80 protein-coding genes and 2 pseudogenes (2 of these 82 cut by a window edge) are annotated in these 115,343 nt (G+C 61.1%); 46 read left to right on the forward strand and 36 right to left on the reverse strand.

All coding sequences use genetic code 11. The features are described 5' to 3' along the window. On the reverse strand, positions 1-346 hold the beginning of the coding sequence (locus AO356_RS29600; protein ID WP_060742884.1) for an EAL domain-containing protein. The gene continues 437 nt to the left of window position 1, outside the view; the window shows 346 of its 783 coding nt (coding positions 1-346); its start codon is at positions 344-346; its stop codon lies beyond the left edge, outside the window. A 195-nt stretch (positions 347-541) separates the two neighbouring features. Here AO356_RS29600 and AO356_RS29605 point away from each other — a divergent pair, with 195 nt between their 5' ends. The 3 genes from AO356_RS29605 to AO356_RS29615 all read left to right on the forward strand — a co-directional run bounded on the left by AO356_RS29605 (position 542) and on the right by AO356_RS29615 (position 4,065). Next, the gene (locus AO356_RS29605; protein WP_060742885.1) at positions 542-2,224 is read left to right on the forward strand and encodes a diguanylate cyclase; all 1,683 of its coding nucleotides are present in this window, start codon (positions 542-544) and stop codon (positions 2,222-2,224) included. A gap of 433 nt (positions 2,225-2,657) precedes the next feature. Next, on the forward strand, positions 2,658-3,428 hold the full coding sequence (locus AO356_RS29610; RefSeq protein ID WP_060742886.1) for an alpha/beta fold hydrolase: 771 nt from the start codon (positions 2,658-2,660) through the stop codon (positions 3,426-3,428). A 244-nt stretch (positions 3,429-3,672) separates the two neighbouring features. Further along, on the forward strand, positions 3,673-4,065 hold the full coding sequence (locus AO356_RS29615) for an ester cyclase (protein ID WP_060743242.1): 393 nt from the start codon (positions 3,673-3,675) through the stop codon (positions 4,063-4,065). Between the two features lie 146 nt (positions 4,066-4,211). On the opposite strand, the gene treS is transcribed toward AO356_RS29615, so the two are convergent. After that, positions 4,212-6,278 (reverse strand): maltose alpha-D-glucosyltransferase, encoded by a 2,067-nt coding sequence (treS, locus tag AO356_RS29620; protein ID WP_060743243.1) that lies wholly within the window; start codon positions 6,276-6,278, stop codon positions 4,212-4,214. 446 nt (positions 6,279-6,724) lie between these two features. Between treS and AO356_RS29625 the strand changes: the two genes are divergently transcribed. Further along, the gene (locus tag AO356_RS29625; RefSeq protein ID WP_060742887.1) at positions 6,725-8,023 is read left to right on the forward strand and encodes an MFS transporter; all 1,299 of its coding nucleotides are present in this window, start codon (positions 6,725-6,727) and stop codon (positions 8,021-8,023) included. Between the two features lie 31 nt (positions 8,024-8,054). Continuing rightward, positions 8,055-9,710, forward strand: a complete 1,656-nt coding sequence (locus tag AO356_RS29630; protein WP_081015450.1) for a N,N-dimethylformamidase beta subunit family domain-containing protein — start codon at positions 8,055-8,057, stop codon at positions 9,708-9,710. Positions 9,711-9,767: 57 nt separating this feature from the next. Here the strand turns inward: AO356_RS29630 and AO356_RS29635 are convergent, their stop codons facing one another. Further along, positions 9,768-10,745: an AraC family transcriptional regulator gene (locus AO356_RS29635; RefSeq protein ID WP_203225768.1), complete on the reverse strand. Its 978-nt coding sequence runs from the start codon at positions 10,743-10,745 to the stop codon at positions 9,768-9,770. Positions 10,746-10,845: 100 nt separating this feature from the next. On the opposite strand from AO356_RS29635, the gene AO356_RS29640 reads away from it, so the two are divergent. Continuing rightward, on the forward strand, positions 10,846-12,093 hold the full coding sequence (locus AO356_RS29640; RefSeq protein ID WP_060742889.1) for an MFS transporter: 1,248 nt from the start codon (positions 10,846-10,848) through the stop codon (positions 12,091-12,093). Between the two features lie 17 nt (positions 12,094-12,110). On the opposite strand, the gene AO356_RS29645 is transcribed toward AO356_RS29640, so the two are convergent. From AO356_RS29645 to AO356_RS29655, 3 genes are read right to left on the reverse strand one after another with little or no spacing between them, the layout of a single operon-like run. Beyond that, the gene (locus tag AO356_RS29645) at positions 12,111-14,075 is read right to left on the reverse strand and encodes an FUSC family protein (protein ID WP_060742890.1); all 1,965 of its coding nucleotides are present in this window, start codon (positions 14,073-14,075) and stop codon (positions 12,111-12,113) included. Further along, a complete protein-coding gene (locus AO356_RS29650; protein ID WP_060742891.1) occupies positions 14,075-14,983 on the reverse strand; it encodes an HlyD family secretion protein in 909 nt (302 codons plus the stop codon). The genes AO356_RS29645 and AO356_RS29650 overlap by 1 nt, the downstream gene beginning before the upstream one ends. A 12-nt stretch (positions 14,984-14,995) precedes the next feature. Continuing rightward, positions 14,996-15,184, reverse strand: a complete 189-nt coding sequence (locus tag AO356_RS29655) for a DUF1656 domain-containing protein (protein WP_060742892.1) — start codon at positions 15,182-15,184, stop codon at positions 14,996-14,998. A gap of 146 nt (positions 15,185-15,330) precedes the next feature. On the opposite strand from AO356_RS29655, the gene AO356_RS29660 reads away from it, so the two are divergent. Then, entirely contained in the window at positions 15,331-16,128 is a 798-nt protein-coding gene (locus AO356_RS29660) for an AraC family transcriptional regulator (RefSeq protein ID WP_060742893.1), read from the forward strand. Positions 16,129-16,314: 186 nt separating this feature from the next. On the opposite strand, the gene AO356_RS29665 is transcribed toward AO356_RS29660, so the two are convergent. The 4 genes from AO356_RS29665 to AO356_RS29680 all read right to left on the reverse strand — a co-directional run bounded on the left by AO356_RS29665 (position 16,315) and on the right by AO356_RS29680 (position 19,820). Further along, a complete protein-coding gene (locus AO356_RS29665) occupies positions 16,315-17,604 on the reverse strand; it encodes an NAD(P)/FAD-dependent oxidoreductase (protein WP_060742894.1) in 1,290 nt (429 codons plus the stop codon). Further along, positions 17,601-18,347 carry an amino acid ABC transporter ATP-binding protein gene (locus tag AO356_RS29670; RefSeq protein ID WP_060742895.1) on the reverse strand — a complete coding sequence of 249 codons (747 nt, stop codon included), beginning with the start codon at positions 18,345-18,347 and terminating at the stop codon, positions 17,601-17,603. Before AO356_RS29670 ends, AO356_RS29665 begins: the two co-directional genes overlap by 4 nt. Next, positions 18,344-19,000, reverse strand: coding sequence for an amino acid ABC transporter permease (locus AO356_RS29675; protein ID WP_060742896.1), 657 nt, complete (start codon positions 18,998-19,000; stop codon positions 18,344-18,346). The genes AO356_RS29670 and AO356_RS29675 overlap by 4 nt, the downstream gene beginning before the upstream one ends. A 61-nt stretch (positions 19,001-19,061) precedes the next feature. Then, complete coding sequence (locus AO356_RS29680) at positions 19,062-19,820, reverse strand: ABC transporter substrate-binding protein (protein WP_060742897.1); 759 nt, start codon at positions 19,818-19,820, stop codon at positions 19,062-19,064. A gap of 164 nt (positions 19,821-19,984) precedes the next feature. Here AO356_RS29680 and AO356_RS29685 point away from each other — a divergent pair, with 164 nt between their 5' ends. Then, on the forward strand, positions 19,985-20,761 hold the full coding sequence (locus AO356_RS29685) for an IclR family transcriptional regulator (protein ID WP_060742898.1): 777 nt from the start codon (positions 19,985-19,987) through the stop codon (positions 20,759-20,761). 252 nt (positions 20,762-21,013) lie between these two features. On the opposite strand, the gene AO356_RS29690 is transcribed toward AO356_RS29685, so the two are convergent. After that, entirely contained in the window at positions 21,014-21,979 is a 966-nt protein-coding gene (locus tag AO356_RS29690; protein WP_060742899.1) for a LysR family transcriptional regulator, read from the reverse strand. 294 nt (positions 21,980-22,273) lie between these two features. Here AO356_RS29690 and argH point away from each other — a divergent pair, with 294 nt between their 5' ends. The 12 genes from argH (at position 22,274) to AO356_RS29750 (ending at position 35,484) form a co-directional block, all read left to right on the forward strand. Next, a complete protein-coding gene (gene argH, locus AO356_RS29695; protein ID WP_060742900.1) occupies positions 22,274-23,701 on the forward strand; it encodes an argininosuccinate lyase in 1,428 nt (475 codons plus the stop codon). A gap of 72 nt (positions 23,702-23,773) precedes the next feature. Beyond that, entirely contained in the window at positions 23,774-24,652 is an 879-nt protein-coding gene (locus AO356_RS29700; protein WP_060742901.1) for an amino acid ABC transporter permease, read from the forward strand. A gap of 10 nt (positions 24,653-24,662) precedes the next feature. After that, positions 24,663-25,427 carry an amino acid ABC transporter ATP-binding protein gene (locus tag AO356_RS29705; RefSeq protein WP_008001408.1) on the forward strand — a complete coding sequence of 255 codons (765 nt, stop codon included), beginning with the start codon at positions 24,663-24,665 and terminating at the stop codon, positions 25,425-25,427. A gap of 39 nt (positions 25,428-25,466) precedes the next feature. Further along, positions 25,467-26,291, forward strand: coding sequence for an ABC transporter substrate-binding protein (locus AO356_RS29710; RefSeq protein WP_060742902.1), 825 nt, complete (start codon positions 25,467-25,469; stop codon positions 26,289-26,291). A gap of 144 nt (positions 26,292-26,435) precedes the next feature. Further along, positions 26,436-27,278, forward strand: coding sequence for a polysaccharide deacetylase family protein (locus AO356_RS29715; protein ID WP_060742903.1), 843 nt, complete (start codon positions 26,436-26,438; stop codon positions 27,276-27,278). Continuing rightward, entirely contained in the window at positions 27,271-28,155 is an 885-nt protein-coding gene (locus AO356_RS29720) for a polysaccharide deacetylase family protein (protein WP_060742904.1), read from the forward strand. Before AO356_RS29715 ends, AO356_RS29720 begins: the two co-directional genes overlap by 8 nt. Then, positions 28,155-29,504: an MmgE/PrpD family protein gene (locus AO356_RS29725; RefSeq protein WP_060742905.1), complete on the forward strand. Its 1,350-nt coding sequence runs from the start codon at positions 28,155-28,157 to the stop codon at positions 29,502-29,504. Before AO356_RS29720 ends, AO356_RS29725 begins: the two co-directional genes overlap by 1 nt. 69 nt (positions 29,505-29,573) lie before the next feature. Beyond that, complete coding sequence (locus tag AO356_RS29730) at positions 29,574-30,752, forward strand: MFS transporter (protein ID WP_060742906.1); 1,179 nt, start codon at positions 29,574-29,576, stop codon at positions 30,750-30,752. Between the two features lie 319 nt (positions 30,753-31,071). Next, complete coding sequence (locus AO356_RS29735) at positions 31,072-31,923, forward strand: sugar phosphate isomerase/epimerase family protein (RefSeq protein ID WP_060742907.1); 852 nt, start codon at positions 31,072-31,074, stop codon at positions 31,921-31,923. Between the two features lie 13 nt (positions 31,924-31,936). After that, entirely contained in the window at positions 31,937-32,989 is a 1,053-nt protein-coding gene (locus tag AO356_RS29740; RefSeq protein ID WP_060742908.1) for an isopenicillin N synthase family dioxygenase, read from the forward strand. A 73-nt stretch (positions 32,990-33,062) separates the two neighbouring features. Next, positions 33,063-33,869, forward strand: coding sequence for an ABC transporter substrate-binding protein (locus tag AO356_RS29745; RefSeq protein WP_404942914.1), 807 nt, complete (start codon positions 33,063-33,065; stop codon positions 33,867-33,869). Between the two features lie 106 nt (positions 33,870-33,975). Then, positions 33,976-35,484: an amino acid ABC transporter permease/ATP-binding protein gene (locus tag AO356_RS29750; protein WP_060742909.1), complete on the forward strand. Its 1,509-nt coding sequence runs from the start codon at positions 33,976-33,978 to the stop codon at positions 35,482-35,484. 83 nt (positions 35,485-35,567) lie between these two features. Here the strand turns inward: AO356_RS29750 and AO356_RS29755 are convergent, their stop codons facing one another. Beyond that, on the reverse strand, positions 35,568-36,023 hold the full coding sequence (locus AO356_RS29755) for a MarR family winged helix-turn-helix transcriptional regulator (RefSeq protein WP_060742910.1): 456 nt from the start codon (positions 36,021-36,023) through the stop codon (positions 35,568-35,570). A gap of 59 nt (positions 36,024-36,082) precedes the next feature. Between AO356_RS29755 and AO356_RS29760 the strand changes: the two genes are divergently transcribed. From AO356_RS29760 to AO356_RS29780, 5 genes are all read left to right on the forward strand, one after another. Then, positions 36,083-36,643 carry a PaaI family thioesterase gene (locus AO356_RS29760; RefSeq protein WP_060742911.1) on the forward strand — a complete coding sequence of 187 codons (561 nt, stop codon included), beginning with the start codon at positions 36,083-36,085 and terminating at the stop codon, positions 36,641-36,643. A 102-nt stretch (positions 36,644-36,745) separates the two neighbouring features. Further along, positions 36,746-37,750, forward strand: a complete 1,005-nt coding sequence (locus tag AO356_RS29765; RefSeq protein WP_060742912.1) for an aldo/keto reductase — start codon at positions 36,746-36,748, stop codon at positions 37,748-37,750. Between the two features lie 285 nt (positions 37,751-38,035). Further along, a complete protein-coding gene (locus AO356_RS29770; RefSeq protein ID WP_060742913.1) occupies positions 38,036-38,791 on the forward strand; it encodes a hypothetical protein in 756 nt (251 codons plus the stop codon). A 140-nt stretch (positions 38,792-38,931) separates the two neighbouring features. Beyond that, the gene (locus AO356_RS29775) at positions 38,932-40,623 is read left to right on the forward strand and encodes a thiamine pyrophosphate-binding protein (protein WP_060742914.1); all 1,692 of its coding nucleotides are present in this window, start codon (positions 38,932-38,934) and stop codon (positions 40,621-40,623) included. 222 nt (positions 40,624-40,845) lie between these two features. After that, a complete protein-coding gene (locus AO356_RS29780; protein ID WP_060742915.1) occupies positions 40,846-41,409 on the forward strand; it encodes an NADAR family protein in 564 nt (187 codons plus the stop codon). A 347-nt stretch (positions 41,410-41,756) separates the two neighbouring features. Here the strand turns inward: AO356_RS29780 and AO356_RS29785 are convergent, their stop codons facing one another. Next, entirely contained in the window at positions 41,757-42,671 is a 915-nt protein-coding gene (locus AO356_RS29785) for a LysR family transcriptional regulator (RefSeq protein WP_081015451.1), read from the reverse strand. Positions 42,672-42,828: 157 nt separating this feature from the next. On the opposite strand from AO356_RS29785, the gene AO356_RS29790 reads away from it, so the two are divergent. From AO356_RS29790 to AO356_RS29840, 11 genes are all read left to right on the forward strand, one after another. Next, a complete protein-coding gene (locus AO356_RS29790; RefSeq protein WP_060742917.1) occupies positions 42,829-43,674 on the forward strand; it encodes a transporter substrate-binding domain-containing protein in 846 nt (281 codons plus the stop codon). Positions 43,675-43,764: 90 nt separating this feature from the next. Continuing rightward, on the forward strand, positions 43,765-44,070 hold the full coding sequence (locus tag AO356_RS29795) for a (2Fe-2S)-binding protein (RefSeq protein WP_060742918.1): 306 nt from the start codon (positions 43,765-43,767) through the stop codon (positions 44,068-44,070). Between the two features lie 88 nt (positions 44,071-44,158). Next, positions 44,159-45,595: an NAD(P)/FAD-dependent oxidoreductase gene (locus tag AO356_RS29800; RefSeq protein ID WP_237140782.1), complete on the forward strand. Its 1,437-nt coding sequence runs from the start codon at positions 44,159-44,161 to the stop codon at positions 45,593-45,595. Beyond that, positions 45,588-46,754, forward strand: a complete 1,167-nt coding sequence (locus AO356_RS29805) for an NAD(P)/FAD-dependent oxidoreductase (RefSeq protein WP_060742920.1) — start codon at positions 45,588-45,590, stop codon at positions 46,752-46,754. The genes AO356_RS29800 and AO356_RS29805 overlap by 8 nt, the downstream gene beginning before the upstream one ends. Next, entirely contained in the window at positions 46,751-47,464 is a 714-nt protein-coding gene (locus AO356_RS29810) for an ABC transporter permease (protein ID WP_060742921.1), read from the forward strand. Before AO356_RS29805 ends, AO356_RS29810 begins: the two co-directional genes overlap by 4 nt. Next, complete coding sequence (locus tag AO356_RS29815) at positions 47,464-48,159, forward strand: ABC transporter permease (RefSeq protein ID WP_081015452.1); 696 nt, start codon at positions 47,464-47,466, stop codon at positions 48,157-48,159. The genes AO356_RS29810 and AO356_RS29815 overlap by 1 nt, the downstream gene beginning before the upstream one ends. 29 nt (positions 48,160-48,188) lie before the next feature. Further along, on the forward strand, positions 48,189-48,995 hold the full coding sequence (locus AO356_RS29820) for an ABC transporter ATP-binding protein (protein ID WP_060742922.1): 807 nt from the start codon (positions 48,189-48,191) through the stop codon (positions 48,993-48,995). Between the two features lie 231 nt (positions 48,996-49,226). After that, entirely contained in the window at positions 49,227-50,027 is an 801-nt protein-coding gene (locus AO356_RS29825; protein WP_060742923.1) for a helix-turn-helix domain-containing protein, read from the forward strand. 57 nt (positions 50,028-50,084) lie between these two features. Beyond that, the gene (locus AO356_RS29830; RefSeq protein ID WP_060742924.1) at positions 50,085-51,509 is read left to right on the forward strand and encodes an NAD(P)/FAD-dependent oxidoreductase; all 1,425 of its coding nucleotides are present in this window, start codon (positions 50,085-50,087) and stop codon (positions 51,507-51,509) included. Beyond that, positions 51,506-51,847: a cupin domain-containing protein gene (locus AO356_RS29835; RefSeq protein ID WP_060742925.1), complete on the forward strand. Its 342-nt coding sequence runs from the start codon at positions 51,506-51,508 to the stop codon at positions 51,845-51,847. The genes AO356_RS29830 and AO356_RS29835 overlap by 4 nt, the downstream gene beginning before the upstream one ends. Positions 51,848-51,891: 44 nt before the next feature. Next, positions 51,892-52,965 carry a polyamine ABC transporter substrate-binding protein gene (locus tag AO356_RS29840; RefSeq protein ID WP_103307814.1) on the forward strand — a complete coding sequence of 358 codons (1,074 nt, stop codon included), beginning with the start codon at positions 51,892-51,894 and terminating at the stop codon, positions 52,963-52,965. A 56-nt stretch (positions 52,966-53,021) separates the two neighbouring features. Here the strand turns inward: AO356_RS29840 and AO356_RS29845 are convergent, their stop codons facing one another. Continuing rightward, positions 53,022-54,083: an HD-GYP domain-containing protein gene (locus tag AO356_RS29845; RefSeq protein WP_060742927.1), complete on the reverse strand. Its 1,062-nt coding sequence runs from the start codon at positions 54,081-54,083 to the stop codon at positions 53,022-53,024. Further along, the gene (locus AO356_RS29850; protein ID WP_060742928.1) at positions 54,068-56,968 is read right to left on the reverse strand and encodes an ATP-binding protein; all 2,901 of its coding nucleotides are present in this window, start codon (positions 56,966-56,968) and stop codon (positions 54,068-54,070) included. The genes AO356_RS29845 and AO356_RS29850 overlap by 16 nt, the downstream gene beginning before the upstream one ends. A gap of 233 nt (positions 56,969-57,201) precedes the next feature. Here AO356_RS29850 and AO356_RS29855 point away from each other — a divergent pair, with 233 nt between their 5' ends. Both AO356_RS29855 and AO356_RS29860 read left to right on the forward strand, forming a co-directional pair. Continuing rightward, complete coding sequence (locus AO356_RS29855) at positions 57,202-60,198, forward strand: PAS domain S-box protein (RefSeq protein ID WP_109791134.1); 2,997 nt, start codon at positions 57,202-57,204, stop codon at positions 60,196-60,198. Beyond that, positions 60,195-60,824 carry a response regulator gene (locus tag AO356_RS29860; RefSeq protein ID WP_060742930.1) on the forward strand — a complete coding sequence of 210 codons (630 nt, stop codon included), beginning with the start codon at positions 60,195-60,197 and terminating at the stop codon, positions 60,822-60,824. The genes AO356_RS29855 and AO356_RS29860 overlap by 4 nt, the downstream gene beginning before the upstream one ends. A gap of 12 nt (positions 60,825-60,836) precedes the next feature. Here AO356_RS29860 and AO356_RS29865 read toward each other — a convergent pair whose 3' ends face one another. From AO356_RS29865 to AO356_RS29915, 12 genes and pseudogenes are all read right to left on the reverse strand, one after another. Then, positions 60,837-61,913: a protein-glutamate methylesterase/protein-glutamine glutaminase gene (locus AO356_RS29865; RefSeq protein WP_060742931.1), complete on the reverse strand. Its 1,077-nt coding sequence runs from the start codon at positions 61,911-61,913 to the stop codon at positions 60,837-60,839. Then, positions 61,913-62,422, reverse strand: coding sequence for a chemotaxis protein CheD (locus AO356_RS29870; RefSeq protein ID WP_060742932.1), 510 nt, complete (start codon positions 62,420-62,422; stop codon positions 61,913-61,915). Before AO356_RS29870 ends, AO356_RS29865 begins: the two co-directional genes overlap by 1 nt. A gap of 1 nt (position 62,423) precedes the next feature. Beyond that, the gene (locus AO356_RS29875; RefSeq protein WP_060742933.1) at positions 62,424-63,227 is read right to left on the reverse strand and encodes a CheR family methyltransferase; all 804 of its coding nucleotides are present in this window, start codon (positions 63,225-63,227) and stop codon (positions 62,424-62,426) included. Then, positions 63,224-63,748, reverse strand: coding sequence for a chemotaxis protein CheW (locus AO356_RS29880; RefSeq protein ID WP_060742934.1), 525 nt, complete (start codon positions 63,746-63,748; stop codon positions 63,224-63,226). The genes AO356_RS29875 and AO356_RS29880 overlap by 4 nt, the downstream gene beginning before the upstream one ends. A gap of 74 nt (positions 63,749-63,822) precedes the next feature. Next, the gene (locus AO356_RS29885; RefSeq protein ID WP_060742935.1) at positions 63,823-64,335 is read right to left on the reverse strand and encodes a chemotaxis protein CheW; all 513 of its coding nucleotides are present in this window, start codon (positions 64,333-64,335) and stop codon (positions 63,823-63,825) included. 3 nt (positions 64,336-64,338) lie between these two features. Further along, complete coding sequence (locus AO356_RS33550; RefSeq protein ID WP_371919201.1) at positions 64,339-65,418, reverse strand: methyl-accepting chemotaxis protein; 1,080 nt, start codon at positions 65,416-65,418, stop codon at positions 64,339-64,341. An 81-nt stretch (positions 65,419-65,499) separates the two neighbouring features. Beyond that, positions 65,500-66,729: pseudogene (locus tag AO356_RS33555) on the reverse strand (methyl-accepting chemotaxis protein); the annotation flags it as partial. A gap of 21 nt (positions 66,730-66,750) precedes the next feature. Next, positions 66,751-68,880, reverse strand: coding sequence for a chemotaxis protein CheA (locus tag AO356_RS29895; RefSeq protein ID WP_060742937.1), 2,130 nt, complete (start codon positions 68,878-68,880; stop codon positions 66,751-66,753). Positions 68,881-68,896: 16 nt separating this feature from the next. Next, on the reverse strand, positions 68,897-69,214 hold the full coding sequence (locus tag AO356_RS29900) for an STAS domain-containing protein (protein ID WP_060742938.1): 318 nt from the start codon (positions 69,212-69,214) through the stop codon (positions 68,897-68,899). 32 nt (positions 69,215-69,246) lie between these two features. Continuing rightward, a complete protein-coding gene (locus AO356_RS29905) occupies positions 69,247-69,615 on the reverse strand; it encodes a response regulator (RefSeq protein WP_013692986.1) in 369 nt (122 codons plus the stop codon). Between the two features lie 11 nt (positions 69,616-69,626). Then, positions 69,627-70,229, reverse strand: a pseudogene (locus tag AO356_RS33560) (methyl-accepting chemotaxis protein); the annotation flags it as partial. Positions 70,230-71,058: 829 nt separating this feature from the next. Beyond that, positions 71,059-72,312, reverse strand: coding sequence for an HD-GYP domain-containing protein (locus tag AO356_RS29915; RefSeq protein ID WP_060743248.1), 1,254 nt, complete (start codon positions 72,310-72,312; stop codon positions 71,059-71,061). 265 nt (positions 72,313-72,577) lie between these two features. Between AO356_RS29915 and AO356_RS32470 the strand changes: the two genes are divergently transcribed. Next, complete coding sequence (locus AO356_RS32470; protein WP_237140784.1) at positions 72,578-72,742, forward strand: OprD family porin; 165 nt, start codon at positions 72,578-72,580, stop codon at positions 72,740-72,742. On the opposite strand, the gene AO356_RS29920 is transcribed toward AO356_RS32470, so the two are convergent. After that, positions 72,720-73,685 carry an AraC family transcriptional regulator gene (locus AO356_RS29920; protein ID WP_060742939.1) on the reverse strand — a complete coding sequence of 322 codons (966 nt, stop codon included), beginning with the start codon at positions 73,683-73,685 and terminating at the stop codon, positions 72,720-72,722. The two genes, AO356_RS32470 and AO356_RS29920, sit on opposite strands and share 23 nt — an antisense overlap. 188 nt (positions 73,686-73,873) lie before the next feature. Here AO356_RS29920 and AO356_RS29925 point away from each other — a divergent pair, with 188 nt between their 5' ends. Both AO356_RS29925 and AO356_RS29930 read left to right on the forward strand, forming a co-directional pair. Then, positions 73,874-75,058 carry an aldo/keto reductase gene (locus AO356_RS29925; RefSeq protein ID WP_060742940.1) on the forward strand — a complete coding sequence of 395 codons (1,185 nt, stop codon included), beginning with the start codon at positions 73,874-73,876 and terminating at the stop codon, positions 75,056-75,058. 247 nt (positions 75,059-75,305) lie between these two features. After that, complete coding sequence (locus AO356_RS29930) at positions 75,306-75,998, forward strand: hypothetical protein (RefSeq protein ID WP_177431663.1); 693 nt, start codon at positions 75,306-75,308, stop codon at positions 75,996-75,998. 293 nt (positions 75,999-76,291) lie between these two features. On the opposite strand, the gene AO356_RS29935 is transcribed toward AO356_RS29930, so the two are convergent. Further along, positions 76,292-76,747 (reverse strand): hypothetical protein, encoded by a 456-nt coding sequence (locus AO356_RS29935; protein ID WP_060742941.1) that lies wholly within the window; start codon positions 76,745-76,747, stop codon positions 76,292-76,294. A gap of 280 nt (positions 76,748-77,027) precedes the next feature. On the opposite strand from AO356_RS29935, the gene AO356_RS29940 reads away from it, so the two are divergent. After that, positions 77,028-77,750, forward strand: coding sequence for a hypothetical protein (locus AO356_RS29940; RefSeq protein WP_060742942.1), 723 nt, complete (start codon positions 77,028-77,030; stop codon positions 77,748-77,750). A 380-nt stretch (positions 77,751-78,130) separates the two neighbouring features. Here the strand turns inward: AO356_RS29940 and AO356_RS32680 are convergent, their stop codons facing one another. Then, the gene (locus AO356_RS32680) at positions 78,131-78,364 is read right to left on the reverse strand and encodes a hypothetical protein (RefSeq protein ID WP_146042590.1); all 234 of its coding nucleotides are present in this window, start codon (positions 78,362-78,364) and stop codon (positions 78,131-78,133) included. On the opposite strand from AO356_RS32680, the gene AO356_RS29945 reads away from it, so the two are divergent. From AO356_RS29945 to AO356_RS29955, 3 genes are read left to right on the forward strand one after another with little or no spacing between them, the layout of a single operon-like run. Continuing rightward, entirely contained in the window at positions 78,330-87,893 is a 9,564-nt protein-coding gene (locus AO356_RS29945; protein ID WP_060742943.1) for a non-ribosomal peptide synthetase, read from the forward strand. The two genes, AO356_RS32680 and AO356_RS29945, sit on opposite strands and share 35 nt — an antisense overlap. Continuing rightward, the gene (locus tag AO356_RS29950) at positions 87,890-105,703 is read left to right on the forward strand and encodes a non-ribosomal peptide synthase/polyketide synthase (RefSeq protein ID WP_060742944.1); all 17,814 of its coding nucleotides are present in this window, start codon (positions 87,890-87,892) and stop codon (positions 105,701-105,703) included. The genes AO356_RS29945 and AO356_RS29950 overlap by 4 nt, the downstream gene beginning before the upstream one ends. Beyond that, on the forward strand, positions 105,693-107,042 hold the full coding sequence (locus AO356_RS29955) for an MFS transporter (RefSeq protein ID WP_060742945.1): 1,350 nt from the start codon (positions 105,693-105,695) through the stop codon (positions 107,040-107,042). Before AO356_RS29950 ends, AO356_RS29955 begins: the two co-directional genes overlap by 11 nt. 89 nt (positions 107,043-107,131) lie before the next feature. On the opposite strand, the gene AO356_RS29960 is transcribed toward AO356_RS29955, so the two are convergent. The 5 genes from AO356_RS29960 to AO356_RS29980 all read right to left on the reverse strand — a co-directional run bounded on the left by AO356_RS29960 (position 107,132) and on the right by AO356_RS29980 (position 114,321). After that, positions 107,132-107,710, reverse strand: coding sequence for an NADPH-dependent FMN reductase (locus tag AO356_RS29960; protein WP_060742946.1), 579 nt, complete (start codon positions 107,708-107,710; stop codon positions 107,132-107,134). Further along, positions 107,711-110,113, reverse strand: a complete 2,403-nt coding sequence (locus AO356_RS29965) for an efflux RND transporter permease subunit (RefSeq protein WP_060742947.1) — start codon at positions 110,111-110,113, stop codon at positions 107,711-107,713. Beyond that, on the reverse strand, positions 110,110-111,204 hold the full coding sequence (locus tag AO356_RS29970) for a WD40/YVTN/BNR-like repeat-containing protein (protein WP_060742948.1): 1,095 nt from the start codon (positions 111,202-111,204) through the stop codon (positions 110,110-110,112). Before AO356_RS29970 ends, AO356_RS29965 begins: the two co-directional genes overlap by 4 nt. Positions 111,205-111,291: 87 nt before the next feature. Continuing rightward, positions 111,292-112,644 carry a DUF1329 domain-containing protein gene (locus tag AO356_RS29975; RefSeq protein WP_060742949.1) on the reverse strand — a complete coding sequence of 451 codons (1,353 nt, stop codon included), beginning with the start codon at positions 112,642-112,644 and terminating at the stop codon, positions 111,292-111,294. Between the two features lie 24 nt (positions 112,645-112,668). Then, complete coding sequence (locus tag AO356_RS29980) at positions 112,669-114,321, reverse strand: DUF1302 domain-containing protein (RefSeq protein ID WP_060742950.1); 1,653 nt, start codon at positions 114,319-114,321, stop codon at positions 112,669-112,671. A 231-nt stretch (positions 114,322-114,552) separates the two neighbouring features. Between AO356_RS29980 and AO356_RS29985 the strand changes: the two genes are divergently transcribed. After that, positions 114,553-115,239 (forward strand): GntR family transcriptional regulator, encoded by a 687-nt coding sequence (locus AO356_RS29985; RefSeq protein WP_060742951.1) that lies wholly within the window; start codon positions 114,553-114,555, stop codon positions 115,237-115,239. Positions 115,240-115,324: 85 nt separating this feature from the next. Here the strand turns inward: AO356_RS29985 and AO356_RS29990 are convergent, their stop codons facing one another. Then, positions 115,325-115,343, reverse strand: partial view of a bifunctional 3-(3-hydroxy-phenyl)propionate/3-hydroxycinnamic acid hydroxylase gene (locus AO356_RS29990; RefSeq protein WP_060742952.1) — the 3' portion only. 1,619 nt of this gene lie beyond the right edge of the window; the window shows 19 of its 1,638 coding nt (coding positions 1,620-1,638); its start codon lies beyond the right edge, outside the window; it ends in the stop codon at positions 115,325-115,327.

The raw sequence follows: 115,343 nt of genomic DNA on the forward strand, positions 1-115,343 counted from the left end.
CCAGGGTGGCCCGGATACACGTCTCTGGCCGGTATACGGCGTTGGGCAGGAAATTGATGCTCAGCAAGCAATCGGGAATGTCCAGCAGCCCCAGCCTTGCGGCTTCTTCGATGGCCTTCACCCGGCAAGCCTGGTCGAATCGGTAGCGGTTGCTGTCGTTCACGAGCCCCAGGATGTAGCCAGCCGATTCGCCATTGATGCCTCTGACCAACGCCTCATAAGCAAACGCAGCGTGTGTCCGGACGTTGAAAATAGGCTGGAAGGCCATGGTGAAATCAAACCCCAACGCCTCATGGTTGCGGCATTCGGCGCAGCCGAGCGATTGGAATGGAGGGCGTTTCGTCATGATCAATATTCCGTGGCGGTCGTGATACTTCCCTGCGGATACAAGGAACTGTAGCCGACACCACCTGAATCGGCGCGGGCCGAAGTTTCTGATCAGCGGATATACAATCTTTTGACCGTCTAACGGTTTTAGCGTGATACACCTACGCCATTAACCTTACTCGCCGATAAGATGTGAATCCCATTGGAGCTGACGATGCCCCATCGCACACCCAGACTTCTCCTCGCAGCAGCTACTGCCACATTGGTCATGTCCGTCACGGCCGCAGTAGGTCCGTTTACCCTGTTCTGGACGAACGAAACGCGTAACGACCGCAACCTGGTAGAAAAGCAGCTGGACGGTATCCGCACGGTACAAGGTTTGCTCGTGGATGCGGAGACAGGCGAACGCGGGTATGCATTAACGGGGATGGAGACATTTCTTCGCCCTTATTACATCGCCACGTCGCAGCTTCCCGACGCGATCAAGCTGCTTCGTGAAAACTATCGAAACGATTCGTCCGCTGAAATTGCCAAGGTGGAGGACTTCATCGAGAAGTCCGCACTGAAGCTGGACCACCTGGACATGGTGATCAAGCTGCGCAGCACCCAAGGTTCCGCAGCGACGGTGGCCGAAATCGCTACAGGTAACGGCAAGCACCTCATGGACCAGGTCCGCGACCTGGGGAGCGAGCTGATTCAAGCAGAAATCGAGGAGGTGGCTGTTCTGGACAACCAGCTTAACGCCAACCTGCGTTGGGCCGTCGCCGTTTCCATTGCAAGCTTCCTGCTTACGCTTGTGCTGGGCCGTTTCATCTACGTGTCCATGCGCCAGACCATAAAACGCCAAGCCGAATCGACGGCTAGCGCGCTTTCTTCAAGCACCCAACTGAGCAAAAGCCTGAAAAACCTTGAGCGGCGCAATGCAGAAATAGGCTTGCTCGCAGAAATGGCTCGCCTGCTACAGACCGAGATGAGCCAAGAGGAAACGCTCCAGCTGGTCAGCACTTATTGCCAAAAGTTACTGGAGGGCAGTAGCGGAACACTGTACCTGTACCGCAATTCGGCTGATGCTTTGCAACCGGCCGCAAGCTGGGGCCACGTCGAGGCTCAATCAGATGCCCTTATCGGTCCCAAAGACTGTTGGGCCATACGTCGAGGCCATTCCCATGTGGTTGAACATCGCCATGAGCTGCGCTGCGCCCACTACTCAGAAAAATCAGAGTTCGACGATGGTGACATTCACTGGTGCCTGCCGCTGATAGCCTACGGAGAAACATTGGGACTCTTGCATATCCAGCATGCTGGCGGAACTGACGATAAGGAAGTCAGCCGCCAGTTTGCGGAAGCTGCCGCGGAGCAAACCGCGCTAGCACTGGCGAACGGCAGGATGCGCCAGGTCCTGCAAGTCCAGTCGATCAAAGACCCGCTGACGGGTCTGTACAACCGGCGCTTCATGGAGGAAACACTCAAGCGCGAACTCTCCAAAGCCACTCGAGACGCAGTGGACCTGAGCGTCATCATGCTCGACCTGGACAACTTCAAGAAACTGAACGACATCCATGGTCATTCTGCGGGTGACGCGGTGTTGCGAAGCACGGCATCCTTGATCATGAAGTCAATCAGAGCCACCGATGTCGCCTGCCGGTTTGGTGGAGAAGAGCTGATCATCATATTGCCGGATTGCTCCATTGAAGACGCTCTCCTGCGAGCCGAATCCATCCGGGACTCGCTGGAAAGCATGAGCCCTACGGATGGAATGCAGACGTTCAGCGTTACCGCATCCTTTGGCGTGGCCTCGACGACGCGTAGCGGGACCGATCAAACCTTATTGCTGCAAGCAGCGGACGCCGCGCTGTATAAGGCCAAGCGCGAGGGGAAAAACCGCGTAGCCTCGTAGCCGGTCATCGAAAAGGCAGAACGTAAGCAGCCTTGGAACAACAGGCAGCCAAGGGGCGCACCCTCTTTCTCCGATCACCGTCGCAACGCCTGTGTGGCCATGGACGAAGCGCCGCGGCCCCCTCCCAGCCCATCTGGAAGCAACGTCAGCACCAAAACACCCGATGAAGTCACCGCAACGGTGTGCTCCAGAGGGTTGATCACCTTTCCCCTTTTCCCTCGCAGTTCGGGGGATTCGATCGAAACCCACCACCCATCTACAATTAATTCATTTAAATACAATCACTTACACCAATATCGATTTATTTTACAAAAATATCTTGCGCGCAAACATTTTAGGCGATAACTTTATCGCAACTGATTAGCGCACAAGTATTTATCGCTCATCAAAAGCACTTTGCAACCGTCCTTTCTTCTCTTACAGGTAGTCACTCATGAAAAAGATTCTTTCTGGCCTGGCCCTCGCCACCGCTCTCGCAGCCACCGGTTTAGCAAACGCTGCTGACGTCAAACCCACGGTGATCTTGGTCCATGGTGCTTTCGCCGACTCGTCGAGCTGGAACGGCGTAGTCAAGATTCTGGAAAAAGACGGCTATCCGGTCATTGCGGCGGCGAACCCGCTGCGCGGCGTCAGCAGTGATGCACAATCGGTGGCAAGCATTGTCAAGAGCATCAAGACTCCGGTAGTACTGGTCGGCCACTCCTATGGCGGTGCGGTGATCAGCGAGGCGGCGTATGGCAATCAGAACGTGAAAGGCCTGGTGTATGTCGCGGCTTTCACTCCGGAAACTGGCGAGACTGCGGCAGAATTGTCTGGACGATTCCCGGGGGGCACCCTGGCCTCGGCCTTGTCGACCCCGGTCGAACTGGCCGATGGCGGCAAGGATCTCTACATCCAGCAGGATAAATTCCACGACCAGTTCGCAGCCGATGTGCCTGAGGCTGAAGCTCGCCTGATGGCGGCCGGCCAACGCCCCATCACCGTCGCCGCGCTGAACGAAGCCGCCACGGATCCTGCCTGGAAAACCATTCCGTCCTGGTTCGTATACGGCGACAAGGATAAGAACATTCCCCCTCAGGCCATGGCGTTCATGGCCGAGCGTGCACATTCCAAGCAGACCGTCGTGGTCAAAGGCGCCTCCCATGTCGTGATGGTTTCCAACCCGAAAGTGGTGGCAAACCTGATCGAAAAAGCTGCGCAATAAATGCAATTGGCAACACGAGGCCCGCGCATGCGGGCCTTTTTCCGTTGTCCGTGAATTGAGTTTTTCGCCAGCCTGGTGGCAACGCTCATCGCTCGGAGAAAAAGGCCTCCCGTGCCGACGGCTCCTCAGCGACGTGATGACCGCTGTCAACGCCCGTTCTGTTCTGCCCCTGCCTTGATGAGACGTGACAATAGGGCCTAGGATCGCAAAGGCAAGAACAGACATGCAGAGGAGAATCAGCCCCATGACCCCGAACCTTGCCGATCTTTATAGCGACTACATCGCCTGCCTGAATGCACAGGACTGGGAAAACCTGGGCCATTTTGTGCACCCGGATGTGGTTCACAACGCCAGGCCATTAGGGTTGCAGGGCTATCGAAACATGCTGGAAGCGGATTATCGGGCTATCCCCGACTTGCGCTTCGCCATTGAATTCCTGGTGATCGACCCACCTGAGTTGGCGGCTCGCCTGGCCTTCAATTGCACGCCGGTTGGGGAGTTCCTGGGTCTTGCGGTGAATGGGACACCCATCTCCTTCGCCGAAAATGTCTTCTACGCATTCGAGGACGGCAGGATCCGCGAGGTCTGGTCGGTCATCGATAAGGTAGCGATCGAAGCTCAGCTCCGATCAGCGTAGCGAATGCCTCAAGGTTGCAGGTTATCCAGGCCAGCTCTTCCCCATGGGTGACGGAGCAGAGCATAGACAAAGCCTTGACTGAGCCTGACCAGAACTTATGGCATGGGTGGATGATTGAGCGATCAACCACCTCGATTTCCCTAGCCCTAGATCATGGGTGAGGTACTCACCACCCGCAACGCCAACCCCTCGAACGCATCCAGCGTAATGGTGAATTCGCCCTCAGGCGTAAGGTCGCCTTCGACCCGCTCATTGATGATGTCGACCACCGGCCCCGGTGCGATATTGGGCAGGTGCAGGGTTTCAGTGATCGGCGTCGAACCGAAGTTCAGCGCCGTGATTTGCGTACCTTTGCCAGCCGGCAATTCGTGAACCATGATCAGCAGCCCCGGATGCTCGACGTCCGGAATCAGTATCTGGCGACTGGCGGCGATGTCATAGGCACGGCGCGCAGCGAGGATCTTGCGCAACTGCGAGACGAACGAATCCGGGTCTTTCAACTGGCTTGGCAAGCTGCCGTACAGGGTCTTCGGACGCGGCATCTGGCCGGCCGACAATGCCGCATCTGGGTTGAGGTCCACCAGATCGTAGGCACCGCGATGAATCCAGCGTGTGTCGCCGTCGCCCATCAGATGCTCGACCTGTTCGGCCGACAACGGCAACGCGCCGACCAGGTCCCAGCCAGACAATGCGAAGACGCCGGGTTGCATCGCGTTGTACATCACCAACAGCAGATGAACCTGGCGAATCTGCTGGATATCTGCCGTCGTAATGGTTTCGAGATCGCGAATCCCCAACGCCGCCGTGATGATGCTCGCGGTGGTGCAGGACACGCCGTTGGTGACGAATTTCAGATTGTAGGGCGCATGCTCGCCAGTGAGGCGCTCGTACATCTGCTCGCGGATGTGCTCGCGCAGGATGCTGCCGGGAAAGGTCTGCCCCTGATAGAGGTAAGTATCGTGGGCGTGCAGGGTCCAGAAATGCACCAACTCCAGGGTCAACTCATCATGATTCTGCAACGCATGGATCAGCGAGCCCGGATCGATGCCGAGGGTGTGCATCTGGCGCAGCATCAAGCGCAGGAATTCGGCATCGCCCATCAGCAAGGCATGCTGGTAGGCGGGTCGGGTGATGAAGTCGTAGGAGAGATCCGCCCCTCCGTGGGACATGGCGGCGATATCGTCTACGGTCAGGTTCAGCTCCTGGAAACTGAAGCCGCCGGCCTTGCGAATCGCTCCAGCGAGCAACTGGTTTGCGGTGATCGATAGCGGATGGCTTTCGGACCAGGCGGTACCCTCGAGCTTGCGCTCTACGCCAAGGAAGCCGTTGGCGTCCAGTCGCAGGATTTTCGCCCCCGAGACGTCGATGGCATGCAGTGCGTCCCCGATGATCATCTGTTGAGCGGCAAAGGTCGGGTCCAGCCAGTTCAGCGAAGGTTGCCCTTCCTTGAAGTAATGCAGGTAGACCCAACGACGCGGCTTGCCGTCAACGCCCATCACCACCGGTGTCGCACTCCAATCGGTTTCCTTGACGCCTGGTTCGAAGAAGATCACCCGTTGCAACTGTCCGACGATGTAATGCTTGTCCCGCAGAACGTCGACCTGCTGAGGGGTGAGGTTCTGCGCATCACGGCCCTCGGCAATGTCGGGCAGCAGCGGCCAATCCTCCTCGCGGATTTCCACCATGTGGTAAAGCCCCGGATAATCTTCATACGCCATCTCGGCCAAACGAAAATCCGCGCCTTTGCCGGTATGAGACGGGATGACATCCTCGATGACGACCGCATTGTGCGCGGCGGCCATTCGGGTCAACGCTTGCAGCTGCGCCTCGGTGCCCAACTGCGGGTCGATGTCGAAACTGATGCGGTCAAAATTGCCGTCAATCGTCGGTGTGTGTTCAGCGCCCGAAAGGCCACCGGACCTTTTCAAAGGGCCATTGTGGATGCCCTGGATACCGATTCTCGACAGCGCATGCCATAAGGTTTCATCCCCCAGCGCTTCAAGCACAGTGCCATTTTCGCGGGTAACGATGGAGGCCGGATACGCGGTGAACCACACCGAAGCCAATGCCGAGGCGTCGCGAGGCCGAGTATGCGCATAGGGCTGCTGCCACAATCGCCCCTGGCCCGAGTAGAGCTTGGCGCGCTTCCTCGCAGCATTGAGCATCGATTGTTCGACCAGCCAGTCGACATGATTTTTCTCAGCTGCCGTCATGGACACAATCACCTCCGTCATGAAAAACCGCAGTCGCCCCTCTCCAACCGAAGCGCCGCTCGTTTTCATATGAGGCCACCACGCGACATTCGTTGCATCGAATCAGGAGAAAGCCTGCGAAGCACAATCGGCTGCAAAACCAGCAGCGGGGTTTCGGACAAAACATCGAGACGAAGGATCATAGATAGCCAGGATTCACCCGCATAGACTCCGGTTCGAATTGAACAACAACGCGTCCAAGGGATGCTTTGTCGTGTGTGATTCCACTGCAACCTCTTTTATCCCTGCGCAGCGGATGCGGAGCCAAGTCTCCCATGTCGGCGGGATTGATCGCCTCGTCAAGCGTGCGATAGACGTTCCGCTACAGGACATGGGATTTGACGATGTGCTGTCTCCCTGATGCAGCCCCTCCTCTCTGCGCCCGATACCCATCATTGGAGAATGACATGAATAATTCGACGTCCCATCAAGGACGCCTTAGATCCTTGCGCGCGGCCGCCGTGGGAAATGCCCTCGAGTGGTTCGACTGGACGCTCTATGCAACTTTCTCTGTTTACCTGGCCCGCAATCTGTTCGACAAGACCGATCCCCGCTCCGCGATGCTCGCCACTCTTGCAGTGTTCGCGGCTGGATTCATAGCCCGGCCTCTGGGCGGTTTTTTCTTTGGACGCCTCAGCGATGTCCTTGGACGCCGGGCCATCATGGTCATCACCATGATGCTGCTGGCGGCCAGTAGCCTGGGTATCGCCCTCATTCCGAACTATCAGGACATTGGCCTCTACGCTTCGTCGGCCCTGCTCGTCTTTAGACTCATACAAGGCCTTGCCCACGGGGGCGAAACGGGCGTTTCCTACACTTATGTCGCGGAGATTGCCCCTGCCAAGCACCGTGGTCTGTGGTCAAGTTCGGTGTACGTAGGCGTCACGTTGGGCGTCATGGGTGCGACGGCAGTCGCCGCCGCCCTGACCTGGCTACTGGGTACACAGGCCACGGGAGACTATGGCTGGCGTATCGGTTTCGCCATCGGCGGGGTACTGGGTATTTATGCGCTGTTCCTGCGCCGCAGCGCCCAGGAGTCGCATGTATTCGAGCAGCAACGACAGCAGGCTCAGCCACCCCGCAAGTTGTCCAAGGGCGAAGTCCTGCGGATGACTCGCAACATCGTGATGCTGGCTGCGGCCGCTAACGTGACCTATTACGCCTGGGTGACTTTTGGTGCTGCCTCGGCCATCGCCCAGGGCATGGATGCGACCGGCGCCTACCTCGCCAGCCTGCTCGCCCAAGTCATCTGCGTGTGCTGGTTGCCGGTTTGCGGAATGCTCTCTGATCGGGTGGGTCGCAAACCCATGGTGATCGCCTGGGGGATTGGAGTGGTCGTGCTGACCTACCCCATCTCCATCATCGTCACCACCGAACCTTACACCTTGTTTCTCGCACAAGCGCTGGCGCTGCTCGCCTGGGCTTCGATTGCAGCGATCTTTCCCGCCGTGCTTTCGGAACAAGTGCCGACCCAAGCGCGTGCACAAAGTGTCGGGTTTGTCTCATCGGTTTCGGTGGCCATTTTCGGCGGTACCGCGCCGTATCTGCACAGCTATCTGGTGGGCGCCCACCTTGAGTATCTGTACATCGGCTACCTGATAAGCCTAGGCCTGGTCACGGTCGCGGCAGGTTATTTCATCGAAGAAACCGCAGGGATCGATCTCGCTGAAATCCAGGCACCTGGCGCCGGCTCAGCGGCGCTCTAGAGGAACCCACCCCCATGCATAAGGGCACTTTATGAACGCCAATGATTCCAAGCGAACGACCGCTCGCGGCGAACGACCCGGTGCGGATTTAACCGCCGCCGTGACCTCAGGCCCACGCCAGGGCGCGCGGGAGATCTGGGTTGAAGTTCCCAGTGAGAAAGGCTCGGCAGCCGCATGGTGCTATTCCGACCGCCGCGCCTACAGCCCAGGCGAAACAGTCAACCTGCACCTGTCCTCGAACAGCCCCTGGGTTACGTTGAAAATCTATCGTGACGGCACGCTGCCTCATACCGTTCACCAAACCGCCCCCCTCGCGGCTAGCTTTCATCCATTACCCGAACGCGTCTACGAGGTCGGCTGCCAATGGCCAGTGTTCGCGCTATGGCCAATACCCTTGGACGCCAAGCCAGGTGCCTATGTGGTGGAAGTGCGGGACGGTGCTGATGCCGTACTCGGTCATCACCTGTTCATCGTGAGGGCGATGCGCAAATGCCCCGACGCACTGGTGCTGGTCGCTGCGACCTCCACATGGGCCGCCTACAACGACTGGGGGGGTGCCAACCATTACTTCGGCATCCATCCCGGCACACCCCGCGGCCGCTCGCCTCTGCTGTCAGCGCAACGCCCTTGGGCGCGCGGGCAAGTCTGGCTACCTGAAGACGCGCCGCGCTCGATCAATGCTTCGAGGCCGGGCAAACCGGGGCCGGCGCGCTATGAATTCATCGAGTGGGCCTCTCTGTACGGCTTCAGCAAGTACTACGCCCTGGCCGGCTGGGCATCCTATGAACGTCCGTTCGTAGTGTGGGCCGAAGAACAGGGCTATACGGTCGACATCCTGACTCAGGATGATCTGCATAACGACCCCGAGGCCTTGGACGGGTACGCCTGCGCAGTCTTTGTCGGTCACGATGAGTACTGGACGCGTGAAATGCGCGACAACGTCGAGGCATTTGTTGAAGCAGGGGGAAATGTTGCGCGTTTCGCCGGTAACTTCATGTGGCAGATTCGTCTGGAGAATCGCGGTGAACGCCAAGTGGCCTACAAATACGACGCCGCTGAGCTGGATCCCGTCGCGGCAAGTAATGACATCACGCTCACGAGCGCCTGGGAGGATCCACGAGTGGGTCGGCCTGGGGCCAGCACCTTTGGCGTCAATGCACTGCGCGGGATATACGGTAGCTTTGGGGGCATGGCCCCGCGCGGCCCGAGGGGCTTTACCGTGTTCCGGCCACAGCATTGGGCTCTGGCCGATACCGGGCTGGGCTACGCTGATCTGTTCGGCGATACGGCTAACATCTTCGGTTACGAGGTGGATGGCTTGGACTACACCTTCATCGACGGCCTTCCAGAACCTCTCGGCACGGATGGCGCACCGCCAGGGCTACAGATCCTTGCCATGGGCTGGGCGACCATCGCCGAGCACGGCCGGCCGCAGGATGCGTACTCATTCATGCTGGGGGATGCAGACGCCAGGTTTCGGGCGTCACTGCTGGCGCCCGACATGAGTGATGCCAGCGTAAGCCAGCACAGCCGGGGGACTGGCATGCTCGTGCATTTCCAAAAAGGCAAAGGTGAGGTGTTCACCGCTGCGTCCTGCGAGTGGGTAAACGGACTCAAGCTTGACGAGTACTCCACCGTGACCATCACCCGTAATGTGTTGGATCGTTTCTTACCAGCAAAGGCTTGATCTTGGCGGGCTCATCGTAGATGCCGTTGCAGTTCGGCCGGACCTACCAGGTGCCGTTCACTCCACGGGCTCACTGCTTCGACGTGCCTGTCGACTGGCCCCTGGTGGCTGGCCATTGATGCGCTTGAATGCACGGCTGAATGCCGCTTGTGAGGTATAGCCCAAGCGTTGTGCGACAGCATCGATCGACAGGTTGTCCTGCGTCAGCCATTGGCTGGCGATCCGCATCCGCAGTTCGGTGGCGTATCGCAATGGAGGTACGCCAATGGTGGCTTGGAACCGTTGGGCGAACACGGAGCGCGAAACGTGGGATTCGGCCGCCAGCTCGGCCACCGTCCACTCGCGCCCGGGTTGGCGATGCAACGCAAGGATAGAGCGTGCCAGGCGCGGATCTCGCAGCGCAGCCATGAGCCCTTGCGCACTTTCCGAGCCATGCTCGACCCAACCCCGTACGAACAAGGAGGCAGCGACTTCCGCAAGCCGAGCCATGATCCCGGCATACCCGATGCGTCCGGCGCAGATCTCACGCTTGATTGAATCGAGTATCGCTCCCAGCCCTGGATAACGTTGACCACCGGTGTCCGCCACCATGACATTCGGCATCAGCTTGCCTAACGCCCGCATGCCCCCCAGGTCGAACTCCATGCAGCCATAGAACAGGATCGTACTGGGCGTGGAAAGTGTGCTCGGACAAGTGTTCACACCGCTGACAGCCTCGCCCAAGGGAGCGGCATCAAGTTGATCGATAGGCTGGACCGTGACATCCAGGGCGGATAGCAGTTCGTGCCCATGGCCTTGCGGCACCAGTACCGCGTCACCTGCCGAGAGGTGATGTATCGCGCCATCGCCTGTACGCAGGATGGCCGTACCCACCGCCAGATAATGAAAGTAGGCATGGGCCGATTTGTGTTCGAAACCCAAGCCAAAGCTCGGACCCGTTTGAATACGGCGGTACTGAACACCGCGCAGCCGCATCCCCGTGAGCAGTTCGCTAATCAGCTCAGAAGACAGAGCGAATTGTCCTGATTCCGTCATGTTAGGTGTTTCGATCAAAAGACTAAGACTTAGCATCATAGATCATCCTGACGCTCAGCCCTAGAGTGTGTCTCACAATCACTTTCCAAGGATTCTTGAGATGAGTAGCGATGTTCTTGACGCTGCACCTGGCAGCGTTGCTGGAGTAGAGCCGGCCACCCCGGCCTGGACGGCGGTTTTCTCCCTGACCATGGGGGTCTTCGGCCTGCTGACGGCCGAATACCTTCCTGCCAGCTTGCTAACCCCCATGGCCTCTGATTTGAACGTGTCCGAAGCGCTGGCCGGACAGGCCGTGACCGTCACCGCTGTGGTTGCGTTGTTTGCTGGACTATTGGTGCCAGGTCTGACCCGCACGCTTGACCGGCGCACCGTCTTGCTCGGTTTTTCCGCGCTGATGATTGCCTCCAACTTGCTGGTGGCCCTGTCGTCGAGCCTGGTGGTCCTGTTGTTGATGCGAGTGCTGCTTGGCATTGCGTTGGGTGGGTTCTGGAGCATGGCGGCTGCCGTGGCCATGCGGCTGGTACCGGCCAAGTTCGTACCTCGTGCGCTGTCTATCATCTTCAGCGGCATTGCCGTGGGAACAGTGGTTTCCGTTCCGCTGGGCAGCTACTTGGGCGGCCTCTTCGGCTGGCGCAGTGCCTTTTACGCAGCCGCGGCGGTCGGCGTGCTGACGTTGATCTTCCAATGGTTCACCCTACCCCGCATGGCGCCTCGGAAAATGGCACGCACAGCCTCCGTGCTGGAATTGCTCCGCCGTCCTGGCATTGCCATCGGCATGGTCGGATGCGTGCTTGCACACACAGGTCAATACGCATTGTTCACCTACATCCGCCCCGCACTTGAAAGCGTTGTACCCATCGACACCGATGGCCTGGCTTTAATGCTATTGGGCTTCGGCGCCGCCAATTTCGTTGGCACGCTCGTGGCGGGTTGGCTGATGGAGCGTAGCTTGCGCCTGACATTGATCCTTATGCCTGCCTTGGTGGCCGTGGCCGCGTTTGCCATGATCTCGCTTCCGCTCCAGGCGCCGGGACTCGCGCTCGCAGTCGCCCTCTGGGGCCTGGCTTTCGGCGGGGTGCCGGTTGCCTGGTCAAACTGGGTGGCACGTGCGGTTCCGGATCAAGCCGAAACCGCAGGTGGGATGGTCGTCGCTGCGGTGCAGTCGTCAATCGCCGCGGGCGCAGCACTCGGTGGGTTGGTCTTCGGCTTCGGCGGCGTAATGGGCGTCTTCATCATCGCAGGCGCAGTGATGCTGCTGGCCGCCCTGATGATTGCGCTTCGTGTGCGAGTGGAATTGCCGAAGCCTGCGGGAGGCGAACTATCAGGACATTCCCGACTTGCGCTTTGAAATCGAATTTCTGCGAGTCAATAAGGGGAGCGTGCCACGTTCGCGTATTGCTCCAACAGCCAAGCCAAGTCCTGGTAACAGATCGCTAGATGATGTGCCCCGAGTCTGCTCATCGACCTTGATGTGCGCCGGGCCTGGGCGGCGCTGATCGCCGGATGATGAGCATATCGAGCGATCCGCCGGGCGCCGGTTTGTGAGCATTGGCCGACGGGCGATTCAGGATCGATACCACTCGCGTTACGCTGTAGCCGGCTCAATTGTTTACTCAGCTGCAGCGACAAATAACCCGTGTGGTAATCCTGCGTGTTATCAGCGCCAAGCAAACTTTTCAACGCGACGAGCCGGGATTGTTGTTTCGCTTGCCATTTTGAGTGATCGATATGGCTTGCACGGCGAAGTAGCCGGCGTATGTCCTTATGGAGCGAGTGTTTCAATGCCCGAACATGTTTAGCCGGATCCTTCGGCAAGACCTGGAACGCTAATAGGCAGACAAGCATTGCAACGATCCAGGCCAGCGCTTGGTTGGCGAAATCGACGAAATTGTAGAGGGCGGTATCGCCGGTACTCACCAAGGTATTGAACCCGATCAGGTAGGCAATCCCTTGCAGGGCGTAGCGCGGTTGGCTCGTCGCATGGATCCCGAATGACCAGAACGCAGCCAGTAACAGGAATAACAAAGGGAAGCCGTTGATCTGCGGCATCAACAGGAATTTGCACAGCGCTGCCGCCAGAATGGCGTAGAGCGTGCCCCGAATAAAGCTGGCGAGGCCTTGGGCAGGCGCGGGGGCCGGCGCCAGCAATGTGCAGCACGGGCCCAGGACCGCCAGTAGCGCGGGCCCTTGATCCCAACCGCTGAGATACCAGACCGCACCCGCGGCCAACGTGGCGAGCAGTGCCCTGATGCCGTTTCGCGCCGCATCAGCGTAATTGCGCGGATACACCACGGCACGTACCTGCTCGGGGCGAGCATGGTCGAGGCTGGTGAAGTTCAGCAAGGCCTCGCCCAGATCCGTCAGTTGTTCGTCCAAGCGTTCGCTGAGCAACCGCGAGTGGTGGTTTGAGTCAGCGAAATCATTCACCAGGCAACGCAGTTGCCCCACCGTATCGGCGGCGGCGAGACAGTCGCAGCGGCTGTCGCTCATCCGTTCGCCCAGTTGCCGCAATGCCGCGCTTATCCGCGCGAGCAACCTGGGGTCGATCCCGGGGTATGGATCGTCGCTGTGCACATCGAGTACAGCGGATTGCAAATGCGCCAGGCCCGCCTGAATCGCCAGCTGCCGGGAGCGAATCCGCGACGATTCGCCCCGCCCTATTCCCAATTGGTCGTCCACCTTGCCGATATCCATGGCGAGCTGGTGGCGTTGCGTCGCCAGCTCCGCGGACTGCTCGCCTGAGAGCCTCGCGGCGAGCAACCGGGCACTGCGGACACAGACATCGACCAGCGAGTTTCGAAGCTTCTTCTCCATCGTCTTGGAACTGAACAGCGTTACCACCAGGCTCAAGCTCAGCACCCCGAGCGCTACCGCCGTGCCGCGAGTGATGATGTGATCGAAGGCCTGTTCAGGCGCGACGATGGCAGGCCCCAATGCCAGGCAGACCGTATAACCCGCCACCACTGCCGCGGTAGCTTGGTAATGGCGCAAGACACTCATTGCACTGACGCACAGGCCCAGCCACATACCGATGCCGAGTATGAACAGCAGCATCTGTTGAGCGAACAGCCCTGTCAGCACGAAAGCCGCGACCAGGCCTACCAGGGTTCCCAACATCCGGTAGAAGCCTTTTCCCAGCACCGCCCCTTGAATGGGTTGCACCAGCAGCAACACAGTGGATGCCCCCGAGAACGGCGATTCCAGATGCAGTTGGAAGCCGAGCCACAGCGCCAGCCCCGCCGCCAAGACACTGCGCAACACGTAGAAGAAACTGGCGGGCGTCCAGGGCAAGGGGATGAGCGCGAACAGGCGTGTCGCCAGGCGAGTCATCACATGAACGCCTGCAGCCATTGGGTGAGTCGCCAGCGCGGCGCGGCGTTCGGCTGCGTCACTTCGACACTGGCGGTCATGCCCGCCGCCAACTCCACCCCGTCCGGGACCCTGTCCAACTGGATGCGCACGGGTACGCGCTGTGCCAACCGAATCCAACTGAAGGTCGGGCTCACCTGAGGCAAACCGCTGTCGTTGCGCAATTCATTGGCATCGGCGATGCCCCTGCCCATGCTTGCCACATGCCCTTCCAGCAGCGGGGCAAACCCCATCAGCTTGATCGACACCGGCGCGCCGATACGCACACCGGGCAGCTTGGTCTCTTCAAAATAACCCGTGATCCAGAAACTATGGCCATCGACCACGAATAGGTTGGTATGGCCAGCCTCCGCGTAGTCACCAGGCTGCAGCCGCAGTTGAGTGACGTAGCCGTCCACCGGCGAACGAATCGTCGTGCGGTCCAGGTCGAGTTGCGCTTGGGCTAACTGGCTGCGTGCCGCGTCCAGGCGCGCTTGGGCCACAGCCAAGTCACGCGCCGCGTTGTCAATCTCTTCCCGGGCGATGGCGTCGGCCAATTGGGATCGCCGCTTCAATTGTGCACTGCGCTGCTCGAACACACTGCGCGCTTCGGCGAACTCCGCCGCACGCTGTTGCAGGACCAATCGATAAGCACGCGCATCGATGCGATACAGCAAATCGCCCTTGGCGACCCATTGGTTGTCGTTGACCGACAGCTGATCGATTTGGCCGCTAATCTCTGGCGCAATGCGGATGACCTGCGCGCTCACCCGTCCGTCCCGCGTCCAGGGCGCCAAGACATAGGCCCGCCAAAGTTGCAGGCAGAACACCAGGGCCAGCACGCCAAGCCCCAGGGTGGCGGCAGGTTTGAGGATTTTGACGATAGACATGGCCGGCCTCACTCAGCAATTGACGACCATCGCCGACACGACGATAAGCGAGACAAAAAAACGCGCCAGCGCCGGGTGCCACGTCTCGTCCAGCCAACGCCGGGCCAGGCGCTCAATGAGTTTGTAGGCCAGGACCGATGCACCCAGGTAGATCAACAAGGGGGGGACGTAGAGGTTGGCAATGGAGATTTCGCTAAGCATGGCAAGCACCGGGGTTCGGAGGGGGTCCAGGATTCGCCCGCGTACTGAAGGGGGCTTGGTGATGATGCTAAGGAACTACCACCGCTGCCGATATTGAGTACACTGCCAAAATATAATCAAATTCAGACAGACACCGACGACACGCCATGGCCGAAATCCACCGTTTCCACGTCGATCAATTCGAGTACGACAACCTGTCGCAACCTGCCGTGGCACTGATGCTGGAAACCCAGCGCAACGACAGTGAGTCCGCCGAACACAAACATCGCAAGGGGCAACTGGTCGTGGCTTATTGCGGAGGCATTGTGTGTACGGTGGAAGATGGCGTGTGGATGGTCCCGTCAGGGTTCGGCGTCTGGATTCCGGGAGGGGTCGCCCACAGCAACCGCGTCACGGCCAACGGGCAGGTCTGTTTTTTATTCGTGGAGCCCGGCGCCGCGTCGCTTCCCGATCGCTGCTGTACGCTGGCGCTATCGCCGTTGATCCTGGAACTCATCCTTCACCTGAGCGACCAGGTCCAGGATTACCCCGCCAATTCGCGCATTGCACGGCTGGCCAACGTGCTGCTCGAAGAACTCGAACTGGCGCCCACGGAACAGCTTTACCTGCCTTTGCCCGCCTCGAACCAGCTTCGCACAATCGCCCGGGCGCTGGCGCAAGAGCCTTCCAACCGCGCCACCATGGCCAGTTGGGCACGGCACGTAGCCATGAGCGAACGCTCGCTGGCCCGCCTGATAAAAAGCGAAACCGGGCTTACCTTCGGTCAATGGCGCAAGCAATGGCAGATCATCGTCGCGTTGCAAAGCCTGGCCGAAGGGCAGTCGGTGCAAAGAACCGCTGAAGCGCTCGGCTACGAGTCAGTCAGCTCGTTCATCACCATGTTTCGCAAGACCTTGGGCACCTCACCGGCACGTTATCTGCGCAATACCACGCTACGGCAATGAGCCGGGGGTTTGGAATCGCTCACATACCCGAACAGCGACTTGATCTCCAGGTACTCGTCAAACCCCAGCTCACCCCATTCACGCCCGCGATCACACGCGCACCTTTCCATATGGCAACCTGCGCCGCTAGATACCCGACTCCACCGACAACGCCCAACCGGTGCCAGCGGCTTCTTCAACAAGCACTCAAAACAAGGCATCCAATACCCGGTAATAGCTGATCCCGGCCGCAAGATAAAGCCGCTGCAACGCATGAAACGGAATTCGCCGCAGTGGCATGACCGGGAACGGGAAGTCCTGCGTCGCCCCTGAGAGCTTCGCGGCCAGATGCTTGCCTAATGCCGTGGACAGGGCGATGCCGCGGCCGTTGTAGCCGAGCAAGACTGACAGCCCCGGTGCCGGATCATGCACATGGGGAAGAAAGCTTTGCGTCAGGGCGACCCGACCACTCCAGCGGTACTCGACAGGCACCTCCGCCACTTGCGCAAACAGCGCCCCCAGCGAACGCTCCAGGTGCGCCCAGTCACGCTGCCGGGAAGGCTCCGAAAACGGCCCCCGCCCTCCCAGAAGCAAACGCCCCTGGGCATCCAGCTTGAAGTACAGCAGCAAACGGCGTGAGTCCGAACAGACCTCGCCACCGGGCAGGATGGTCTTGCGGATCGCCGGCGGGAGCGGACGGGTCGCAATGATGAAGCTGTTGGCCGCGACGACGGTCTGGCGCAACCCGGGCCACAGGTCGTCGGTATAGCCATCGGTGGCCAATAACACCCGTTGCGCACTGACCTTGAAGCCTTGCGCAGTGGACAACAGCCAGCCTGATCGCTGCCGCTGCAGCCCCGTGACGCGGCTGTGGCCGTGGATCATTGCGCCCTGCCCCACTGCGGCCTTCGCCAGGCCACGGGCGTAACTCAATGGATGCAAGCTGCCAGCCCGAGGATCGACCCACCCCCCCAGGTAATTCTCGGTACCGATACGTTGGCTGACCGCGGCCCGGTCCAACAGCTCCACCTTGACGCCCCGGCGTTGCCATTGCGCGGCGCGCTGCTCGATGGTCTTCATAGCGGTCGTTGAACAGGCCGGTTGAATCCAGCCTTTCTGAGTGGCATCACACTCGATCCCGTACTGGCGAATCAGCGCAAACACTTCGTCAGCGGCTGACCCGGCCGCCTCGATCATCGCTTCGGCACGGGCTGGGCCGAACTTGGCGAGCAATTGATCCGGGTCGAACTTCAGCCCGGGGATCACCTGCCCGCCGTTGCGCCCCGAAGCCCCCCAGCCGGGCTCCCCGGTATCCAGCACACAGACGCTGACACCCGCTTCGGCCAATCGTAAAGCCGTCACCAGACCGGTATAGCCAGCCCCCACGATGGCCACATCCACTTGCTTGTCTTCGGCCAAGGCCGGCGTTTGCACCGCCGGTGTGGCAGTCGCGGCCCACAGCGAGGCCGGCAGTTGCGGGGCGAAAGGTGCATTCATGCCGGCACCTCCCCGCTGTGGTTGAGCAGTCGGCGAAGAAAATCCTGTGTGCGAGGATGCGTCGGCGTACTCAGTACTTCCCCGGCGGGTCCTGACTCGACGATCTTGCCGCTATGAAGAAAACAGACCTTGTCGGCGACGTCTCGAGCGAAGGCCATTTCGTGGGTCACCACGATCATGGTCATGCCCTCATTGGCCAGATTGCGCATCACCGCCAACACTTCACCGACCAACTCCGGATCGAGGGCCGAGGTCGGTTCGTCGAAGAGGATCGCCTGGGGGTTCATCGCCAACGCCCGGGCTATGGCGACACGTTGCTGCTGCCCCCCGGACAGTTCGTCCGGGTAGGCATTCATCCGATGGGACAAGCCGACCTTTTCCATCAGCGCCTCGGCATTCTTGCGGGCCGCCTGAGGGTTCTCCTTCTTTACGTAGATCGGCCCTTCCATGACATTTTCCAGGGCCGTGCGGTGCGGGAACAGATTGAAGCGCTGAAAGACCATCGCCACCCGAGTGCGAATGTCGTGGATGTTCCTGGCATTGCGGTCGACACGTTCATCGCCGACCAGGACCTCGCCCTGGTCATAACTTTCCAGGCCGTTGATACAGCGCAGCAACGTGGACTTGCCCGACCCCGAAGGGCCAATCAGGCACACTACTTCACCGCTCTTGACCTGCAAATCGATGCCTTCGAGGACCGGCACGCTGCCGTAACGCTTGTGAATACCCTTGATCTCGATCATGACGTTCTCCGGGTGCTGAAGCGTGCTTCCAGACGACGCAACGCAAAGGACAGCGGCAGGCTCATCGCCAGGTAGAGCAATGCCACCAGGGTGTAGACCGTCATGTTCTCGAAGGTCGAAGAGGCGATCAGTTGCCCCGCGCGAGTCATCTCGGCCACGGTGATGGTGGAGACCAGCGACGAGTCCTTGAGCATCATGACCAGGGTGTTGCCGTAAGGCGGCAAGGCGATGCGAAATGCCTGGGGCAGCACCACTCGCCGCATCACCATCGCACCGCGCATACCCAAGGATTCCGCCGCCTCGATCTGCCCTTGCTGGATCGCCTGGATACCGGCCCGGAAGTTCTCCGCCTGATAGGCCGAATAAGCGATTCCCAGGCCAATGACGCCGGCCTGCATCGCAGTCAGTTGAATGCCGAATTCCGGCAGGACGAAATAGATATAAAACAGCTGCACAATGATCGGCAGCCCCCGGATGATGTTCACCACACTGATGGCGAACAACGCGACCGCACGTATTTTCGAGACCATCATCAGGGCCAGGAGCAGGCCGATCAGCGAGCTGAGTACAAACGACCCGGCCGTCACTTGAAGAGTGACCACCGCCCCTTTGAGCAAGATAGGGAGGAAGTCCAACGCATTCTGGAGAATCATAAAAGCTACCCACGGAACAATGAGTGGACCCGCCCGCTACCGCAGGCGGTCGACAAAACCATCAGTTGAGTTTCCACTTCTCGATGATCCGTTCGAGGGAACCATCAGCCTTGATCGCAGCGATGCCTTTGTTGACCTGCTCCAGTGTTGCGTTGTCGCCCTTGCGCACGATCAGGCAAACGTCCCCCATCACCACCGGCTGATAGCTCTGCACCAGGTGCACCTTGTTCTGCGTGCCCTGGGCCAATTGGTAGGCGACGATCGGGCGATCGGCGAAACCCGCCTTGATACGGCCGAGGGCCAGGTCGCGCATCAGATCGGGGATCGAGTCATAGCCACGGACTTCCTTGAAGACACCACGCTTGTTCAGCTCATCGATGAACACGGTGCCGACCTGGGCGCCGACAACTTCGCCGGCAAAATCCTCCATGCGGGTGTACGCGGTCGGGTCGTCGGCCTTGACGATCAGACCCTCGCCATAGGTGAAGACCGGATCGGAATACTGCACCACCTTTTCCCGCGCCGGCGTCCGGAGCATGGCGGCAGAAATCAGGTCGATCTTGTTTGACGTCAGTGACGGAATCAGTGAAGCGAAGGTGGTCTGCTGGATCTCCACCTCGAAGCCGCCAGCCTTGGCCACTGCCTGCGCAGCGTCGATCATCATGCCCTGGATACTCTGGCTCTTGACGTCGAGAAAGGTGAAGGGAATCCCCGTTGCGGTTGCGCCGACCTTGTAGACGGGCTCGGCGGCGGCGTTGGCTGAAGTGATGCCAGCAGTCAGGGCAACAACGAACGTGAGTGCACGAAAGCGAGTAAGCATGGCGTATCTCCCATTGGACGCTTTTATTGTCTTAAGTCCGGTAAGGGTTGCCCCATATGGATGGCAGGAGGCTCAAAATGACTGTAAAGCGATTTACAAAAATCGTAAAGAGATTTATAAGTATCGAATATCGATATTCAAAGCGCAGAATATAAGGATTTTCCATGAGCGATAACCCTCATCCGCTGTTCAATCAGTCATTGGAAAAAGGCCTGGCGGTGCTGCGGGCGTTCAACGCAGCCCGGCGCACGATGAACCTGGCGGATATCGCCCAAGCTGCAGACATCAACAAAAGCTCGGCGCAACGCATGATTCATACCCTCGAAGAGCTGGGTTATGTGCGCAAGCATCCGCAGACCAAACGCTTTCAGTTGACCCCGAAGGTCATGGAGATCGGCTACAACTACCTGGCCGCCGACACACTGGTGGACGTGGCCAACCCGTTCCTTGCCGAGTTGGCACAGGCTACCGGGGAGACGACCAACCTGACCGAACCCGACGGGCTGGACATGGTGTACGTGGCACGCTTCGTGGCGCCGAAATTCATCCCTATCCACATGCCCATTGGCAGCCGGATCCCGATGTACTGCACCGGTTCCGGACGGGCCTTCCTGAGCGCCCTGCCCGACGACGAGCTTGTTGCCGCACTGCAAGCCAGCGAGCGCAAACGTCATACCCAGTACACCCTGACCGCGATCGACGACATCATCGAGCAGATCGAGGCCACACGGCGCAGGGGCTACGCCACGAACAAGGAAGAGTTGTTCCTTGGCGACATGTCCATTGCCGCGCCGATCATTGGCAGCCAGGGCCTGCCGGTCGCAGCCGTGCATGTGGTGGTGCCAACGAGTCGCTGGAGCCTGGAGGAAGCCGAGCGCAAGCTGGCGCCCGCGGTGATCGAGTGTGCACGGGCGATTCGCTCGTCAATACGAACCCTTTAGCAGATTGCCCCAGTGGACAGCCACCGTTTCCCTTGCACAAATCCAATTATTACCACCGTCACTTAGAGGGTGGGACTGCACATACTGGATGGGGTGATTGAACCCTAGGCTAGTTCAACTGGGCGCCCTTCCAACGGAACACGCCGGAACAGGTCGCGGTGTTTGAACGAAAACAGCGCCAACGGTTTGATGGTGTAACTTACCTATCACTCCGGCTGCCGCCAAGGTTCGTGAGTGACTACCCCATAAACATCAAACCGGAGCCTTCAGATCCACCCCCAGCGCCTGGGCAAAAGCCTTGACCAAGGGGCTGCGCACAGTGTTGTGACGCAGTATCAGACTGAATGGCGTGACGATGTTGATCAGGTCCGGACGCACTGCGCGCAACTCTCCCCGCGCCACCATCGATGCGGCGTAATGCTGGGGCAGAAACCCGAGGAAACGCCCCGTCTTGATCAGCAACGCCACGGCTTCCACCTGGGTGGCCGAGGCGGAGAAGCTGTCGTAGTGCGCAAATTTCAGTTTGTCACGATGAATCGCGTAGCGATGGTTGACGCACTCATACTCCTTGAGCACATGTTCCCCCATGTCCGCGTCCGCCATGGAGAACAGCGGGTGGCCGAGTGCGCAATAGACCTGCGAACGTTCTTCATAGAGTTCGTAGTAATCGAACTCTTCGCGTTTTTGATAAATCGGTACGATCCCCGCTACCAACCGCCCCTCGACGACACCTCTTTCGACTTCATCGAGTTGCGAAGCCTGAAGTTGAAATCGGACCTTGGGCGACTGTTCATTCATTTGCCTGAGCGCAGCAACTAACGGGGAATTATCATCCGAAATAGTATTATCAATAACCCCCACACCAAGATCACCAACAAGTTCGTTTTGCGCGGAACTAAGGCGATCACGAAAGTTGTCGACCGAGGCAAATAAGTCTATCGACGCCTGATACACCAGGCGCCCTTCTTCCGTCAGATGAAAGCCCTCGCGCCCGCGCGTGCAAAGGCGCATACCGATACGGATTTCCAAGTCGGAAATCTGTTTGCTGATGGCTGCCAGCCCCACATTCAGCTCATTCTGTGCGGCACTAAAGCCTCCCGCCTCGACCACGGCCTTGAACACTTTGAGCAATTTGAAATCCAGCCCGCTGAGGGCCAACGGTGCCCTTTGTGGGGGTCTTGGCGGCGGGTTTCCGGAATTGGAAAGTGGGGTTTCCATAATGCTTATTTACCTCTGGCGCTCTATTCAACAACCTGTGCCCAACAACAAAAACAAGCTGGCCCAATAATAATGAACACAGAAAACCAAGCTTGGCAACCGACAATAAATTCCGAACATCAGCGCCAAAACGCTGGTCGCGAAACATCAAAAGCTGACAGTTCGATCAGCTCTTTCACCGATGCAACTGCCCTCCTGAAAACTGCTCTGGCCTGACTTCGCTCGCTGATTTCGTAGCGACGCCGTGGCCCGGAGTACCCGTTTCAGTTCGCGTAACCGACGAGGAAAACAACAATGTCTCAAACCACCGACCGACTCTGGGGTGCTCGCTTCAAATGCGGCCCTTCCGAAGCCTTGGCGGCCCTGTCCCGTTGCCCTGAGCGCTACTTCCGGCTCACCCCGTACGACCTCGCCGGCTCCAAGGCCCATGCCCGGGAATTGCAGCGCGCCGGACTGCTGACCGAACAAGAAACCCAGACCATGCTCGACGCCCTGGAACGCATCGGCGCGGACTATCGCGCCGGCAGCATCGCGCCGACCCTGGATGATGAAGACGTCCACACGTTCATCGAGCGCCTGCTGACCGAACGGCTTGGCGCCCTGGGTGGCAAGCTGCGTGCCGGCCGTTCGCGCAATGACCAGACCGCCAATGACCTGCGGCTGTTCCTGCGTGACCACGTACGCACCGTGGCCGTTGAAGTGTTGGGCCTGCAGCAGGCGCTGGTGGAACAGGCCGAGCAACACATCGAAAGCATCTGCCCCGGCTTCACCCATCTGCAGCAGGCGCAACCGATCGTGTTCGCTCACCACCTGCTGGCCCACGCCCAGTCGATGCTACGCGACGTACAGCGGTTGGTGGACTGGGACGCACGGACGTCGCTGTCACCACTCGGTGCGGCGGCCATGGCGGGCTCGGCGATCGCTCGCCTGCCTCAGCAATCGGCAAAGGAAATGGGCTACAGCGGCGTTTGCGAAAACTCCATCGACGCCGTGGCCAGCCGCGATCACGTCGCCGAGTTTCTGTTCATCGCCAGCATGCTCGGCATCAATATCTCGCGCCTTGCCGAAGAGTTCTGTCTGTGGTCGTCGCGGCAATTTCGCTGGGTCGCACTGGACGATGCCTACGCCACCGGCAGCTCGATCATGCCGCAGAAGAAGAATCCGGACATCGCCGAACTGGCGCGAGGCAAGGCCGGTCGCCTGATCGGCAACCTGACCGGCCTGCTCTCCACGCTTAAATCCTTGCCACTGTCCTACAACCGTGACTTGAGCGAAGACAAGAACGGTGTGCTCGACAGCGTCGACACGCTGCTACTGGTGCTGCCCGCCATGGCGGGAATGGTGGCGACCATGAAAGTCAATGTCGAGGAATTGCGCCGCCAGGCACCGCTGGGCTTCACCCTCGCCACCGAAGTTGCCGATTGGCTGGCGGTGCGCGGCGTGCCGTTCAAGGAAGCTCACGAAATCACCGGTGCGTTGGTCCAGGCGTGCGAGAAACACGACATCGAACTGTGGGAGGCCTCCCCCGCTCTGCTGGCGGAAATCGATCCGCGCCTCACCCCAGAGGTACGCGAAAGCCTGACCCTAGAAGCCGCCATCGCTGCACGCAATGGCTGGGGCGGGACCGCACCACAACAGGTACGCGAACAGATCGGACGCTTGAAAACCGCCCTCGCCACCCAGCAGCAATGGACCGAGGACTATCAGGGCTTTCGCCTCTGAGCAACACACCGAACTGTGGGAGCGAGCTTGCTCCCACAGCGATAGCGCCGAAACCGAGTACGGAGAAACAACATGAGCCAGACACAGGCAGAACGACTCCAGGCGGAGCGCAAGCTGGCGGAAAACCAGTTTGACATTACCCAGTACGATCATGTGCCCCGGCGCTACTACGGGCGGATCTTCTTCGCCACGCTGATCGTCATCGCCCTTGTTGGCCTGGTGCGTGCCTTCGCCGAAGGCAAGATCGAATGGTCGTACATCGGCCAGTTCCTGACCTCCGAAGCGATCATGTGGGGCTTGCTCAACACCATCGTCATGGCCGTATTGGCCATGGCGCTGGGCATCGTGTTCGGCGTGATCACCGCGATCATGCGCATGTCGGCCAACCCGATCCTGCGCTATGTGGCCGTGACCTATACCTGGCTGTTTCGCGGCACGCCGCTGATCCTGCAACTGCTCCTGTGGTTCAACCTGGCGCTGATCTTCCCCACCATCGGCATTCCCGGCCTGTTCGAAATGGACACCGTGAGCCTGATGACCCCGTTCGCGGCGGCCTTGCTGGGCTTGAGCATCAACCAGGGCGCCTACACCGCCGAAGTGGTGCGCGCCGGCCTGCTCTCGGTGGACACCGGGCAATACGAGGCTGCCAAATCGATCGGCATGCCACGCCTGCAGGCGCTGCGCCGGATCATCCTGCCCCAGGCCATGCGGATCATTATTCCGCCGGTAGGCAACGAGTTCATCGGCATGGTGAAGATGACCTCGCTGGCGAGCGTCATCCAATACTCGGAATTGCTCTACAACGCCCAGAACATCTACTACGCCAACGCCCGCGTGATGGAGCTGCTGATCGTCGCCGGCATCTGGTACCTGGCCACCGTCACCGTCCTGTCCTTTGGTCAGAGTCGCCTGGAGCGTCGTTTCGCCCGCGGCGCCGGCAAGCGCTCTTGAGGAGTTCCACATGAGAAGCATCGTCAAGGCCGTGAGCCTGAATAAATACTACGACCAGTTCCACGCGCTCAAGGACATCAACATCGAAGTCGAGCAAGGCGAAGTGCTGTGCATCATCGGCCCGTCCGGCTCGGGAAAAAGCACCTTGCTGCGCTGCGTCAACCAGTTGGAAAAAATCGACAAGGGCGGCCTGTGGGTCGACGGCGAACTGGTGGGCTACCGGATCGTCGGCAACAAGCTGCACGAACTCAACGAAACCCAGATCGCCCGCCAGCGGCTGTCCACCGGCATGGTGTTTCAACGGTTCAACCTGTTCCCACACATGACCGTGTTGCAGAACATCATCGAAGGGCCGTGCCAGGTGCTCAAGCGCTCCCCCAAAGAGGCGAATGAAGAGGCCCTGGAGTTGCTCGCCCGTGTCGGCCTGGCGGACAAGCGCAACAGCTACCCGATCGAGCTTTCCGGCGGCCAGCAGCAACGCGTGGCCATCGCTCGTGCATTGGCCATGCGCCCCAAGCTGATGCTGTTCGATGAACCCACTTCGGCACTCGACCCGGAACTGGTCGGTGAGGTGCTGTCGGTGATGCGCGATCTTGCGCAGACCGGCATGACCATGATCGTCGTCACCCATGAACTGGGCTTCGCTCGCGAAGTTTCCAATCGCATGGTGTTCATGGACGGCGGGCAGATCGTGGAGGCTGGAAGCCCCGAAGAAATACTAATAAGTCCGCAAAACCCTCGCACCCAAAGCTTCATTTCTGCCGTTCGAACCTAAGCGTCCGTTGACGCTCACAACACTCATAAGAGAACGACCATGAAGAACTTTTTTATCCCCGCAGTACTCGCAGGCGTCATGGCATCCGGCTTCACCTTCGCGGCCGAATTGCCGGCCAGCATCAAGGCCAAGGGCGAAATCGTCGTGGCGATCATGCCGAACTACCCGCCGATGGATTTCAAGGACCCGGCCACCAACACCCTCACCGGCTTTGACTATGACCTGGGCAATGCCCTGGCCGAGCGCCTGGGTGTGAAGATCAAATGGCAGGAAACCGGCTTCGAGCAAATGATCAACGCCCTGACCACCGACCGCGTGGACATGGTGCTGTCGGGCATGACCGACACCGTCGAACGTCAGGCCAGCGTAACCTTCATCGACTACTTCACCAGCGGTCCACAGTTCTACACCTTGCAGAAAAACAAGGACACCAACGAGATCCTCGACCTGTGCGGCAAGAAAGTCGGCACCAGCCGCCGCACCACCTTTCCGGCGGAAATCGCCGAGTGGAGCAAGGCCAACTGTGAGGCCGCCGGCAAGCCGGCGATCAACGTGGTCGGCACCGAAGGCTCGGCCGATGCCCGGGCGCAACTGCGCCAGAGCCGCATCGATGCAGCCATGCAGGGCAGCGAAACCCTGCCTTACCTCAAGACCCAGGAAAAGGACATGTACAAGACCGTGGGCCTGCCGATCTCCGAGCAGTACACCGGCATGGGCGTGAGCAAGAAGAAACCTGAGCTCAGTGAAGCGGTGAAGGTCGCGCTGCAAAGCATGATCGATGACGGCAGCTACCAGGCGATCCTGAAGAAATGGGACCTTGAACTGGGCGCGATCAAAACCGTGACCATCAACGCCGGAAAGTGATCCCACAGGCCATCTGATTCCGATGTGGCAACGGGCTTGTTTGCGAATGGTTCAACGTCAATGTTGCCAGACTCGACGCCATCGCGAGCAAGCCCGCTTCCACAAAAGGGTCTGGTGTCTACGAATAAAGATGGAGCACTACCGATGCCCTCCTCACCCACCTGGCCCGCGCCGCACAAGGCTTGCCTGGCCCTTGCCTTCGACCTCGATGGCCCGACCGGTGATGCCATGCTCAACGGCTCGATCTGGCGCAAACCCGAGTACTTCGGGTTCGGCGGCTATGGCCCTTACCGGGCACTGCCACGCCTGCTCGATCTGCTCGACGAGTTCCGGATCCCGACGACATTCTTCGTCCCCGCCTGGGTCGTGGAGAACTGGCCGAGACAATGCCAGGCGATTGTCGAGCGCGGGCATGAAGTGGCTTATCACGGCTACAAACACGAATCCTTTTATGCCCTGACACTGGATCGGCAAAAAGAGGTGATGCAGATCTCTCGCGAGGTGTTCTGGAAACACCTGCACATCCGCGCAGAAGGCTTTCGCACGCCGTCCGGCGACTGGCGCGCCGAAACCCCGGCCATGCTGGTGGAAGCCGGCGTGACCTATTCCAGCAGCATGCGCGGCGACGACCGACCGTACCTGGTGGACGTACCGGGTTTCGATACGCCGCTGGTGGAAATCCCAGGCCGATGGGAAATGGACGATTACGCGTCCCTCGCCTATACCCGCGCGCCGAACTTTCCTTCCGGATTGGACCGTACGGCCAGTTACGCGCTGACCCTGGACAACTGGTGCCGCGAATATGACGGCGCGATGGACGAAGGGTTGTGCCTGACCACGCTCTTCCACCCAAAGATCATTGGTAAACCGGGGCGCATCCTGCTGCTGGAACAGCTTTTCGAGCACATGCGTCGGCGCGATGACGTGTGGTTCGCCACCTGCCGCGACGTCGCCCACTTCTGGTTGAAGGAGCACCGCCATGGCTGATTCCCCCATCTGGCCGGAAGGCTATCGCTGCGCTGTGGTACTGACCGTCGATTACAACGACATCCACGGCATCCTCACGCAAGCCCCGGAAGTTGCCGGGCGTGACAAAACCTTGTCGGTATGGCGCTACGGCACCCAACGCGGCGTGGCACGCTTGCTCGGCCTGTTCAAGGAACTCGGGGTCTGCAGCAGTTGGTTCGTCCCCGGCATCGTTGCCGAGGAAAACCCGGGGCTCATCCAGGCGATCCAGGGCGACGGTCATGAGATCGCCTGCGCCGGCTACCGTCATCAAGATTACGACGCGCTAGACCTGATCGCCCAGATCGACGATGTCGCCAAAGGCTGCGAGACCCTGGCCAGGTTGACCGGCAAGCGCCCGGTCGGCTTTCGAATCCCGGCGGGCAATGGTGCACCGGGCTTGATCGGCGCATTGAAGGACCAAGGCATCCGCTGGTCCTCGTCATGGCGCGGCGACGACTTGCCATTCGCTCACCCGACTGCGCCCGGCGTCATTGAAGTGCCGCTGCATTATGAGCTGGAAGACGAGCCTTACTTCGCCTTCAACTTGAGCCCGGCGGTGCCACCGGCACAATCACGGATCGCCTCCTACAGCCACACCCTGGGCAATCTGCAAATGGATTTCGCCGGGTTTCACCGATTCGGCCTGTGCTACGTGCTTCGCCTGCACCCGGAAATCATCGCCACGCCGGGACGGATAGGCGTGTTGCGCGAGCTGATCGAGGGCATTCAACAGCACGATGACGTGTGGATCGCCACCGGCGCCGAGGTCGCGCAATGGTGGGCAAACAACGCGGCGCCGGCGGCTGAGGATCATCCCGCATCGGTGTACGAGCGCCATTATCGGGATTACGTCTGATGAGCGAACGTTTGCAACGGCTGGCGCAATTCTGTGTCGATCTGCGGTTTGAAGATCTATCGCCTGGGTTGGTAGCCCAAGCCAAGCGGCACATTCTCGATACGTTCGGCGCAACGTTGGCCGGCGCCGCGAGCGATATCGCCAAACAAGCACACAAGGTGTTCGCCGGTGAAGCGGGCGAGGTACCGGTTTGGGGAACCGATCTGCAGGTCTGCGCGGGCCCGGCAGCGATGCTGAACGGCATCGCCGCCCATGCGCTGGAGCTGGACGACACCGGTGGTTGCGATCACTCCGGGGCCGTCGTGCTGCCAGCGGCGATGGCGGCGGTTTCGCTGCGCGCACGGCCCGTGAGTGGTCGTGAATTCATCAGCGCCGTCGTGATCGGCTATGAGGTTGGTCGTCGAGTGCTCGAAGCCTGCGGCGGCTATAGCGCCCACAATGGCGCCGGCTGGCACTCCACCGCGACCTGTGGAGTGTTCGGCGCAGCCGCCGCCAGCGCGCGCATCCTAGGCCTGGATACCCGGCAAACCCTGGCGGCACTGGGCATTGCCGGCAGCTTCAGCGGTGGCCTGTGGGCCTTCATTCACGACGGCTCGCACAGCAAGAAACTGCACAGCGGGCGCGCCGCAGAAGGGGGGCTGTTGGCTGCGCGGTTCACCCAACAAGGCATCAGCGGGCCGATGCAATTATTCGATGACGTCTGGGGTGGCTTCCTGAACACCCTCGCCCCAGCGACTTCGAGGCCCGAAGCGCTGGATGCGGAGCTCGGCGTGAACTGGAAGCTCGCCCGCTGCTCAATCAAACCCTATGCCTCCTGTCGCGGCACCCATTCGGCCATCGATGCCCTCGGCCAGCTATTGGAGCAGTTGAAGGTCTCCGTCGACCAGGTCGAAAACCTGCACGTCGGGCTGAGCGGTTTTCTCCACGGCATGTGTGGCGGCCGGGATGTCACCCACCTCGCCGCCGCGCAAATGAGCCTGCCGTATGCCCTCGCCGCGCGGTTGGTGCATGGGCATTGCCGACTGCACGCGTATGACGATCGGCAACGCAACGATCCGCTGGTGATTCAGTGCATGTCGCGCATCCATCTTGAAGTGGACCCGCGACTGGATGAGGATGGCGAACCTGTGGTGACCCTGCGGACCGTGGACGGCCGGCAGGCAAGCCTGTGCGTAGAAGTGCCCTTGGGAGCGCCGGGCAATCCACTTGCCGATGAGGCCCTGGATGAGAAGTTCTTCAGTTTGACGACGCGGGTCATGCCGCAGGAACGGGCTGCGGAACTACTGAAGCAATTGCGACGCATGGAAGACCTGGAGTCGATACGTACGCTGGAACGGTGGCTGGGTTGATCAGGGTATTGACGGCTCGGGCGTCATCGCGGTGTACGCCAACAATCTGAATAAGGACATTTGCCCCCCGTGGCCACTTACTCCCTCGTTATTCGACGCTTGATGATCGCTTCGCTGACCATCGTGGTCAGCCGTGCCATCACCAGCCCGTTGCTCACGCTGTTCCTGAGCAACAAGCTGGGCCTCAATCAACAAGATGTCGGCTTACTGCTGGGCATCGCGGTGTTCATCGCCACCCTGCTGGCCCTGTACGGCGGCTACATCATCGATCGCCTGGAAAAGCGCCGGTTGCTGATCCTGGCGATGCTCTCCAGCGCCGTGGGTTTCGTCCTGCTGACCTTTGCCGAAAACCTCTACCTGACCACCCTGACCGTGGTGATCACCGAGACCGCGTCGGCCCTGTTTCTGATCGGTTCCAAGGCGATCCTCAGCGAAAACCTGCCCATCGGCCAGCGCGCCAAAGCGTTTTCCCTGCGCTACACCCTGACCAACATCGGCTACGCCACCGGCCCCATGCTCGGCGTGGTGATTGCGGGGGTCTACCCGATCGCGCCATTCCTGATCGCCGCAGGCATCGCGTTCTCCAGCATCTTTCTGATGATGGGCATCCCCAGCGATGGAACGCCGACAGCGGCCATTGGCCCACCGCCCAGTTTTCTCAAGACCCTGAAGACCCTGAAAAACGACCGCACCCTGATCATGTTCACCTGCGGCTGCCTGCTCAGCACCGTGGTGCACGGACGCTTCACGCTGTATCTGTCGCAATACCTGCTGGTCACCCACGACGCCAAGCGTGCACTGGAGATCATGGCCGCCCTGCTCGCCTGCAACGCCATCACTGTGATCCTGCTGCAATACCAGATCGGTCGGTTCCTCGATCGCGAGAAGCTGCGCTACTGGATCGCTGCGGGCACCAGCCTGTTCATGCTTGGCCTGATCGGTTTCAGCCTGGCAGACGATATGCTGAGTTGGTGCGTGGCGATGTTCATTTTCACGCTCGGTGAAATGATCATCTACCCGGCCGAATTTCTCTTCGTCGATACCCTGGCCCCGGAAGAACTGCGCGGCAGCTACTACGGCGCCCAAAACCTGGCCGCCCTCGGCGGCGCCCTGAGCCCGGTGATCTGCGGGTACCTGCTGATACAAACCCCGGCACCGACGATGTTCTACGTCTTGAGCGCCTTGACCGCGGTGGGTGGGCTGCTGTGTTTCATGAGCGGGCGCCGGGTGGCGGTGGTGCGAAAGTGATTCATGGAGCGGCATCTTTGCTGCAAGACGGCTCGGCGGTGTGATCAACGCGCCAGGTCCGGAGCACCGGATCGATGACTGACGATCAGGGCCGCGGCCAGTGATCAATAGTTTAGAAATCTCTGAACTATCTTTTTGCGCTTCCCTATTCTTCCCGCCAGCCGCCCCTCCCTACTATTGACGGCAACAAAGGAGCCTTTCCATAGAGATGCGGCCCGAAGATTGCCTTTTCTGATTGTCACTGCCGTTCGTTGTGCGTTTCGGTTAGCGCCGCAACGTCGCCGTGTCAATCATGCGAAGGAACCTTTGGAGCAGATCGATGAAGCTGGAAATATTCCGAACGTTGTGGGGCTACACCGCGAGCAAGGCACAAGCGCTCGATGAGTTGCTTGAAGCCGGGTTCGATGGCATGGAAGCCCGCCTGCCCATGACCGCCAGCGAACGTGCCGAGTTCGCAGCCTTTCTACGCATCAACAAAGTCAGCTATATCAGCACCGTCTTCAGCGCCTACGACGTTCTGCCGGAACAGTCGGCAACCGTCGACGAACACCTTCTGGACCTCGACAAGAAACTCGGTTGGGCGGCTGAGTTGGCGCCGCGCTTTGTCAACCTGCTGGCTGGCAACGACCGCTGGCCACTGGCACAACAAGTCGACTTCTTTGGCCGCGCGATGGACCTCGCGCGCAAGCATGGCCTGGTGTGCGCCTTTGAGACCCATCGCGCGCGCTCGTTATTCAACCCCTGGGTCACCCTCGAGTTGATTCGTCAACTGCCCGACCTGCGCTTCACCAGCGACATCAGTCATTGGGTCGTCACCTGTGAGCGCCTGCTCAACGATCCGGAAGACGACCTCAGTGCCTTCGTCGAACGTGTTCACCATATCCAGGCCCGAGTCGGCTATGACCAGGGACCGCAAGTTCCCCACCCCGCCGCCCCCGAGTACAGCCAAGCGCTGGCCTTCCATCAGCAACATTGGGAGGCCATCTGGCGATCCCAGGAAAAACGCGGGTACCAGGTCAGCACGCTGACACCGGAGTTCGGCGCCGACGGCTATCTGCATCACCTGCCCTTCACCAACGTGCCGGTGGCTGATCTGTGGTCGCTGAACGTGTGGATGGCCAACACCGAGCGCGAGCATTTTCGGCGTTTCGCCTGCACCTCAACCCGATAAGGAGTGCTGCCTCATGCCTGATAAAACACCAACCACCGCCAACTTCAATCGCATTCCGGTGGTGGACATCGCCGGGCTGTACAGCGGCGACATCACCCAGCGCCAGGCAGTGGCCGAAGAACTGGGTAACGCCGCCCGCGCAGTCGGTTTCCTGTACATCAAGAACCACGGCATCGAGTCGTCACTGATTGACGGTTTGCGTCAAGCGGCGAAGGACCTGTTTGCCCAATCGCTTGAGTACAAAATGCAGCATTACATCGGTACTTCACGCAGCCACAAGGGTTTTGTGCCCGAAGGTGAAGAGGTCTATGCCAAAGGCAAACCGGATCACAAGGAGGCTTTCGATATCGGTTTCGAAGTGAGCGAAGACGATCCGCTGGTCATTGCCGGCACGCCATTGATCGGGGCCAACGAATGGCCAGACTTGCCGGGTTTCCGTCCCGCCGTCGAGGCTTACTACGCCGCGGTGTTTGCATTAGGTCGGCGCTTGTTCAAGGGCTTCGCCCTCGCTTTGGGCCTGGAGGAGGACTATTTCGAGGCAATGGTGACTCGCCCACCGTCGAAGCTGCGCCTGATTCATTACCCGTTTGACCTGGCGGCTCAAGACGCGCCCGGCATTGGTGCGCATACCGACTACGAATGCTTCACCATTTTGCTTGCCGACAAGCCAGGCCTCGAGGTGATGAACGATCTGGGGCAATGGATTGATGCGCCACCCATGGACGGTACGTTTGTGGTCAACATCGGCGACATGCTGGAGGTCATGACCGCAGGCACATTCGTCGCGACGGCTCACCGAGTGCGAACCGTCAGCGAAGAGCGCTACTCGTTCCCACTCTTCTATGCGTGCGACTTCCATACGCAAATCAAGCCGCTGCCGCAGTTTCTTGAAGGCGGTAAGGATTACGAGGAAATCACCATCGGCGAGCACATGTTTGGCCAAGCGCTGCAAACCTATCAATACCTGCGCCGCAAAGTCGAACGGGGCGAACTCAAGCTGTATGAGCGCGCACGCAAGCCATCGAGCTTCGGTCACTTGAAGAACCAGACGCAGGAAGCGTCCTGATGCCCCCGACCCGTTCCAAAACAACCCTGTTTCAAAACCAGCCCAACCCTACTTTTTCGACGTGGAGTCACCGATGATGCGCAATCCAATGAATATCGCTGTCCGCTTGTCCCTGCTGGCCTTCGCGATCCTCGGTGCGGCAGGAGCCCACGCAGCCACGACGGTGACACCCGGCGCCCTCAAGGTCGGCATGGAAATCACCTATCCGCCCTTCGAATCATACGACGAACAAAAAAATGTCGTCGGCTCCGACCCCGAACTGGCGCGATTGCTCGCCAAACATCTGGACCTCAAGGCTGACTTCGTTGACACCAAATTTTCCAACCTGCTGCTGAGCCTGAACGCCGGTCACTATGACGCGATCATCTCGGGCATGTACATCACGCCCGAACGGCAGACCCAAGCACAAACCATCGCATACGCCAAGACTGGCGCAGCGATCATGGTGCTCAAGGACAGCCCGCTGAAACCGAAAGTACCGGAAGACCTCTGCGGCCTGAAAGTCGGCCTGGAAAAAGGCACCACTTGGGTGACGCAATTCAACAAACTCTCGACCGATTACTGCACCCCGAACAACAAGGGCGCGATCATGGTCAGCGAATTCCCGTCCGCACCTGAAGTGACCCAGGCGCTGCTCTCCGGCAACGTGCAGGCTCAGGTGGAGATCGACGGCGCCGCCGGCATGATCGCAGAACGCACCAAAGGCCGGGTTGTGATCAGCACCGAGCACTCGATCTATCAACAGACACTGGGTATCTACGTCAAAAAGGACAACGACGCGCTCTATCAGGCGCTGCTCAAGGCCTTTGACGCGACGAAAGCGTCGGGTGAATACGCCGCCCTGTTGAAGAAATACAACCTGGAAGAACCGACTAACTGACTCAGTGCAGCCCTGTGGGAGCGAGGCCGCTCCCACAGTCGGCGGCGTTCGCTTGACTGCCCGGCATAGGTGAAGCCTCCGTCGACGCCAGCAGTTGGAGGTACACATGCAATTTGAATGGCCCTACTTTTTTTCTCTGTTTTCGGTCTCGGACTTCTGGAAAGCCTGCATTACGGTGGTGGAACTCAGCACGCTGGCCTGGTTCATCGGCATGCTGCTGGGCTTCCTGCTGGCCTCGGCCAAGCTTTCGGCCACGCGTTGGATCAGCGTGCCGGCGTCGGTTTATATCTGGTTCTTTCGCAGCGTACCGCTGCTGGTACTGGTGGTGTTCGTCTATAACCTGCCGCAGATGTTCCCGGTCACCCGTGGCGTACTGTCCAACCCGTTCTATTCCGGCCTGCTGGCACTGGTGGTCACCGAGGCGGCGTACATGGCGGAAATTCATCGTGGCGGCTTGATATCCGTTGCCAAAGGCCAGAAAGAAGCCGGCCGTGCACTGGGCATCGGCCTGATCGGTCTGCAGCGCCTGATCGTGATCCCACAGGCGTTCCGCATTTCCCTGCCGACACTGATCAACGAATACATCACCGTGGTGAAACTGACCTCCCTGGTCTCGGTGATTTCCTTGACCGAGCTGTTGACCGTGGGCCAACGCCTTTACGCGCAAAACTTCCTGGTCATGGAAACCCTGTCGGCCGTGGCGGTGTATTACGTGCTGATCGTGACCGTGCTCGGCTGGCTGTTTCATTGGCTGGAGCAACACCTGGAGCTCAACAACCGCAAACCACAAACGCTGGATGACATCAGCCTGCGGCGTCTACGTGCGTCACCGGCGGCTCCCTCTCCGGCAGACGCTCTTACAGCGCCGGGGCCTGGCTCGGCACCCGCCCTGCAACTGGTCAACATTCACAAGCGCTACGGCCAGCACGCCGTACTCAAGGGCATCAACCTTGATGTCAACGTGGGTCAGGTGATTTCCATCATCGGTCCGTCGGGGTCGGGAAAAACTTCGCTGATTCGGACCGTCAACGCCTTGGAAAGCATCGACCAGGGCGAGATCATTCTATTCGGAGAAAGTTATATCCACGCCGGTGACAACCCCAACACGCAACAAGTACGCCACGGGATACAGCGTATCGGCATGGTGTTCCAGAGCTTCAACCTGTTTCCTCATCGCACCATTCTCGACAACGTCACCCTCGCGCCGCGCTATCACGGCCGCGACAAGTCCATCAGCGAGCAGCGCGCCTACGCCCTGCTGGACAAGGTCGGGCTGCTGGCCCACGCGCAAAAGTATCCGCATCAGTTGTCAGGCGGTCAGCAACAACGCGTGGCAATCGCCCGCGCATTGGCAATGGATCCCCACATCATGCTGTTCGATGAGCCTACTTCAGCCCTTGACCCGGAACTGGTCGGCGATGTGCTCAAGGTGATCAGCGACCTGGCAAAAGAAGGCATGACCATGTTGATCGTGACCCATGAAATGGACTTCGCCATGTCAATTTCCGACAGGGTGGTTTTCATGGAGGACGGCCTGGTCAAACTGGATGCGGCGCCTGGGATGATCCGAGCTGATCAGTGCGGCGAGAGAATCAAGAAATTCATGAGGGTTTGAACTCGGTCTGATTGGGTCCTGACACTCGAGATGGGATATCCGTCAAACACACTCACGTTATCCGTTGCGAAGCGGCTGGCGAGTCATTCTGATGGGGATTCATCAAGATCGTCGTCAAGGCTCGCAATGCATGCGTCGAGCAATTCGTGCAATACAGCCACGCGCTCCACGCCGAGTAGACCATTGAGCGCGCGCTGTGCCTCCTTCCAGGCCCGCTGGCCTTCGGCTTGCTTTACGCGTCCTGCCTCGGTCGCTTCGACAAGGCGACTGCGGGCATCGCCTCCTGCACCAATCTCCAGCCACCCCTGAGTGGTCAGGGACTGCATGTTTCGAGTCAAGGTCGAATTATCCATCTGCATTTGCCTGGCCAGGTCACTCGGCCGAATAGGCCCCAGCCTGACAACATGCGACAACAGTGCGTACTGCGTGTTCTTGAGGCCGGACTCGGCGACGTAGCGGTCGTAATGACGCGTCACCATGCGATTGAGCTGGCGGAGCTTCAGATTGGTGCAGCCCTGTGGCTTGATAGTATTTTTCATGGGGTATATTGTACCTGCAATATTTGCATATGCAATTATCTGAAGAGAAGGAAATGCCGATGGAAGTCGATCAGGTCGTTGCTCACTGGAACGCGGAGGAAAAATCGATTCGTGCGCGCTTGCTGGTCGCCGATACCGCGCCGCAGGATCAGATCGCCGGTCGAACAGGCATGGAAGTGTTCGAAGCGATCTTTGCTGGAGAACTGCCTCCCCCACCCATCGGCGACACGCTCGATTTCGTGCCGATTCACATGGAGCCCGGCATTGCCGTCTTTCAAGGTCGCCCACAGCGCAGGCACTACAACCCACTGGGCACCGTCCACGGCGGATGGTTCGCTACGCTGCTCGACTCGGCAGTAGGTTGCGCCGTGCACTCGACCTTGCCCGCAGGCAAGGGCTATACCACGCTGGAGCTGAAGGTCAACATGGTGCGCCCCCTGAACGACCAGGTCCCGTTGGTGCGTGCCGAGGGCAAGGTCATCCATGCGGGGCGTACAGTGGCGACGGCCGAGGGCCGGATCATTGGCCCCGACGGCAAACTGTACGCGCACGCGACAACCACCTGCCTGATCTTCGATCATCCCGCAGCCACACAGGGGACCTCTCATGGCCAAGGCTGAGACCGATCCTGGCCCACCCGTTACCCGCAAAACACGCGACGCCCAGGCCTTTGCGCCGACACTGTCTGACAATATCTTCCCGACTTGATCAATGGTGAAAACATGAAATATGCATCCTTCGGCAAAACAGGACTGAGTGTGTCCCAGGTCGTGCTCGGGACAGGCAACTTTGGCACAGGCTGGGGTTACGGCGCGGATCCCGATGTCAGCACGGCAATCTTTAATGCGTACGCGGAGGCCGGCGGCAACTTCATCGATGGGGCGGATATCTACCAGTTCGGACAATCCGAGGAGCTGCTCGGGACCCTTCTGAAGGGCCGACGCGAGAGTTTCGTCCTGGCGACCAAGTACACCCGAGGCGCACAGCCCAATGCTGATCGCCTCGTCACCGGCAATAGTCGTAAAGCCATGGTGGCCTCGGTAGAGGCAAGCCTGAAGCGACTCGGAACCGATCGCATCGATCTCTACTGGGCGCATTGGCCGGATGATGTCACGCCCACCGAAGAAATCGTCCGTGGGTTCGAGGATCTCGCCCGCGCGGGCAAGATTCTTTATGCCGGCCTCTCCAATTTCCCTGCTTGGCGGTTATCGCGCGCAGTCACCCTCGCCGAACTCACCCACTCGGTGCCGATCGCTGCGGCGCAATTCGAGCATAGTTTGGTCCACCGCGAGCCCGAGGCTGATCTGTTCCCGGCTTCGCATGCGTTGGGATTGGGTATCGTCACTTGGTCGCCACTCGGCGGAGGCATGCTGACCGGTAAGTACCGCAAGGGCGAGAAAGGACGCGCCGAGGGCCTCGGTGGCAAGGTGTTCCAGGCAGAGAACAGCGAGCAGCGTACACAGGTCCTCGACACGGTTATCGCCATCGCCAACGAACTGGGCGTCAGCCCCGGTCAGATCGCCATCGCCTGGTCCGGCACGCACGGGTCGTTGCCCATCATCGGCCCGCGCTCGGTCGAGCAGTTGGCCGACAACCTCGCAGCCCTGTCGGTTGAACTGTCAGCCGAGCAGATTCATCGGCTCGACACCGTTAGCAGCTTGTCTCCTTCGATGCCAGCAAGGACAGCGAGCCCTTGGGCTCGCGCAGCAGCGCAGATCGTGGCTTGAACGTGGGTGGGTGATGCAAGCCGGCGACAAGAAGAAGGTCAGATTCAACTGTATGCATCACCTGCCCGGCCCCCTTTATCGCCTGACATGTTCCTGTCAGCCTCCCGTCACCTTGACGTCAGATCGCGCCGCCTAAAGTAACGCCAGGATTGCTCCTGCGGCGCCAGCATGAACCTGCGGGAGCGAGCCTGCCGGCTCCCGCAGGAACCTGGCTTAACCAGAGATTCCGCACCCTTGGTTGCTTTTTGCTGGAGCTCTTGTCATCAGGCGGAAGGAGAAACGCAAATGAACCACCCTGACGGGCACGACAGCGCGCTTGATCAATTCATCTGGCCATCGCCAGACGGTATCCTGGACCGTAAGGACCTGTTGCTTCGCCTGCGCGCCGAACAGCGATTCATGGCCGCACAGGACCCTGCATGCAGGCTCGATCAACAAGACTACCTGCTTTCCCTGATCGATTCGGTATCAACACGGGCCGACGGCGCCGCGCAACGCTCAGGTTTCGATGCCCGGCGAATGCGTAGCGTCATCACCGAAGCGGCCACGAGAAGCCATTGGGGCAAGCCTTCAGGCGGTCGCCGAACCCAGGGCATCGCCGCACACTGCGATGCGCAGACTTGCATGGCCGCGGTACTCGATGTCGAGCTGAGCGACGAGGGCCGCTTGATTGTGCATGACACGGTGTTTGTCGCTGACCTGGGCGCGGTAGAAAACCCCGGTCGCCTACGCGCCCAGCTTGAAGGCGCGTGCCTGATGGGAGTCGCATTCGTGGCATCTGCTGAATTTGGTGTGACGGCGGCGGATCTGTGCCCGACGATCGCCCAACGGCCCCGCTGGCCACTCGTCTCATGGCTGCCAGGGCACATCGCGGTACATTTGATCAACCCAACGGGTGCGCTCCAGGCCTGCCAGCCCAGCCAGCTGAGCTACGTACCCATCGTCCGGGCCTTGTGCAATGCGATTCGCAAAGCCTCGGACAAGCGTACCAGCGATTTGCCGCGCAAAAGCCAGTCGCTCGAAAGAATGGGCGGACGTTAAGTCACTGACAGGCTTCAAATCAAACCCGGCGCCAGGGCTTTCAGCGTCGCCGCCGCACCAGTGGTGCACTGCCATTTGGCAATCCGATAGCCACGAAAGCAGGGTAAATTATCTCTTCCAAATAAGTGAGGTTTCGCCCCATGCCTTCAACTCCCTGTGTCCCGTCCAGCATCCGTGGGCAACGCGGCGCGGACCTGCTCGTAGAAGTACTGCGCAGCGAAGGCGTTCGCCATGTCTTCGGCAACCCGGGAACAACGGAGCTGCCGTTGCTCGATGCGCTCTCGGGCGTCTGCGACATTCACTACGTGCTCGGCCTCCAGGAAGCCACCGTCGTGGCGATGGCCGACGGTTATGCCCAGGCATCCGGCCGCCCCGGTTTCGTCAACCTCCATACAGCAGGAGGCCTTGGCAATGCGATGGGCGCCACCCTGAACGCGAAGATGGCGAACACGCCGCTGGTGATCACCGCGGGCCAACAGGATACCCGCCATGGCGTGACCGACCCGCTGCTTCATGGTGATCTGGTCAGCCTGGCCCGACCGAGCGTCAAATGGGCGGAGGAAATCCAGCATCCCGAACATATCCCGATGCTGCTGCGTCGCGCTCTTCAGGACTGCCGCACGGGGCCGACCGGCCCGGTTTTCCTTTCGCTGCCGATCAACGTGATGGAGCAGCACACCGATGCCGATGCTGGCCAGCCGTCGCGAATCGAACGAGGTGCGGTGACCGCGGCGATTGCCCCGTTGGCTGACGCCTTGGCGACGGTTACCCCCGGCCGCCTGGCGATTATCGTCGGGGAGGAGGTCTTCCAGTCGAATGCCCAAGCGGAAGCGGTGAGACTCGCCGAAGCACTCGGCGCGCCGGTCTTCGGGCCATCCTGGCCCGGGCATATCCCCTTCCCCACCGCTCATCCTCAATGGCGCGGAGCCTTGTCGCCCAAAGCTGCCGATATCCGCGAAACGTTCGCTGACTTCGATGCGGTCTTGCTTCTCGGCGGCCATTCGCTGATCAGTTACCAATACTCGCAAGGCCCGGCGATTCCCCCTCATTGCCGTCTCATTCAATTGACCGGCGATGGCCACCAACTGGGCAGAGTGCATGGAACGGCGTTGGGATTGATAGGCGACATCAAGCTGTCCTTGCAGTTGTTGCTGCCGTTATTGGATCAGACACTGGCCCCACACCGCCAGGCCATCGCGACGCTGCGAAATGTCGCTGCGCACGAGCGCAGTACTCGCCGAATCGAAGTGGCCGAGCGCGCGAAGTGCGAATTCAATACGCCCGTGACCACGCCTTTCGTTGCGGCCCATGAAGCTGTCCGGGCAATCGGCCCTGATGTGTGGATCGTCGACGAAGCACCGGTCACCATCGCTCATGTGCGTGCTTGCCTGGATTCGCATTCGGCCCGCCAGTACCTGTTTACGCGGAGCGCCATCCTCGGCTGGGGCATGCCGGCGGCTGTCGGTACATCCCTTGGCCTGGACCGCACCCCGGTGGTCTGCCTGGTCGGCGATGGCTCGGCGATGTATTCACCCCAAGCGCTTTGGACAGCGGCACACGAGCGTTTGCCCGTCACCTTTGTGGTCATGAACAATGGCGAATACAACATCCTGAAAAACTACGCGCGTAACCAGGCGCACTACCGAAGTGCCGGTACGAACCAGTTCATCGGCATGGACATCCGGGACCCGGCCATCGACTTCCAGGCCCTCGCCTCCTCCCTGGGGGTTGCGTCGCGCAGGGTCGAGCGCGCCGGCGATATTGCTGAAGCAGTCGAGGATGGCATTCGCTCAGGCCGCCCCAATCTCATTGAATTACCGATCATGGCTTGAAGCTAGCGGGCCTTTCGAAAACTGAGTTGCACTGGTTAATGTGGCCCAAAGCATCGGTAAGCAAGCCAAAGTTCGCAAAGTGTTTGGCATCGGTTGATCTTGATCAGGTTGAAGAGATGCAATTACTCCCCAATCTGTGGACGTTCGATCTACCAAGCTTCGTGGTTGCCTCGGTCAGCACAATAGCTGTAGCTTCGATCTTCAGTTAGCGAGGATATGTAATTGAACGACTCTGAACATCTGAAACAACTGTGCGCCCGTTTCAACTCTGGAGAGTGTCTGAGCTTCACGTTTTTCTGGGGGCACCAACGCAGTAAAACTGGCGTCACGGCTTCGTGCTTCAGCCAATGGTTCGAGGCCGGGTTCATTGTCGACGGGCAACATTACCCGACAGCCGAACACTACATGATGGCCGAGAAAGCGGCCTTGTTCGACGATCAGGATATTCGTGCGCAGGTGCTCCACGCTCCGACTCCAAATGCCGCCAAAGCGCTTGGCCGCAACGTGCGCGGATTCAATGATAAGGTTTGGCTGCAACACCGATACGACATCGTCGTTCGAGCGAACCAGGCCAAGTTCTCCCAGAATCCGCAGTTGAACGGATATCTTCTACAAACCGGTTCGCGGGTTATTGTCGAAGCCAGCCCGGTTGATAACATCTGGGGTATAGGGCTCGCACAGGACAGCGCGGATGCGAACAATCCGAATCTCTGGAAAGGCTTGAATCTGCTGGGATTTGCGCTGATGCAGGTGCGGGACGGGACTGGTATGCCGGCCCCAAGGTGAGTGATGGCCAGAAAAATAGTTGGTCCATCAGGTGACGTTGGCGCTCGATAGCAGCCCAGTGCGTTCAGGTGGCGCACCGCGACAGCGGCCAGTTCCCAAGCAGTGCCCTCACCTTCGAGGGTGATCGCCTCTTCCGCGCCAAAGCATTCAGCGCCCGAGAGAATCTGCAGTTACTTGAGCGGCAGTGCTTTTTCACGAAGCGCATTAGGCACCATGGGGTTGTTCCAGGCCCACATCCAACTATCTGCGTCGAAGTCAGTGAAGGCTTTGGACCAAACCGTACGCCTCGGGCTTTGGCAGCCTCCGGCCAGGAGCGGACAGTGGCCATGCATCCAGGTGAGCCATGCTCACTCTGCTGCTACGACGGTCAACATCTTCATCGAGCGCTGGGCTGCTTCATGGAGCGCTTGCTCCAACCTCAGTACTGCGGCGCTGCGAGGTTGATTTGCGGGATGCTCAAGATAGTAATTCCCTGGTCCGGGAGTCACGGGAATGAGCGGGCATATCTCTAACCCAAGCGAATCCGCTAAAGGCAGACAAACTGGAACGGGACCAATAGCGAGTCCTAGTCCTTGGCTCACCATCATGAAGGCTAGAGGGGTCGTATCTACGGGTTCCAACTTCAGACTGTGAGCACGCATTGGGCCAAAATTGTGATTGAGCAGCCCCATCCATCCCATTGAATGCGGCACCATTTCCAGCAGCCGATATTTCAGCAGGGCTTCCAGTGATGTCAGTCCAGGCACGTCGGCTTTGCGGCACATGGCTACGTAGGAAAGTCCCATCAGACGGCCAGGATGACGCACTAAATCAGGATCTTCACCGAATTTTATCGCTAGATCAGGTTCCATGTTCCGTTGTTGCGCACCTTCCATCCAGAGTTCGACCCGAATACCGGGGTTACCCTGCTCAAAGTCCGCAAGCACTTGAGGAAGCCAGCTCATCGACATCAGATGGCTGGCCTGCAACGACACACGTTGAATACGTTGAGGGGAAAAGAGCGCCGCCGCCTTGCTTTCCATTGCACTGATGGAGAGTTGTACGGTGGGAAGAAAATCCCTGCCTTCTGGTGTGAGCAGAATTCGGTTCGCCGAGCGCTCGAACAAAGGACGGCCAAGACTGGCCTCTAGTGACTGGACCTGCTGGCTTACCGCAGCACCCGTCATGCTCAACTCTTGCCCGGCCTTCGAGAAGCTTTGATGTCTGGCAGCGGCCTCAAAGACACGAAGCCAATTCAGTGAAGGAATAAGTGATCTGCTCATAATCCAAGCATAAGTTCAGCTTTCGCTCAGGTCAACTAGATGACGTCTGTAGCACCTCCTGATCCGTGGGTATAGTGAATCCACAACGACTAGTAATTGATTCAAATCCTTTCGCTATCTGCCCTTTTAATAACCTGAATAAAGCAGGGAGATGGAAATGTTGAAAAACCGTGCGTGGCTCGCTTTGGCGCTAATGCCAATGTTTGTAGGTATAGCCAGTGCTCAGGCTTTGCCAAGCGAAATCAAAGTTGCAACAGAGGGCGCCTACCCTCCTTGGAATTATACGAATGCCGATGGCTCGCTGACCGGTTACGAGATCGAGCTGACCCACGTGTTATGCGAACGAATGAAGGTCAAGTGCACCATCGTCAGCCAAGAATGGAACGGAATTATTCCTGGCCTGACAGTTGGTAAATATGACGCGATTATCGCTTCGATGGGCGTTACTGCCGAACGCAAAAAGGTCATCGCGTTTTCTAAATCGTACGCCAAAGCACCTAATGGCTTTCTCACGACTTCAGACAATGAGCTGAAAAGCCTGGCAGATGCGGGCAATAGCTACGATCTGACTGACTCGCCAGCCAGCGCACAAGCTGCGATTGATGCGCTAAAAGCCAAACTCAAGGGCAAGGTAATCGGTGTCCAGACCGGGTCGACTGCGTCGAATTTTGTACGAGAGTACTTCAAAGGTTTGGACATTCGTGATTACCCGACATTTGAACAACTCGCGTTGGATTTGGCTAATGGCCGTCTGGATATCGGCGTAGCGAACGTCACGACCTTTAAGCCCGTCATAGAGGTAAACAAAGGCGTATTGGTTGCTACCGGGCCGACCTTCGCTGGCGGCGTCTTGGGCCAAGGGACGACCAACATAGCGCTGCGACAAGGCGACGAAGCCCTTCGTCAAGCATTTGATGCCGCCATCACCGCAGTCAACAGCGACGGCACCAACAAAGCGCTGACCGAGAAATGGTTCGGCACGGACATCTCGACAAAAGACTGATCCAGAAAACCTCTCTCGGCAAACGGGAGAGGTTTTCAGCCGCTTGCCCATCAAACGCAATTTCACAATTTCATCCTGGCAGGTACAGGCATGTTTATCCCCGTGGGTGCCGTCGAGGCAACAATCACCATTTATTTTAATGACCAGGCGATCACCGCTCGCACAGGCGAAACGCTTGCGGCGTGTTTGTTGAGGGCTGAGATATCGGCATTTCGCACCACCCCTGTCACAGGTTCAGCTCGCCTGCCCTATTGCATGATCGGTCACTGTTTCGACTGTCTGGTCGAGATCAACGGCATTGGCAACCGGCAGGCCTGTCTCCAGATCGTTGAAGACGGCATGAGAGTCACCACCCAACAAGGTGTGGCATCAATTGAGTGGGGGTGTGATGCCTGATTTATCGCAAGAGTCTCGTGCTCCAGCAGCAGACAACCCTCGTGCTCTAGATGCGGATGTCATTGTTATCGGCTCAGGTCCGGCGGGAATGTCCGCTGCAATCGGAGTCGCTAAAGCTGGCCTGAAGGTCATTGTGCTCGACATGCAGCCAACGCCTGGAGGGCAGATTTTTCGCGCTCTCGAATCCAATCTTCTCGCCCGCCCATCGACTGACAAGCTGCTGAATGCCTTGGGTCCTACCTATCTCGCAGGACAAGCGCTGATAGAGGAGTTCCGCTCCGTAGCTGCCATCGATTACCGACCCGAAACAACGGTGTGGGAGCTTCGCGCGGAGGCAACTGTAGGATGGCTACGCGGTAACTCTGCCGGGTATCTGCGGGCGCGACAAGTAGTCGTAGCCAATGGCGCCATGGAACGCCCGATGCCGTTTCCAGGTTGGACCTTGCCAGGCGTAATGACGGCAGGCGCCGTACAAACGTTGCTCAAGGCTGGGCGGTTACAGCCAGATGGCCGAGTGGTATTGGTCGGAACTGGCCCACTCATTTTGCTGTTGGCCGAGCAACTGCGCAGGCTTGGCGTCAGACCTAGTTTGATTGGTCGTACCGACACGATACGCGACAAGCTCGCTGCGGTTGGCTCGATCAGACTCAGTGCCATGGCTCCTCTCGCCAAAGGGTTTGGATGGCTCTCTCGCCTCAAGCTCGCTGGTATCACCATGCGCACAGGGGTATCTGATCTCAAGGCCTACGGACGTGACAAAGTTGAATCGGTCAGCCTGTCTGTCGCCGGGCGCACTATTGAACTGCCTTGTGATCTTTTGGTGGTACACGATGGCATCGTACCCGCGACCGACGTTGCCCAGTGCGCTGGGCTGGCGATGGAATGGCTACACGATGACACGAGCTGGAAACCTAAAACGACTGAAGATGGTCGAGCAGAGTTAGCCGCGGGCCCTTCGCTGACGGAACGTCCCTGTGCCATCTGGATTTCCGGTGACGCTCGACGCATTGGAGGAGCCGACGCGGCAATCGCCCATGGACGACAGGTTGCTTCCTGCATCGTGGCCGAGCTTCTTGGAGTAAACCTAAGAAGTGAGCTGGTTAAAGGGGCTTCTCACGTCGCTCGGACACTCTCCGCTCGCCCATTCATTGATAAAGCCTTTCCTCGCGGTATCGCCGCGCAACTTCCTGAAGACTCCACGATAGTCTGCCGCTGTGAAGAGTTGACCGCCGGTGATATTCGGTCAGCGATTCATAACGGTGCTACTGACATGAACCATCTGCGGGGCATCATGCGTTGTGGGATGGGACCATGCCAGGGACGTAGTTGCGCAGTGACCGTCGCCCGCCTCCTGGCTGAAGATTCCGGTACTGCCTCCCCAAGCCCTTTCAGGGCTCGTCCCCCTCTGCGCCCTCTGCCCCTTGTCGCACTGGCAAATCTCACAGGTGTGGATCCCGATCTAGCGCAAATCGTCTCCTTGGAAGATAAGCCTGTCGACGGAGTTGAGGTGCACGCCCATGAATAAGCGAACAGATGACGTTCTGATCATCGGTGGTGGACTGCAAGGGTGCTCAATTGGTTTGTTCCTTGCCCGGTCGGGTTGGAAAGTGACCCTCATAGATAAGGGCTTACCGGGTCGCCATGCTTCAGGTGTCAACGCGGGCGGACTTCGCCTTTTGATGAGAGATGTTCGGGAATACCCGCTTTCCATTCGTGCCATGGAGATGTGGAAGGATCTCGGAAGCATCGTTGGGCATGAGCAAACACTAGCCTGCGAGGTGCAACTCGGCTCTTCCCAGATTGCTCTTGCGCTCGACGATGCGGAGATGAAATGGGTGCGTGACCGGCATCAAAAAATGATGCGTCGGGGCTACACCAGCGAAGAGTTCATAGACGCTCATGAACTGCATCAGATGCTTCCTGGCTTAGCCGACTCCGCATTGGGAGGCCTCATTTCCCGGGGTGATGGTCATGCCAATCCTGCCAGCGCTTCACAGGCGTTCCGGCGAGCGGCGGAAACAGCCGGGGTGGTGATCCATGAGAGATGTGCAGTCAAGGCGCTCGATCAATGTTCCAGTGGGCGCTGGGCGGCGCGAACCGAACGAGGACTCATTGAGGCCAATTGGGTTATCAACTGCGCAGGGGCTTGGGGTTCGCAAGTTGCGGCGTCATTGGGGGACGAGCTTCCCATGAGGGTGTTGGCGCTCAGCATGATGGTGACTGCTCGGGTAAAGCCATTTATCGAACCCGTGGTGATAGGCATTGATCGACCACTGTCATTCAAGCAAAGCGCGGTGGGGTCATTGGTCATCGGTGGCGGCATATCTGGCAAGCCCTGCCTGGACGACGGGACGTCCTTCACCGTCATGGATCGCATGGCATCCAGCGCCGCCGCGACGCTTGAGGCCTTTCCTGTATTGGCAGGTGTGCCCGTGCTTCGCACCTGGACAGGGCTCGAAGGAGCAACGCCGGACGGCGTCCCCTACATAGGGCCGAGTGCCACGCACAAAGGGCTATGGCACGTGTTTGGCTTCTGCGGGCACGGTTTCCAATTAGCACCGGCTGTAGGTGAAACCGTCGCTCATTCGTTGATCAGCGGTTCAGTCCACCCGCTGATCGAACCTTTCAGCACGACACGATTTACCTCTTCTCCCTCTGCGCAACTACAAGGCCAAAAACAATGACGCTGAGTATTTTTGAATTGATTGGGTTCGGCCCCCATGGGTGGGGTTTGCCATTACTGACTGCCGCTAGCATCACCCTAGCGGCTGCTGTTAGCGGATTCGCCCTCGGCAGTTTGCTAGGGGTCATCGGTGCCGCATTGAAACTTTCGAGAAGCAGGACTCTGCGTGCTGCGGGTACGTTTTATACGACAGTTTTTCGCGGCATCCCGGAGATCCTCATCGTTTACCTCTTTTATTTTGGCGGCAGCGTAGCGTTCACCAAAGTCATGAACATGAGTGGGTTCCCTGGCTTTTTCTCCCTACCGGCATTTGCCATCGGCGTATTGGCGGTGGGAATAGTATCCGGCGCTTATCAGACCGAAGCTTATCGCGCAGGTTTTCTTCGACTTGATCGCGGACAGATAGAAGCGGGGTTGTCGTGTGGTATGTCCGACTTCTTGCTGCTGCGCCGAATCATCGCCCCTCAAGCTTTGCGTTTCGCATTGCCTGCATTGGGGAACGTCTGGCAGTCGGTATTGAAGGAGACCGCTCTGCTATCGGTAATTGGTCTGACCGAGTTACTTCGCCAATCAATTACTGCTGCTGGGTCAACACGTGAACCGTTGCTGTTTTACGGCGTGGCAGCTGCGATGTTCTTCATCATTGGCCGTTTAACTGGATCACTGCTGAGCCGCACGGAAAAACGTCTTGCCAGACCGTGGAGTCGTTGATGATGGATTGGAATTTTCTAACGGATGTATTTCAGCAGTTACTGACAGGCTTACCGCTGACTCTTCAGCTTTCGGCAATGGCGCTTGCAGTGGGCTTTGCGTTGTCGATCCTGGTGGCGGCTGCGGCAGGGAGCAGCTTTCGGCTGTTTCGGTGGATAGGCAATGCCCACATCGAACTATTCCGAGGAACCCCGTTGTTAGTGCAGATCTTTTTGATCTATTACGGGTTAGGTCAGATTCCTGGTTTGCGTCAGTCGTTTCTCTGGCCTTTTTTGCGTGAACCCTATTGGTGTGCGGTTTTGGCGCTTGCGCTCAACACTTCGGCATATACAGCAGAGATCATCCGTGGGGCATTGCAGGCTGTTCCCCTTGGAGAGATCGAAGCTGGCCGGTCCTGTGGGATGTCCGGGCTGTTGCTGCGGCGCAGGGTCGTATGGCCAATCGCGGTTCGCCAAGGGCTTGCGGTTTACGGCAGTGAGGTGATTCTCATGCTCAAAGCCACATCGCTCGCGAGCATCATCACTCTGACAGAGGTGACCAGGATTGCTTACAAGCTGATCTCCTCCTCCTACCGCGTCATGGAAGTGTTCGCCGTCACGGGAGCGCTCTATCTGACGCTGACCTTCCTCATCAGTCTGGCGTTTTCGGTCATCGAGAGCCGGCTCAATAAACATCTTGCCTATCGCCGCAATTAACCCTGCCGAGCGCTGGGAAGGAGCATTTAATGTCTGTTGCTGTTAACGAGTCATCGGCTCGCGCCACTGCTATCGCGACTCAGGGGCTGCGTAAAAGTTATGGTGAAATCGAAGTGTTGAAAGGTATCGATTTTACTGCTCGCGAAGGCGAAGTGGTTTCGATTCTTGGAGCCTCTGGATCGGGTAAGTCGACGTTCCTGCGCTGCCTTAATTTGCTGGAGCTTCCCTCCGCAGGATCACTTGATGTTTTTGGGGAGCGCGTAAAGCTGAAACAAGGCGCTTCGGACGCCCATATTGCTGACCGCAAACAAGTGGACCGTTTAAGAACCCAGGTCGCCATGGTCTTCCAGAACTTCTGCTTGTGGAGTCATATGACCGTTCTGGAAAATCTGATGGAAGCCCCTGTTCATGTCCAAGGGCGAAAAAAGGCTGAGGTCCGTGACGAAGCGCTGTCGATTCTGGAGCGCGTTGGCCTGACACATCGAGCCGATGCATACCCAGCACAGCTATCGGGTGGGCAGCAGCAACGAGCGGCCATTGCACGCGCTCTGGTGATGAAGCCTCGCGTGCTGCTGTTCGATGAACCGACGTCAGCTTTGGACCCGGAACTGGTGGGTGAGGTGCTCAAGGTCATGCGCGATCTCGCGACTGAAGGTCGAACAATGTTGATCGTCACGCACGAGATGGCTTTTGCCCGCGATGTTTCTAATCGGATTCTGTTCCTTGACCAAGGGCGCATCGAAGCCCAAGGGCAGCCCCAGCAACTTTTTGCAGGAGGGGTCAATGAACGGTTCGATCAGTTTGTTCGCCGCTTCAACGAAAGCGCAGCTCATTGATTAAGTAGATGACGTATTCGTGCCAGGCAGTCGCCCAGCGAGACTGCCTGGTGTGCGGGGGGCGTGAGGGAAATATGACAAAAATCACCACACGATCCGCTCACCATAGCGAGTAACGTTCGGAAAGTAGATATACCGTTGGCGGGCTCAGGTATGAGGCGGCTGTATTTGTTCAGTGAGCCACTGCAGGGCTAGACTGGCGCTAGCCCCAGTCGTCACGCCGGTCAGCCAATGCCTCTCCTTCCGCCAGATACCGCCGAACAGACAACGCTGACCCTGGAAGTGGTGCTGCGTTACCACATGGCATGGAAACGCCGTGACTTGGAGGCGATTCTCGCGTTGTATCACCCGCAAGTGCAGTACAACGATTTCTTCCAGAACCGCAGCATGGGCCTGACCGAGTTGCGCGCTTACATCACCAGCACGTTACCGCGCCATCCCGACGAGTATCTTGAACACAACGACCGCATCCGTGCAGATGGCTGTACCGCATTCATCCAGTACCAGACAGCGCTCAAAGGCAGTGGCGAGCGGGTGGTTTTTCGCACCAGTGAAGCCATCACGGTATGTGATGGCCTGATCCTTCGTATAAACGAATATGCCTCACTGGTGCGCGACAGCGAGCCCCAGACTGGGCGCCACGCGCCCGCCATCAGTAAACTGGGGCTCTCGGCGCGTCAGCTGACGTTCATGGCGCGAGACTTGGCCGACTATTTTACGCGCCAGCAGCCCTTCCTCGACCCGGATCTGGACCTTGCACGGATTGCCAGCGCCACCGGGTACAGTCGCAATCAGCTGTCTTACCTGCTGAATCAAGTGCTGGGACAAAGCTTCTATCGCTACGTGACCCAAGCACGGTTGGCCTACCTGCTTGAGCGCCTGGTCCATCACGGTGAAAACGCGCCCATCGATGCCCTTGCGGCGAGTGCCGGATTCAATTCCACCTCGGCGTTCTACAAGGCCTTCCGCAGTCATACCGGCTGCACACCCAAGGCGTGGTTGAAAGCCAATTGCGCGCGTGCCCGCAGATAACACAGCCCCCGTCGCAGCGCATTAATCTCTGTCGGCAATCAACCGATGGAGCATGGGATGTCTGGCTGGGGTGGTGTGAGTTTGTGGATGGAGCAACTCGGCGAGGCGCTGATGCCGCGCCCGGCGTTGTATCAGGATCTGCAAGCAGACGTTGTGATTATCGGCGCCGGTTACAGTGGCCTCTGGGCGGCCTATTACCTTAAACAGCAAGCACCGCACCTGAACATCGTCATCGTTGAAGCACAGATTGCCGGCTTCGGCGCCTCCGGCCGCAATGGCGGCTGGTTGATGGGCAACCTGCTGGGCGAAGACCGGCTCCTGGGCCCTTTACCTGCCGCGCAACGCCACGCGGGCTACCAACTGCTGCATGCAATCCCCGACGAGGTGGCGCGGGTGTGCCAGCTCGAAGGCATCGATTGCGAACTGCGCAAAGGTGGCGTGCTGTACTGCGCGGCGCGTTATCCCGAGCAAGAACGGCGCCTGCGCGAACAGCTCGATGCTGTCCGTGCGCAAGGCCTGGGTGAAGACGACTACCGCTGGTTGAGCCCTCAGGCTTTGCGTGAACAGTTAAATGTGGCCCAGGCGTACGGCGCCCTGTACTCACCTCACTGCGCGACCATCCAGCCTGCACGGTTGGTACGGGGCCTGGCCGAAGCCGTCGAACGGATGGGTGTACGCATTTACGAGCAAAGCGCGGTACTCGACTGGAAGCCAGGCCAGGTCCGAACCGAGCACGGTCGGGTGAGCGCCAATTGGGTGGTGCCGGCGGTCGAAGGTTATGCCAGCACCCTGCCCCCGTTGAACAAACATCAACTGGCCGCGCAAAGCCTGATCGTCGCGACTGAGCCACTCCCGGCCGATGTATGGGCCGAAATCGGCCTGACCCGTGGCCAGGCGTTCAGCGAAAACAGCCGACAAGTCACCTACGGTCAGCGCAGCCGAGACGATCGCCTGGTGTTTGGCGCCCGCGGTGGATATCGCTTTGGCGGTCGCCTGCGCAGTGACTTCAACCTCACTCAGGCCGAACGAGCATTGCGGCAACACCTGTTTAGTGAACTCTTTCCGATCTTGCGCAATGTGCGCCTGACCCATGCCTGGGGCGGCAATCTGGGGGTTGCCCGGTCCTTTCACCCGCACATGCTCGCCGACCGTCGCCAACGGATCGCGCTGGCGGGTGGCTACGGGGGTGAAGGTGTAGGCGCCAGCAATCTGGGCGGCCGAACCGTGGCGGCGTTGATTCTTGGCCAGGACAACGAACTGACTCGCCAGCCCTGGGTGCTGGATGATCGGCCCCTGGCCTCGTTGCCACGATGGGAGCCTGAGCCTCTGCGCTGGCTGGGTTACAACGCCATTATCCAGAGCTTCGTTCACGAGGATCAGGTATTGGCCAACCTCCATGCGCCACGCTGGCGTCGCCGGATGGCTGAAGGCCTGGCCGGTTGCATGGAACGTCTGATGAAGTCCAAGGAGCCGTTTGCATGAAGATCAATCATTTTCGCGACACCGCCCGTTTGCCGCTCGGTGAGCCTGGCGCTGTTGGTGTACCGCTGGGCGAGCCGCTTTCACAGGTTGCCACGGCATGCGTCGAACGCGACGACGGCGTCGAGGCCGGCGTGTGGGAATGCACCCCCGGCCGCTGGCGGCGCCAGATCGTGCAACAGGAGTTCTGCCATTTCATTCAGGGGCGTTGCACCTTCACCCCGGACGGTGGCGAGACCCTACATATCCAGGCCGGCGACGCGTTGATGTTCCCTGCGAACACGACGGGAATCTGGGATGTACAAGAAACCGTTCGCAAGAGCTACGTGCTGATTTTCTGAACTGCCTTCATCCATAACGCCTAGAACAAAGGTTGAGGTCTCGCATGTTGAAGTCGATCGTTCCGTTACTGTTGATCGCGTCTACCGCTCAGGCAGCAGACACCGTCAGGATCTACAACTGGAGCAGCTACATCGCTCCAGATACCCTGCAAAACTTTACCACCCAGACCGGGCACCAGACTCAATATGACCTGTACGACAGCAACGAGGTGCTCGACGCCAAACTGATGGCCGGCCATTCAGGGTATGACGTGGTGTTTCCGTCCAACCACTTCATGGCCCGGCAGATCACGGCCGGCGCACTCAAACCGTTGGACCGCAGCAAGCTCCCGAACTGGCACAACCTCAACCCGACGCTGATGAAGGTCCTGGAGGCCAATGACCCTGGTAACCGCTACGGTTTTCCCTACCTGTGGGGCAGCACCGGCATCGGCTACAACGTGGCCAAGGTCAAGGCGGTCCTGGGCGATGTACCGATAGACTCGTGGGACATTGTGTTCAAGCCGGAAAACATGAAAAAACTCGCCCGATGCGGCGTGGCGATGCTCGACAATGGTCCCGAGATCCTCCCCATCGCCTTGAACTACCTTGGCCTGCCGCATCACAGCAAGGACAAGGCCGACTACGAGAAGGCGCAGGCCCTGCTACTCAAGGTGCGCCCCTATGTGAGTTACTTCCACAACTCCAAGTACACCAGTGACCTTGCGACGGGTGACGTGTGTCTGGTCGTGGGATTTTCCGGCGATGTGATGCAGGCCGCAGCGCGCGCCAATGAGGCCGGGAACGGCCAGCAGATTGCTTACGCCATCCCCAAGGAAGGCTCACCAATGTGGTTCGACATGGTCGCCATGCCCGCCGATGCGCCGAATGAAGGCGCCGGCTACGAATTTCTCAACTACCTGCTGGACCCCAAGGTGATGGCTGGCATCAGCAATCATGTGCACTATGCCAACGGCAACACCGCCGCCGAGGGGCTGGTCGACAAGGCCATCCGCAACGACCCGATGGTGTACCCGCCTGACAGCGTGATGAAAAAACTCTTTGTGCTGGAGGCCATGCCATTAGAGAACGACCGGCTGCGCACGCGGGTCTGGAGCCGGATTAAAAGCGGGCAATGAAACCTGTCGCCGATGAAGCAGGCACCCGGATCATCGGCGACATCTCCCGGGTCTCATCAGCCCTCTCGCGCATCGGGCAAGCGCAAGCGATCTATTTCGTCAAAGAGATTACAAAAGACGTCCACCAGGGAAGGATCGAACTGGGTACCGGCTTGATCGGTGATGAAACGCCTCGAACGCTCGACATCCCAAGCCTGTTTGTAGGCTCGCGGCATTCTTATGGCGTCATACACATCGCATATCGACACAATCCTTGCCGATAACGGAATCTCCTTACCTCGCAATCCCTTGGGATAACCGGTGCCGTCCCAACGTTCGTGATGCGCCAGGGCAATTTCCGCTGCCAAATCCGTCAAAGGAGAACCCTCCGGGTCATGCAGGATTTCATAACCGATACGGGCATGTTCCTGCATGATCTCTCTTTCCTGCGGTGTCAACGCGCCAGGTTTTTGCAGAATGGCGTCTTCAATGCCGATTTTTCCAATATCGTGCATCGGGGCCGCCATCTTCATGAGGTCGCACCATTGAGAGGGCATGCCGATCGCCTTGGCCAACAACGCAGCGGACTCGCCAATACGAACAATATGATACCCCGTGTCATCGTCGCGATAGCTGGCCGCTCGACTCAGACTGCTGCTGATCGCCTTGTAGCTGGAAGCCAGTTGGGCGGTGCGCAGCTCGACTTTGCGCTCAAGTTCGACATTGACGTCGCGCAGCTGCTTCGCCGCCTGCGCCAGCTCCAGGCAATTGCGTACTCTGAGCAGCACTTCAGGCAGGTCGATGGGTTTGGAGATGAAGTCGTTGGCACCCTTTTCCAGCCCTTTTCGTCTGCTCTGCTGGTCATTCAAAGCCGTTACGATGATGACCGGTGACTCAGTGCGGTCTCGTTTATTGAGCCGATCAAGGATCTCGAAGCCGTCAAGCGCGGGCATATCCAGGTCCAGCAACACCAGGTCCCAGGCGTTCGAAAGCAGCCAATCCAGTCCTTGCACCGAGTCGCTGAAGGTCGTGATGTTGCGCAGGCCTACGGCTCGCAAGCATGAATCCAGAAGCCGGAGATTGGTGGGCACATCGTCAATAATGACAACCCTGCTTTCAGCATTTACTTTGGCGAACATGCATCTGCCCTCTTCGTGGCGAGCGTCAATACCAGATGGCGAATACTCTGCCTCTCCAAGGGAGAAGCCACGATGGCCTGGCACTCCAGTTGGCTAATCGAAGCGTGATCGACGGCAGCACGCACCACGATGATCGACAGGGCAGTTTCTGCGATCCTCGTGCGTAAACCGCGGAAAAAAGTCTCCAGCACAGGCACACGGTCCGCGGTGGCAACGATCAATACGCTGATTGCCGTGGCATCAAGCACAACGCTGGCGTCGGGCAACGTGTTGACCCATTGCAACTCGAAATCACCGGCCAGTGCCTCCCGGACCACCTCATCATCCTTGGGGTTGCTGCTTACCAACAGGACGCGTGGCAACGCTATCGTCGACAGGTTGGACTCCCTCCCGGGTGCGGGAAAAGCCGACGAGTACATGTCGATCCAGAAAGTCGACCCCACATTGACGTGGCTTTCAAAGCCCATGCTGCCGTGCATCAGAAGTGCCAGGTCCCGACATAGCGCCAAGCCAATACCCGTGCCCTGGATGGAAGAGTTCTCTTTACCCAAGCGCTGGAAGGGCCTGAACAGCTCGTCCTGCAACGCCGGGGGAATGCCCACACCGGTATCCGTCACATAAAGACGCAGCCGGGTTCCCCCCTCGACAACCATGGCCCCCAGGGTAATGTCTCCACCGGGTCGGTTGTATTTGATTGCATTGGATAACAGATTGATCAGGACTTGCTTGAGGCGACGCTTGTCCGCCCAGACATGCCATGTATCCAGAGGAGCGGTGGTGTGCAAGGTCTGGCCCTGCGCTGCGATCTGCTGGCGAACCATGTCAGCGCAGTTGGATAACAGGCTCGCCACATGCACCGGTTTGAGATCCAGCAGAGGCCTCTCAGCCTGCAAACTGGAGAGTTCGAGCAGATCGTCCATCAACTGCATGAGGTGCTCGCTGGCCTCGATGATTTCCTGCAGGTTGGCCGTTTGCTGCGATGCGTCGTCAGGCGGCTGCATGAGTCCCAATTGGGCAAACCCGTAAATGGCATTCAATGGCGTTCGCAACTCATGACTCATGCTGGAGATGAACTTGGATTTGGCTGTACTGGCGGCCTCTGCCTCCAGGGTTTTCTCCCGCAGATCCAACTGGGTCTGCTTGAGCGTCGTGATGTCGACACACGCCACGACCACGACACTGGCATCCTCAAGCCGCGAGGGTTCCAGCATGCGCCCCCGGCAAAGGATCCAGATCAACTTGCCATGCACGTCCCGGATCCGGAACTCCGCTTCCGGCGCCACGCTGGCAGTACCCCTGGCCTCCTCCAGAAACCGCATGAAGGTCTGCCGGTCTTCAATGGGTATGTTCTCCAGCAGTGTCGCCATCGGCACTTCATTGGCGGCAAAGCCGAAACGCTGGCACAGGGCGCCCTTGAGAATAAAACGCTGCCGCTGGGGGTAATACTCCCAGAGCCCTTCGGCAAAACTCTCCATGACCAACTCTAGACGCTGCTGTGTGGAACTGCGAACAAACTCGGCCTGGGCCAACTGCCTGCCCATTCCCAGTGCCTGGTTGGACATTGACCAGAGTTCGGAGATATCGGAGGGGCTCTCCGTCGGTTGCCAGTTACCCCGGCCAATCTCTCGCATCATTCGTGAAACCCCCTGCACCGGCGCGCTCAATTGGCGACTGAGGTTACGTGTCCGCCACCACATGAAGGCAAAGAACAAGGCGTAGAACAGGACCAGCCCCGCGACCAACAAATAACCCACATCGCGGTAATGACTGGCGAGCAGATTGGTTTCCTGCATGACCGCTGCTTCGTCCACCACCGCCAGCAAGAACCACCCGGTGGAGGGAATCACATTCCAGGCGACCAGATGAGGCCGTCCATTCAACGTCAGGGCAACAATGCCCCCCGGATGGCCCGGTAAGTTCTGATTGAGGCTGGCGAGGTCCGGATGACGGGTAAGATTTAAATCCGGGGACTGCAGACGCTCGCGATCAACAGGCTCTGCGGCAGGCTGGTTCTCGACTCGCAGGGAGAAGTCACGTTGGCCCGCCTTGGGTACGGCCATGACATCGAGCTTGTCATTGACCAGCATCAGGTAGCCATCCCACGGCATCTGCAACTGCTCTATTCGCTTCAAGATGCCGTCGACCGTGACATCAACTCCGGCGACACCCTCGAGAAAGTCGCCCTTATAGACCGGCGCAATGGCAGACATCATCCACCCCTGGCCGGCGGGGTCCAGGTAGACATCCGTCCAGACTACTTTTTTATCAGGATTGTGCTGTGCATCGGCCAGGTAGTAGAAGTTGTATTGGGTGATGTCCATATCATGGGGGTATTGCTCGAGCGTATTGAACCAGGGGTAAATCCGGTTATAGCTGTCCCAACTGTTGAAATAGATACTGGCAATCAGAGGATCCCCGTCCTTCAACTGCTTCATCATGAAATCCTGATTGGCCAGCAGGGATACCTTGTAGAGATCCTGATCTTGCGGCGCAGTGACATTCGAATAAAACGAGGCGGATGCTCCATCGTTTGCTGCGCTGTAACGGACACCGTCGGCACTTAATGATAGCGATGCTGCCACGAGGTGCTGTTTCTCGGTGAGTTCATGCTCCGTGGATTTGGCATAAAGATCGATCGCCTTGTGGATCTGCTCAAGTTGTCCCTGCACCAGCAATGCATTCTGCTGAACCGACACCTGAATGTCTCGTGTTGCACTTTGATGCAGGTACTCGATCTGAGAACTTCGAATGGACTGGTTGGTGATGAAGTAAGTGGTGATCAGCACACCCTCCACCAAAACAAGCGGCAACAGGCTGGTACTGGCGAATGCTCGCCAGATCCATCTGCGCAAACTCACCCTCTTCTTCTTTGAAGTTGTTTGCATAAGCACGCTCGTTGCGTTGGCGGCACAAACGATATCACTGTGACATCAGTGTGAGCCCATCCTCGGTTTCTGTCCAACGGGACTCTCTTCTATCGTTCGCCGTCTACACGACCTTGCAGGTCCCCCAGCATCGATCAAAAGCGTGTGGGCAGCCTTATGACCATAGTCGAACACTCGATTTCGGCCTCAAGACTTAAGCTATGCTCAAAAACAGTGATCAGAGGATGGGGCGAATGGATTCAGCCATAGCGGTAGCAACACCGTTCACGCAGGATGCGGATGACGTGGGTGTCGTGTTGCTGGATGCCCAGGGAACGTTGCTCATCATGGATGACTGCGCCAGTCGGCTACTGGGGCTGAGCGAAAGCGTCGCCGCCCTTGTTCCCTCGCCTGCATTGTTTTCTCTCAAGCGTCTGACTTTTGAAAAGCACCTGACCCATGCGCGACTCAAAGGGAACTGGCATTTTCAAAGTGCGTCGGCGAACGGCGACACGCTGAAAGTGACACTCGACTACAGGGCACAACAATCCACATTCCTGGTGAAGATCCGCCACGCCGAACGCATCCACCTTGCCGAACAGGACTATCGCCTGGCGTTCGATTCTGCTGGCACAGGCCTGGCCTTATTGCGAATGAGCGGTGAATGGATCGCGGCCAATCAAATGCTGTGTCAGATGCTCGGCTACACCGAAGCAGAACTTCGCGCCACATCTTTCCAGCGTTTGACGCATCCGGACGACACCGATATCAGTAAGGATGAATTGCACAGACTCATCCTGGGACACCGTACGAGCCTGACGTTGGAAAAACGCTACATCCGTAAGGACGGCAGCACGCTGTGGGCACGCCTGACCCTGGGCATCGCCCGTAACGCTGATGCAGAAGCGCTTTACTTCGTATCGCAGCTGGAAGACATCAGTGAACATCTCGCCTTGCGTCAGGCATTGTTCAATAACGAACAGAAGTACCTCTCACTGGCCAAAAGCTCACAAAACATCATCCTTCGCTACAACCGGCTAGGACAACAAATCTATGCCAATCCCGAGCTTGAGCGCGCCCGGGGTTTTCCCAACACTCACATCACCGAACGCGCCTCGACGCACAATCCGCTGGACGAATACTTTCGCACGCAAGTAGAACTTACGCTTTCAACCGGCGTAGCCAATACGTTCCTGCTGGAAAACAGGGGCTCACACTCACGTCGCTCCGTGGATTTCCTGTGCAACCTGACGCCGGAGCATGACGAAACAGGCGAGCTGTGCGGGGTGCTGGTCACCGCCCAGGATATCAGTGCGTTGCGCCGACAGGAGCGGGCCGAGAATGCGCGCTCCGCCATTTTTCAAAAGATGGTCACTCACGACACCCTCCGGGAGGTGCTGCCACTGCTCGGCGCCTACCTGGATATTCTGACGCCCGGGCTTCACAACGCCATGGCCTTCAAGGCTGTGCCTGGCGACGAATCCCATCGCGCCCCTCCTACGGACACGTCCTCGATTGCAACCTGTCTGGCCGAAGATCTTGATCGACACCCCGAGCGGTTCGAACACCATCACTTCATCGCTGATTTGAAAAGCGACGCCGCGGGCCTCGCGTTCAGCCAGCCCGCCTTGCAGGCAGGCTATCGAGGTTGTTGGGTAGAACCGGTGGTCAATAAGACCGGTGTCGCGATGGGGGCCATCCTGTTGTTCGTCGGTGGGGACGCCCAACTGAGCGAGCAGGATCGCAAGCATGCACAAATGGCCAGTCATATCGGTGCCATCGCCTGGGAGCGCTGCTCGGCCCACAGCCACCTGGCGCAAAGCGAACGCCGTTACCGCGAAGTCTTCGACCATTCGCAAGATATGCTTTGCCTGCTCGCCGTGGATGCCGACCAGCAACTCAGTTGCCTGGAGGCCAATCCAAAGCTATGCGAAATGCTCGCCAAAAGTCACTCCGACATGATCGGCCAATCGTTGGGCCAGTGCCTGGAAAAAGAAGCCGCCAGTATCGTCGAGGCGATCTGCCTGCACTGCATCGCCGTGGGAGCCCCCATCGAACTGGATGCACATCTGCCCTGCGGTCAGCGCTCACTCGTTGTCCATTTCAACCTGGTACCCGTAGCCGATTCAAACGGGCGCTTGCATCGCCTGGTGTGCATTGCTCGCAACATTACCGACATCCTGGAGGCCCAGCGCAACGAACTGGCCCGGCAGCAGGAAATCGGCACGCTGGTTGAAAACTCTCCGGACGGTATTGCACGACTGAGTCGAACGGCAGAGCTGCTGTTCGTCAATCCGGCATTGGAAGCCTGGCTGGATCGCCCGCAAATCGATTTACTGCACAAGGACCTGCTCGAGATTCTGCCGAAAAACCTGCAGAGCCAATTATTCCATGCAGCCGTCATCGAAGCGGTGGAAAAAGGCCAGCCTCTGGAGCATGAATATGTGCTCACCGAGCAACATCGATTGCAGCGCGTCTATCACATCAGTCTCGTTCCCGAGCAGGACATCCAGGGAAAAATCGCCACCGTTCTGGCTGTCGTTCGCGACATATCGCAGCTACGCCTGGCCGAACTGCGCCTGGCTTCGCTCAACAAGCAACTGCGCCAACTGATGTCCAGTCGAGAAAGTGCGCGGGAAGAGGAACGCAAACTCATTGCGCAGGAGATCCACGATGAGCTCGGACAACATCTGACCGCCATACGCATGGGCACTTCGCTGCTGCGCTTCCAGTACGGCGAGCAACTGCCCCAGCTCAGCGAACAGGTGGCACGCCTGCTGCAACTGATCGACCAAACGGTGCAGGTGGTCAGGAACATTTCCACCAGCCTGCGCCCCTCCATCCTTAACATGGGCATCGTCGCGTCATTGGAATGGCTGACCGACACGTTCAAGCAGCAATGGGGCATCGACTGCAACCTGCAGGTTCCTGCGCAAAAAATCCGTTTGGACGATGCCAGCGCAACCGCTGCATTTCGGATCGCCCAGGAGTCGCTGACCAACATCGCCCGGCACGCCGAAGCCACTCGGGTCGATATCAGGTTTGAGCAAGGCGAGCATGACTGGTCACTGGAAATCACCGACAACGGCAAGGGCTTCGAGCAACGCGAACAATCATCCAGGACCCTCGGCTTGCTGGGAATGCGCGAACGGGGCCTGACCTTGGGGGGAACCACCACCATATCCAGCACCCCGGGCAGCGGCACGACTGTCCAACTACGTGTACCCGCTTCAAGGAGTCAAGACTCATGATCCGTTTAATGGTGGCCGACGATCACACGATCATGCGCGAAGGCCTCAAGCAATTGTTCGCGCTGGTCAAGGATATTGCCGTGGTGGCAGAAGCGGAGAACGGGGCCCAGGTCCTGGAGTTGTTGCGCCATACCGAGATCGATGTGCTCCTGCTCGACATGACCATGCCTGGTTCGAGTGGCGAGGACCTGATTGGCCGTATCCACGCCCATTACCCCAAGCTGCCGATGCTCATCCTGAGCATGCACAATGAAGCCCACATCGCCCAGCGAGCCCTACGCGCCGGCGCTTCAGGTTACATGACCAAGGACCGCGACCCGGAAGCGCTGCTGGCGGCGATCCGCAAGGTGAGCACCGGCGCGCGCTACCTCGATCCACAACTGGCCGAACAAATCGCACTGCAAAGCAGCGGTGTGACACCCGAGAACGCCTCGCAGAGCCTGACCTCCCGTGAATTCCAGATCCTGCGCATGCTGGCCCAAGGGCTGAGCGTCAACCAGATCGCCGAACAACTGGTGATCAGCAACAAGACCGTCAGCACGCACAAGACTCGGCTGATGGAAAAGATGTGCTTTGCCACCAGTACCGATCTGGTGCGCTACGCCTTGAATGAAGGGCTGGTCTGAAGACGCCGCGACTCAGGGCTGATGACCGCGAACGCCAAGGATGGCGGAAGCAATCTGCTCCAGGGGCAGCTCACGCTCGACCGCGCCCAGCTTGAACGCCTCGCGCGGCATTCCATACACCACGCACGACTCTTCATCCTGCCCCAAGGTCCTGGCGCCGGCATCACGCATCTCCTTGAGGCCCCGAGCGCCATCATCCCCCATGCCCGTCATGATGATGCCCAAGGCATTGCTGCCTGCGCTGCGTGCGACCGAACGGAACAATACATCCACCGAGGGTCGATGTCGGCTGACGGGAGGTCCCTGCACAATATCCACCTGGTATTGGGCGCCACTGCGCTTGACCAGCATGTGAGTGCCTCCCGGTGCGATCAGCGCCCGCCCGGGAATGATGCGATCACCCTGTACCGCCTCGCGAACCTCGATCTCGCAAACGTGATTGAGGCGCTCGGCGAAGGCGGCGGTAAACTTCTCCGGCATGTGCTGCACCACGACAATGCCGGGACATACCCGCGACAACCCTTGCAGGACCTGTTCAAGGGCCTGGGTGCCTCCGGTGGAAGTGCCTATGGCAACGATGCTTTCAGTCGTGCGGGCCATGGCTACGGACGCAGGGGACAGGATCGAGTCGGCACTGAGCCGGGGCGGTACGTCGACAGGCGCCCGGGCGCCCACCAGGCGCCGCAGGTTGGCCTTCGCTGCGCCCCTGACGGCCTGGACCAGTTCGTCCGCGTTTTCAGTCAGGAACTGTCGCAGGTTGGACTGTGGCTTGGTGACGATACTGACTGCACCGGCCGCCAACGCCTGCAAGGTGGTCTTGGCGCCCTTCTCTGTCAGCGTCGAACAAATCACCACCGGCGTAGGCTTTTGCGCCATCAGTTTTTTCAGGAAGGTAATGCCGTCCATTCGTGGCATCTCGACGTCCAACACAATGACGTCAGGCCATTGCCTGCTCATCTTCTCCATGGCGTACACCGGATCGACGGCGACGTCGATCACCTGGATTCCACTGGCCTGGTTCAGAACCGCACTCAGCACCTGGCGCACCACGGCGGAATCATCCACGATCAAGACCTTGATATCCGTCATCAGACATTACTCTTGGGCGATTCGAATACTTTGCGTACCGAATCGGCATGATTGAGCTGAAGGCGTCCAGTGCTCACATCGAACACCAAGTGACGATACCCCCGGCCACCTACGTGATAGGCCCGGCATTGCAACCCATGGTCCTGGATCAGGCGCCTGGCGGCATTGACGTTCTGTTGGCCAATCCCGATAGCGTCACCGCGCTCCACTCCGGGAAACATGTCAGCCCCGCCAAAAAGGCTCACCTCGAACTGCTCGGGCCGGGCGCCCGCTTGATGAATGCACTCGAACAGCAGCATCAATGCATCCGTCGCATAACGACCGTTCAGGTGTCCCGCGCCGTGGCCTCCTCGACGAGGCAACATGAAATGACACATGCCGCCCAACAAGCGTTGCGGATGCCAGAACACCAGGGCAACACAAGACCCCAGCACCGTACATAAGCGCATCTGGCGCCCTCCGAACGCCACCTCGCCGGGCTGCAGGAAATATTCGACCACCCGAGCCATCTCAAGCATCCGGTTTGCGATAGATCGAAGGCTTGACCACCTGCAATTCATCGCTGATACCATTCAGGCTTTCCGAATGGCTCACGATGAAATAGCCCCCCGGCCTCAGGTGTTTGCTCAAGCGCTTCACCACTTCGGACTTGGTCTGGTTATCGAAATAGATCATCACGTTGCGCAGGAAGATCACGTCGAACTGCCCCACCGAAGGCAGCGCATTGTTCAAGTTGATCGAAGTGAACGTGATCCGTGACGCCAACGCGCGGTCGACCATGAAAATACCGTTGTTGCAGCCCACACCCTTCAGGCAGTACTTGTTCAACAGCGCCTCGGGAATACCGCGGATACCATCCAGTGGGTAGCGTCCGCCCTGGGCTTTTTCCAGCACCCGGCTACTGATATCGGAAGCGAGGATCTCCCATGGCCGGGTGCCCAGGCTGTCGGCCAGCACCATGGCCAGGGTGTAGGGTTCCTCTCCCGTGGAGCAGGCACCACTCCAGATACGCACTGGGCCATTGCCACGAAGCCCGGGAAGAATCACGTCGCGCAGAAACTCGAAATGCTTGGGTTCGCGGAAAAAGTAGGTTTCGTTGGTGGTCAGCAAGTCCACCGCCATTTGCAACTCGGCCCGGTCCTTCATCAGCAAACGGTAATAGCTGCCATAGGTGGTCAAGTTGAAAAACTGCAGACGCTTGGCCAAGCGGCCACTGACCAGCTGTTTCTTGGCGACGGATAAGCTGATCCCGGCGATTTCATGAATCATTGACCGGAACTGCTGGAACTCGTTGTCGGAGAGAACGGCATTCATGCTTGCAACCCGTCCTCGTTGATGTTCGAAGGAAACAGCGCCGACCAATCATCGCTTCCGAGCATGCGCTCGATGTCCAGCAACAAGACGAAACGATCACTGAGCTTGCCAATCCCCACCACGAACTCAGGGCTAAGGCGCCCCTGGAGTGCCGGTGCCGGCTCGATCTGCTCGGCCGGTATCTCCAGCACCTCGCTGACGGCGTCCACGATGATGCCCACCAGGCCTGTGCCACCGCTGCCGTGGACTTCCAGCATGACGATGCAGGTGCGTGGGTTTTCCAAAGTCTGGGCGCCGCCAAAACACAATCCGAGATCCAGCACTGGAATGGCCGCACCGCGCAGGTTGGTGATGCCGCGAACCTTTGGCGGCGCCATCGGCAACGGGGTAATCGGGCCGTATTCGACAATCTCCCGGACGCACAGGGTACCTACCGCAAACATCTCCTGACCCACGCTGAAGGTCAGGTACTGTGGGGCTGCCGTCCCTGGGGCCGGCGAACGCGATGCGGATATGGACATGTTTCACTCCTCGGGACCCACCGCAGGCGGCGGCCCCCTCTCAAGACAACGTACGCACGCGTGGGCGCGACGACTCAATGCAACTGGCTGGCGATCTCACGGACACACAGCACCTGGTCGAGCTGAAGCACCGTCAGGAACGCCCCTCGTATCTTGACCATCCCTCGAATGAAGTCTTCACGGATCCGGTTCCCGATCGCTGGCGCGGCCTTGATGTCGGCCAGCTCGATTTCGATCACTTCGCTCACCGAGTCGACGACAATGCCCAGCACGTGGGGTTCGCCTTCCTGGATCAACTCCAGGATAACGATGCAGGTCCTGTTGCCTTGCTGCGTGGTGCCCTTGCCAAAGCGCGCCTGCAGATCGATCACCGGGACCACCGAACCGCGGAGGTTGATCACCCCGCGGATAAAGTCCGGCATCATCGGTACGCTTGTCACCTGGCCGTATTCGATGATCTCGCGTACACACAAGGTATCGATTGCATAGACCTCCCTGGCGGACACGAATGTCAGGAATTGCAGGAACTCGCTGTCGCAAGGACTCTGCGGCGCATACTCGAAATGACTCACGACTGCAGCGTCCATGGCTCAACTCCCGAAGCGAATGAAACCGCCTTCCTGGGCATGCTCACTGCTTTGCATACCGCCCAGACTGGAAGAAGCGGCCCGAGGAACGGCAGACACCGCCACCCGACCCTGCAGGGTGAAAAAGCCCATCAACTCCTGCAACTGTTCGGCCTGGCTGCTCATTTCCTCGGCGGTGGCGGCCAGCTCCTCGGAAGCCGAGGCGTTTTGCTGAGTGATCTGACTCATCTGCGACATGGCGGTATTGATCTGCTCGGAGCCGATGGACTGCTCTTCAGATGCAGCGGCGATCTCCTGGACCAAATCGGAAGTCTTGGTGATCGAGGGTACGATTTCATCCAGCAAGTTGCCGGCCCGTTCAGCCAGGGCAACACTGCTTTTGGCCACCTGGCCGATTTCCTGTGCCGCGACCTGGCTACGCTCGGCGAGTTTGCGCACCTCAGCGGCGACGACCGCAAAGCCCTTGCCATGTTCACCGGCACGGGCCGCTTCGATGGCCGCGTTGAGCGCCAACAGATTCGTCTGATAGGCAATCGAGTCGACGATCCCAATCTTCTCCGCGATGGTTTTCATGGCCGAGACGGTGTCCTTGACGGCCTGCCCACCCTCGCTCGCTTCCTTGCTCGCCTTGCCGGCCATGCCATCGGTCACCTTGGCATTCTCGGTGTTCTGCGAAATCGACGCCGACATTTGCTCCATCGACGCCGACGTCTCTTCAACCGACGCCGCCTGTACCGAAGCCGATTGGCTGATGCTCTGGGCCGTGGCGGAGATCTCTTCCGAGGCACTGGACAGCGAATCGGCGGAGCTGCGAACTTCGCCAATGATCTGCGAGAGTTTGCTCACCGTTTCGTTGACCGCGTTCTTCAGGTCTTGCAGGCTGCCCTGGTAATCACCTTTGACGCTGCGGGTCAGGTCACCACCGGACAGGGCCACCATGACCTCCATCGCCTCGCTGAGCGGCGCAACAATCGAGTCCAGCGTGCTATTGATCCCCGCCACAATGCGGCGGAAATCCCCTTGATGGCGAGTACTGTCCGCACGGGTATCGAGTCGGCCGACCACCGCATTCTCGCTGAGCATCTGGGTGTCTTCGATCAGCGCCTGGATGTTGCGGCGCAGTTGCTCGATGTTGTCGTTGATAAAGGCTTTTTTGCCGGGGAACTGGGCCAGGGGCGCCGACAGGTCGCCTTCACCGAAAGAACGTATGCAAGCCATGGCCTGTTTTTTCACGCTGATGTGGCCATCGACCATGTCGTTGATGCCTTGGGCGATCTGACGGTACGAGCCTTGGAATCGCTGTACGTCGATATGCACATCGATGTCACCTTTCTCATGCTCGTCCGACATGTGACGCATCTCTTCGATCAACGCCATGATGGTGCTGCGCAGATGCTCGATGGTGACGTTAATGAACGCCTTCTTGCCGGGGAACGCTTGCAGGGGCGCCTGCAGATCGCCCTCGCTGATCGACTTGATGCAGGCCATGGCTTGCTTCTTGACGTTGATATGCCCGGCAACCATGTCGTTGATACCTTGCGCCATCAGCCCATAACTGCCAGCGAAGCGTGCCGCATCGATCTGCACGTCGATGTCGCCTTTGTCGTGCTCCGCGGACATCTGGGTCATATCGCTGATCAACTGATTCAAGGTCCCGCTCAGGCGGTCCATGGAACCCATCAGTCCGGTACGTTCAAGGCCATTGCTACTGCCTTGCACGTCCAACTGCCCGGCCACGAACCGCTCCGCCAACAGGCGTACATCGTCGGGCTCGCCACCCAAGGTGTGCAGCAGCCGGCGTACCAGGAAGAAACCGATCAAGCCGATCACCAGCAAGGTGGCGCCACCGACCAAGGCAATGCTGTAGATCGCCGTCTGTTCGGTCGATGCCGCAATCGCTGCATTTTTTCGTCCCAGGTCCAGGTTGTGCTGGCGGATATCACTCAAGGCCGAAGTGACCTTTTCACGTGTCACGTCCAGGTCGAGCAGCACGGTGCGGGCTTCAGGGGCTGCATTGCGCAGGGCGTTGTCGAAACGCTCCACACCCCGGTTGTATTCGTTGACCGTGCTGCGCAAGGCGCTGAGCAGCGTCGCATCACGATCGTCGGAGACGAACTCTTTCTGGTAGCGATCAAGTGCCTGGAGTACCGACTCCTTGTCACTTTGCTGGGAATTACCGGCAGGTCCGGACAGGCTCTGCCATTGGCGGCTGTGGCTATCCGCAAGGGCCAGGGCCACATGATCCAGCAACTGCAGGCTGGGCACGGTATTGACTTGCGCATAGCTGGCGGTGCTCCTGACCCCACCCATCAGATAAAGACTGAGACTGACCAGGACCAGGATGCCCAACAGAGCAGAGGCGACCAGCAGCGAGATATTTTTTTTGACGGTCATGATGCTGTACTCCAGGGAAAACTATTGAGTCAATTCAGGGCTGAGGGTCGTACCGTGCTTCTGTCGGCTGACGACTTGCCCGAGTAGTTTGGGAATATCCAGGATCAACGCGACTGCTCCGTTCCCCAGGATGGTGAAGCCGCCCAGTCCATGAGCTGTACCGAAAATCTTGCCCAGCGGCTTGATCACCGTCTGGAACTCACCCAGCAATTGATCGACGACCAGGCCCACCCGCATCCCCGCGTAATGCACCACCACGATGTTTTCACGGCCATGGTTAGGCTCATCGATGGCGAACATCTCGCGCAGGCGCAGGACTGGAAGCACCGAGCCCCGCAGGTCGAGGAATTCTTGATTGCCGTAGTCGTCGGTCGACAGTTCGATGCACTCCTCGACCAGGTCCAGAGGCACGACATAAGAGGCATTGCCGACCCCGATCAGAAAACCATCGATGATGGCCAGGGTCAGCGGCAGGCGGATACGCACCGTGGTGCCCACGCCCTCCTCGCTTTCCAGATTGACCGAGCCGCGCAGGGCAACGATGTTCCGTTTGACGACATCCATTCCCACGCCGCGCCCGGACAGGTTGCTGACCTGGTCGGCCGTGGAAAAGCCGGGTTCGAAAATCAGGTTGAGAATGTCGCCGTCGGCCAACTGTTGCCCTTCGGCAACCAGGCCACGCTCCATCGCCTTGGCCAGGATGCGTTGCTTGTTCAGGCCACCGCCGTCGTCACTGACTTCAATGACGATGCTGTTAGCCTCGTGATAGGCGTTGAGGCGAACCGTGCCCTGCTCCGGCTTGCCACGGTCACGACGCAGTTGGGAGGCTTCTATGCCGTGGTCCATGGCGTTGCGCACCAGGTGGGTCAGGGGGTCGCCGATGCGCTCGACCACCGTCTTGTCCAGCTCGGTCTCGGCGCCAAGGACCTGCAAGGCAATGTCCTTGCCCAGTTCCTTGGAGACATCGCGCACCACCCGCTGGAACCGGTTGAATGTGCCGCCAATCTGCACCATTCGCAGGGTCAGGGCACAGTCGCGCACCTCCTCGACAAGACGCGAGAGCGAACTCGTCGTTTCAATCAACTCGCCGATACCGCTTTGGATGGCTCCCAGGTTGGCGCCAGCGCCGGCGATGATCAGTTCGCCCACCAGGTTGATCAATTGATCCAGTTTTCCGGCGTCGACCCGAATCAGATTACCTTCGGCCGGACGGGCCTCTTTTGCCACCCGGCTCTTGGTCGCGTCATCGCGCGTCGCCTGGTCTGGCACCACGGGGGCAACCGCAACGGTAGTCGACTCGTCAGGAGACGAACCGGCCAGCCATGCCTCACGGGTCACGGAACCACAGGCGACAAAGGCCTCTACCATGGCATCGGGCTCAGCTTCGAGACGGCCGATCAACGCCCGGAAACCTGCCAAGTCGCCGTTGCACGGCAACACGCAGATCTGGCTGCCCTCGCGAACAAAGTCGAAGGCCCCTTCAATGGTAGCCTGGCCGGCATCGCTGACAAACCCTAGTTCAAACCCCAGGTAACACGCTTCCGGATCCATCGTCGCGATATCCGGCATGCCATCGGTCATGCATACGACTGCACTGATTTGGCCGAAACTGTTGAGGTAGCGCAGCAACGAAAGCGGATCCATGCCGTTACGCAGGACGTCCGGACACAGGCGAAGGGACAGATGCCAACGCGCGGCACAAGCCGATTGCGGCGGCTCGATCGGTACCTGGGACAGCTCCGGTTCGTGACGGTTTTCCAGGTAACGGTTGAGACGCTCGACCAACGCCGCGCCCTGCCGCTCATGCTCTGTGGTCATGCCTTGCAAGTCACCGTGGCTGGCAAGCAATTCAATCAGCGTGCACAGGTGGTCCCGCACTTCCAGGAACAAGGCACTCAGCGACTCGTCCACCCGCAGTTCATGTCCACGGACTCGATCCAGTACGCTTTCCGCCACGTGGGTAAAGGCAACGATCGGCGTGAAGCCGAACAGGCCGGCGGAACCTTTGATGGTGTGGGCGACGCGAAACAGCGCGTTGATGGTGTCCACATCGTCCGGCGCCTGTTCGATCTGCAGCAGTGCGTCTTCCATCAGGAGCAAGAGCTCCTGGCTTTCGGCGATGAACGTCTGTAGCACGTCGTCCAGATTCATGGGCGAGCTCATGGTTTCAACCTCTCTGCTGACGAGGCGTGGCCGACTCGTCGAAAAAGTTGTGCAGCCCACTCATATCCAGTGCATCGAGCACCGCTGTGCTGGGATTACTCAGCAACAGACTGGAGCCGTGGCGCAGTGATTCCTGCTTGATCAGCACCAGCAACTGGAGCCCGGCGGTATCCATTTCGTCCACGCCCCCCAGATCCATTTCGACTTCCTGAGCCAAGGGAAACAGCTCCAGCAACAGGTCTTTGCGTTCAGCGGCGGTGTAAATGGTCAGCGGCCCTTCGAGAACCAGAATCCGACGCAGACAAGCCGTGGTGTTTGTCATGACAACCTCCTTTCCAGGGACTCTGGGCAGCGCTACGGCATGATCAGTTTGGAGACGGCGCCCAGCATCTGAGCCGGTTGGAAGGGCTTGACCATCCAGGCTTTGGCACCGACGGCCTGGCCCTGCTGCTTCATGGCCTCACCGGTTTCGGTGGTCAGCATGATCACGGGCGTGAACTTGTAGGCCGGCAGCTGTTTGGCTGCCTTGATGAAGCTCAGGCCATCCATGTTCGGCATGTTCACGTCACTGACAATCAAGTGGATCTTGCGTCCGTCGAGCTTGGTCAGGGCGTCGCGGCCGTCGACACCTTCGATGACCTCGTATCCGGCGCCCTTCAAGGTGATGCTCACCACTTGGCGAATGGAAGCAGAGTCATCGACAATCAGGATGGTTTTGCTCATGGGGAAACTCCCTAGAAAAAAGTGATCTCGGATGAAGGACTGCTCACCACAGGCTTACCGTGATGGATCGCGTGCTGTTCAGGCATCGTGTAGGTGCTTGCCAATTGCTCAAGCCAGGTATCAGCGATAATCGGGGCAGGCGTACCGCCGGCGAGGGCCAGTTGCTGGCGTTCGGCGATATGCGCATGCAGCTTGCAAAGATCGTTGTTGACCAGGGAAAGCATCTGGCCCACCCGGTCCTGGAACTGCAGGGCGACCAGTACCCCCGATATCTCGGTGGCAACGTTTTCGCTTTGCTGCTGAAGACTGCTGCTGGTATCGACGATGGCCTGGGCGTTGTGCCGGAAGTGCTCGATCACCTGGGACACCAGTTGCTCTGACTGAGCCAGGGTTTGCGAATCCTGCTGCGCCTGATGCCGGGAAAGCTCGACGGTGCGGGAGATGGCAGCATTGACAGTGTTCACCGTTTCACTGATTTTCTGCCCCGTCTCCCCGGATAAGCTGGACAGCTTGCGCACTTCATCCGCCACCACCGCGAAGCCGCGCCCGGCATCCCCTGCCCGCGCCGCTTCAATGGCAGCGTTGAGCGCCAGCAAATTGGTCTGTTGGGCGATATCACCGACGAACTTGGCCATTTCCTGCAACTGCGAAGTGAAGTCGGAAAGGAGCAAGACCTCCTTGAGCTCCGACTCCTTGCGCAAAAGCGCGTCGCGCAGGGCAACCATGATCGAATCCAGGTCCCGCTGGCCAACTTCAAGGATTTCCAGCAACCGAGCTCCCGAACTCTGGCCTGCGCCATGGGAAGCAGAAGCACTGATGTCCCCCGACAAAGTCGCGAAGCGGTTGCTCAGCTTGAGGATCGATTCCTCGCTGAGGATGCGCGCCGCTTCGATCTGGTGGCTCCAGATCGGCAGTACCTGCGCGCACACTTCGCCCAGCCCTTCATCGGGTGAAACGGCCAGCGGGAGGTGACTTGGCTGATCGTCTTGCCGGGCGTGCAAACAGCTGCTCGCTAAACGCTTGCTCCACATGCCCATGAACAGCGAGCCCAGCAGGACAAAAGCGCAACTGGCTGCACTGCGCAGGGTGAAGTCCGCGTTGATCAGAATCGCGGCGCAACCGAGCACTCCCGTCAAACCCGCAGGCAGCAGCATCAAGATCAGGGGGGAGGAAATTACCTGTCCTTTCACCTTCATCTCTCCAGTTCAGTGCGGATCCGGCGGGATCCTGCGCAAGAGCACCCACCCTTGGGATGCCCGGTTTTGTTGGCCTGAAGAGATAATGGCCAAGTAGTGGCAGCGAAACTATCGGAGCATCCTGATTTGCAGCTAAGGATTGCGGCTGCGTCGTAGGAGAATTCCTACACCCCACTGACAGCCCCCCCCAAAAACGCAAAAAAAACCAGCGACAAGCGCTGGTAAGAAAACTCAGGCTCGCACCGCGCTACCCAAAATGCGCCTCGCCGCCTTGCACCTTGCCGGCCCAGAGCGCTTCAAGGTTCTTGAAACCCCAGGTTTTCTCCGACTCGAAGCTGACAATCCTGTCCTGCCCGCAGGCCAGATCAACGCTTTCGGGCGGCAGCGGCGTGCGACTCGACGCCGAGAAGAACACCTTCACCATGGGCGTGAGCAAACATTCTGTGTGCTGTTCCATGACCACCGCCAACCTGCCGCTTTGCAGGCGCACCAACGCGCCCACCGGATAGATACCAATGCATTTGACGAAGGCGTGAAAGACTTTCTGATCGAAATGCCCAGTCCATCCGGCCATTTTTCGAATGGATTCGGCCGGGCACCAGCGATCTCGATAAGGTCGGTCGGACGTCACGGCGTCATATACATCGCACACAGCGGCCATACGCGCGAATAGGCTGATTTGGGTTCCGCACAACTTATGGGGATAGCCAGTGCCGTCCACCTTCTCATGGTGATGCAGACAAACGTCCAGCACCCGGGCCGTGAAATGCCTACTGTCGGCCAGCATCCTGGCTCCCGCCTCAGGGTGGGTGCGCATCGTCGTGTATTCGTTGTCATTCAAGGCTAATGGCTTAGCCAGGATGGCCGTGGGTATCGTCATCTTGCCCACGTCATGCAGCAAGCCAGCCAACCCGGCTTCTTCCACCAGCTGCGGTGGTAGATCCAGTTGACGAGCCAAACCAATCATCAACCCACAGACCGCGACGGAATGCATGTAGGTATATTCATCGGCGTTCTTGAGGCGCACCAGACTGAGCAGCGCGTCAGGATGACGTAGCAGCGAATCGGATATTTCACCCACCATGTCCGTGACGCGATCGAGCTTAACGATACGCCCCATTCGCAAATCGCCGAACATCTCCATGACCGCAGCCTTGGACCTGGAGCAAAGCTTGAGCGCCCTCGACAACTCTTCACTCATCGACACCCGGGGATGGGGGCCGGCGGCTTGCGCGCAAGATTGGTTAGACGCACAAGCAGGTTGCCGTCCACCATGATCCGCCTGCACAAGGCTTTCATCAGGCGCAGAGGCCGGCACATCCGCCCCCTTTGAAGGGTCGATCCATGCACCGACGATGCCCGAAACAAGGATTTTTTCCAGCACCTCTTCATTCTGGATCAGGAAGCTGTTGTTCCAGAACGGACGTTCTACACAGGAACCAGATAGCTCCTGGACATACATTCCTACGCAAAGATCGGTCACGCCGATATGTTTCAGCACGATGCAGATCCCCTTTCTATCCCCAACCGTCTTCCCTGAATTGTCCGAACTCAATCTCCAAGCGCGGTATGTCTTGGATTGGTTTCAGGATGCCACTCCGGCCTTTGAATAATAGCCATGAGCCACCCTTCAAAAAATCGGAGCAGTCCTATTTAGACTAGGAATTGAGGATGATGGCGTAGGGATTTCCCTACAAACACCGGGCATACTGGGAACGGTTTTCCAACGCGCCGCGCTGCAAAATGCCCTGATCCAGAACGGACCGTTGAAAAACCTGTCATTCCGCCTGCGCCAGGCGACCTATCGCAACTCGTTCAGTGGTGACGTCGACGACGTCAGGTTCATCACTCAGTACCCGATCAACTGTAAGACGAAGAGCCCGGAGGGCAGTCATCTCCGGGCTCCTTTCATTTTTCCCGTGCGCGCTTGATGTCTCTCGAGGGAGGCGCTCCGAAGCGCCGGGCATATTCGCGGCTGAATTGGGCAACGCTTTCATAGCCGACTCGCAACGCGGCGGTGTTCACGTCTATCCGCTCGGTCAACATAAGGCTACGCGCGGCTTGCAGCCGTAGTGATTTTTGATACTGAATGGGGCTCGTGCCTGTCAGCTTGCGAAAGCGATGATGCAGCGTGGAGCTGGCCATGCCGGATCGTTCGGCGAGGTCGGCCACCTGCAACGGTTTATCGTAGTGATATTTCAGCCATTCAACGGCTCTCACGATGCCGCTATCCCGGTAACCATCGCGAGTGACGCTGCGCAACAACTGCCCCGCTTCACTGAGCAGCAGCCTGCCGTATATCTCCCGCTTGATAAGGCCTGACATCAAGCCTGCTTCAAGTGGCCGTTCGATCAGCGTGGCCAGTCGAACGAACGCATCGAGCATCTCGCTCGTCGCCACACCGGATACGAAGCCCCGCGCCTCAGCAGCCAATTCCTGCTTTGGCGGCTCGAGGGTCAGGATCACCTCATTGAGCATGGAAAAATCGAGCTTCAACACAACGGATAAATAGGGGGTTTGCTCGTCAGCCGCGGTCACGCGAGCCAGTGTGGGGATATCGACCGATGTGACGAAAAACGTCCCTTGCCCGAACTCACAGGCTTGCTCGCCGAACGAAATCTCCTTCGCGCCCTGCAGGATAATGGCCACGCAAGGTTCATAAATGCAGTACGTGGGCGTACCTAGCTCGGCCACTCGATAAAAGCTCAAGCCTGGAATCGACGTCGTGCAAACCTCGTTCAAGCCAATTTGCAGGGTGACTTTTTCGACAAGCCGTTTGAGCGCCTGGGAGCGTTCGGTGGGCTGCACGGGGTCGCGCAAGGTCAGGGAATGCACACGGCTGAAACCGAACTGCGAGAAGGAACCGCTCGTCATCACATGCCCCCCAATTTACGGAATGTTCGAGTCTGCTGAGAGTGCGTGACCAGCACAAGAGCATCGGCAGGATTGTGCAAAAGATATGGCGAATTAGGGTCACTCGGCCAACCCTCGTTGTTCTAACTTCTAGTCCGTGAACCGGCTTCGATGATCCCGTGAAACCTTGGTGGCGAAAGGAAAGTTGGATGGACAGACGAGATTTTCTTACTTATTCGGCAGTGGGTACTGTTGCAGCCGCTTTGCTGCCAGCATCGGGTGTCGCAAGTTCGCTGGCGCCTGCCGCGGTGCCCTCTTCGCTGACGGAGCCCGGAAGCGTGATGCGTACCGAAGGACGGATCGTGCGCGCAGACCTGCCCGTCAATTTACCCTCGCATGCAATGCGATACATGACGCCTCAACGCTTTGGCATGGGCGGGACGCAGATCGGCAATATCTTTGCGCCGATCAGCGACGAACAGGCGAGCGCGGTTCTGCAGGCTGCTTGGGAGGCAGGTGTCAGGCTTTACGACACTTCGCCTTTCTACGGGTTTGGCCTGAGTGAATATCGTCTAGGCCGCTTCCTGCGCGGCAAGAATCCAGACGACTATGTGGTGTCCACCAAGGTCGGTCGCGTATTGACGGCCGCTGGTGGCCGGCGCGCGGACCATGCTATCTGGAAGTCGCCGGCGCCCTTCAACTACCGATATGACTACACCGCGGCAGGCGCGCGTCGTTCCGTGGAAGACAGCCTGCAGCGGCTGGGGCTGCCGCGTATCGATATCGTCTTTATCCATGACATCTCGCCAGATAACACCGAACTGGAAGGTGGTTGGGAAGCGGCGTATCGAATTGCGCGCTCAGGGGCGATGGTCGAGCTTGAAAAGATGCGTGATGAGGGGTTCATCAAGGCATGGGGCTTCGGAGTCAATACGCCGAATGCCGTGGTTCAGGCAGTAGCCGGTTATGACCCGACTCCCGACATCGTGTTGCTGGCCTGCCAGTATTCCCTCCTTGACCACGGCGAGGCGTTGCGCAACACCTTTCCGGCGTTGAGCAGCAAAGGCACCAGCGCTGTGGTTGGAACACCACTGAACGATGGATTTCTGGGAGGGCGCAGCCGCTATAACTTCAGCCCGGATCTGCCTGCCGGAGCGGTGGAAAAGCGCGCGCGAATCATGGCGGTTGCCAGAAAACATGGCATCGACATTCATACTGCCGCCCTGCAGTTCGCGGCAGCACATCCGCAAGTGTCCGCGATCATTCCAGGTGCCCGCTCGCCGGGACAGATCGTTTCCAATGTGCAGGCAATGAAGGTCGGTATCCCAGCAGCCTTTTGGGAGGAGCTGAAGAGCCAGGGTTTGATCGATGCTCAAGCACCGGTTCCTTCCTGATCAGGGTCTGCACCCGTGCTACCTGCTGATGTGACGCTATCGTCGCTAGCCTCATTCAACCCGAGGCGGGTTTAAAACGCCTTCTCTTGGTAGCAGCAGCGAAGCACTAGAACTTTACCGAAGCAAGCTTGAACGTCTAATCGCGGCAACCACTTGTATCCATAACGTTGAGAATTCAAGGACCTTATTCTTCAGCAAATAAACTGTGCACGCGTTCAAATAAGAACGCTAGCCTAAGGTCGTAATAATGAACAGACGAACGTCACTCCTGATTTTCGGCGGCCTACTTGCATTCTCCAGCAGTGGTCACTTACTCGCGGACACACTTGCCCTTAGCGTTCCGTTGCCTGATCCACTCCCACAGCTAAAGGTGCTGACATTCCTTGTAGGCTTACACCTGCTTGGTATGTGCTTCGGTCTCGGCGGGGCGACGATGCTAGATCTCTGGATCTTGCGCTGGATGCGCAAGGGTAGCCTCCCCGTTGAAATCGGACGCACTTTTCACTTCATCAGCGGCGCAGTCACTCTTGGACTATGCCTCCTGTGGCTCTCAGGCCTTGGTTTCCTTGCCCTTTACGCGATGGAGTCGCCGGAAAAGTTTGAAAACCCTAAACTTTGGGCGAAGGTCATTGTGGTGAGCGTCCTGACCATCAATGGAATAATCATCCACGCGTTTGTATTGCCAGAGGTACTACGCGACATGAGTCGGCCGCTGCTTTTTGGAGTCTCCCGCAGGAGAGCTACCTTGTTTCTCGCATCCGGTGCAGTTTCGGGGGTGTCTTGGTACACAGCTTTCGCCTTCGGCATTTTTCGAGAGTTAAATAATAGTGTCACACTTTCTCTATTGGTCACTATGTGGCTTACATTGATAGTAGCCGCCTCTCTTGCAGCCGTTCTACTTTATACCTTCCTGAAGCCGTTGTTAGAAGTTAGAACCTAGTGGAAGGCAGATAGCGACTTAAGTGAGCTTTAATTCCTCAGTTCGATAATGCCATGCCGTCAGAAACCATGGACGAGACGATTGAAACCCTGAACATGAAGGTCAATCGCGATCAAACGTAAGCGCCTGGCAGATACACCTTGTCTGCCATGCCTTGACCACGCTCAACCTCGATACATCCCCAAAACCGGTGGGCGCCGCTCGTGTTCGATGAGCACGCAAAACTTTCTGGCGCTGAGCTGGACGCGATAATCGGCGGCCGGCTGAGGATGAAACTGCCTCGTCGACAGGACTTACCGTACCTGGTACAGCACAGCAGCCCCTGGCTTGGGCTCGAAAGCCGGCACAGTGCGCTGCTCAAGTGGCATACCCTTGGCATCCCAAACTAAGGTGTCCGATGGATACTCGTCCTTGCGGGTCATGGCGTCGATCTGCTTGGCGATCACCTCCGAGCTTGCAGGCACCTCGGGGTTCCATTGGAATACGCCAACTCGACCGTAGAATACAGCCGGCGCGCTGGCATCGAGACGACGATCGGGACACATCACCAAGCCGCGATCAAGCATGACCCGCAACGCGCCGACAGGCACCGCCTTCACCGTGGGCGTGGTGCGCTCGGCGCTGTGGCCTGGGCAGACATTGGCCGAGCGAGTCACCATGTCCTCGACCACTTGACGATCAGATTGAGCCTGCGCCGAAAAGGCAACGGCAGACAAGGCGAGCACTACAAGATTTGACTTCCAGGGCACGCGAAACCTCCTATGGAAAAAAATACTCCAACGTTTCGGACCGCCCCCATGTAAGAACCGTCCGTTGCCCAGGGGCACTCTTGAAGACTACCAAGCCATTAGTTTGTTCCACTTGCTGATTGATAACCCTAGCGCTGGGTGTTCAGGAAAGCATCATATCGCTCCAAGGTTGTTCCCGTTTCCTCAGGATCGGACAGGTCCCTATGAATGCCCCCCACCCTCATGTTTTTTCATAGGCCGTCGATACCCTGCTAACTTCAGACGTTCAAGGAATGACGACATGACCCTTTCTATCAATTCCGTATTTATCCGGCCATCAGCCGCTCAGCTGAGCCAAACCAGCCAGCCATTGACCACCAAAACCCTCAGTGAAGACTTGCTGAAAACCAAGGTCAACATCAATCCGGCGGCGATTTACCATCCAATCAATGAAGCCCCCGCGCCGAGCCCGGAAACGGCATCGATCGAGAGCATGATCGCGCGCACCCAGTCGCCGGATTACCCGCAAATTGCCGAGGGGCACAAAAGCGCCCATCAATCGCTGAAACTTTCTTTCGAAGAGTTCCAATCAGCGTTGGCTCACACCGATCCGGATCTCGCCAAGAAGAAATTTGGCTTCACCATCGAAGCGGATGGCAGCCTCAAGGTTCTCAACAGTTCAAGCCAGCTCAGCGCGTCCGACATGGATCGGCTGAACGAGCGGCTGAATGCTTCCAGTGAGTTGAAATCGGCAGCGAGCAGCTACCGCGACGCCTCCATCGCCCTGGTGGCCGCCGACGCTACGTGGGGTGGCAACTTTACGGGTGGGTACATCCTGAACAAGGAGAACTTCGCCAACACCATCGATCTGGGTGCCCTATTCCTTAAAAAAGGGACAACCCCAAACGCTGAGACCCTGAACGGCTTCTTCTCCTCCCAGTTGTGGAGCAAGGGCGAGCGGATGACGCATGAAACAGTCACCCAGATGACCGTAGGCGCCAATAAGGTCGACGTGACGGTTTGACTAAATGATGCGCAGACTATCCAGGTAGCTGTCAGGCCAAGTGTGGGTTTTTCATTGCCTATCACCTTGAGTTAGCTGAACTCAAATGTTGGCCGGACGCTTACCAAACAAGCAACGTTGCGCGGGGACAGCCTGGTTCGGCACGTGACGTACGATCTCCAGCGCCTGCACCGTTCGCCGTTCCATCCTATCGCTCGCCCCTACGCTCATGTCTCCATATCTCCCGCCTGCAAGGGGCGGGACCGCCCCCCCGGTGAGCGAGCAGGCAACGCACGGGCTCAAGCCTGCGCGGCAGCTCTAGCCCGCGGCGGGGCGGGGAAATGATTCCGATATGACATCGTACAACCATTAAAAAATGCTTCCCATCTGCAAAAGCGCTGTTATTTTAAATGCGCATCGAGCCCGTCCCACCCCATCGAAAGACGCCGGAAATCCGTTTCCAGCGCAGCCATATCCGGCCAGGGGGCGGCGTCGAGGTTTGTCTGCCGTTGTTTTTCTAAACAGGACCGGTCCGTATCGCGCAGGCCACAAGCCTTGCCGCGTCGACCCAGGGGCACGACCCCTGCACAAGGAGGTGTCATGATCGAACCGCGATGCATTTCGTTGAGTTCCACGCAACAATCCGTCTGGCTCGACCAACTGCTATCGCCCGACACACCCTCCTACAACATCGGCGTAACCGTGGAAATCCACGGCACGGTGGACCACGCCCTGTTCGCCGCGGCGCTGCGAGCCGTGGTGGCCCAATTCGATGCGTTGCAGCTGATAATCAGCGACCGCGATGGGCAGGTGCAGCAGCAGGTCGCCGATCACCTACAGGTGCCGTTCACCTTCCACGATTGGCGCGGTGAGTCCGAAGGCCGGGCCATGGCCGCCATCGAGCAATTGAATCGCACGCCGTTCTCGCTCCGCGGGCAACCTCTGTGGGGCATGGAATGGTTTCAACTGTCCGACACCCATGCGCTGTGGAACAGCCGCTACCACCACCTGATCAGCGACGGCACTTCGGTGGGCCTGGTCGGCCAGGCTGTCAGCGCCGCCTACAATCAACTGCTCGTCGGCGAGCCACTCCAACTGGACCCGGTGTTAGCTCAGGGCTATCGCAGCTTTGTCGCCAGCGACCGCGATTACCTCGATTCGGCGCGCCACGCCAAGGCGCGGGATTTCTGGCTGGAGCAGTTCCCGGCATTGCCGGAACCGTTGTTCCAGAGTGCTTCGCCGTCCCGTGATCCGGCCAGCACCAGCGAGCCGCAGCCCAGTGCCCAGGCGATCTGGACCCTGGGCCACCAGCGCCTGGCCCTCATGACCCAGTGGGCAAAAACCCAGGGCGCGACGTTGAGCCATTGTCTGAGCGCATTGCTGGCCGGCTACTTCAGCCGGGTGACCGACCAGCGTGAGCGAATGGTCATCGGCGTTCCGGTGCACAACCGCAGCAATCCCCTGCAGAAACGGACCGTGGGCATGTTCTCCTCGGTGCTGCCGCTGACGGTCGAGGTCGACCCTGCCGCCAGCTTCGTCGAGACCGTGCAAAGGGTAGCCAGCCAGACCCTGCGCAGCTACCGCCACCAGCGCTACCCCCTGCAAAGTCTGCATCGTGAGTTGCGGGCTCGCGCCGGCCATCCCGGCCAGTTGTTCGAGCTGATGCTGTCGGTCGAACAGTACCCCGGCGACGTCAACCTTGCCTCGGCCCGCTGCGCTCTGCGTACCTGGCACAACGGTTATGAGCGCTATCCGCTGGCGATCTATCTGCGGCATTACGAAGCCCAGGTCGAACCCTTCCTGGAATTCAACTACGACCCGCGACTGTTCAGTGCCGAGCAGATGACCACGCACCTGCGGCGCCTGGAGTGCTTGACCGATCAGGTCCTCGCCGAGCCAACCCGGGCCTTGGGCGACTGGGTGCTGCTGGACACAGCCGAACGGCAGCAGGTCCTTGACGATTTCAATGCCAGCAGCCGTGACTACCCGGCCGATGAACCGCTGCCTGTGCTCTTCGCCGGGCAGGTGCAACGGCGCCCCGATGCGTGTGCGCTGCTGGACGGCGCGCAGACCCTGAGCTATCGCCAGCTCGACCAACGGGCCGAGCACCTGGCTGGGCATTTGGCGGCCTGCGGGATTGGCGCCGGTGATGCGGTGGCGCTGTGCCTGGCCCGGGGGGCGGCGTTGATCGTGTCGATCCTGGCGATCCTCAAGCGCGGCGCATGCTACGTCCCCATCGACCGAGAGGCCCCGACGGCCCATCAGGCGCGGGTACTGGCGGACTGTGGCAGCGCCTGGCTGCTGGTGGCGGGTGATGATCGGCCCGCACTGGAAAACGTCCGCTTCATTGACGTTGCAGCGCCAGACCATGCATTGGCTGAATCCCACCCGGCCCGCGAGGCCGGCGATGTCGCTTACATCATGTACACCTCCGGCTCCACCGGAACACCCAAGGGCGTGCAGGTGCCGCACCGCGCCATCACCCGACTGGTGCGCAACAACGGCTTCGCCGAATTCACCGCCCAGGACCGCTTCGCCCTCGCCGCCAATCCGGCCTTCGACGCCAGTACCTTGGAGATCTGGGGCGCGCTGCTCAACGGCGGCTGCCTGGTGGTCTGTCCCAGGGAAACCCTGCTGGACGCGGCCCGCTTCAACGAGCACCTGCTGCACCACGAAGTCAGCGTGCTCTGGCTCACCGCCGGGCTGTTCCATCAGTACGCCGAGGCCCTGGCGCCGGCCTTCGGTGCGCTGCGTTACCTGATGGTCGGCGGCGACGTGCTCGATCCGCGGCGCATCGAAAAGGTCCTGCGCCATTCGCCCCCCCAGCACTTGCTCAACGGCTACGGGCCGACGGAAAACACCACTTTCACCACCACTCACGCCATCACCCTCGCGGATGCATTGGCCGGTGACATTCCCATCGGCCGGCCCGTGGGCAACACCCAGGTCTATGTGCTGGATGAACAGCGCCGCCCAGTGCCGATTGGGGTGGCCGGCGAGCTTTACGTCGGTGGTGATGGCTTGGCCCTGGGGTACCTGAACCAACCCCGACTGAGCGAAGAACGCTTCGTCGCCAACCCCTTCAGCCAGGCGCCCGGGGCACGCTTGTACCGCACCGGCGACCTGGTGCGCTGGCGCACCGACGGCGTGCTGCTGTTTCTGGGCCGCAATGATTTCCAGGTGAAGATCCGTGGCTTTCGCATCGAGTTGGGGGAAATCGAAGCCCAGCTCAAGGCCCTGCCGGGAATGAGCGAGGCGCTGGTGCTGGCCGATGCCCAGCAGCGCCTGCTGGCCTACTTCAGCGCCACCGAGGCGCAAGAACCCAACGCCCTGCGCGCCCGCCTGGCAGCCGTGCTGCCGGACTACATGCTGCCGGCGGCTTTCGTCCAGGTGGACGGTTTCGCGCTGACCGCCAACGGCAAGCTCGACCGCCACGCCCTGCCCGAGCCCGACGAACAGCATTTCGCCCTGCACTGCTACGAAGCGCCCCAAGGGCCAGTGGAAACCCGCCTCGCCGAGCTGTGGGCCGAGGTCCTCGGGGTGCCGCGGGTCGGTCGGCAGGACAACTTCTTCGCCCTCGGCGGGCATTCGTTGCTGGCGGTGCAGATGGTCGAGCAGTTGCGGGCTGAAGGCTGGCAGCTGGACGTGGGGACCTTGTTCAGCGCGGCGAACCTGCTCAATCTCGCATTGCTGCTGGAGAACCCGCTGGGTCCGGCCAAATCACAGGCGCTGCCTGAGGCACCCGCCATCGCGCCGGACTGCAGGCGCATCACCCCGGCCATGCTGCCGTTGCTCAACCTGCCACAGTCTCAGGTCGACCTGATCGTGACGGCGGTGGAAGGCGGCGCCGCCAACGTGCAGGACATCTACCCCCTGGCGCCCCTGCAGGAAGGCTTGCTGTTCCAGCACCTGCTGCAACCGACCGACGACGCCTACCTGTTACGCGCGACGCTGGCCTTCGACAGCCGCCCTTTGCTGGACGCCTTCATCGCCGCCTTCGATCAGGTGATCGCCCGCCATGACATCCTGCGCAGCGCCGTGCTCTGGGAAGGCCTGGACGAGCCGGTGCAAGTGGTCTGGCGCGAGGCGCCCCTGCCGGTGGTCTGGCTGGCGGCATGCGACGCCTTCGCCGAACAGCCCCTGGACATCCGCCGCGCGCCCCTGGCCCAGGCCTACGTGCGCTTCGACATGCCCAGCGGCCAATGGCAGTTGCAGTTGGTCCACCACCACCTGGCCATCGACCACGCCACCCTGGCGCTGTTGTTCGGCGAAGTCCGCACCTTGATGCAAGATCCGGAGCATCCGCTGCCTCCGACCGTGGCGTTTCGCCGGTTCGTCGCCCAGGCCCGCGAGCACCGGCGCCAGGCCAGCGCCGAGGCCTATTTCCAGCGGCTGCTCGGCACGCTCGACGAACCGACCCTGCCCTACGCGCTGCACGACATCCAGGGTTCCGGCCGCGACAACCGTGAGGCCCAGCGCTCACTCGACCCCGCCCTGGCCCGCCGCCTGCGGCAACTGGCCAAGACCCAGGCGGTGGGCGTCGCGAGCCTGTTCCACCTGGCCTGGGCCATGGTGGTGGGCAAGGCCAGCGGCCGCGACGACGTGGTCTTCGGCACGGTGCTGTTCGGCCGCTTCAGTGCCGGCCAGCAGGTGGAGCAGGCCCTGGGGCTGTTCATCAATACCCTGCCCCTGCGCATCGACCTCGACATGCCTCTGTATAGCGCCTTGCGCCAGACCCATGGACGACTGACCGAACTGCTCGCCCATGAACACGCGCCGCTGGCCCTGGCCCAACGTTGCACGGCGCTGCCCACCCAGACAGCGTTGTTCTCAGCGCTGCTGAACTTTCGCCACAGCCAGGCACAACGCTCGGCCCGCCCAGAGTTCGACCTGCCCGGGGTGCGCCTGCTGGGCAGCGAGGAGCGCAGCAACTACCCGTTCTGCCTGTCCATCGATGACCTCGGCGAAGGCTTTGCCCTGACCGGACAGGTCCATCGTTCAGTCTGCGTCGACGCGGTCCTTGCGCAAATGATTCGGGCCCTGGAGGTAGTTGCCCAGACCCTGGAAACCGCTCCGGCCACCCGTGCCTGTGCCTTGGACATCCTACCTCTGGAGCAACGCCAGCAACTGCTGGAAGGGTTCAACGCCACACGGCAGGCGCATCCACGGGACACCCTGCTGCACCAGCCCTTCGAGCGGCAGGCGGCACTGCATCCCGACGCCGTGGCGGCGCAGTTCGAAACGGTCGCGGGAGCCCAGCTCAGCTATGCCCAGCTTAACCAGCAGGCGAACCAGTTGGCCCACGCCCTGCTGATGGCCGGGGTGCGCCCCGATGACCGGGTAGCGATCAGCCTGCAACGTGGTCCAGACCTGTTGGTCGCCCTGCTCGCCACCTTGAAGGCCGGCGCGGCCTACGTACCGCTGGACCCCAACTACCCGCCGGCGCGTCTTGCGCACATGCTCGAAGACTGCGCGCCCCGGCTGGTCCTGAGCAGCCAGGCCGTGGCCAGTGGGTTACCGGCCACGGCGGTCGAATGCTGGCGCCTGGATGCAGCGCAGTTGCGGGACCGGTTGGCGACCCTGCCCGCGGAAAACCCCAGGATTGCGGACCTGGGCCCAGCGCACCTGGCCTACGTCATCTACACCTCGGGCTCCACCGGCCTACCCAAGGGCGTGATGATCGAGCACCGCAACGCCTGCAACTTGCTGCATTGGGCCCTACGCAGCTTCGACGCCGAGGAATGGCGCCGCAGCCTGTTCGCCACGTCGATCAACTTCGACCTGGCGGTCTTCGAATGCTTCGTCCCTCTCGCCGCCGGCGCGACCCTGCACCTGGTGGAGAACGCCCTGGCGTTGGTGGCCCGACCCTGCCCGGTGTCGCTGATCAACAGCGTACCCTCGGCGGTGGAAGAACTGCTCAGGGTCGGCGCCGTCCCGGACAGCACCCGGGTGGTCAACCTGGCGGGCGAACCGCTCAAGCCGCGACTGGTGGAACAATTGTTCGCCCACAGCACGACGCAACGGGTCTGCAATCTCTATGGGCCAACGGAAACCACCACCTATTCCACCTGGCTGTCGATGGACCGTGCCGGGGGCTACCGGCCCGGCATCGGCCGGCCCCTGGACAACACCCGTGTGTACCTGCTCGACCGTCATCGCCAGCCGGTGCCGTTGGGCGTGGCCGGTGAGATCTACATCGGCGGCGCAGGCGTGGCGCGGGGTTATCTCAATCGTGCCGAGCTGACCCAAGAACGCTTTTTGTCCGACCCCTTCGTCGACGATCCCCAGGCGCGCATGTACCGCACCGGTGACCTGGGGCGCTGGCGAGCCGATGGTTCGCTGGATTACCTGGGACGCAACGACTTCCAGGTCAAGGTACGCGGGTTCCGCATCGAACTCGGGGAGATCGAAACGCAGTTGCTGGGCATGCCGGCGGTGCGCGAAGCGGTGGTGCTGGCGCAGCCTGGCCCTGCCGGTGATCCGCGGTTGGTGGCCTATCTGATAGCGCAGGTCTCGACCACGCCCGTTCCGGACCTGGCTGAAGTACGCGCCTATCTGGAAAGTCGCTTGCCGGACTATATGCTGCCCAGCGCCTGCGTCGCCCTGCAGGAGTTGCCACTGACGCCCAACGGCAAACTTGATCGCCAGGCCCTGCCGCTGCCCGAGGCACAGGCCAGCAGTGCCGCCAGGCAGGCGCCGCAAGGGGACACCGAACGGCGGCTGGCGGCCATCTGGACCCAGGTGCTGGGCGTCTCGGAAATCAGCCGTGACGACGACTTCTTCAGCCTTGGTGGGCATTCGTTGCTGGCGGTGCAATTACTCGAACAGTTGCGTCGCAATGGCTGGGACCTGGACATACGCAGCGTGTTCGAACGCTCGACACTGGCCGCCCAGGCCCTGCGCCTGGAAAACCTGGCCAGCGTTCCGGCGCCGGCACCAAGCGTAAGCGCCATCCCGACCCCGTGCGCCCGCATCAGCCCGCAGATGCTGGATCTGGTGACCCTTCCCCAGGCACAGATCGACCTGATCGCGGCGCGAGTGCCCGGCGGCGCCGGCAATATCCAGGACATTTATCCATTGGGCCCCTTGCAGGAGGGCATGCTCTATCACCACCGCGCCCAGCGCGAGGGCGATCGATATGTGCTGCGCAGCCTGCTGGCCTTTACCGACGAGGCGCGCCTGCAACGTTTCTGCGCGGCGCTGGGCCAGGTCATCGGCCGGCACGACGCGCTGCGCACCCTGGTGCTCTGGGAGGACCTGGAGGAACCTGTGCAGGTGGTGCTGCGGCAGGTCGCGTTCACGCCTCGGCGCCTGGCGCTGGAGGATGACGATATCGCGGCGCGGCTACAGGCCAGTGCCGACCCGCGCCACTACCGCCTCGACCTGCGACAGGCCCCGCTGATCGAGGCCCGGGTGGCCTTTGACCCGGCGCAGGAACGCTGGCTGTTGCTGCTGTTGCATCACCACGTGGTGGTCGATCACACCTCCCTGGAATTGATGATCGAAGAGATCGCCCTGATCGAGAGCGGACGCCCGGCGGACCTGCCGCCGCCCACCAGCACCCGAGCCTTGGTGGCCCAGGCCCGGCGACCAGAAGCGGTGGCCGCCGCCCGCGCTTTTTTCAGCGAGCAGTTGGGCGATCTGGATGAACCCACCCTGCCCTTCGACCTTGACCTGCAAACCGATCCCCGCTGGCAGGCCCTGGAACACCAGCAGCCGCTGGCGCCGGAGCTGGCGCGCAGCCTGCGTCGCCAGGCCGAAGCCCACGGGGTGAGCCCGGCGAGTGTCTGCCACCTGGCCTGGGCCCTGGTGCTGGGGCGCCTGAGTGGGCGCGACGATGTGGTCTTTGGCACGGTACTGTTCGGCCGCCTGCAGGCCGGCGCCCACGCCGACCGGACCTTGGGCCTGTTCATCAACACCCTTCCACTGCGGGTACGCCTGGACGGCGGCGTCCACGCCATCCTGCGGCAGGTCCAGGACACCCTCAACGGTCTGCTCTGCCACGAGCAGACCCCGCTGGCCCTGGCCCAGCGTTGCAGCGCGGTAGCGCCGGGGACGGCGTTGTTCAGCGCCTTGTTCAATTACCGCTACAGCCATGCCGGCCAGGCCAATGTGCACCAGGCCATGCCCGGCATGACCCTGCTGCACAGCGAGGAGCGAACCCATTACCCCTTCAACCTGGCGGTGGACGATCTGGGCGAAGGTTTCCAGCTGACCGCCCAGACCCACCCCGACCATGCGCCGGAACGGCTGCTGGGCTTCATGCTGACGGCCCTGCACGCCCTGGTGGAAGCGCTGGAACAGACCGACGATGGGCACATCCAGTCATTGGACGTATTACCCACCGCCGAGCAGGCACGGTTGAATCGCCTCAACCCAGTGCTGTCCGTGTCAGCGCCCGACGGCACCCTGCACGGGCGCTTCGCCGAGCAGGCCGCCCGCCGCCCCGACGCCCTTGCGCTGATCGACGAGCATCGCCAACTGAGCTTTCGACAGCTCGACGAACAGGCCAACCGCCTGGCCCATCACCTGCTGGACCAGGGCGTACGGCCCGGGCAACGGGTCGCGGTATGCCTGGACCGCGAAGCGCACCTGGCGATCGCCTTGCTGGCGGTGTGGAAAGCCGGCTGCGCCTATGTGCCGCTGGACCCTGATTATCCGGCTCCGCGGCTGGCCTTCATGCTGCAAGACAGCGCTCCGGCGGCGCTGCTCACCCAGGAGCGAGTGCGCGAGGGGCTGCCGACATTCGACGCCGGGCCGCTGATCTGCCTGGATGCCGTTGGTGCTGCCTGGCAGCAGGCCGCAACCGACGATCCGGACATCGGCACCCAGCCCAGCGACCTCGCCTATCTGATCTATACCTCAGGCTCCACCGGCCAGCCCAAGGGCGTCATGGTCGAGCACCGCTCGGTGCTCAACCTCTGGGCCGGGTTGCACCAGCGTCTGGCTGACCTGCCGGCCGGTACGCGCTGCTCGCTCAACGCCTCGGTGGCCTTCGACGCCTCGGTCCAGCAGTTGTGTCAGTGGCTGAGCGGCCACTGCCTGGTGTTGATTCCAAAACGCGTGCGCCTGGACGCGGCGGCCCTGCTCGATTACCTGCAGAGCCAGCAGGTAACCCTATTCGACTGCACCCCGACCCAGTTGCAGGCGCTACTCAAGCATCGCCAGACGCTGGCCCTGCCCCAGCCGTTGCCCCGCCGCCTGCTGCTCGGCGGCGAGGCCGTCCCCGCAGAGCTCTGGCAGCAACTGGCCGGCGAACCCGGCGTGCGGGTGCTGAACGTCTACGGCCCGACCGAATGCACGGTCGACACCACCAGCGCCTGGCTGGATCAGCATCCGCTGCCCAGCCTTGGCCAGCCCCTGCCCAATACTCAGGTGCACGTGCTCGATCATCATGATCGGCGCGCACCGCTGGGGGTGGTGGGTGAAATCCACATTGGCGGCCAAGGCCTGGCCCGTGGCTACTGGCAGCGCGAGGCGCTAACCCGGGAGCGGTTCATCGCCGACCCGTTCTCGCTCCAGCCCGGCACGCGGCTGTACCGCACCGGCGACCTCGGTCGCTGGGAGCTTGATGGCAGCCTCAGCTACCTTGGCCGCACCGACTTCCAGGTGAAGATCCATGGGCACCGCATCGAGCTGGGGGAAATCGAAAGCCATCTGTTGGCGCTGCCCGGTGTTCGGCAAGCGGTGGTGGTCGGTCGTCCCGATCGCCATGGGGTGGCCCGACTGATCGCGTACCTGTTGGGCGACGCGCCACCGACGCCGGCACAGGCGCGGACGGCCCTGGGCGAACGCTTGCCCGAGTCGATGCTGCCCAGCGCCTATGTGCGCCTGGATAGCCTGCCGTTGACTGCCAACGGCAAGCTCGACCGCAATGCCCTGCCCGAACCCGACGCCCAGGCGTACGTGCAAACCCGTTACGAAGCCCCCCAAGGCGACATCGAAATAGCCCTGGCGGCCATCTGGTGCGAGCTGCTGAACGTCGAGCGGGTCAGCCGGCACGACAATTTCTTCGCCCTCGGCGGCCACTCGCTGATTGCCATGGGGCTGGTGGAGCGCATGCGCCAGCACCACCTGCGGGTCGACATCAGCCAATTGTTCACCGCACCGACCCTTGCCGGTCTGGCCGCGGCCACTACTCCATTGAAGGAACTGCTCCTGTGACTGCGGATCAATTGCTGGCTCTGCTCAAACACCGCGGCGTGACCCTGTCGTTGCGCGGCGACCAACTCTCGGTGGTGGCCGACGATGAAGTGCTGGCCGACCAGGAGTTGATCGCCCTCCTGCGCAGCCACAAGCCGGCGCTGATCGAAGCCCTGCGCCAGCCCGCGGCGCAGCCCGCCGGCACCAGCGGACTGCCGGCGGGTACCACCGCCATCACCCCGGCGCTGCTCGAGCTCTGCCAGCTCGACGCGGCTCAGATCGAGGGCATCGTCGCCAGCGTTCCGGGCGGTGCCGCCAATATCCAGGACATCTACCCGCTGGTGCCCCTGCAGGCCGGCATCCTCTTCCACCACCTGCTCCAGGAGCGCGGCGATACCTACCTGCTGCACGTGCTACTGGCCTTCGATGACGAACCGCGCCTGCGCCGCTTCATGGACGCTCTCAACCAGGCCATCGCCCGCCACGACATCCTGCGCACCGCGCTGGCCTGGGAAGGTCTCGACGCGCCGGTCCAGGTGGTGTGGCGTCAGGCCCCGCTGACGCTGGAACTGTTCAGCCCGCCCGCGGGCGACGTGGCCACCGCGCTGCGCGCCTGGACCGATCCCAGGGAGCATCGGCTGGATCTGCGCCAGGCACCCCTGATGCGCGCGGTGGCCGCAGCGGATCCGGCAAACGGTCGCTGGCTGCTGCAACTGCTGCACCACCATGCGGTGATGGACCATACATCGCTGGAGCGGCTGGTGAGCGAGGTCGCGGCGATCCAGCAGGGCCGCCTGGCCGACTTGCAACCGCCACGCCCGTTCCGTGATTTCGTGGTGCGCGCCCGCCAGGGCCTGAGCGAAGCGCAGCACGCGGCATTCTTCACCGAGCTGCTTGGCGATATCGACGAGCCCACCGCGCCCTGCGGGCTGCTCGATGTGCGCGGCGACGGCAGCCAGGTGCAGACCCTGGAAGCGCCGCTGGCGCTGGATCTGAGCCGGCGCATCCGCGAACTGTCGCGCCGCCTGGAAGTCAGCAGCGCCAGCCTGTTCCATCTGGCCTGGGCCCTGGTGCTGGGCAAGACCAGCGGCCGTGACGATGTGGTGTTCGGCACGGTGATGTTCGGTCGCCTGCTGGGCGCCGCCGAAGCAGCCACCGCCATGGGCCTGTTCATCAATACGTTGCCGTTGCGGGTGCGCCTGGCGGTGCCGGTGAGGCAGGCGCTGCGCGACACCCATGGGTTACTCAGCCGGTTGATCGCCCATGAGCACGCGCCCTTGGGCCTGGCCCAACGCTGCAGCGCGCTGCCCAACGGCACGGCGCTGTTCTCGGCGCTGCTCAACTACCGGCACAGCACGGCCCAGGGGCCTGCCCCGGTGCTCGATGGCATGCAGGTTCTGGGTGGTGAGGAACGCACCAACTATCCCTTCAACCTGTCGGTCGACGATCTGGGCGATGGGTTTTCGCTGAGCCTGCAAATCGATCCCCTGGTGGGCGCGGCCCCGGTGCTTGGCTGGCTGCAAACGGCCCTGGATAACCTGCTCGACGCGCTGGAAGACTCACCCCAGCGCCTGGCCTGCCATCTTTCGATACTCCCGGCGGCGGAGCGTGAGCAACTGCTGCGCACGTTCAACGCTACTGCCCGGCCGCTGCCCGAGCGGGACCTGTTGCACCTGGCCCTGGAACGTCAGGCCGAACACCAGCCCCAGGCCATCGCCGCGCGTTTCGACGCGGCCGATGGCGCCAGTCCGTTGACCTATGGAGCGCTCAACGCCCAGGCCAATCGCCTTGCCCACCTGTTGCTGGGCGCCGGCGTGCAGCCGGACAGCCGGGTAGCGATCTGCCTGGAGCGTGGCCCGCATCTGCTGGTCGCCCTGCTCGGCATCCTCAAGGCCGGCGCGGCCTATGTGCCGCTGGACCCGGCGTACCCGCGCGAGCGGCTGTCGCACATGCTCGAAGACAGCGCGCCCCAGGCGTTGCTGACGACCACCGCACTGCAAGCCAGCGTGACGGCGCCGGCGGGTTGCACCGCCCTGTGCCTGGATGATCCGCAGACCCAGGCCCGTCTGGCCGAGCAGCCGGCCGACAACCCGGACCCGGCGCGCCTGGGCCTGACTGGCGCGCACCTGGCCTACGTGATCTATACGTCGGGTTCCACCGGCCTGCCCAAGGGCGTGATGATCGAGCACCGCAATGCTTGCAACCTGTTGCACTGGGCGCTGCGCACCTTCAATGCCGAAAGCCTGCAAGACAGCCTGTTCGCCACCTCGATCAACTTCGACCTGGCGGTCTTCGAGTATTTCGTGCCCTTGGCCGCCGGTGCGACCCTGCACCTGGCCACCAATGCCCTGGCCCTGCTCGACCGTCCGGTGCCAGTCACCCTGATCAACAGCGTGCCCTCGGCGCTCGATGCGCTGGTGGGGGCCGCGGCGATCCCGGCCTCGACGCGAGTGGTCAACCTGGCCGGCGAACCACTCAAGCAGGGCCTGGTGCAAAGGATCTTCGACCACAGTGACGTGCAGCGCCTGTGCAACCTGTATGGACCATCGGAAACCACCACCTACTCGACCTGGGTCTCGATGGACCGCGCCGAAGGCTTTGTGCCGGGCATCGGTCGACCGCTGGACAACACCCAGGTCTACCTGCTCGATGCGCACCGGCAACTGGTGCCCCATGGCGTGGTGGGCGAGCTGTACATCGGCGGCGCCGGTGTCGCTCGGGGTTACCTGAACCGGCCGGCGCTGACCGAGGAACGTTTCCTCCCGGACCCGTTCGCAGCCCAGCCCGGCGCGCGGATGTACCGCACCGGCGACCTTGGTCGTTGGACCTTGGATGGGCAGTTGCTCTATTTGGGGCGCAACGACTTCCAGGTCAAGGTGCGCGGCTATCGTATCGAACTGGGCGAGATCGAAAGCGCCCTGGCGCGTGTTCCGGGGGTGCAGCACGCGGTGGTCGTGGCTCGTCAGGAGCCAAGCGGCGATGCGCGGCTGGTGGCGTATTGGGTGGCCCGACCGGAAGCGGCGCCTGACGAGGCGATACTGCGCGACGCCCTGGCGGCGGTACTGCCCGAGTACATGCAACCCAGCGCCTACGTGGCCCTGCCCGTCCTGCCACTGACGCCCAACGGCAAGCTCGATCGCAGCGCGCTGCCGGCACCGGAACAGGCCGCCAGCGGACACTTCGAAGCGCCCATGGGGCCGCTGGAAAACCAACTGGCGACGATCTGGGGGCGCCTGTTGGGCCGGCCACGGATCGGCCGCGACGAGCATTTTTTCCAGGCCGGTGGCCACTCTCTGCTGGCGGTGCAATTGGTCTCCCAACTGCGTCAGCAATTGCGCGTCGAACTGCCCTTGGCCAATGTGTTCGATCACCCGACGCTGCAACGCCAGGCACGGGCCATCGAAGCCCTGGGCGCGGCCGGGCTCCACGGCGCGGCGCCGATCCCGGCTGGCCCACGGCCGGCGCGGCTGCCGTTGTCGTTTGCCCAACAACGCCTATGGTTCATCGCGCACCTGGATGCCCAGGCCAGCGCGGCCTACCACATGGCCGGAGGCCTGCGGCTGCGCGGCGAGCTGAATGAAGCGGCCCTGGGCGCCGCGCTGGCGCGCATCGTCGAGCGGCACGAAGCCTTGCGCAGCCGTTTTGTGTCCGACGGTGGCGAGCCGTGTCAGGTGGTGGATCCTGGGCATTCGCTGCTGATGCCATGCCTTGACCTGCGGGATCAGTCGCCAGCCCAGTTGCAGGCCCATTACACCGCTGAAGCCCAGGCGCCTTTCGATCTGGCCAGCGGCCCGCTGTTTCGCACCCGCCTGTTGCGCCTGGCCGAGCAGGAACACGTCCTGCTGGTGACCTTGCACCACATTGTCGGCGACGCCTGGTCCCTGGGCGTGCTGACCCGAGAGTTGAGCGAGCTGTACCGGGCTTTCAGCCGGGGGCAAGCCGATCCGTTGCCACCGCTGGCCATCCAGTACGCCGACTACGCCCTGTGGCAACGCTCCCCACGCCAGGCGCAACGCATCGCTGAGCAACTGAACTACTGGCGCACCCAACTGGCCGACGCGCCCCCTTCGTTGAACCTGGCCCTGGACCGGCCGCGCCCGGCCCGACAGGACTTCACCGGAGCCAGCCTGGAGCTGAGCATCGACGCCGCACTGGTGCGGTCCCTCAAGCACTTGAACGAACGCCACGGCACGACGTTGTTCATGACCGTGCTGGCCGCCTGGTCAGTGGTCCTTGGCCGGTTGTCGGGTCAGGATGACCTGGTCATCGGCTCGGTGCTGGCGAATCGCACCCGTGCCGAGGTCGAGCCGCTGATCGGCTTCTTCGTCAACACCCAGGCGTTGCGGGTGCGCCTCGACCGGGTCAGCCAGGTCGGCGAGCTGCTGGCCCAGGTACGGCGCACCGCGCTGGATGCCCAGGCCCATCAGGAGCTGGCTTTCGAGCAATTGGTGGAAGCCTTGAACCCGTCGCGTTCGTTGGCTCACAGTCCGATCTTCCAGGTCATGCTGGCCTGGCAGAATGCTCCGCAGCCGAGCCTGGCCCTGGGCGACCTGGAAGTGACCCCGCTGTCCACCGATGAGGACAGCGCCAAGTTCGACCTGACCCTGAACCTGTATGAGCGCGATGGCGCGATCGGCGGTCGGCTGACCTACGCCACGGCGCTGTTCGACCCCGGCACCGTGGAGCGTCACTGGCAGGCGCTGTGCGCCACGTTGCAGGCGATGGCCGAGAACGACCAGTTGCCGCTCCAGGCGCTGTCGATCCTCGGCGCGGACGAACGTCGGCAGGTGCTCCACGGATTCAATGAAACCACCCGCGATTACCCTGCCGACGAGCCCCTGCACCGTCTGTTCGAGGCCCAGGCCCAGCGCCGGCCCGACGCCACCGCGGTGCAGGACGGCGACCACTTGCTCAGTTACCGCCAGCTCGACCAACAGGCCGAGCAGCTGGCGCACTGGTTGGCCGAGCACGGCGTCACCCCGGGCGCCCGGGTCGCCCTGAGCCTTGCGCGCGGCCCGCGCTTGGTCACGGCGGTCCTGGCGATCCTGAAAAACGGCGCGACCTACGTGCCCATCGACACCGCCACCCCGCCGCAGCGTCAACGCGCGTTGCTGGACGACTGTGCCAGCGCCTGGCTGCTCTGTGAAAACCCGGACGCGCCGGTGCAAGGTACCGGCTACCAGATCTTGTGCCCTTGGGATCGCCTTGCGACCGCGGACGACCCCACCCCGCCGCGTCAGCCTGTCACAGTGTCGAGCGAAGCACCGGCCTACATCATGTACACCTCCGGCTCCACCGGAACACCCAAGGGCGTGCAGGTGCCGCACCGCGCCATCACCCGGCTGGTGCGCAACAACGGCTTCGCCGAATTCACCGCCCAGGACCGCTTCGCCCTCGCCGCCAACCCGGCCTTCGACGCCAGTACCCTGGAGATCTGGGGCGCGCTGCTCAACGGCGGCTGCCTGGTGGTCTGCCCCAGGGAAACCCTGCTGGACGCGGCACGCCTCAACGAGCACCTGCTGCACCACGAAGTCAGCGTGCTCTGGCTCACCGCCGGCCTGTTCCATCAGTACGCCGAGGCCCTGGCGCCAGCCTTCGGCGCGCTGCGCTACCTGATGGTCGGCGGCGACGTGCTCGATCCGCGGCGCATCAAAAAGGTCCTGCGCCATTCGCCCCCCCAGCACTTGCTCAACGGCTACGGGCCGACGGAAAACACCACCTTCACCACCACTCACGCCATCACCCTCGCGGATGCGTTGGCCGGTGACATTCCCATCGGCCGGCCCGTGGGCAACACCCAGGCCTACGTGTTGGATGAACAGCGCCGCCCAGTGCCGATTGGGGTGGCCGGCGAGCTGTACGTTGGTGGTGATGGACTCGCCCTGGGGTACCTGAACCAACCCCGACTGAGCGAAGAACGCTTCGTCGCCAACCCCTTCAGCCAGGCGCCCGGGGCACGCTTGTACCGCACTGGCGACCTGGTGCGCTGGCGCGCCGACGGCGTGCTGCTGTTTCTGGGCCGCAATGATTTCCAGGTGAAGATCCGTGGCTTTCGCATCGAGTTGGGGGAAATCGAAGCCCAGCTCAAGGCCCTGCCGGGGATCGGCGAGGCGCTGGTGCTGGCCGATGCCCAGCAGCGCCTGCTGGCCTACTTCAGCGCCACCGAGGCGCAAGAACCCAACGCCCTGCGCGCCCGCCTGGCAGCCGTGCTGCCGGACTACATGCTGCCGGCGGCTTTCGTCCAGGTGGACGGTTTCGCGCTGACCGCCAACGGCAAGCTCGACCGCCACGCCCTGCCCGAGCCCGACGAACAGCATTTCGCCCTGCACTGCTACGAAGCGCCCCAAGGGCCAGTGGAAACCCGACTCGCCGAACTGTGGGCCGAGGTCCTCGGGGTGCCGCGGGTCGGTCGGCAGGACAACTTCTTCGCCCTCGGCGGGCATTCGTTACTGGCGGTGCAACTGGTAGAACAGCTGCGGGTACAGGGCTGGCCGCTGGATGTACGCACGCTGTTCAGCGCCCCCAGTGTCGCCGCGCTCGCCGACTGCCTGGCACAGCGCTCGACGGTCCCGAGTCTTGAGCTGGCATCGCTGCAGGCGACGATACCTGCCGGCTGCAGCCGTATCGTCCCTGAGCTGCTGCCCCTGGTGGAGCTGACCCAGGCGCAGATCGACGCCATTGTTGCCCAGGTCGAAGGTGGCGCCGCCAACGTGCAGGACATCTACCCCCTGGCGCCTTTGCAAGAAGGCTTGTTCTTCCACTACTTGCTGCAGGAGGAAGGCGACACCTACCTGTTGCATACCACCCTGGCCTTCGACGACGAAGCCGGCTTGGACGGTTTTTGCCAGGCGCTGCAACAGGTCATCGCCCGCCACGACATCCTGCGTACCGCCCTGGCCTGGGAAGGTCTGGAACAGCCAGTGCAGGTAGTCTGGCGTGACGCGCCACTGCCCATCGAGATGCTGCCTATCACCGAGGCCGACGCCCTCGCCCAACTGCAGGCGCACACCAATCCACGGCAGCGCCGCCTGGATATCCGCCAGGCGCCCCTGCTACGGGTCGTCAAAGCCTTCGACGCCGCCGGGCAACGCTGGCTGCTGCAAGTGCTGCACCATCACCTGGTGCTGGACCACACCACCTTGGAGCGGATGGTCGAGGAAATCGTGCTGATCCAGCAGGGTCGCGCCGCGCAACTGCGCGAGCCGGTGCCGTTCCGGGCCTTTGTTGCCCACGCCCGGCACGGCCAGGACAGCGCCCGCCAACAACGGTTTTTCGAAGCCATGCTGGCGGACGTCAGCGAACCCACCGCGCCCTTCGGCCTGCTGGACGTGCAAAATACCGGTACCCTGGACGAAGCCCGGGGCGTCCTCGACCCGACGCTGGCGCTGGCCCTGCGGCAAACGGCACGCCACCACCAAGTGAGCGTCGCCAGCCTGTTCCACCTGGCCATGGCGTTGGTATTGGGCAAGGCCACGGGCCGCGCCGACGTGGTGTTCGGCACCGTGTTGCTGGGTCGTCTGCAGGGGATCGAGGGGGCGGACCAGGCCTTGGGAGTGTTCATCAACACCCTGCCGCTGCGCATCGGCTTCGCGCAGACCTCGGTAATCGACAGCCTGCAGCGCACCCATCAGGCACTGCTGGACCTGCTTGAGCATGAGCACGCGCCGCTGACGCTGGCCCAGCGCTGCAGTGGCGTGCCGGCGGGGACGCCGCTGTTTTGCGCGTTGCTGAATTTTCGCTACAGCCTGGAGGACACGCCTCACCAGAGCGTCACCGGCATGCAGGTGCTGGGCACCGCCGAGCGCACGAACTACCCCTTCACCTTCTCGGTGGACGACCTCGGCCAGGGCTTTGGCATCACCGCGCAGATTGCCGGCTCGGTGGGTGCGCAACGGGCCTTGGAGTTTCTGGAGCAAGCCCTCGCCAGCCTGGTGCTAGCCCTGGGCAGTAGCCCGCATCGTCTGGCCCGGACCCTGGATGTGCTGCCGCCAGCGGAACTCGCGCAGCTGGGCCGGTTCAACGCCACGGCGCGTCCCCAGCCCCAGCGTGCCCTGCTCCACGAGCGCTTCGAGGCCCAGGCCCGGCAGACCCCGCAGGCCCTGGCAGTGCATTGCAAGGGCCGCCGGCTCAGCTACGCAGAGCTCGACCGCCAGGCCAATCACCTGGCGCGGCGCCTGCAAGCGCTGGGCGTCGGACCTGACGCGCGGGTCGGCATCCATCTGCGCCGCAGTCCGGAACTGATCGTCGCCCTGCTCGCCGTCCTCAAGGCCGGCGGTGCCTACGTGCCGCTGGACCCGGCCTATCCGGCGCAGCGCCTGGCCTACATGCTCGACGACAGCGCCCCGCTGGCGGTGCTGACCCTGGCCGACGCGCCGCTGGAACTGACGCTGGCCGACGATTGCCACCGCGTGAACGTCGATGAAGTGCTGCGCGACAGCAAAACCGCGACCAGCGACACGCCGCTGGCCCTGGGGCTGGAAAGCCAGCATCTGGCCTACATGATCTACACCTCCGGCTCCACCGGACAACCCAAGGGGGTGATGATCGAACACCGCAACGCGCGCAATTTCCTCGACTGGGCCCTGGGCAGTTTCACCCCGCAAGTGCTGAGCCAGAGCCTGTTCAGCACCTCGATCAACTTCGATCTGTCGGTATTCGAATGCTTCGCGCCGCTGTCCTGCGGTGGCAGCCTGGAGCTGGTGGACGATGCCCTCGCCCTGCTCGACCAGCGTCCGGAGCTGAGCCTGCTCAATACGGTGCCCTCGGCCCTCGATGCGCTGTTGCGCGCAGAAGCCCTGGGGGACTCGTTGGAAAGCGTCAACCTGGCTGGCGAGGCGCTGCCCCGGATCCTGGTGCAGCGCCTGTTCGAGCAGAGCCGCGTGCATCAGGTCAACAACCTCTATGGCCCGACCGAGACCACGGTCTACTCGACCTGGGCTGCGATGGACCGCGAAGTGGGCTTCGTCCCGCACATCGGCCGGCCCATCGACAACACCCAGGTGCATGTCCTCGATGACGCCATGCAGCGGTTACCCGTAGGCGTTCCGGGGGAGCTGTACATCGGCGGTGCAGGCGTTGGACGCGGCTACCACCGGCGAGCCGACCTGACCCGTGAACGCTTCCTCGCCGACCCCTTCAGCGACCAGCCCGGGGCGCGGCTGTACCGCACCGGCGACTTGGGTTTCTGGGACGTCCACGGCCAGCTCCACTACCTGGGGCGCAATGACTTCCAGGTCAAAATCCGTGGCTTCCGCATCGAACTGGGGGAGATCGAAAGCGCCCTGTTGGCCCTGCCGCAAGTGGCCGCGGCGACAGTCCTGGCAGTCCCGCGCAATGGCCGCGAGCCGGCGCTGGTGGCTTACGCCGTGGCCAGTCCTGGCCACGGGCCGTTGGCGCCGGCGGCCCTGCGCGACGCCCTGGCGAACCGGCTGCCGGGCTATATGGTACCGGCGGTCATCATGCCGCTGGACACCCTGCCGCTGACACCCAACGGCAAACTCGACCGCGGCGCCCTGCCACTGCCCGGCGAGGAGGCCTGGAGCAGTCAGGCCTACGAAGCTCCGCGGGGTGAGCAGGAAACCCTCATGGCCGCCATCTGGCGTGACCTGCTGGGGGTCGCCCGGGTCGGCCGGCACGACAATTTCTTCGAATTGGGCGGCCATTCACTGCTGGCGGTGCAATGGGTCTCGCGGGTGCGCCAGCGCCTGGGCCTGGAATTGCCCCTGGCGACCCTGTACGCGAACCCGACCGTTGCAGCCCTGGCCCCGTTGATGGCGGGCGCGGCGCGCTCTGCCCTGACGGCGATCCCGGTACTGCCGGACACTGCCGAACGGCCGCTGTCGTTCGCCCAACAGCGGCTGTGGTTCATCAGCCGCCTGGACGCCCAGGCGAGCGCCGCCTACCACATCAGCGGCGCCCTGGCCCTGGATGGCGAACTCGACGAAGCCGCCCTGGACCAGGCCCTGACCCGGATCGTCGAGCGCCATGGGGTGCTGCGCACCCGGTTCGTTGAACAGGACGGCGAAGTCCGGCAGGTCATCGAGCCAGAACCACGCTGGGGATCCTCGCGCCTGACCCTGGAAGCCAACGACGACGCCGGCCTGCGGGCGGCCCTGGCCACCGAAGCGGCGCAACCGTTCAACCTGAGCGAAGGGCCCTTGCTGCGGGCTCTGCTGGTGCGACAGCAGGACCAGCGCCATGTGCTGCACCTGACACTGCACCACATCATCGCCGACGGCTGGTCCATCGGCGTGCTGGTAGACGAACTGTCGGCCCTCTATAAGGCCTTTCGCCGGGGCACGCCGGACCCGCTGCCGGCCCTGGCGATCCAGTACGCCGACTATGCCGCCTGGCAACGCCAGTGGCTGGCCGACGAGCGCGGTGCCGAACAGTTGGCCTACTGGCTCGCGCACCTGCGCGACGCACCAGCACGCATCGACCTGCCCAGCGACCGGCCGCGGCCGCCGCGCCAGGACTTCAGTGGCGCGCGCCTGGCGGTCGCCCTCGATCAATCCACCAGCGCCGCGCTCAAGGAACTGGGCCGGCGCCACGGCACTTCGCTGTACATGACCCTGCTGGCTGCCTGGGCCGTGGTGGTCGGGCGCCTGGCCGGCCAGGAGCAGGTGGTGATCGGGACACCCGTGGCCAACCGCACCCGCGCTGAAGTCGAGCCTCTGATCGGCTTTTTCGTCAACACCCAGGCGCTGTGCGTCGACCTGGGCGGGGAACCGGATGTCGGCCAATTGCTGGCCCAGGTCCGCGAGCACGCCTTGGGGGCCCAGGCGCACCAGGACGTGCCGTTCGAGCACGTGGTGGAAGCGCTCAATCCGCCGCGCACCTTGGCCCACAGTCCAGTGTTCCAACTCATGTTCGCCTGGCAGAACGCGCCGCGCGGAGCCTTGGACCTCGATGGCCTGAGCCTGACCAGTGTCGCCGGTGAGCAGATCACCGCACCGTTCGACCTGTCCCTGGAGCTGTACGAAGCCGATGGACGCATCATCGGAGGACTGAACTACGCCACCGCATTGTTCGATCCCGCCAGTGTGCAACGGCATTGGGACTACCTGGCCAATGTGCTGCGCCAACTCTGCCTGGACGACCGCCAGCCGGTGGCGCGGCTGTCGCTGGTGGACGACCGGGAACGCGAGCGCCTGTGGCACCAGCTCAATCCGGTCCCGACGCCGTTCCCCGAAGCAGGCTGGGTGCATCGGCCGTTCGAACGGCAAGCACGGCAGCAGCCCGAGGCCCTTGCCGTGGAGCTGCATGGACGCGGTTTGAGCTACGGCGAACTCGATCGCCAGGCCAACCACCTCGCCGCGCAGTTGTTGGAACTGGGCGCAGGCCCGGGCCAACGGATCGCCATCCACCTGCCCCGCAGCCTGGAAATGATTTTGGCCCTGTTGGCCACGCTCAAGACCGGCGCGGCCTATGTGCCCCTGGATCCCAGCCAGCCCATCGCCCGCCGGCAGGCTATCGTCGACGATTGCCAACCCTGCCTGCTGCTCTGGGATGCCCAGCGCGTCGAAGCCCTGAGGCTCGGCGAGCGCTGCCCGGCGCTGTCGGTTCGCCTGGCGGCCACCGTGGGTCCGGCGTCCGTCCTGCCGGAACTGGCGCCGCCGCGGCCAGATGACCTAGCCTACGTCATGTACACCTCCGGCTCCACCGGAACGCCCAAGGGCGTTGCCATGGGCCACCTGGCCTTGAGCAACCTGTTGGCCTGGCAGGCCGCCCAGGCGCTGCCCGGTCCGGCGCGGACCCTGCAATTCGCCGCGCTGGGCTTCGACGTGGCGTTCCAGGAAATCTTCTCCACCTTGGGCACCGGGGGCACCCTGGTGCTGCTGGACGAGCACCAGCGCCTGGACCTCGCCGGCCTGCCCCAATGGCTGGCGCAGGCGCGGATCGAGCGGCTGTTCCTGCCCTACATCGCCCTGGCGACCCTGGCCGACGGTTGGGCCGAGGCGCCACTGGCGTTGCCGATGCTGCGGGACGTGATCGTCGCCGGCGAAGCGCTGCGCATCAACGGCGCCCTGCGCGCGCTGTTCAAAGCTCATCCCCAGGCCCGTCTGCACAACCACTATGGCCCCACCGAAACCCACGTGGTTTGCACCCACACCCTGTCCGGTGATCCTGCGCTCTGGCCGGACCTGCCGGTGATCGGCCGGCCGATCGCCAATACCCAGGTGTGCCTGTTGGACGGCAGCGGCCAATGGGTACCCCAGGGCGCGGCCGGCGAACTGCATGTCGCCGGCGTGGCCCTGGCCCAGGGTTACCTGAACCGGGCGCAGCTGAGCGCCGAGCGCTTCATCGAGCACCCTTTCGACACCACCCCCGGCGCGCGCCTGTACAAGACCGGCGACCTCGCAAGCTGGACCGCCGAGGGCACCCTGCAGTACCTGGGGCGCAACGATTCCCAGGTCAAGATCCGCGGTTACCGGGTCGAACTGGCCGAAGTGGAAAGTCGCCTCGATCAGTTGCCCGGCCTGCGCGAATCGGTGGTGATTGTTCTGCCGGGCGACAACGGTCAGGCGCGGTTGGTGGCCTATTACAGCGCCAGCGAGACTCTCTCGCCGCTGACGCTGCGCAGCCAACTGAGCGAGCGCCTGCCCGAGTACATGCTGCCCAGTGCCTTCGTCCAAGTGCCGGCACTGCCGATCACTGCCAACGGCAAGGTCGACCGTCAGCGCTTGCCGGCGCCTCCCGCCGATGCGTTCGCCCAGAGTCAATACAGCGCGCCCCAGGGCGAGTTGGAAATCACCCTGGCAGCGATCTGGAGCGAATTGCTCGGGGTCGAGGCAGTGGGTCGTGACGATGACTTTTTCGCCCTGGGTGGGCACTCGTTGCTGGCGTTGCGCTTGCTGGCCAAGGTGCGCCATCGACTGGACCTGGAAATGCCGCTCTCGGCGGTCTTCGCCCAGCCGCGCCTGCACGCGCTCGCCGCCGCCCTGGGCAACGCCGGGCGCAGCCGCCTGGGGCCGCTGCTGGCCAGTGACCGTAGTCAGCCGCTGCCGCTGTCGTTCGCTCAGCAGAACCTCTGGCTGATCCAGCAGCTCAATCCGGATTCCACCGCAGCCTTCAACATGCCCGCGGGCCTGCGTTTGCGCGGGCACTTGGATATCGGCGCGCTGCGCAGGTCGCTGGACCGCATCGTCGCGCGGCATGAAAGCCTGCGTACCCGCTTCGTCAGTGTGGCGGGACAGGCGCGCCAAGTGATCGATTTGCCCCGAGCGCTGGCCCTGACGACCCTGGACCTGAGCGCCTCCGGCGCGACGGACTGGCAATCGATCTGCGCCGAGGAAGCCGCTCGGCCGTTCGACCTCACGCGCCAATGGCCGATCCGCGCAAGCTTGCTGCGGCTGGACCACGACGACCACGTCGTCCTCGTCACGCTGCACCACCTGGTCTCGGACGGCTGGTCCATGGGCATCCTCACCGACGAGTTCTCCCGCCTGTATCAAGCGTTCAGCCAGGGGCGGGTCGATCCACTGCCGGCCCTGGACCGCCAATACGGTGATTACAGCCTCTGGCAGCGCCAATGGTTGCAAGGCGACGAACTGCAACGCCAGCGCGCCTACTGGACCCGCCACCTGCAGGACGCACCGACCTGCGTCGTCCTGCCCACCGACCGGCCGCGGCCGGCGCGCCTGGACTACGCCGGCGCCAGCCTGCCGGTGCGCATCGACGCTGAGCTGACCCACGGCCTCAAGGCCCTCGGCCAGCGCCACGGCACCACGCTCTACATGACCGTGCTGACGGCCTGGGCGGTGGTGGTCAGCCGGTTCTCGGGCCAGGACCGGGTGGTCATCGGCTCGCCGGTGGCCAACCGCAACCGGGTCGAGTTGGAGCCGCTGATCGGCTTCTTCGTGAACTTCCAGGCGCTGTGCATCGAAGTGGACGACGCCCCGACGGTGGACACCCTGCTGGCCCGGATCAGGGACCTGGCGCTGGCCGCCCAGGAACACCAGGACCTGCCGTTCGAACAGGTCATCGAGGCACTCAATCCGCCACGTTCCCAAGCCTACAACGCCGTGTTCCAACTGATGCTGGCCTGGCAGAACGCCCCGGCGGGCGAACTGGACCTGGGCAACGGCTTGCATCTGGAAAGCGTCGGTGCGCCGGTGACCACGGCCAAGTTCGATCTGGCGCTGGATGTGCACGAGGTGGACGGCATGATCGAAGGCGGCTTCAACTACGCCACCGCGTTGTTTGACGCCGATACCGTGGCTCGCCACTGGCAGGCGCTGCTCTCGGTGCTACGGGCGATGGTCGCGGACGACCGTCAATCGGTCGCCGACATCGACCTGCTCAGCCAAACCGAACGCGAGCAACTGCTCCATGGCTTCAACCCCGCCGTGGCGCTCCCCACGACCGATGGCGAGCGTCTGCACCAGCGCTTCGAGGCCCAGGCAGTCCGCCGCCCGGACGCCGTTGCGGTGGAGTACGGTGAACAACGGCTCAGTTATCGAGCGCTCAACGAGCGCGCCAATCGCCTGGCCCATCGCTTGCGTGGGCTGGGGGTCGGCGCGGACAGCCGCGTGGCAATCCATGTCGAGCGCAGCCTCGACATGCCCATGGCCATTCTCGCGACCCTCAAGGCCGGCGGCGCTTATGTGCCGCTGGATCCGGTCTACCCGGCCCAGCGCCTGAACTTCATGCTGGACGACAGCCAGCCGCGGGTGCTGTTGACCCTGGCTGATCTGCCGGTTGAACTGCACGTACCGGCCGGCTGCGAAGTCCTTTCCCTGGACCCGGATCGCGGCGGCTGGCGCGACCTGCCCTGCAGCGATCCGGCAGCCGATCCGCACGCCAGCGACCGCGACCTGGCCTACATCATCTACACCTCCGGCTCGACCGGCATGCCTAAGGGCGTGATGATCGAGCACCGCTCGGTGGTGCGGCTGTTCAGCGCCACCGATGCCTGGTTCGGCTTCGATGAGCGAGACGTCTGGACGCTGTTCCACTCCTACGCCTTCGACTTCTCGGTCTGGGAGCTCTGGGGCGCGCTGCTGCATGGCGGCCGGCTGGTGGTGGTGCCTTACCTGACCTCGCGCAGCCCCGAAGACTTCTACCGGCTGCTGGTGGAAACCGGCGTCACCGTACTCAACCAGACGCCCAGCGCCTTCTACGCCTGGATGAAGCAGACCCGCGCCGAACCCCATCGCCTGCGCTGCATCATCTTCGGCGGCGAGGCCCTCGATGGCGCGGCGCTACGGCCTTGGTTCGAGCGCCCGGACAGCCAGGGCACGCAGTTGGTGAACATGTACGGCATCACCGAGACTACGGTGCATGTGACCTACCAGCCCATCGATGCCGCCCACTGCCACGCCGGACTGGCCCCCATCGGCCGGCCGATCCCCGACTTGCGGGTCTATCTGCTCGATGAGCGGGGCGAACTGGTGCCCCGCGGCGTGGTGGGCGAACTCCACGTCGCCGGGCCGGGCCTGGCCCGCGGCTACCTCAACCGTCCAGCGCTGGACGCCGAGCGATTCCTGCCGGCGCGTTTTGCCGGTGGCGAGGGCGAACGTCTCTACAGAACCGGCGATTTGGCGCGTTGGAGCAGCGACGGCACCCTGTACTACCTGGGACGCAACGACCAGCAGGTCAAGGTGCGCGGCTTCCGCATCGAGCTGGGGGAGATCGAAGCACGCCTCACGGCGCTGGACGATGTGCGTTCGGCACGGGTCCTGGCACGCCAGGACGAACCCGGTGATCCACGACTGGTCGCCTATCTGCTCGCCGAACCGGGCCGCCAGTTGGAGCCTGCGTCGCTGCGGTTGGCATTGGCCGAACAGTTGCCAGCACACATGGTGCCCGGCGCCTATGTGCAACTGGAACGATGGCCGTTGACCGCCAATGGCAAGGTCGACCGCGGCGCCTTGCCCGCGCCTGACCGGCAAGCCCTGCAACAGCGTCCCTACGCTGCGCCCCAAGGCGCCACGGAAAGCTTGCTGGCACAACTCTGGGCACGGTTGCTGGGGGTCGAGCAGGTGGGTCGCGAGGACAATTTCTTTGCCCTCGGCGGCCATTCACTGCTGCTGGTGCAAATGCTCGACGCCCTGCGCGAACAAGGCCTGGGCGTGTCCGTGGGCGACTTGTTCAACGCCGCGGACCTGGCGGCACTGGCTCGTGAAGTGCGGCCTCTGGATGCCCAGGCCGTCGACCAGCAGGCGCTACTGTGCATCCGCGCCGGCACGGACCAACGGGCCCCGCTGTTCTTCATCCACGAAGGCACCGGCGAGGCGCTGCCCTACGCTCGCCTGGCCCGCTACCTGGACCCGGCGCTGGGGATATACGCGGTGCAAGCCGCCGCCGAACTGGAGCAAGGCATCTGCAACGAGACGCTCGCCAGCCGTTACATCGCGCTGCTGCGCAAGGTCCAACCCCAGGGCCCATACCGGCTCGCCGGCTGGTCGGCGGGCGGCCTGCTGGCCTATGAAATGGCACGCCAACTGCGAGGCGAGGATTGTCCGGTGGCGTTCGTTGGCCTGATCGACAGCAGCCAGCCGGGCGCACTGCGCGCCGCGGCGGTGACCCTGGATTTGGACGATGACGCACTGCGCCAGCAACTGCTCGCTTATCTGACGCAGCACTGGCGCAATGGGGCCGGCCAGGAGCCGGGGGACGCCTGGCACGCAGGCCTCGACCTTGATGCGCTGATCACCACGGCCCAGGAACATGGCTGGCTGCCCGGCGGCTTTGACCGCCAGGCACTGGACCGTCGCGCCCGCCTCAACCTGACCCTGCGCAACGCCATGGTCCGCTACAGGCCGGCGCCCCTGGGCCTGCCGGTGCACTTGTTCAGCGCGACTTCGCCTGTGCCGGGATTGTCCAGCCCGAACGGGCTTGGGGCCGATTGGCAGGCTCTGCTGGGCAACGATCTGGTGGAGCAACGCATCGAGGGTGATCACTGGTCGATCATGCGTGACCCCGAGCCGCTGCGACACCTGGCCCAAGCGCTGGAGCAGGCCTTGAGCCAGGCCGGACGGGATGTCGACGAACCGCGCGGCGGCCGTATCGGCTTTGTCTTGCAGACCGGCGCGGCGCAGGCGCCTTGCCTGTTCATGATCCCCGGTGCCGGGGCCAACGTCGCCAGCTTCGTGCCGCTGATCCAGCAGTTGGATGGGCGCTTGAACGTGATCGGCCTGCAAGCCCGCGGCTCCGATGGGCGCTGCGAGCCCCACGGGACGGTGCAGGCGGCCGCTAGCGCCTATGTGAAGGAGATCCGCAGACAGCAGCCGGATGGCCCGTATTACCTGCTCGGCCATTCGTTCGGCGGCTGGCTGGCGTTCGAAGTGGCCCGTCAGCTGCTGGCCGAGGGCGCGTTGGTGGCACCGGTGTTGCTGCTCGACAGCCGCGCGCCCGGCCCGCGTCTGGCCAGCGACGCGCGCCACGCCCTGGCCCGTTACGTCGGCTTGCTGGAGATGGATGCCGGGCGCGACCTGGGCCTGGACATCGACCGCCTCGCCAGCCTCGAAGTCGACGAGCAATGCATTCAACTGCTGGCGAGCATGCAAGCGGTCGGGCTGATGCCGGCGCAGGCCCGAGCCGAGGCGTTGCAAGGGCCACTGCGGGTGCTCCAGGCCAACCTGGCGACGCAGTACCAGCCAACACCGCCCTACCCGGGGCCCGTGGTACTGGTCGAGGCTGGCCAGCACAGCGCCGAACCGGACGACCCGGCGCGACGCTGGGAGGCGTTCGCGCCTAACTGCAGGCGGCACGTTCTCGAGGATTGCAATCATTTGTCGATTCTCAAGTCTCGCGCGGCGCCGGCCCTCGCCGGTTTGCTGTGCCACCATTGGCCCGTGATCGAGGCACTGCCAAACCATGGCGATTGAACCTTCGCTACGCCCCTGGCTGTGGGCCTGGGGCGCCCAGGTCGCGTCCACCCTGGGCTCGGCCCTGGCGGCATTCAGCCTGGGGATCTGGTTGCTGCAGCAACACGGCAGCGTCACCGACTACGCCTGGGTCATCGCCCTGTCAGCCTTGCCCGGACTGCTGCTGGCGCCGCTGGCCGGCTGGCTGGTGGACCGCTGTGAAGCGCGTGCCCTGCTGTTGGGCGTGGAAGCCTGTAGCGGCGCGGCGGCGCTGGCGCTCTGGTGGCTGTTCGAATCCAACGCCCTGGACCGCTGGCAGGTGTACGCTTTCGCCGCGGTGAACTCCAGCACTTTGGTGGTGCGCATGCTGGTGTGTCAGGCGGCCATCCCGCGACTTCTGCGCAGCCCCCAGGCGATCGGCCGGGCCAATGGCCTGATGCAGTTGATGGTGGGCTTGCCACAGCTGATCGCCCCCACCCTGGCGGCGCTGCTGTTGGGCAGCGTCGGGGTGGCAGGGGTGCTGTTGCTGGACCTTGGCGCCGTGCTGTTATGCGCCACCGTTCTTGTCTGGATCGGCCTGTTCGTCAGCGCCGTGCGCGGCACCGGCCAGGTCCGCGTCGGCGCCGAGGGCGGATCGTCGGTGGTCCTAGCGGTGCTGCGTGGGCGTCCGGCGCTGTGGGCGTTGCTGGCCTACCTCGGGCTGGAGCACTTGATGCTCGGCCTGGCCTCGGCGCTGTTGTCGCCACTGGTACTGGAGCGCCACTCGGTGCTGGTACTGGGCACACTGATGACCTGCGGTGGCCTGGGCATGCTCGGCGGCTCGCTGTGGGTGGTGGCCCGGCCGCCGGCACGGCTGATCCGCACTGTATTGCTGGCCGACCTGCTGCTCGGCGCCGCCGTCCTGACCATCGGCGCCAGCGCTTCGCCGGTGGTGCTGTATGTGGCCGCCTTCGTCGCGTTCGGCTGTTTTTCCCTGAGCACCAGCAGCGACCAAAGTTTCTGGCAACGCAGCCTGCCCGCCGACGCCCTCGGCCGGGTCTTGTCGGCCCGGCAGATGGTTTGCCTGCTGGCAATGCCCATTGGCGCCCTGGGCGCCGGCGCATTGGCCGACGGCTGGGCGATCACATGGATGAGTAAAGCCGGAGAGTGGCAGGCCAGACTGGCGCCGCTGTTGGGAACGGGCAAGGTGGGCGGCCTGAGCCTGCTGTTTGCCGCGGCTGGCCTGTTGTATGTGCTGCTGGCCAGCCTGGGGCTGGCCTTCGGCCCCTTGCGTAGCCTGCAGCCGGGCGCGGCACCCACTGCTCAGCCAATCAAAAAGGCAGCAGCCGACATGTCCAGTGGGCAGGCTCCAGCTCCTTGATTACCCCCCTGAGCCCTCCCACCGCCACAGCCCCTCGGAGGTCTGGGCACTGACCATCAACCTAATTCCGGACTCGTTTCCAGCGGGCATCAAGAACAACGTGAACGTCCCCTCATAGGCGCGTTAGCGATCTGCGTGATCAACACGCCAACTCCATCCAATAAAAAAGCCCGGGCTGATTCGTCCCGTAGCTGCCCCTGATCTATTTTGCCGGTCACGTTACCGATCACGATCTGCGGATAAACGACCTGCAGCGCCTGGATCGCCCAGAGCGTTTCATTGAGCTGTTGATGCGCGCGCACCCCACCCGTGAACGCCGGCGAGGCAGTGAAACTCAATACCGGGCAGCCCTGCAGTACCGATTTCCCATGAGGACGGGACAACCAGTCCAGCGCATTTTTCAACACGCCGGACATACCGTGGTTGTATTCCGGCGAGCCGATCACTAACCCATCGGCCGCCGCCACAGCAGCGCGCAAGGCAATCACGGCCGGTGGTGGATGGGCGCCATCGTCATCCTCGTTATACGGCGGGACATTGTTCAATTCGTGGAGCGTCAACTGCACATGTTCAGGCAACCGTTCGGCCACCGTGCGCAGGATCGCCGTATGGGCCGACTCTTGGCGCAAACTGCCGGACAAGCCCAGGAGGTTTATCGTTGCGGTCATTTAAACACTCACGGTCTGTGGCTTGGGCTTGAGGAGAAAATGCGCGAGCGCGGGCACCAGGATCAGCGCCCCCACCATGTTCCAGACGAACATGAAGCCCAGCAAAATGCCCATGTCGGCCTGGAACTTGATCGGCGACAGTACCCAAGTGGTCACGGCCACCCCCAAGGTAATCCCGGTCATCACCACCACCTTGCCGGTGGATAACAGCGCCAGGTAATAGGCATCCGACAGGCTGGAACCATTGCGCAGGTTGGCAAGCGTCACGCTGAGGATGTAGAGCGCGTAATCCACACCGATTCCCACCCCCAAGGCGATCACTGGCAGGGTCGCCACTTTTACACCGATGTTGAGCCCCACCATCAAGGCTTCGCACAGCACGGACGTGAGCATCAACGGCAACACCGTACAGACCACGGCTCGCCAGGACCTGAACGTGATGAAACACAGGGCAATGACCGCTGCGTACACCATGAACAACATCTGCACATTCGAACGTTTCACGACGATGTTGGTGGCCGCCTCGATACCGGCATTACCCGCCGCGTTCAGGAACTGAATCTGATCGCTGTCATGGCTTGCCGCGAACTGTTCGACCGTCTGCACCACGCGGGTGAGCGTATCGGCCTTGTGGTCCGTCAAGTAGACATACACGGTCAGCAGATCGCAGTTCTGGTTGAACAACTCCCGCGGTGCACGAGTGATGATCGCGTTCAATAGCCCCTGGTTACGCGGTATCTCGTACCACGTCATGCTGCCCTCGTTCATCCCGGCCGCGGCCTGTTTGCTCAGTGCCGCCAGGGAGGTGGTGGACACCACGCCCGGCAACTGTTGCAACTGCGCCTCCAGAGCATCCACCGTTACCAACGTCTGGTAATTGGCGCAGACGTACTGCGGGGTCTTGACCATCACCACGTACTTGTCGCTGCTGGCGGAGAAGTTGCTGACCATGAAGCGGTTGTCGGTGTTGTAGCGCGACTCAGGACGCAACTCCGGTGCTCCAGGATTCAAGTCGCCAATCTTGACGTGAAGGCTGATGGCAAAGCCCAGCGCACCCAGAACCACGCCGATGAAGATCGCGCCGCTGGCCCATTTGCGTTCGGTGAAGCGATCCAGGAAAGCCCAGAGCGGATGCCGGGCGTGATGAGCGTCCAGCTTGGAAAACCGGTCGTTGGCCGCTTCCCGTTGCGCCGCCACTTTGCTCACGCCGGTGTATGACAACAGGATCGGCAGCAGGATCAGGTTGGTAAAAATCAGCGTCAGCACACCGACCGTCGCGGTAACGGCCAGGTCCTGGATCACCGGGATCTTGATGATCATTAACACTGCAAAGCCCACGGCGTCCGCCACCAGCGCCATCAACCCGGTTAAAAACAGCCGGCGAAAGGTAAAGCGCGCCGCTACCAGCTTGTCGGCACCGCGTCCGATGTCTTGCATGATGCCGTTCATTTTTTGGGCGCCATGGCTCAAGCCGATGGCAAACACCAGGAACGGAACCAGGATGGAATACGGATCCAGGTCGAACCCCAGTGTCGGCAGCAAACCCAGCAACCAGACCACCGCGATGATCGAGCACAGCAGCACCAGCACCGTGCTACGTACACAACGGGTGTACCAGAACAACACGAGCCCGCAGATCACCAAGGTCGCGGCGAAGAACAGCTGCATCTGCCGCATGCCGTCCATCAAGTCCCCCACGACCTTGGCGAAACCGGTGATGTGAATCTGGATGTTCTGGTTTTCGTACTTGGTCCGAATCTGTTCGAGTCGGTTTGACAGTGCGTTGTAATCCAGTGGGGTACCGTCATCCGAGGCGCTTTCCTGAAGCGGCAGGAGCACGATGCTGGACTTGAAATTGGAGGCCACGAGCCGCCCCACCTCGCCCGACCGTTCGATGTTCTGCTGCACCTGTTCCAGACTGCTGGCCGAACCATCGTAATCGTCCGGGATGACAGGACCGCCATCGAAACCCTCCTCGGTCACGCCGATCCAGCGCGTGGCCGGCGTCCACAAGGACTTCATGTAGGAGCGGTCGACACCGGGGAGCAAAAACACTTCGTCGTTGATCTTCTTGACCGTTTCCAGGTACTCGGCACTGAAAATGCTGCCCTGTCTGGCCTCGATCGCAATCCGCAATGTGTTGCCACCCTCCCCCAACTGACTGCGGTTTTGCAGATAGTTCTGCACATAGGGGTGATCCGTCGGGATCATTTTTTCAAAGGCGGCATTGAGCTTCAGACTCAACGCCTGATAGCCGAGCACCAGGCTGAGCAACACGCAGATGCCCAAGACGATGCTGCGATGATTGAACAACAATCGCTCGACCAGGGTCCCGGAAGCAGGATCAAAGGCAGGTGATGCAAACGCAGGCGAGTGTTCGGCAGAGTGCGTAAAACTGTTCATTGTGGCGACTCCGACGATGCCACTTTTATGGCGGACGACAGCATGCCCCGCGTGCTGCTGATGATCAGGTCACCGTTCGCCGCTTGCGTCATGCCCGTGAAGTAACGAGGTTGAGGTATCTGAAGGACAGCGGCTTGCGTGTCGCCATCGGCAAAACGCAGCACCCGACCCGACTCGTCCGCCAGCAGGACCGATTCATCATCAAGACGCAGGCCGCTGGTCAACGTCACCGGCTGCAAGGTGTCGAGATGCTTCCAAGTCTCGCCGCGATCCCGGGACTCGAAGGCCTTGCCACGCAGTCCGAACGCCAGGATCGAATGATTGGCGGCCGATGCGAGACCGAAGATCGTTCCCTCGAAAGGCGGCGTCAGCGCCTCGAAGGTCTGGCCGGTGTCGCTGGAGCGCAGCAATGTCCCTTGCTCGCCAGCGATGAAGACATCGGCTCCTATCCGCGCGATGCCATAGAGATGTAATCCGTCTGGATTATCGACATGGGCACGAATGGACTGCCAACTGAGCCCGCCATCATGGGTGACGAAAGCCAAGCCATAGGCCCCCACCACCCAACCGTTTTGCGCGTCCAGGAAAAGCAGGTCGAGCAGCGGTTTGTCAGGCCCTTCATCTACCAGTTGCTGAGCCTGGGACAGACGCTCCTGGGCCCGCTCATCGGTGTCACGCCGGGCCTGCTCCAGTTCGATTTCGGCGGCTCGGACACCGTCGAGCTGTTTCGCCCAGGTCGAACCGCCATCCTGGCTGTGCAGCACGGTGCCGGCATGCCCGACTGCCCAGCCCTGGTTGTCATCGATGAAACGCACCTTGACCAGCGTCACGCTGACCGGCGAGCCGACTTGCTGCCAGGTCGCCCCGTTGTCATCCGATACGATGATGAAACCCCGCTCGCCCACGGCCACCAACCGCTGCCCTGCCCGGGCCACACTGAGCATGACCGATTGCGTTGCCATCGCGCTGTGAATCGCCGGTTGCTGGGACAATCCCGTCGTTTGCGCTACGGCGACCGAGCCATAAAACGTCGTCACCATCCACAGGCTGGCAATGAAGGCCTTTATAGGGCCGGAATAGAAAGTAGGCATGTCTGAACCTCGATGATGCCGCTCTCTGGAAGCGATGACCGTGCACCGCTTCCAGAAAACAAACGTATTGATCAACCGTTGCGAGGCTCAGCGAACCGACCCGGATGCCACCGCGGTGCCGGTGAAAAAGTTCTCGGGTTTGCGCGGTATCACGCTGTAGGTTTCCCCGTTCAGACCCTGGACGACGCTGTAGGTCTTGGCCTGCAGGTTGTAGATCACCACAGGTTTGACCACCACCGCTGGGATGGCCGGCACCACGAATGGCAGTACCTGGGAGACACGCCAGAGTTTGCCCTCGGCGTCGTAGCCATCCACCAGCGAGATGGTCCAGCTGTCTTCGTCGATGAAGAATCGGCGCTTGGGCACGGCGTGGCGTTTGCCCGGCGCCACCGTGGCTTCCAGCTCCCAGACACGGTGCAGTTCCCAGCGCACCTTGTCCGCATTGAGGTGGTTGGCGGTAAAGGCATCGTCGCGTTTTTCGGCGTGGAACTTGTTGTTGTTATAAGGGATGTACAGTTCTTTCTTGCCCACCAGTTTCCAGTCGTAGCGATCCGGATGACCGATGAAGCCGTGCACCTCATCAAAATAGTTGGCGCCCGAAGCGACGAAGTCCGGGGTGTCATAACCCACGGTAGGCGCCCGTCGCACACGGCGTTGGCCGACCAGGTACTGCCAGGCCTCCCGCGGCTGCTGGGCGTTGATGCTGTCATGGGTCACCAGTGATTCCCCGGCCTTGAACGGCGGCTCGCTGGTCAGGAAACGCAGCAGCGCATACTGCCCGGACCATTTATCCGCAGCGCCGTCCTTGTAGTAGTACGGGTATTGCCAGTTTTCCACGCCACGACTGGCCAGCGTCCGAGTCCCATCAGCGTTGCCGATGACGTTGGCGTAGCCCATCTGTATGGATTCGGCTTCAACCCGCAGCAGAAAATTCCAGATGACCTCGTTGCCGTTTTTCGGGATCGGGAACGGGATACCGCCGTAACAGCCCTCTACCGACAAACCATTGCTGGTGGTCTTGCAGCCAGTAGCGTTGGCGAAGGTGTTTTGATAGACGCTGTCCGGCGCCGCAGCGCTGCGGTGAGTCGGGTAGACATCAAGGTGAAAGGTGTCCGGGAACTTGGCCAACAGGGCTTTGGTTCCTTCACTCAATTTGTCGGCGTACTGCGCAGCGTTCTTGGCAGTGATCTGCAACAGCGGTTTTTCGCCAGGGAACGGATCGGCAGGCACATCGCCGAACTTGGCCCCGGCGACATCCTTGGTCAGGCCGCCGGTCCAGGCCGGGATGGAGCCATCGGCGTTGCCGGCTTTTTCGGCCCCCATGGGCGTCAGCGTCGTCTTGAGCTTCGCCGCCTCATCGGGACTGACCGCCGCCAGCGCGGTACCGACAGACAGGGAGATCGACAGAGTGGACAGCAACAGCAGTTTAATTTTTATCATTATCAGGGCCCGCCTGTTCTTTGCTTAAAAGGTTCGCTGGATCGAAAACGCCACGAAATCCCGGTCTTTCATGTTTTGCTGGTAGGTGAAGGAATTGGCTGAGTTGATAACCGGCCCGGCCTCGCCAAAGAAGTTGGTGTAGCTCAGCGAGGCGTACCACTGCTTCTTGTAATCGGCCTTGAGACCCAGCGTCAGGTCGCCGCCATGTTCCGGTCCAAATGCCTGCGGCGTGACGGAAGAACGCCCGGACGGGTTATAGCCAAGGGTGATCGGCGCTTGGACATCGATGCCGGGAAAGACCTGGAAATATTGCGGCTCAAACGTGAAGCGCATGGCGAATGCATCGCGCGTGGTGTTGGGGTCCAACTGATCGGCATTTTTGGTGACGCTCAGCCGTCGGTTGAACGCCAGTTCACCCACCAAGGAAGCGCCGTCCCACAGAGCCGATCCTCCATAGACATTGATCATCGATACCTGGGCATGCCACGACCGACCGATGGGGTACGCGGGGTTGGAATCGTTGTCGGCATCCATGCCAGTGATGATGGTGCCGCCGACGCCTGCCAAGGGCGTATCGAGCCTGATGGAGGTCTCACCGGCGATATTGGCTTCGCCCACCAGCGTGCTGAAACTCGCGCCGAAGACCTTCACGTCCTCGGGATAGACATTGATAAACGAATCATCGGCCCCCGGCACCAGCGCGGCCGGACGGAAGTAAAACACCGGCGTCTTTTCGTGATATTTCGCGGCGTAGAGACCGAACTCCCAGTCATCCACAGCGAACTTCAACTGCGCGCCGAACTGCCCGGAATCCCTTGCATCCTTGTCCTTGCCATGGCGCAGTTCACCGGTTGGAAAGAACACCCGCTCCCCGCCTTCACCCACAAAGTCCGCGCCGCTGAAGTAGCTACCCGCGGCGGGCAAACGGGTCTTGTTCCATTCGAATTGGTAGTAGGCCCCAACGCTCACGGTGTCGTTCAGTTGCCAGTTGCCGGACACCTGCTTGGTGGGCATCAGGATTTCTTTGAACTGAGAACCGGGGACTGACTGAAGCTTCACCAGGTCCACGGTGGACTGGGCGTTGGCAATGCCGTTGGCGCCAAAGAACAAGCTTTCGCCGTAGATCTGCGTGAACTGCCCGAGCCGCCCGGACAACGAGGTTGTGCCGATCTCCGTCGAGCCGTAGACAAAGGCATCGAGGATTTCAGTGCGTTGACCGTGGATCCGACGAGTGTCGCTGGTGAACTCGTCGTGGTCGACACTCACCGAGTTGGCGGTGCCCGGCGAATCGTTGTCATTGTCCTGGCTGTAGACATTGTCGTACCAGGACGCTGCGCTGAGGCGCGCACCGACGTCTTTGTACTTGATGTCGAACTCGGAAAGAAGGTCCAGGCGATTGGAAATGAGCCCGCGGTCGAAATTTCGGTCGCCATCGTCCAGATTGGAATTGCTGTTGGAGGTCCCCGGGCCCACTGCCACTTTGTGATCGAGCTTGTTCACACGCCAGGCATTGCTGTACTTGATGGTGTTATCCCACGTCGCCGAAAGGTCGGGGTTGCCGGTATCGATCTGGAAGGCTTGCACCTGGGTTGAAAGGCTCAGCAGTACCGTTGCACTGACAGTGCAAGCAAGGCTGGAGACCGGCAACGGGCAGAACCGCTGGTTGGCTGTTTTCATGGAGATGTTCCTGTTTTTTGTTTTTGTAAAAGGTCATCCACTCGCAGCCTTGGCCGCGAATACCGCTGGCACTGCTTATGCGTAAAAATATCATTACTGCACTTAAATATATTTTGTGCACAAAAACTATCCCTGCGCAAATTCAAAGTCAAGGGGATAAATCAGCCTTTGCACTAAAGTCTGTTTTGCGCATAAAATCCGTTTGGTGCAAATTTCAGGACGGCTCCGACCATGATTCCCTCCCCCAGCATTCCGCTGATCGATGTCGCGTTGACGAAGATGAAAAAAGCGATCGTCTGTTGTGAGCTGGCTCCCGGCGAAAAACTCAAGGTCGCAGAGTTGTCCAAGACCTACGGCCTCAGCAGCTCGCCGATTCGTGAAGCCCTCAATCGATTGACCCAGGATGGCGTGGTCGAAGCCAGCGATAACAAGGGCTTCAGGGTTGCCCCCATTTCCGTCACTGATTTTCGCGACATCACACGCATGCGCTGCCTACTGGAGTGCGAGGCGTTGGCCGATGCCATTACGCATGGCGACGATGCCTGGGAAGCCGATGTGCTGGGGGCTTTTCACCGCCTGAATCTGGTCGAGAAAAAACTCGGAAGCGGTGTGCTGGTGCTCGATGATGAATGGTCGACCCGACACAAGGCCTTTCACTTCGCCCTGTTCGCGGCGTGCCCCTCGCCGTTGTTGTTGAAGATGATCGACTCGCTGTTTGATCGGGCCGAACGCTACCGGCGCTTTTCCGCCCAGCAGCGGGTCACCCAGCGGCACAAGGGCAACGAGCACCAGAAGTTGATGGACGCGGCCCTTGCTCGCGACACCGAGAAAGCCGTCACCTTGCTGCGCAATCACATCCAGGAAACCCTGGGCCGGATTGTCGAAGCCATAGAACGCCGACAAGCCACGCTTCAATAGACTTAATGACACATCACAAAAAACCCTTCGCCTGGCACTGTGTTCGTGGACCGTGCCAGGCGAAGAGCGTGTTGCCTTTCAGGCTTTAAGCCTGTGCGAACCTG

This window comes from Pseudomonas fluorescens (assembly GCF_001307275.1).
Taxonomy (GTDB): Bacteria; Pseudomonadota; Gammaproteobacteria; order Pseudomonadales; family Pseudomonadaceae; genus Aquipseudomonas; species Aquipseudomonas fluorescens_AA.

Excerpts from the sequence above, each read along its gene's own strand:
- AO356_RS29885 (WP_060742935.1), bottom strand. The coding sequence starts at position 64,335 with ATGGACGCTGCAGTCGTGAGTCATTTCGAGTATGCGCCGCAGAGTCCT.
- AO356_RS29710 (WP_060742902.1), top strand. The coding sequence starts at position 25,467 with ATGAAGAACTTTTTTATCCCCGCAGTACTCGCAGGCGTCATGGCATCC.
- AO356_RS29875 (WP_060742933.1), bottom strand. The coding sequence starts at position 63,227 with ATGAATGCCGTTCTCTCCGACAACGAGTTCCAGCAGTTCCGGTCAATG.
- AO356_RS29760 (WP_060742911.1), top strand. The coding sequence starts at position 36,083 with ATGGAAGTCGATCAGGTCGTTGCTCACTGGAACGCGGAGGAAAAATCG.
- AO356_RS29850 (WP_060742928.1), bottom strand. The coding sequence starts at position 56,968 with ATGCAAACAACTTCAAAGAAGAAGAGGGTGAGTTTGCGCAGATGGATC.
- AO356_RS29805 (WP_060742920.1), top strand. The coding sequence starts at position 45,588 with ATGAATAAGCGAACAGATGACGTTCTGATCATCGGTGGTGGACTGCAA.
- AO356_RS29880 (WP_060742934.1), bottom strand. The coding sequence starts at position 63,748 with ATGTCCATATCCGCATCGCGTTCGCCGGCCCCAGGGACGGCAGCCCCA.
- AO356_RS29795 (WP_060742918.1), top strand. The coding sequence starts at position 43,765 with ATGTTTATCCCCGTGGGTGCCGTCGAGGCAACAATCACCATTTATTTT.
- AO356_RS29665 (WP_060742894.1), bottom strand. The coding sequence starts at position 17,604 with ATGAATGCACCTTTCGCCCCGCAACTGCCGGCCTCGCTGTGGGCCGCG.
- AO356_RS29775 (WP_060742914.1), top strand. The coding sequence starts at position 38,932 with ATGCCTTCAACTCCCTGTGTCCCGTCCAGCATCCGTGGGCAACGCGGC.
- AO356_RS29745 (WP_404942914.1), top strand. The coding sequence starts at position 33,063 with ATGATGCGCAATCCAATGAATATCGCTGTCCGCTTGTCCCTGCTGGCC.
- AO356_RS29820 (WP_060742922.1), top strand. The coding sequence starts at position 48,189 with ATGTCTGTTGCTGTTAACGAGTCATCGGCTCGCGCCACTGCTATCGCG.
- AO356_RS29790 (WP_060742917.1), top strand. The coding sequence starts at position 42,829 with ATGTTGAAAAACCGTGCGTGGCTCGCTTTGGCGCTAATGCCAATGTTT.
- AO356_RS29835 (WP_060742925.1), top strand. The coding sequence starts at position 51,506 with ATGAAGATCAATCATTTTCGCGACACCGCCCGTTTGCCGCTCGGTGAG.
- AO356_RS29815 (WP_081015452.1), top strand. The coding sequence starts at position 47,464 with ATGATGGATTGGAATTTTCTAACGGATGTATTTCAGCAGTTACTGACA.
- AO356_RS29985 (WP_060742951.1), top strand. The coding sequence starts at position 114,553 with ATGATTCCCTCCCCCAGCATTCCGCTGATCGATGTCGCGTTGACGAAG.
- AO356_RS29640 (WP_060742889.1), top strand. The coding sequence starts at position 10,846 with ATGAGTAGCGATGTTCTTGACGCTGCACCTGGCAGCGTTGCTGGAGTA.
- AO356_RS29685 (WP_060742898.1), top strand. The coding sequence starts at position 19,985 with ATGAGCGATAACCCTCATCCGCTGTTCAATCAGTCATTGGAAAAAGGC.
- AO356_RS29755 (WP_060742910.1), bottom strand. The coding sequence starts at position 36,023 with ATGAAAAATACTATCAAGCCACAGGGCTGCACCAATCTGAAGCTCCGC.
- AO356_RS29660 (WP_060742893.1), top strand. The coding sequence starts at position 15,331 with ATGGCCGAAATCCACCGTTTCCACGTCGATCAATTCGAGTACGACAAC.
- AO356_RS29770 (WP_060742913.1), top strand. The coding sequence starts at position 38,036 with ATGAACCACCCTGACGGGCACGACAGCGCGCTTGATCAATTCATCTGG.
- AO356_RS29785 (WP_081015451.1), bottom strand. The coding sequence starts at position 42,671 with ATGAGCAGATCACTTATTCCTTCACTGAATTGGCTTCGTGTCTTTGAG.
- AO356_RS29895 (WP_060742937.1), bottom strand. The coding sequence starts at position 68,880 with ATGAATCTGGACGACGTGCTACAGACGTTCATCGCCGAAAGCCAGGAG.
- AO356_RS29605 (WP_060742885.1), top strand. The coding sequence starts at position 542 with ATGCCCCATCGCACACCCAGACTTCTCCTCGCAGCAGCTACTGCCACA.
- AO356_RS29735 (WP_060742907.1), top strand. The coding sequence starts at position 31,072 with ATGAAGCTGGAAATATTCCGAACGTTGTGGGGCTACACCGCGAGCAAG.
- AO356_RS29690 (WP_060742899.1), bottom strand. The coding sequence starts at position 21,979 with ATGGAAACCCCACTTTCCAATTCCGGAAACCCGCCGCCAAGACCCCCA.
- AO356_RS29645 (WP_060742890.1), bottom strand. The coding sequence starts at position 14,075 with ATGACTCGCCTGGCGACACGCCTGTTCGCGCTCATCCCCTTGCCCTGG.
- AO356_RS29625 (WP_060742887.1), top strand. The coding sequence starts at position 6,725 with ATGAATAATTCGACGTCCCATCAAGGACGCCTTAGATCCTTGCGCGCG.
- AO356_RS29945 (WP_060742943.1), top strand. The coding sequence starts at position 78,330 with ATGATCGAACCGCGATGCATTTCGTTGAGTTCCACGCAACAATCCGTC.
- AO356_RS29610 (WP_060742886.1), top strand. The coding sequence starts at position 2,658 with ATGAAAAAGATTCTTTCTGGCCTGGCCCTCGCCACCGCTCTCGCAGCC.
- AO356_RS29840 (WP_103307814.1), top strand. The coding sequence starts at position 51,892 with ATGTTGAAGTCGATCGTTCCGTTACTGTTGATCGCGTCTACCGCTCAG.
- AO356_RS29925 (WP_060742940.1), top strand. The coding sequence starts at position 73,874 with ATGGACAGACGAGATTTTCTTACTTATTCGGCAGTGGGTACTGTTGCA.
- AO356_RS29975 (WP_060742949.1), bottom strand. The coding sequence starts at position 112,644 with ATGATAAAAATTAAACTGCTGTTGCTGTCCACTCTGTCGATCTCCCTG.
- AO356_RS29715 (WP_060742903.1), top strand. The coding sequence starts at position 26,436 with ATGCCCTCCTCACCCACCTGGCCCGCGCCGCACAAGGCTTGCCTGGCC.
- AO356_RS29965 (WP_060742947.1), bottom strand. The coding sequence starts at position 110,113 with ATGAACAGTTTTACGCACTCTGCCGAACACTCGCCTGCGTTTGCATCA.
- AO356_RS29845 (WP_060742927.1), bottom strand. The coding sequence starts at position 54,083 with ATGTTCGCCAAAGTAAATGCTGAAAGCAGGGTTGTCATTATTGACGAT.
- AO356_RS29830 (WP_060742924.1), top strand. The coding sequence starts at position 50,085 with ATGTCTGGCTGGGGTGGTGTGAGTTTGTGGATGGAGCAACTCGGCGAG.
- AO356_RS29920 (WP_060742939.1), bottom strand. The coding sequence starts at position 73,685 with ATGACGAGCGGTTCCTTCTCGCAGTTCGGTTTCAGCCGTGTGCATTCC.
- treS (WP_060743243.1), bottom strand. The coding sequence starts at position 6,278 with ATGACGGCAGCTGAGAAAAATCATGTCGACTGGCTGGTCGAACAATCG.
- AO356_RS29670 (WP_060742895.1), bottom strand. The coding sequence starts at position 18,347 with ATGATCGAGATCAAGGGTATTCACAAGCGTTACGGCAGCGTGCCGGTC.
- AO356_RS29955 (WP_060742945.1), top strand. The coding sequence starts at position 105,693 with ATGGCGATTGAACCTTCGCTACGCCCCTGGCTGTGGGCCTGGGGCGCC.
- AO356_RS29970 (WP_060742948.1), bottom strand. The coding sequence starts at position 111,204 with ATGCCTACTTTCTATTCCGGCCCTATAAAGGCCTTCATTGCCAGCCTG.
- AO356_RS33550 (WP_371919201.1), bottom strand. The coding sequence starts at position 65,418 with ATGCTCAGCGAGAATGCGGTGGTCGGCCGACTCGATACCCGTGCGGAC.
- AO356_RS29720 (WP_060742904.1), top strand. The coding sequence starts at position 27,271 with ATGGCTGATTCCCCCATCTGGCCGGAAGGCTATCGCTGCGCTGTGGTA.
- AO356_RS29940 (WP_060742942.1), top strand. The coding sequence starts at position 77,028 with ATGACCCTTTCTATCAATTCCGTATTTATCCGGCCATCAGCCGCTCAG.
- AO356_RS29930 (WP_177431663.1), top strand. The coding sequence starts at position 75,306 with ATGAACAGACGAACGTCACTCCTGATTTTCGGCGGCCTACTTGCATTC.
- AO356_RS29635 (WP_203225768.1), bottom strand. The coding sequence starts at position 10,745 with ATGACGGAATCAGGACAATTCGCTCTGTCTTCTGAGCTGATTAGCGAA.
- AO356_RS29905 (WP_013692986.1), bottom strand. The coding sequence starts at position 69,615 with ATGAGCAAAACCATCCTGATTGTCGATGACTCTGCTTCCATTCGCCAA.
- AO356_RS29750 (WP_060742909.1), top strand. The coding sequence starts at position 33,976 with ATGCAATTTGAATGGCCCTACTTTTTTTCTCTGTTTTCGGTCTCGGAC.
- AO356_RS29630 (WP_081015450.1), top strand. The coding sequence starts at position 8,055 with ATGAACGCCAATGATTCCAAGCGAACGACCGCTCGCGGCGAACGACCC.
- AO356_RS29655 (WP_060742892.1), bottom strand. The coding sequence starts at position 15,184 with ATGCTTAGCGAAATCTCCATTGCCAACCTCTACGTCCCCCCCTTGTTG.
- AO356_RS29810 (WP_060742921.1), top strand. The coding sequence starts at position 46,751 with ATGACGCTGAGTATTTTTGAATTGATTGGGTTCGGCCCCCATGGGTGG.
- AO356_RS29740 (WP_060742908.1), top strand. The coding sequence starts at position 31,937 with ATGCCTGATAAAACACCAACCACCGCCAACTTCAATCGCATTCCGGTG.
- argH (WP_060742900.1), top strand. The coding sequence starts at position 22,274 with ATGTCTCAAACCACCGACCGACTCTGGGGTGCTCGCTTCAAATGCGGC.
- AO356_RS29825 (WP_060742923.1), top strand. The coding sequence starts at position 49,227 with ATGCCTCTCCTTCCGCCAGATACCGCCGAACAGACAACGCTGACCCTG.
- AO356_RS29765 (WP_060742912.1), top strand. The coding sequence starts at position 36,746 with ATGAAATATGCATCCTTCGGCAAAACAGGACTGAGTGTGTCCCAGGTC.
- AO356_RS29725 (WP_060742905.1), top strand. The coding sequence starts at position 28,155 with ATGAGCGAACGTTTGCAACGGCTGGCGCAATTCTGTGTCGATCTGCGG.
- AO356_RS29855 (WP_109791134.1), top strand. The coding sequence starts at position 57,202 with ATGGATTCAGCCATAGCGGTAGCAACACCGTTCACGCAGGATGCGGAT.
- AO356_RS29800 (WP_237140782.1), top strand. The coding sequence starts at position 44,159 with ATGTCCGCTGCAATCGGAGTCGCTAAAGCTGGCCTGAAGGTCATTGTG.
- AO356_RS29960 (WP_060742946.1), bottom strand. The coding sequence starts at position 107,710 with ATGACCGCAACGATAAACCTCCTGGGCTTGTCCGGCAGTTTGCGCCAA.
- AO356_RS29865 (WP_060742931.1), bottom strand. The coding sequence starts at position 61,913 with ATGACGGATATCAAGGTCTTGATCGTGGATGATTCCGCCGTGGTGCGC.
- AO356_RS29860 (WP_060742930.1), top strand. The coding sequence starts at position 60,195 with ATGATCCGTTTAATGGTGGCCGACGATCACACGATCATGCGCGAAGGC.
- AO356_RS29870 (WP_060742932.1), bottom strand. The coding sequence starts at position 62,422 with ATGGCTCGGGTGGTCGAATATTTCCTGCAGCCCGGCGAGGTGGCGTTC.
- AO356_RS29980 (WP_060742950.1), bottom strand. The coding sequence starts at position 114,321 with ATGAAAACAGCCAACCAGCGGTTCTGCCCGTTGCCGGTCTCCAGCCTT.
- AO356_RS29900 (WP_060742938.1), bottom strand. The coding sequence starts at position 69,214 with ATGACAAACACCACGGCTTGTCTGCGTCGGATTCTGGTTCTCGAAGGG.
- AO356_RS29700 (WP_060742901.1), top strand. The coding sequence starts at position 23,774 with ATGAGCCAGACACAGGCAGAACGACTCCAGGCGGAGCGCAAGCTGGCG.
- AO356_RS29675 (WP_060742896.1), bottom strand. The coding sequence starts at position 19,000 with ATGATTCTCCAGAATGCGTTGGACTTCCTCCCTATCTTGCTCAAAGGG.
- AO356_RS29650 (WP_060742891.1), bottom strand. The coding sequence starts at position 14,983 with ATGTCTATCGTCAAAATCCTCAAACCTGCCGCCACCCTGGGGCTTGGC.
- AO356_RS29615 (WP_060743242.1), top strand. The coding sequence starts at position 3,673 with ATGACCCCGAACCTTGCCGATCTTTATAGCGACTACATCGCCTGCCTG.
- AO356_RS29680 (WP_060742897.1), bottom strand. The coding sequence starts at position 19,820 with ATGCTTACTCGCTTTCGTGCACTCACGTTCGTTGTTGCCCTGACTGCT.
- AO356_RS29705 (WP_008001408.1), top strand. The coding sequence starts at position 24,663 with ATGAGAAGCATCGTCAAGGCCGTGAGCCTGAATAAATACTACGACCAG.